Origin of the sequence: Diaphorobacter sp. LR2014-1 (assembly GCF_002916785.1) — a bacterium.
GTDB classification, from domain to species: Bacteria; Pseudomonadota; Gammaproteobacteria; order Burkholderiales; family Burkholderiaceae_C; genus Diaphorobacter; species Diaphorobacter nitroreducens.
The window spans coordinates 1-114,799 of record NZ_MTBE01000006.1 but is presented as its reverse complement, the minus strand read 5'-3'; the positions used below and the strand labels follow the sequence as shown (position 1 = coordinate 114,799).

The following is a 114,799-nucleotide window of genomic DNA, read 5'->3' as shown; positions in this document are numbered from 1 at the left end:
TTTCCCGTTGTTCAACGATTACCCCGAGACGACTTTCGGCGGTGACTTCCAGACGCCCACCGACTACCTCGACCCCTTCATTCGCGAGCGGCTGTCGCAGGGGGATAACTGGGCGCTGTACACGCTCAACCGCTACGGGCCCGACACCCTGAACTACTTCGCGAAGGAACCCAACCCCTCGGGCCCGTCGCGCGACAACTGGCTGGGCACGGATGACCGCGGGCGTGACCTGCTGGCGCAACTGATCTACGGCTTTCGCGTGAGCGTGTTGTTCGGCATTGCCCTTACCGTAGTGGGCGTGGCGCTGGGCGTGGCGGCGGGGGCGGTACAGGGCTTCTTTGGCGGCAAGACCGACCTGGCTTTCCAGCGCTTCATCGAGATTTGGGGCTCCATGCCCGAGCTGTACCTGCTCATCATCTTCAGCGCCGTGTTCGCGCCCAGCATCGGGCTGCTGCTGGTATTGCTCAGCCTGTTCGGCTGGATGGGGCTGTCGGACTATGTGCGCGCCGAATTCCTGCGCAACCGGCAACTGGACTATGTGAAGGCCGCGCGGGCGCTGGGCGTGTCCAACGGCCAGATCATCCGCCGCCACATCCTGCCCAACAGCATGACGCCGGTGGTGACCTTTCTGCCGTTTCGCATGGGCGCGGCGATCCTCGCACTGACCTCGCTGGACTTCCTGGGCCTGGGCGTGCCGCCCGGCACCCCCAGCCTGGGCGAGCTGCTGTCGCAGGGCAAGAACAACATCGACGCGTGGTGGATCTCCATCTTCACCTTCGGGGTGCTGGTCACCACGCTGCTGCTGCTCACCTTCATGGGCGATGCGCTGCGCGACGCGCTGGACCCCCGCAAGAACTGAGGCATCGTGAACCCTTCTTCCATGCGCGCCGCGCCCCCCCTGTCTCCATCGTCCGCGCCGCTGCTGCAGGTGCAGGACCTGCGCGTGCGCTTCGGTGCCAAGCAGGTGGTGCATGGGGTGAGCTTCGATATTGCCCCGGGCGAAAAGCTGGCCCTGGTGGGTGAATCCGGCTCGGGCAAGACGGTGACCGCGCTGGCGCTGCTGCGCCTGACGGGCGATGCGCAACTGGAGGGGAGCGCGCTGATGCACGGGCGTGATCTGCTGCAACTGCCTGAGCGCGAACTGCGCGGCGTGCGCGGCGGCGACATCGCCATGGTGTTCCAGGAACCCATGACGGCGCTGAACCCGCTGATGACGATTGGCGACCAGGTGGCCGAGGTCTTGGTGCTAAAACAGGCCCTGAGCAAGGCGCAGAGCGCGCAAGCAGCTATCGAACTGCTAGCGAGTACCGGCATCCCCGAGCCAGCGCGGCGCGCGGGCAGTTTTCCGCACCAGCTTTCGGGTGGGCAGCGCCAGCGCGCCATGATCGCCATGGCCCTGGCCAGCAGACCGAAGCTGCTGTTGGCCGACGAGCCCACCACCGCGCTGGACGTGACGCTGCGCGGCCAGATCCTGGACCTGCTGTCCGACCTGCAGCGCCAGACGGGCATGGCCGTGCTGCTCATCACGCACGACCTGCTGCTGGTGCGCCGCTTTGCCGATCGCGTGGCCGTCATGGAGCAGGGCACCGTGGTGGAGCAGGGTACCGTCGCCCAGGTGTTCGACGCACCGCAGCATGCCTACACGCGCAAGCTGATTGGCAGTACGCCGCGGCGGGACGTGGTGGAAGGCGGTGCCGACGGCGACGCCGTGCCCGCCGCGCAGGCAAGCGGCCTGCGCGTGGCCTACCCCGTGCCGGTGCCGGGCATCCGCGGCTGGTTTGCCAAGGGCGAATTCGTGGCCGTGAAGGACGCGGGCTTTCGCATTGCGCAGGCGCGCACGCTGGGGGTCGTGGGCGAATCGGGCTCGGGCAAGTCCACGCTGGCCCAGGCGCTGCTGGGCCTGCTGCCGTCGCGGGGCGAGCTGCGGGTTGCTGGCCAGGCCTGGCAGCAGCCCGCCCACCGCAACACCGCGCACAACCAGCAGCTGCGCCGGCAGGTGCAGGTGGTGTTCCAGGACCCGTTCTCGTCCCTGTCGCCGCGCATGACCGTGGAGGAGATCGTGGGCGAGGGCCTGCGCGTGCACATGCCTGCGCTGGACGTGGCCGAGCGCCGCACGCGCGTGGCCGCCATGCTGGCCGAGGTGGGCCTGACGGACGCGCAATTCCCCGGCCTGCTGGCGCGCTACCCGCATGAATTCTCGGGCGGCCAGCGCCAGCGCCTGGCCATTGCGCGCGCGCTCATCGTCGAGCCGCAAGTGCTGGTGCTGGACGAGCCCACCAGCGCGCTGGACGTCACCATCCAGCAGCAGGTGCTGAGCCTGCTGCAGCGCCTGCAGAAGGAGCGGGCGCTGTCGTACCTGCTCATCACGCACGACGTGGCGGTGGTGCGCGCCATGGCGCATGAGGTCATCGTCATGAAGGACGGCGAGGTGGTGGAAAGCGGCAGCGTGCACCAGGTGCTGGATGCCCCGCGCCACGCCTACACGCAACGGCTGGTGCAGGCCGCGCAGCCGGTCTGACCTGCCCGGCGGCGGGTCGCGCAGCAGGGTGTGCGGGGCCGTGGGCGACTACCGCGTTTGGTGTAGGACACGGGCGCGATCTGCTTGCATGTCCGTTGGCCGGTTGCTCTGCTATTCATAGCGTTGAATTTCGATTTCATCTGCCTGTCCGGTGTTTTACAGCGCAGAAGGCGGCTCCCTTTTTTCTGGCGATTCCATACATCAGGCAACACCTGACACTTGGCTGCCAGGTGCCGCGGGGTGCCGTTCTCACAATGCGCCCCGGGGCGGTAGGCTGGTCTGACGGCACCTTCCTCGGCAAGAAAAACCCCGGAGGCAATGAACATCATGCGCACGAAAACCCTCTCCTGTTGCAAGTATCTGGCTGGCGCCACCGCGCTGGCTGCCCTGGTCGCCTGTGGCGGCGGCGGTGGTGATGGCGGTGACGGTAGCGGCACCGGCACGCTGAAGCTGGCGCTGACCGATGCCCCCAGTTGCGGCTATGACGCGGTGAACGTCACCGTGCAGAAAATACGCGTGCACCAAAGCGCTGCGGCGGCGGATGACGCTTCCGGCTGGCATGAGCTCACGCTGAACCCCGCGCGCCGCGTGGACCTGCTGTCGCTGACCAACGGCGTGCTGGAGGAACTGGGCGAGCTGCCGCTGCCCACGGGCAAATACACCCAGATGCGCCTGGTGCTGGCGGGCAATGGCGGAGCGGCCCCCTTCGCCAACTCCGTCGTGCCCACAGGGTCGGGCGAAGTAGCGCTGACCACGCCCAGCGGCCAGCAAAGTGGCGTGAAGATGAACGTGAACATCGACATCGCCGCCAACCAGATGGCGGACTTCGTGCTCGACTTCGACGCCTGCAAGTCCGTCGTGACGGCCGGCGCATCGGGCCGCTACCTGCTCAAGCCCGTGGTGGCGGTGATTCCGCGCCTGGTCTCTGGTGTGCAGGGCTTCGTCGAACCCGTTGCTGGCACCACGGTGACGCTGCAGTCCCAGGGCGAGGTGGTGCGCGCCACCGTGCCGGACGCTTCGGGCCGCTACCTGCTGCGGCCGGTGGTGCCGGGTAGCTACACGCTGGTGCTGACGGCACCCGGCCGCACCACGGCCGTGGTGACCCAGGTGCCGGTGCAGTCCGAGCTGGTCACCTCCGTCGGCACGTCCACGCAGGCCCTGGCGCTGCCGGCATCGCCCGTTGCCACCGTGAACGGCACCACTTCGGTGGATGCCTGGGTGCGGGCCTTGCAGCCGCTGACGGCTGCAGGCACGGTGGAAGTGTCGGCCAAGCCCGTGGACGGCGTGACCGGCGCCTACAGCTTCACGCTGCCCACGGCTGCCCCGCTGGTGGCGCCGTATGCCGCGGCGCCCAGCCCGTTGGTTTTCACGGCCGATGCCGGCGCCGCAGGGCGCTATACCCTCCAGGCGCGCCTGGCGGGGCAGGCCGACAAGCAGCAGGCCCTGACGCTGGGCGCGGGAACGACCCAGACGGTGAACTTCACGTTCCCCTGACGCCCACCACGCGTTCCTAGAATGAAGGGCGCCAGTCCGCGACTGGCGCCCTTTTTTGTGCGAACGCCCTTCCTGTCATGCCCCGCCTCGCTGCCAACCTCTCCATGCTCTACGCCGAGCATGCCTTCCTGGACCGCTTTGCCGCTGCCGCGCGCGACGGCTTCCGGGGGGTGGAATACCTCTTTCCCTACGACCATCCTGTGGAGCAGATCGCGCAGCGCCTGGCCGAACATGGACTGACGCAGGTACTGTTCAATGCCCCGCCGGGGGACTGGGCGGCGGGCGAGCGCGGTCTGGCCTGCCTGCCGGGGCGCGAGGCGCAATTCCAGGAGGGGCTGCAACAGGCGCTGCACTATGCGCAGGCGCTGCGCTGCGAGCGCCTGCACGTGATGGCTGGCGTAGTGCCGCCCGGGCTGGCGCACGCCGACGCACGCGCCTGCTACCTGCGCAACCTGCGCTGGGCCGCCGGCCAGGCCGGGCGCCAGGGCGTGCGGCTGATGATCGAGCCCATCAACGGGCGCGACATGCCCGGCTACTTCCTGCAGCGCCAGCAGGATGCCCATGCCGTGCTGCAGGAACTGGGCGCTTCCAACGTGCAGGTGCAGTTCGACCTGTACCACTGCCAGGTCATGGAGGGCGACGTGGCCACGAAGATCCGCCACTACCTGCCCACGGGACGGGTGGGGCATTTCCAGATCGCCGGCGTACCCGAGCGGCACGAGCCCGACCAGGGAGAGCTGCAGGTCGATTACCTGCTGGGCGTGATCGACGAGGTGGCGGCCACCTGCGGCTTCGACGGCTGGGTGGGCTGTGAATACCGTCCGGCGAGCGCGGGCCCGGGCGGCACCTCGCAGGGGCTGGCCTGGGCGCGGCGCTGGGGTGTCGTGCCGCGCGGCGCGGATTGAGGGCGTTCGCCCCGGCGCGGGGCGGGGGCTAGCGTAGGGACGTCACAGTTCAGATAAAAAAGGCCTGCAGCGCTTATGCAGTAAGCGCTAGCAGCTATTGAATCGATAGTGAACCCGTCAGCGCAGCACCAGCACCGGCACGCTGCACAGCCGCAGCAGCGCGGTGGTGGTGCTGCCGACGATGAGCTGGCGGATGCGCGAGTGCCCGTAGGCGCCCAGCACCAGCAGTACGTTGCCGTGCGACTGCAGCAGGGCCGGCAGCGCCTCCTCCGGCACGCCCGGCACGATCTGCGTGGTGATGTCGAAGCCTGCGGCCTCCAGGTGTGACTGGGCGCTTTGCAGCGCTTCCAGCATCTCCAGCGTGGGCTCGCCGGCCAGGGCCAGCAGGCCGGGCATGCCGCGCAGCAGCGGGCTGCGGCCCACGGCCTGTACGGCGCGGCGCGCGGTGGCGCTGCCGTCAAAGGCCACGACGAAGCCCGCCGGCGCCACGAACTCCGGCATGGTCACCACCATCACCGGCTGGCGCACGTTGCGCACCACGCCTTCCACACGGTAGTCCAGCCGCAGCTTGCGCGCGGCGGTGGCGCGGTGCTGGCGCCCCAGCACGAACAGGCGCACGCTGGGTTCGTGCTCCAGCAGCACGTCGGTCAACTCGCCCTGGCGCAGCAGCGCCTGCAGCGACGGCACGCGGGCGGCATCCACGCGCGCCTGGGCCTCGGCCAGCATGCGGCGCGCGGCCTCCTGTGCGACGTGGCTGCGCTCTTCATCGAGGGTATTCAGGCGCTGCAGCAGCAGGTCCTGCGCGCCCATGCCGATGACGCCGCTGTAGTCGCCCACGGGCGGCATGGGTTCAGGCCGCTCCAGTGCGTGCAGCAGCGCCAGGGGCGCCTGCAGGCGCTGCGCGGCCCACAGGGCCCCGTCCACCACGGCGTGGGTGGTGGCCAGCCCGTCGATGCAGGCATACACGGTGTCGTGGGTGTTCATGGCTTCCTCCTGCGCACGCATGTGATGGCCCGAGTGTGGCATCGCAGAGCGTGCAGTGCCACCGGGGGTGCCCCGCAGGCCGTGGGCGCGGGTGAACGCAAGTTTCAGGGAAATCGGGCTGCGGCGCTTATCCATCAAGCGCTGCCAGCTATTGTTTTGATGGCATTTCGGCATGCATCGGCCGCTGCTGCATCACCCGTGCGTACAGCGCCTGCGCGGCCACCGACAGGCCCCGGTCGCGCCGGCGCACCAGGTAGATCTGCCGCGTGAGCCCGGGCAGGGCCAGCGGCCGGGTGGCCAGGCCCTCCTGCTGGAAGTGGAACAGCGTGAGCGTGGGCACCACGCTGATGCCCAGCCCGGCCCGCACCATGCCCATGACGGTGGCCAACTGCTCCACCTCCATCAGCGTGCGCATCGCATGGGGATGGAAGGCCGCCTCCAGGTACTGGCGCACGCTGCTGTGCCGCGCGAGATGGATAAATGGCCACTCGGCCAGGGCGCGCCATTGCCCGGCGGCGCTGCGCCGGCCGGCGGGCAAGGGCTGCCGGGCGAGCGGATGGTCCGCGCGGCAGACCAGGTGAAAGCCGTCCTCGCAGAAGGGCTCGGCCTGCAGCTCGGGCGTGTCCGCGCGGATGGCGGCCAGCGCGAAGTCGGCCTTGCCCGTGGCCACGCGCTCGATGCAAGGCTCGGACAGCACGTCGGCAATGTCCAGTTCCACGCCCGGGTGCTGTGCGCGAAAGCCGGCCAGCACACCCGGCAGCCACCCCGCGGCCAGCGAGGGCAGCAGCGCGACGGACACGCGCCCGCGCCGCAGCAGTGCGGCGTCGCGCAGCGTGGCCAGCGCGGCATCCACCTCGGCGCGAATGCGCAGCGCCGACGAATGGAAGTTCTCGCCCTCGGCCGTCAGGCTCACATGGCGCGTGCTGCGGTCGAACAGGCGCAGACCCAGGTCGTCCTCCAGCGCGCGGATGAGCGCGCTGAAGGCCGGCTGCGACAAGTGGCACTGCGCCGCGGCGCGCGTGAAGTTGCGCTGCGCCGCCAGGGCAAGGAAGGCGTCGACCTGCCGTGTGGAGATATTCATTTGATATCCAGATGAATTGATCTTGACAATCTATTTCACAGAATAACCTGCCGTGCCTACAGTGCGCCCTGGAGACATTCCCCAAGGACCCCTGCAATGGCGAACCCCTCACCCCTGCTCATCGGCTGTGCGGCCGGCTTCTCGGGCGACCGCCTGGATGCTGCCGCACCCGTGGTGCAGGCGCTGGTGGACAGCGGCCGGCCCGGCGTGCTGATCTTCGAGACCCTGGCCGAGCGCACGCTGGCGCTGGCCCAGCTGGCGCGCCGCGCCAATCCCGACGCGGGGTACGAGCCGCTGCTGGATGAGCTGCTGCGGCCGGTGCTCGCGCAATGCCTTCAACACGGCGTGCGCATCGTGAGCAACTTTGGCGCGGCCAATCCGCGGGGCGCTGCGCTGCGTATCCAGCAACTGGCGGCCGAGCTGGGCGCGCGCCGCCCGCGCGTGGCGGTAGTGCATGGCGACGACCTGAGCGGTGCACAGCACCGCGCTGTGCTGGAACGGGCGCTGGGCCCGTCCATGCCCGCGCAGCCCATCGTGAGCGCCAATGCCTACATTGGCGCGGAACCCATCGCCCAGGCGCTGCGCGCGGGGGCCGACATCGTGGTCTGCGGCCGCGTGGCCGACCCTGCGCTGGTGCTGGGCCCGGCGCTGGCGCATTACGGCTGGTGCATGGACGACTGGGACCGCCTGGCGCGCGCCACCATGGCGGGCCACCTGCTGGAATGCGGCGCGCAGGTCACGGGGGGCTACTTTGCCGACCCGGGCTACAAGGATGTGCCGGGCCTGGCCCGGCTGGGCTACCCGATCGCCGAGATCGACGCCGACGGCCATTGCACCCTCACCAAGCCGCCGGGCACGGGGGGGCGCGTGGACGAGCGCACGGTCAAGGAGCAGCTGCTGTATGAACTGCACGACCCCGCCGCTTACCTGACGCCCGACGTGGTGGCCGACATCACCCAGGCGAGCGTGGCGCAGGTCGGCAGCGACCGCGTGCACCTGCAGGGCGTGCGCGGCCATGCGCGGCCGCCGTCGCTGAAGGTGAACGTGTGTTTCGAGTCCGGCTGGTTTGCCGAGGGCGAGATTTCGTATGCCGGCGCGCGCGCCGAGGAGCGCGCCCGCCTGGCGGGCGACGTGCTGCGCGAGCGGCTTGCGAGCGTGGCACCGCTGCGCGTGGACCTGATCGGCGTGGCCAGCGTTTGGGGTGACGACGCAGGGCGGTGGCTGGCGGCGCAGGCAGGCCAGGGCGCGCAGGACGTACGCCTGCGCGTGGCACTGCAGCACCGCGACCATGCCAGCGCGCAGCGCCTGGTACGCGAGGTGACGGCGCTGTACTGCTGCGGCCCGGCGGGGGGCGGCGGTGTGCGCACGGCCATGCGCCCGCGCCTGGGCACCGTTTCCTGCCTCGTGCCGCGCGAGGCGGTCAATCCTGGCTACACGCTGCTGGACTGAAGGACCACGATGAACCCTACCGATCTCACGGTTCCCCTGTACCGCCTGGCGCACGGCCGCACGGGTGACAAGGGTGACCGCTCCAACATCAGCGTGATCGCCTGGCACCCGGCCCTGTGGGACGTGCTGGTGCAGCAGGTTACCGAGGAGGCCGTGGCGCGCCAGTTCGCGGCGCGGGGGCCCACGCGCGTCACGCGCTATCTGCTGCCCCAACTGCAGGCGATGAATTTCGTGCTGGATGGCGTGCTGGACGGCGGCGTGAACGACGCGCTCAACCTCGACAGCCATGGCAAGGCGCTGTCCTTTCTGTTGCTGGACCTGCCGGTGCGGATGCCGGCGGCGCTTGTTCATCACCTGGCCGGAGCGCATTGACGCGCGCCGGCGGCATTTTTCATCACCACAACCAAGGAGACACCATGAACCCGTTCCCGCATCGCCGCCGTGTACTGGCTGCCACCGCTGCGGCCGTCCTGTGTGCCGCGGCCGGCGCCGCCAACGCACAGGCCCCCGCCTATCCTGCCAAGCCCGTCACTTTCGTCGTGCCGTTTGCGGCCGGCAGTGCCACCGACCAACTGGCGCGGGCATTGGGCCAGGCCGTGAGCACCGATGCGCGGCAGCCCGTGGTCGTGGAGAACAAGGCCGGCGCCAGCGGCATGATCGCCGCGCAGTTCGTCGCCAAGGCACCGGCGGATGGGTACACGGTGCTCATCACCACCAACACCACGCATGCCGCAAACGAACACCTGTACAAGAAACTGCCCTACGACCCGGTGAAGGATTTCGCCCCCGTCACCGGCCTGGGCAAGGGCGGCCAGGTGCTGGTGGTGAACGCGGGCGCTCCCTACAAGAACGTGGGCGACCTGCTGGCCGCCGCCCGCAAGAACCCCGGCAAGCTGAGCTTTGGCAGCGGCAGTTCTTCCAGCCGCATGGCCGGCGAGATGCTCAAGCAACTGGCGGGTGTGGACATCCTGCATGTGCCGTACAAGAGCAACCCGTTGGCCATCACCGATCTGCTCGGCGGGCAGATCGACCTGATGATCACCGACACGTCCACCGGCGTTCCTCAGGTCAAGGCGGGAAAGCTGCGCGCGCTGGGGTACTCCACGCAAAAACGCAGCACGCAGCTGCCCGAGGTGCCCACGCTGGATGAGGCCGGCGTGAAGGGCTATGACATGGGCTACTGGTTTGCAGCCTACGTGCCCGCCGGCACGCCCGCGCCCGTGGTGGCGCGGCTGAACGCTCTGCTGGCGCAGGCGACGAGGAGCCAGGCCGCCCAGTCGTTCTTCGAGACCGCAGGCTCCGAGGCCTGGACCACCACGCCCGAAGAGCTGGCGCGCTTTCAGGCCGCCGAGACCCAGAAGTGGGGCAGGGTGATCAAGGCCGCCGGTATTGAGGCGGAATGAGTGCGCCGGCGGGGTTGAAGGCGTTTTGGCCTTCAACGCCCGCCCATTAAGCGCTAGCAGCTATTATTTTAGGAGCGTTCTGCGCCGTCGTGCGGCGCGAACAGGTCCCAGGTGGCGATGAACAGTGCGGCGATCATCGGGCCGATCACAAAGCCCGTGAGCCCGAACAACGCCATGCCGCCCAAGGTGGAGATCAGCACCACGTAGTCGGGCAGCTTGGTGTCCTTGCCGACCAGCACGGGACGCAGTACGTTGTCCACCAGCCCGATGACGAATACGCCATAGGCGGTGAGGATCACGGCCTGCCCCGGCGCGCCGGTCGCCAGGAAGTAGATGGCCACGGGCCCCCAGATCAGGCTGGCGCCCACGGCGGGCAGCAGCGACAGGAACGCCATCAGCACGCCCCACATCACCGGCCCCTGGATGTTCAACAGCCAGAAGATCAGGCCACCCAGGGCGCCCTGGACGGCGGCCACCACGATGTTGCCCTTCACGGTGGCGCGGATCACGGTGGTGAACTTGATGGCCAACTGCTCCTTGTGCCGCGCATCCAGGGGGATGGCCTCGCGGATGCGCGCCGCCAGCCGCGCGCCGTCGCGCAGCAGGAAGAACAACAGGTAGAGCATGACGCCGAAGCTCACCACGAACTGCAGCGTGTTCTGGCCCACGTCCAGCGCCTTGGTGGCCAGGAACTGGCTGGCCTGGGCGCCGATCGTGGTCAGGCGGGCTTGCAGCTCCGCGCGGGTGGTGAGGTGAAAGCGGTCCAGCAGCTCCAGCATCCAGGGGGGCAGTGCGGCCAGCACCTGCTGCAGGTAGGCGCCGAAGTTCAGCTGCCCCGAGCGGGCGCGCTCGTAGGCCACGCTGGCCTCCTGCACCAGCGAAGCGCCGATCAGCGTGACCGGCAGGATCACGATCACCAGGCACACGCCCAGGGTGGCAAGCGCGGCCAGGTTGCGCCTGCGCGGCATGCGCCGCTGCAGCCGCCGGTGCAGCGGCGTGAACAGGATGGCGAGCACCACACCCCAGAAGATGGCGCCGTTGAGCGGCCAGAGGATGGCGCCAAAGGCCAGCGTTACGACGGTGAGCAGGAGCAGCAGGGTGCGGGACTGGAGCGTGGGCGGGTTCATGGGGGCGGTGGAAGGAGCGAAGCCCAAAATGTAAGCCACACACACGCCTGTCTTGATACACCGCTCGCCGCGCGCGCAGGCGTTCAATGGCACAATAGCGGCCGCAAACGAGGCCCTTCCCCTGCCACAGTCGCATCCGCCAACCGGTTCAGCCGTGACGCGGAAGGTTTGTTAACCAGCTAACGCTTCCTTCAGGGAAGTGGAGGTCAGCGGAATATGAGCGATCCGACATCCGTCTACCAAGCCTACCAAGGCAACACCTATCTTTTCGGCGGCAACGCGCCCTACGTCGAAGAGATGTATGAGAACTACCTTGCCAACCCTGGCAGCGTGCCAGACTCCTGGCGCGAATACTTTGACGCACTGCAACATGTGCCCGCGGTAGACGGCAGCAATGCCAAGGACGTTCCCCACCTGCCCGTTATCAACGCCTTTGCCGAGCGCGCCAAGGCCGGCGGCACCAAGGTCGTGGTGGCCAGCGCCGACGCCGAGATGGGCCGCAAGCGCACCGCCGTCCAGCAACTGATCGCCGCGTACCGCAACGTGGGCCAGCGCTGGGCCGACCTGGACCCCCTCAAGCGCACCGAGCGCCCCCAGATTCCCGAACTGGAGCCTTCGTTCTACGGCTTCAGCGATGCCGACCAGGAAACGGTGTTCGACGCGAGCAACACCTTCTTCGGCAAGGACAAGATGCCCCTGCGCGAGCTGCTGAACGCGCTGCGCGAGACCTACTGCGGCACCATCGGCGTGGAGTACATGTACGCCACCGACCAGGTGCAAAAGCGCTGGTGGCAGCAAAAGCTGGAAAGCATCCGCAGCAAGCCCAACTTCTCTGCCGACAAGAAGAAGCGCATCCTGGAGCGCCTGACGGCCGCCGAAGGCCTGGAACGCTACCTGCACACCAAGTACGTGGGCCAGAAGCGCTTCTCGCTCGAGGGGGGCGAGTCCTTCATTGCCGCCATGGACGAGTTGATCAACTCCGCAGGCGCGAAGGGCGTGCAGGAAGTGGTGATCGGCATGGCCCACCGCGGCCGCCTGAACGTGCTGGTCAACACCCTGGGCAAGATGCCCAAGGACCTGTTCGCCGAGTTCGAGCACACCGCCCCCGAGGACCTGCCCGCCGGTGACGTGAAGTACCACCAGGGCTTTTCCTCCGACGTCTCCACGACCGGCGGCCCGGTGCATCTGTCGCTGGCCTTCAACCCCTCGCACCTGGAAATCGTGAACCCCGTGGTCGAGGGCTCGGTGCGCTCGCGCATGGACCGCCGCGGCGACCACGCGGGCAAGCAGGTGCTGCCCGTGCTGGTGCACGGCGATGCGGCCTTCGCCGGCCAGGGCGTGAACCAGGAAACCCTGGCGCTGTCGGAAACCCGCGGCTACACCACGGGCGGCACGGTGCACCTGGTCATCAACAACCAGATCGGCTTCACCACCTCCGACCCGCGCGACCTGCGCTCCACGCTGTACTGCACCGATATCGTGAAGATGATCGAGTCGCCCGTGCTGCACGTGAACGGCGACGATCCGGAAGCCGTGTGCCTGGCGGTGCAGCTGGCGCTGGAGTTCCGCATGGAATTCTCCAAGGACGTGGTGGTGGACATCGTGTGCTACCGCAAGCTCGGCCACAACGAGCAGGACACGCCGGCGCTGACGCAGCCGCTGATGTACAAGAAGATCTCCCAGCACCCGGGCACGCGCAAGCTCTACGCCGACAAGCTGGCGGCTCAGGGTCTGGGCGAGACGCTGGGCGACGACATGGCCAAGGCCTATCGCGCCGCGCTGGAGGAGGGCAAGCACACGGTCGATCCGGTGCTCACCAACTTCAAGAGCAAGTACGCCGTGGACTGGAGCCCCTTCCTGGGCAAGAGCTGGACCGACGCCGGCGACACCGCCATTCCGCTGGCCGAGTGGAAGCGCCTGGCCGAGCGCATCACCACCATACCCCCGACGGTGACGCCGCACCAGCTGGTCAAGAAGGTGCTGGACGACCGCGCCGCCATGGGCCGTGGCGAGATCAACGTGGACTGGGGCATGGGCGAGCACATGGCCTTCGCATCGCTGGTGGCCTCGGGCTACCCGGTGCGCCTGTCGGGCGAGGACAGCGGCCGCGGCACGTTCACGCACCGCCACGCCGTGATTCATGACCAAAAGCGTGAGAAGTGGGACGAAGGCACCTACATCCCGCTGCAGAACGTGGCCGAGAACCAGGCGCCGTTCACGGTGATCGACTCCATCCTGTCCGAGGAGGCCGTTCTGGCCTTCGAGTACGGCTACGCCTCCAACGACCCCAACACGCTGGTGGTCTGGGAAGCGCAGTTTGGCGACTTCGCCAACGGCGCACAGGTGGTGATCGACCAGTTCATCGCATCGGGCGAAGTGAAGTGGGGCCGCGTGAACGGCATCACGCTGATGCTGCCGCACGGCTACGAAGGCCAGGGCCCAGAGCACAGCTCGGCCCGCCTGGAGCGCTTCATGCAGCTGGCCGCTGACACCAACATGCAGATCGTGCAGCCCACCACGGCGAGCCAGATCTTCCATGTGCTGCGCCGCCAGATGGTGCGCAACCTGCGCAAGCCCCTGGTCATCATGACGCCGAAGTCGCTGCTGCGTAACAAGGACGCCACGTCGCCGCTGTCCGAGTTCACCAAGGGCGGTTTCCAGACCGTCATCTCGGAGCAGGACGAAGCGATCGCCAAGAAGGCCGACAAGGTCAAGCGCGTGATCGCCTGCTCGGGCAAGGTCTACTACGACCTCGTGAAGAAGCGCGTGGAGAAGGAAGCTACCGACGTGGCCATCATCCGCGTCGAGCAGCTCTACCCGTTCCCGCACAAGGCCTTCGCCGCCGAGCTCAAGAAGTACCCGAATGCCACCGACATCGTGTGGTGCCAGGACGAACCGCAGAACCAGGGCGCCTGGTTCTTCATCCAGCACAACATCCACGAGAACATGCTCGATGGCCAGAAGCTGGGCTATGCCGGCCGCGCCGCATCTGCCTCCCCCGCAGTGGGTTACGCCCATCTGCACCAGGAGCAGCAAAAGGCCCTGGTGGAAGCCGCTTTCGCCAAGCTCAAGGGTTTTGTCCTGACCAAGTAAGGCCGCAAACCCACACCTTCAGTACAGAACCCTCTTTGGAAAGAATCAAATGGCTATCGTAGAAGTCAAAGTCCCCCAGCTGTCCGAGTCCGTGGCCGAAGCCACCCTGCTGCAGTGGAAGAAGAAGCCCGGCGAGGCCGTGGCAATCGATGAAATCCTGATCGAAATCGAGACCGACAAGGTGGTGCTGGAAGTGCCCGCACCGGCCGCCGGCGTGATGGCCGAGATCGTGGTCGCCGACGGCGGCACCGTGGCCTCCGACCAGGTCATCGCCAAGATCGACACCGAGGGCAAGGCCGGCGCGGCCGCGCCGGCAGCTGCTGCCGCTGCACCGGCGCCCGCAGCGGCATCTGCCCCGGCGGCCGCTGCGCCTGCCGCTGCTGGTGGCAGCAAGGGCGACGTGGCCATGCCGGCCGCCGCCAAGCTGCTGGCCGACAACAACCTGTCGGTCGGCGATGTGACGGGCTCCGGCAAGGACGGACGCGTGACCAAGGGCGATGTGCTGGCCGCAGTGGCAGGCGGCGTGAAGTCGACGGCCGCCGTGATCCCCACCGGCGTGCCCACCAAGGCGCTGCCCCAGGTAGCAGCCCCGTCGTCCGCTGCTGATCTGGGCGAGCGCCCCGAGCAGCGCGTGCCCATGAGCCGCTTGCGTGCCCGCGTGGCCGAGCGTCTGCTGCAATCGCAGTCCACCAACGCCATCCTCACCACGTTCAACGAAGTGAACATGGCGCCGGTGATGGACCTGCGCAAGAAGTTCCAGGACGCATTCACCAAGGAGCACGGTGTGAAGCTGGGCTTCATGTCCTTCTTCGTGAAGGCAGCGGTGCATGCCCTCAAGAAGTACCCGGTGCTCAACGCCTCGGTGGACGGCAACGACATCGTCTACCACGGCTACTTCGACATCGGTATCGCCGTGGGCTCGCCGCGCGGCCTGGTGGTGCCCATCCTGCGCAACGCAGACCAGATGAGCTTTGCCGACATCGAAAAGAAGATCGCCGAATTCGGCAAGAAGGCGGCCGACGGCAAGCTGGGCATCGAAGAGATGACCGGTGGCACGTTCTCCATCTCCAACGGCGGCACCTTCGGCTCGATGATGTCCACCCCCATCATCAACCCGCCGCAGTCGGCCATCCTGGGCGTGCACGCCACCAAGGACCGCGCCGTGGTCGAAAACGGCCAGGTCGTAGTGCGCCCGATGAACTACCTGGCCATGTCTTATGACCACCGCATCATCGACGGCCGCGAAGCCGTTCTGGGCCTCGTAGCCATGAAGGATGCGCTGGAAGACCCATCGCGCCTGTTGTTCGACCTGTAATTCCCACAGGGTTCGACGCATACGAAAACCCACCCCCGGCCCGGTCCAGCGGTGGGTTTTTTCTCATTACCAGATACTGTTTTTGAACCATGAGCAAGCAATTTGACGTCATCGTGATCGGCGCAGGCCCTGGCGGCTACATCGCCGCCATCCGCGCCGCCCAGTTGGGCATGAATGTGGCCTGTATCGACGAGTGGAAGAACGCCGCTGGCGGCGCCGCACCCGGCGGTACCTGCACCAACGTGGGCTGCATTCCCTCCAAGGCGCTGCTGCAGTCGTCCGAGCATTTCGAACATGCCAACCTGCACTTTGCCGACCACGGCATCACCGCCACGGGCGTGAAGATGGACGTGGCCAAGATGATTGCCCGTAAGGACAACGTCGTGAAGCAGAACAACGACGGCATCCTGTACCTGTTCAAGAAGAACAAGGTGACCTTCTTCCACGGCCGCGGCTCCTTCGTGAAGGCGGTGGACGGGGGCTATGAAATCAAGGTCACCGGCAAGGCCGAAGAAACGCTGACCGCCAAGCAGGTCATCGTGGCCACCGGATCCAACGCACGTGCGCTGCCCGGTGCGGCCTTCGACGAAGAGCAGATCCTGTCCAACGACGGCGCGCTCGCCATCGGCAGCGTGCCGAAGAAGCTGGGCGTGATCGGCTCCGGCGTGATCGGCCTGGAAATGGGCAGCGTGTGGCGCCGCCTGGGTGCCGACGTGACCATTCTGGAAGGCCAGCCCACGTTCCTGGGCGCGGTGGACGAGCAGATCGCCAAGGAGGCCAAAAAGGCCTTCGACAAGCAAGGCCTGAAGATCGAGCTGGGCGTGAAGATTGGCGAAGTCAAGGCTGGCAAGAAGGGCGTGAGCATCGCCTACACCACCGCCAAGGGCGAGGCCCAGGTGTTGGAAGTGGACAAGCTGATCGTCTCCATCGGCCGCGTGCCCAACACCACCGGCCTGAACGCCGAAGGGGTGGGCCTGAAGCTGGATGAGCGCGGCGCCGTTGTGGTTGATGGCGAGTGCAAGACCAACCTGCCCGGCGTGTGGGCGGTGGGCGACGTGGTGCGCGGCCCCATGCTGGCGCACAAGGCCGAGGAAGAGGGCGTGGCCGTGGCCGAGCGCATGGCTGGCCAGCACGGCCATGTCAACTTCAACACCATCCCCTGGGTCATCTACACCAGCCCCGAGATCGCCTGGGTCGGACGCACCGAGCAGCAGCTCAAGGCCGACGGCGTGAAGTACAAGGCGGGCACCTTCCCGTTCCTGGCCAATGGCCGAGCGCGCGCACTGGGCGACACCACCGGCATGGTGAAGTTCCTGGCCGACGCCGCCACGGACGAAATCCTGGGCGTGCACATCGTCGGTCCGATGGCTTCCGAACTGATCGCCGAAGCCGTGGTCGCCATGGAGTTCAAGGCATCGAGCGAAGACATTGCGCGCATCTGCCATGCCCACCCCTCGCTGTCCGAAGCCACTAAGGAAGCGGCGCTGGCCGTGGACAAGCGCACCCTCAATTTCTGATAATTTGAGGCAAAAATAGCTGCCAGCGCTTGTGTGACAAGCGCTGGCAGCTATTGTTTTTGAAGCATAGGGATAACATGCGGGTGAACGTCAGGCAGGCGTACGAGGCCGAGCTGGCCGCCAAGGGCTTCAAGAGCGATCCGGCCCAGTTGCGGGCCGTGGATGCGCTGGAGCGTTGTGCCCAGGAATGGGGAGCGTACAAGCAGCGCCGCTCCAACACGCTGAAGAAGCTCATCAACCGGCCCCAGGTGCCGCGTGGCGTGTACATGTACGGCGGTGTGGGGCGGGGCAAGAGCTTCCTCATGGACTGCTTCTTCAACGCCGTACCCATCAAGCGCAAGGTGCGTCTGCACTTTCACGAATTCATGCGCGAAGTGCACCGTGAACTGGCTGGCCTGCAGGGGACGCAGAACCCCCTGGATGTGCTGGGTGCGCGCATCGCCAAGCGCTATAAGCTGATTTGTTTTGACGAGTTCCACGTCGCGGACATCACTGACGCGATGATCCTGCACCGCCTGCTGGCGGCGCTGTTCGACAACGACGTGGGCTTTGTCACCACTTCCAACTTCAAGCCCGACGAACTGTACCCCGGCGGCCTGCACCGCGACCGCATCCTGCCCGCCATCGACCTGCTCAACGAGCGCATGGAAGTGGTGAACGTGGACAACGGCACGGACTATCGGCGCCGTGCGCTGGAGCTGGTCGAGCTCTACCACACGCCCCTGGGCCCCGCGGCGGACGCGGCCATGCAGCACGCCTTCCAGCAGCTGGCCGAAGTGCGTGACGAAGACCCGGTGCTGCACATCGAGGCGCGCGAGATCAAGGCCATCCGCCGTGCGGGCGGCGTGGTGTGGTTCGACTTCCGCGAGCTGTGCATGGGCCCCCGGTCGCAGAACGACTATCTGGAAATCGCCTCGCAGTTCCACACGGTGCTGCTGTCCAACGTGCCCTACATGCCTGTCAGCATGGCGTCGCCCGCGCGCCGGTTTACCTGGCTGGTGGACGTGCTCTACGATAGGCGGGTGAAACTCGTCGTCTCCGCCGCCGTGCCGCCCGAGCAGCTCTATACGGAAGGCCCCCTGGCGCATGAGTTTCCACGCACCATTTCGCGCATCAACGAGATGCAATCCAAGGAATTCCTGGCGCTTGAGCGGCGCGTCGTCGATACCGGACTGACCTGATGCCTGCACTGCCTTCCCGCTTTCTTGCCGCAGCCCTCCTGTGCATGGGTGGGGCAGCGCTGCCTCCCCTGGCGGCGTGGGCTGCCGACGCTCCTGTGACCGATGCAGCGCAGGCGCAGCGGCAGCGCCAGACCCAGCGTGAGCACATCCAGGCGCAGCGCCGGGAGATCGAGGCGCAGCGTGAGCGCGGCGAGGCGGCTTGCTACCAGCAATTTGCCGTGGAGGATTGCCTGCGCAGGGTGCGTATACAGGCACGTGAGGCCGACAACGTGCTGCACCGCCAGGAAGTGCAGATCAACGATGCGGAGCGCCGGGAGAAGGCGGGGCAACGCCTGCAAGCAATCGAGGAGCGCAAGCAGGAGCAACGCCAGAAACTGGAAGCCGGGGAGCGTCCCGCCCCGATGCGGGTGGCGCCCCGCAACGCGCCGCAGAAGCCCCGCGAGCAGGAGGCGCGCGACCGTGCGCAGCAGCAGAGCCGCCGCGCAGCCGAGCATTTGGCCGATGTGCAACGCCGTGAGCAAACGCAGCCCCAGCGCATCCAGGATTCCCGCGCCCGCTACGAGGCCAAGCAGCAGAAAGCGCGTGAGCGCCGCGAACGCCTTGAGCGCCAGCAAGCCGAGGCGGCCGGCCGCAAGCCGTCGCCGGCATTGCCGCCGCCGGACGCGAGCAGCGACCGTTGAGTGCCCTTTAGGGCGCGGTGGACACGCCACGGCCCATGCGGGGCCGTCTTCCACGCGCGTTTTACGTGGTGGGTGTGAGTTGCGCCAAGCGTGGAGGCTTCTTTTCCTCTACCAGCGTTTCGATCTTCACGATGGCGAGCGACAGGTTGTCGCCGCCCCCGCGTGCGCGCGAACGCGCCTTGTCGATGAGGAACTCGGTGGCCTCGCGCGGCGTCAGCGAATCCAGGACCGACGCCAGTTCCGCAGGTGAGAAGTAGTGCCACACGCCGTCGCTGCAGGCCAGCAGCACGTCGCCCGGCTGCATCTGCGGAATCAGGTGGGTGGTGATGGGAGGGTCGCTCTCGGTGCCCAGACAGCCGACGAGGATGTTGGAGTGGGGGTGGGTGTTGGCCTCGGCTTCCGTGATCTCGCCACGGTCCACGAGCGCCTGCACATACGAGTGGTCGCTGGTGCGGAACACCAGCCGCCCCCCCTGGAAGTGGTAGATGCGCGAGTCCCCTGCGTGGGCCCAGTGGCAATCGCCGCGTGGGTTGATTACGAATGCCGCGATGGTGCTGTGTGGCTCCTGTTCCGCGGAAATCGCGGTGAGGCGGATCACGATGTGCGCCTCCTCTACGATGTGCTTGAGCAGGGCGGCGGCGTCGTCCGTTTCTGGCGAATAGCGTTCAAACAACTGGCGCGCGGTAAGCATCACCTGGTCGGACGCCTTGCGCCCTCCGCTGCGGCCACCCATGCCATCGGCCACCACGCCCAGCACGCATCCATTGAAACGCGGGTGCGACAGCAGGGCGACCTGGTCTTGCTGGTACTCGCGGTCACCCTTGTGGATGCCGGTCGACGCAATGAGGCGGAACGCTTTGGTCATGGGATTGGAGCGGAGGACGAAAGGCCGCCTCGCAGTCGCGAAAGCGGGGGGAGCCGCCTATTATGATCAACTCCCGGGCCTTGTCATCGCTGGTGCGTCTGCTTGTGTTTTTAGAGCATCACGGCCGGTGCAGGGCCATTCCTTTCTGACACTTCTTTTGGCCCACGGCGCATGTCCTTGAGCGATCTCGTCCTCCCGGTGTTTGCGCCCGACGGACCCCTGGCGCGTGTGCGGCCTGATCTGCGTTCCCGCCCGGGGCAGGCGGCCATGGCCCTCGCAGTGGCGCAGGCCATCAACGCCCGGGAGTCACTGGTGGTGGAAGCGGGAACGGGGATTGGAAAGACCTTTGCCTATTTGGTTCCCGCACTGCTGAGCGGCGAGCGTGTGCTCATTTCCACGGCCACCAAGACACTGCAGGACCAACTGTTGACGCGCGACCTGCCGCTGCTGCAGCAGGCGCTGGCGCTCCCGCTACGCGTAGCGGCCCTCAAAGGCCGGGCCAATTACCTTTGCCTTTACCGACTGGAGCAGGCGCGTCGCAACGGGGAGGGGCATGACGAAGCAGTCGCCCACGATCTGGCGTGTGTTGAGCGATGGGCCCAGTCCACGCGCAGAGGAGACCTGGCGGAGGTCCCCGGTTTGGATGAATACTCAGCCGCCTGGAGGCAGGTCACTTCGACGGTGGACAACTGCCTGGGTTCCGGGTGCCCGCGGTTGCGCCAATGCCATGTCTACCGGGCACGGCACGACGCGCAGGCGGCGGATGTGCTCATCATCAACCACCACCTTTTCTTTGCGGACCTCGGTGCGCAGGGGGCGGGGGCCGCGCAACTGCTACCGGACACCGGGGTCGTTGTGTTCGATGAAGCCCATCGGTTGGCCGAGACCGCGGCCCAGTTCCTGGGCACGCATGTCAGCACCAGCCAGCTGCTGCAACTTGGGCAGGATGTGGTGGCGGCTGGGGCGCGGCATGCGCGCGGCGCTGCGGATTGGCAGGGGTTGCTCCAGCACCTGCGCCAGTGCGCGCACGCGCTGCGTCTGGCGGTCGCTCCGGGCGAAGATGCCGATGCAGCCGGCTCCCGCATCGCCTGGACGGGCGTCACGCCCGAGGCCTTGGATGCGTCAGCCTGGGACGGTGCGCTGGAGGGGGCGGTGGCGGCACTCCGCGCGGTGCTGGCCGCACTGGACGGCGTGGCGCAGCACGCTCCCGATCTGGCCCACCTGCACAGCCGGACGGTCGCGTTGCTGGAGCGTGTACTGCATTTCTGTTCCGACGCGGGTGCTGGCACGGTGCGCTGGGTTGAATCTGCAGGTGCGTTGCGCATGGTGGAAACGCCCCTGGATGTGGCCGGCGCCCTGCGCACGCTGTGGAAGGGAAAGCCCCCCACGGAGGGCGCCTGGGACGAGAGCGACGAACCGCCTGCCGCGTCCGCACCGCGTTCGTGGATCTATACCTCTGCCACGCTGGGCGATGGCAAGGACCTGCGCTGGTTTACCGATGCCTGTGGATTGGAGGGCGCTCGTACCCTGCAGGTGCCTAGCCCCTTCGACTACGCGCGGCAGGCGGCGCTGTATGTGCCACCCGCACTCCCGCTGCCTTCCGACGCGGGGCACAGCGTTCAGCTTGCGCGCTGGGTGGGTGATGCCGTAGCACGGCTTGGCGGGCATACGCTGGTGTTGACCACCAGTCTGCGGGCGCTTGCGGTGATCGCGGATGAGCTATGCCGCCGGTTCGCGCCCGGCGGCGGCATCGAGGTGCTGGTGCAGGGACATGCCTCACGGTCGCGCATGGTGGAGCGCTTTCGTGCCCAGCTTGACGCGAGCGGCCGGCCGGCGGGCCATGTGCTCGTGGGGGCGGCGTCGTTCTGGGAGGGGATCGACGTCCCGGGCGAGGCCCTGCAGATGGTGGTGATCGACAAGCTGCCATTCCCCGCTCCGGGTGACCCGTGGGAGCAGGCGCAGGCACGGCGGCTGGCGGACCAGGGTGGCAACGTGTTCCGCAGACACGCCCTGCCATCGGCGGCAGTGGCGCTCAAGCAGGGGGCCGGCCGGATGATCCGCAACGAGAACGACCACGGCATACTGGTCATCGCCGACACACGTCTGTTGCACAAGGGCTATGGCAAGCCTCTGCTGCGGGCATTGCCCCCCATGCGGAGGCTGCATACGCAGGAAGAGTTCGGCGCGGCGCTGGATGCCCTTACCAGAACTTCCACCAGGGGTTCGCCTTCGCCTTGAATCCCGTCTGCGGCAGGCTGCTCTGAGGATAGGACGCATCCATCACGCGGCGGGTGTCGTCACGCAGTTGCGTGAGCCCCAGTGCGTCGTACGATCGAACCAGGATGTACAGAGCTTCTTCCGTCGCCGGAACGTCCTTGTAGTCGGCAATGGCACTCTGCGCGCGACTCACGGCGGCCACGTATGCGCCGCGTTCATAGTAGTAGCGCGCCACGTGTACCTCGTACTGCGCCAGCGAGTTGACGATGTAGGTCATGCGCTGGCGCGCGTCGGGCGTGTAGCGCGACTCGGGGAAGCGGGTCACCAGTTCGCGGAAGGACTCGAACGAGTCCTTGGCGGCCTTCTGGTCGCGCTCCGACAGGTCCTGGCGCGAGAGCCACGAGAACAGGCCCAGGTTGTCGTTGAAGTTCACCAAGCCTTTGAGGTACAGCGCATAGTCGTACGCTGGGCTGGCGGGGTGCAGTTTCATGAAACGGTCCAGCGTGGCAATAGCCTGTGCCTTCTCGCCGCCCTTGTATTGCGCGTAGGCCTTTTCCAACTGGGCCTGTTGTGCCAACGGCGTGCCGGCGGCGCGTCCTTCCAGCTTTTCCAGCAGCGGCACGGCTTTGTCGTAAGAGCCGCCATTGAGCTCGTCGCGTGCTTCCGAATAAATCTTGTCGGTGCTCCAGCCAGCGGTCTTGTCTTCAGGCGTGCTGGAGCAGGCAGCCAGCAGGCCGGCGGCGAGCAGGGCAGAAATCAAAGGCAGGGGAAAACGCGGCATGGCGGCAGCTCTTGGATTAAGGGTATGCGACGACGGCGGCACCTTCATGGAACTGCCGCATGGCACCATTGTAAGGATGCTGCGCGCGGGGCCCTGAGCAAGCATGGGACATGCCCGCGTTCCTACAATGCCGCATGTTTGTCCACTTGCGCTTGCACACTGAATTTTCCGTCGTGGACGGAACCACCCGTATCGACGAGGTCGTCAAGGCGGCGGCGAAAGACGGCCAGCCCGCCCTGGCGATCACGGACCTGAACAACCTGTTCGGCGCGATCAAGTTCTACAAGGAAGGCCGGGGCAAGGGCGTCAAGCCCATCCTGGGCGCCGAAATCTACCTGGAGGGCGAAGCGGCAGGCGCACCCTCGCGCATGGTGCTGCTGGTGCAGAACCGCACCGGGTATCTGAACCTCTCCGAACTGCTGGCCCGCGCGTGGACGCGCAACATCGTCAAGAACCAGGCGCTGTGCACCTGGCAGTGGCTGCAGGAATTGGGCGACGGCCTGATTGCCCTCGCTGGAGCACAGGCCGGTCCCGTGGGGCAGGCGCTCATGAAGGGCGATGACGCCGGAGCTGCGCAGCTGGCGCTGCGTCTGGCGGGCATTTTCCCGCACCGCTTCTACCTGGAGGTCCAGCGCGCCGGACGACCTGACGACGAAGCCCATGTCACCGCCGCGGTGCAGCTTGCCGCGCGCCTGGCCCTGCCGGTGGTAGCCACCCACCCGGTGCAGTTCGCAACGCCGGACGATTACGAGGCGCACGAGGCGCGCGTGTGCATTGCCGAGGGCGAGATCTTGGCGAATCCGCGGCGCGTGCGCCGTTTCACGCGCGAGCAGTATTTCAAGAGCAGTTCCGAGATGGAAGCGCTGTTCGCCGACGTACCCAGCGCCCTCGCCAACACCGTGGAGGTGGCCAAGCGCTGCAATGTGTCGCTGGTGCTGGGCAAGCCGCAACTGCCGAACTTCCCCATTCCGGGTGGGATGACGATGGAGCAGTACTTCCGCCACGCGTCCCACGAGGGCCTGGAGGAGCGGCTGCTGCACCTGTACCCGGATACCGCCGAGCGCGACCGCCAGCGCCCCCGCTACCAGGAGCGGCTGGAGTTTGAACTGGGCACGATCCTGAAGATGGGCTTTCCAGGCTACTTCCTCATCGTGGGTGACTTCATCCAGTGGGCCAAGAAGAACGGCTGCCCGGTGGGCCCCGGGCGCGGCTCGGGTGCGGGCTCGCTCGTGGCCTATGCGCTCAAGATCACGGATCTGGATCCGCTGCAATACAACCTGCTGTTCGAGCGCTTCCTGAACCCCGAGCGGGTGTCCATGCCCGACTTCGACATCGATTTTTGCCAGGCCAACCGCGACCGCGTGATCGACTATGTGAAGGACAAGTACGGCAAGGAGGCCGTGAGCCAGATCGCCACGTTCGGCACGATGGCGGCCAAGGCTGCCATCCGCGACGTGGGGCGGGTGATGGATATGAGCTACACGTTCTGTGACGGTATCTCGAAGCTGGTGCCCGGCAAACCCGGCCAGACCTATACGCTGGCCTACCCGCCAGAGCCCAAGAAGGAAGGGGACAAGAACAACTACGCCCTGGAGTTGGAACCCATCCTGTACGAGCGCGTGCGCAAGGAGGAGGACGTGCGCACCATCATCGAGATGGCGCAAAAGCTCGAAGGGATGACGCGCAATATTGGCATGCACGCCGGCGGCGTGCTGATCGCGCCGGGCAAGCTGACCGATTTCTGCCCGCTGTACCAGCAGCCAGGCAGCGAATCGGCGGTGAGCCAGTACGACAAGGACGACGTGGAGGCCATCGGCCTGGTGAAATTCGACTTCCTGGGCTTGGCGACGCTGACCATCCTGGAAATCGCGCGTGAGTTCATCATGCAGCGCCACAAAGGGCAGGAAAACTTCGCGTTCGAGAACATTCCCCTGGACGATGCTGCGACCTACAAACTGTTCTCGGACGGCAAGACAGAAGCCGTGTTCCAGTTTGAAAGCCGGGGCATGCAAGGCATGCTCAAGGAAGCGCGCCCAAGCAGGCTGGAAGACCTGATCGCCTTGAATGCCCTGTACCGGCCCGGCCCCATGGACCTGATTCCCAGCTTCGTGAACCGCAAGCACGGCAAGGAGGTGGTGGAGTACCCGCATCCGCTGGTGGAGCCCGTGCTGGCCGAGACCTACGGCATCATGGTCTACCAGGAGCAGGTGATGCAGACGGCGCAGGTGCTGGGTGGTTACTCGCTCGGCGGCGCCGACATGCTGCGCCGCGCCATGGGCAAGAAAAAGGCCGAGGAAATGGCCGAGCACCGTGCCATCTTCCGCAAGGGTGCAGCCGAAAAGGGTATCAGTCAGGACAAGGCCGACGAGGTCTTCGACCTGATGGAAAAGTTTGCGGGTTACGGCTTCAACAAGTCGCACGCGGCCGCCTATTCGCTGCTGGCCTACCACACCGGGTGGCTCAAGGTGCACTACACGGCGGAGTTTTACTGCGCCAATATGACCGTGGAAATGGACGACACCGACAAGCTCAAGGTGCTCTATGAAGACGCGGTCAAACATTTCGGCATGACCTTCGAGCCGCCGGACATCAACCGCGGCAATTACCGCTTCGAGCCGGTGACGGACAAGGTCATCCGCTATGGCCTGGGCGCCGTCAAGGGCACGGGACAGCAGGCGATCGAGGCCATCATCGCCGCACGCGAAGGGCAGGGCGTGGGCCCACAGGGCGCAACCCGGGGGCCTTTCAAGAGCTTGTTTGACTTTTGCGTACGCGTGGACCGCACGCGCGTCAACAAGCGCACGGTGGAGGCGCTCATCAAGGCGGGCGCCTTCGATGCCCTGCAGCTCAACCGTGCCGCGCTCGTGGCATCCCTCGATCGGGCGTTCGAGTTTGCCAATGCGCAGATCGCCAACGCCAACCAAGGCGGGCTGTTCGACATGATGGGCGATGACGCCATCGGCTCCAGCACGCAGGAGCCTGATCTGGTGGATGTGATGCCCTGGGGCATCAAGGAACGGCTGATGCAGGAGAAGACCGCGGTGGGCTTCTACCTCTCGGGCCACTTGTTCGACGAAGTGCACCAGGAAGTGCGCCGCTTCGTGCGCACCGCTATCGACGACCTGGTAGACAGCCGCGAGACGCAGGTGGTCGCCGGCATCGTGAGCGACTACCGCGTCATCAACGGGCAGCGCGGCAGGCTGGCGTTGTTCAAGCTGGACGACAAGTCGGGCGTCATCGAGGCTTCTGCCGACGAAGGGCTGATCAATGCGAACGCCGGCCTGCTCAAGGACGATGAATTCGTAGTGGTGAGTGGTCGGCTGCAGTTGGACCACTTCAGCGGAGGCCTGCGCATGAAGGTGCAGCAGGTCTGGGATTTGGCGGGTGCGCGGGCACGCTATGGGCGCTATCTGCAGGTGTGCCTGGGGCAGCAATTGCCAGACATCGGGGCGCTGGTGCGTGACTATCCTCCGCAACGGGAGGAGACAGAACACGGCGAGGTGCTTGCCCATGGCCTGCGCGTGCGCATGCAGTTGCGCTGCACAGCGGGGGCCGGCGCGGCCACGGCCGAGGTGCAGTTGGGAGAGGCCAGCCGGTTCTTTCCCAGCGATGCCGCGCTGGCCGCGTGGAGCGCTCAGGCGGGCAGCGGTGCTGTGAATGTGGTCTATGAGTAGGGCTGTGATCAGCGCTTGAAAAAAGCCCGCGCGGCACCATGTGCGGTCTGCTCAGGTGCCGCATCGGCCTCGCTAGAATGAAATTCATGGCAACCACCTCCCCAATCCCCGCGCCGGTGCCGGCTCCCACCCCTCCGTCCTGGGACGAGGGTGGTTCGGTCGTGCTGGAGCGGCGTACACAGAAGACCCAGCCGCCCCAGATGTACCAGGTGGTCATGCTCAACGATGACTACACCCCCATGGAGTTCGTCGTCGTCGTGTTGCAGGAGTTCTTCAACAAGGACCGCGAGGCCGCCACGCAGATCATGCTGAAGATCCATCTGGACGGCAAAGGCGTGTGCGGCGTGTATACGCGCGATGTCGCCGCTACCAAGGTGGACCAGGTGCTGGAAGCGGCGCACAAAGCGGGCCACCCCCTGCAATGTTTGAGTGAGCCCGTTGAATAAGGGGGCATTGCTCCCGATCTACAGTCATCCCTAACACGCAAGCACAAAGGAGTTCTCACATGATTGCCCAGGAACTGGAAGTCAGCTTGCACATGGCCTTTGTCGAGGCCCGCCAGCAACGCCACGAGTTCATCACCGTGGAACACCTGCTGCTGGCACTGCTCGATAACCCCAGCGCGGCCGAGGTGCTGCGTTCATGCGCTGCCAACATCGACGATCTGCGCGCATCGCTGACCAACTTCATCAAGGACAACACCCCGCAGGTCGCCGGTACCGACGAGGTGGACACACAACCCACGCTGGGCTTCCAGCGGGTGATTCAACGCGCCATCATGCACGTGCAGTCCACGGGCAACGGCAAGAAGGAGGTCACGGGCGCCAACGTGCTTGTGGCCATCTTCGGCGAAAAGGACTCCCATGCCGTGTACTACCTGCACCAGCAGGGCGTGACGCGCCTGGACGTGGTGAACTACATCGCCCACGGCATCAAGAAGGGCGAGCCGCCGGAGCCCGCCAAGGCCGAGGGCCAGGCCGACGGGGAAGAGGGCGCGCAAGGCGAGCGCAGTGAAAAAGCGTCGCCCCTGGAGCAATACACCCAGAACTTGAACCAGGCGGCCAAGGACGGCAAGATCGACCCCCTGATCGGCCGCAACTACGAGGTCGAGCGCACCATCCAGATCCTGTGCCGCCGCCGCAAGAACAACCCGCTGCTGGTGGGTGAGGCCGGCGTGGGCAAGACCGCGATTGCCGAGGGCCTGGCCTGGCGCATCACGCAGAATGACGTGCCCGAGATCCTGGCCGAGGCCACGGTGTATTCGCTGGACATGGGCGCGCTGCTGGCGGGCACCAAATACCGCGGCGACTTCGAGCAGCGCCTCAAGGGCGTCTTGAAGAGCCTGAAAGACAAGCCCAACGCCATCCTGTTCATCGACGAGATCCACACGCTGATCGGTGCGGGCGCGGCGTCGGGCGGGACACTGGATGCGTCCAACCTGCTGAAGCCTGCGCTGTCCAGCGGGCAGCTCAAGTGCATCGGCGCGACTACCTTCACCGAATACCGCGGCATTTTCGAAAAGGACGCGGCGCTGTCGCGGCGCTTCCAGAAGGTGGACGTAGTCGAGCCAACGGTACAGGAGACCATCGACATCCTCAAGGGACTCAAGAGCCGCTTCGAGGAGCACCACAGCGTGAAGTACGCCGCCGCCGCCTTGCAGGCCGCGGCCGAGCTGAGTGCCAAGTACATCAATGACCGCCACCTGCCCGACAAGGCCATCGACGTGATCGACGAGGCTGGCGCAGCGCAGCGCATCCTCACGCCGTCCAAGCGCAAGAAGACCATCGGCAAGGCCGAGATCGAAGAGATCGTGGCAAAGATCGCCCGCATCCCGCCTGCCAACGTGTCCAATGACGACCGCGGCAAGCTGCAGACGCTTGAGCGCGACCTCAAGAGCGTGGTCTTCGGCCAGGACAAGGCGCTGGAGGTGCTCGCCGCCGCCGTCAAGATGGCACGCTCGGGACTGGGCAAGGCGGACAAGCCGATCGGCTCCTTCCTGTTCTCGGGCCCCACAGGCGTGGGCAAGACAGAGGCCGCCAAGCAGCTCGCCTACATCATGGGTGTGGACCTGATCCGCTTCGACATGTCGGAGTACATGGAGCGCCACGCCGTGAGCCGTCTGATCGGTGCGCCTCCGGGCTACGTGGGCTTCGACCAGGGTGGTTTGCTGACCGAGGCCATCACCAAGAAGCCGCACGCCGTGCTGCTGCTCGACGAAATCGAGAAGGCACACCCGGACATCTTCAACGTGCTGCTGCAGGTCATGGACCACGGCACGTTGACGGACAACAACGGGCGCAAGGCCGACTTCCGCAACGTCATCATCATCATGACGACGAACGCGGGCGCCGAGACCATGAACAAGGCCGCTATCGGCTTCACGAATCCGCGCCAGGCGGGCGACGAGATGGGCGACATCAAGCGCCTGTTCACGCCCGAGTTCCGCAACCGCCTGGATGCCATCGTGAGCTTCAAGCCGCTGGATGAGCAGATCATCCTGCGCGTGGTGGACAAGTTCCTGCTGCAGCTCGAGCAGCAGCTCGCCGAGAAGAAGGTGGAAGTTACCTTTACCGACGCGCTGCGCAAGCACTTGGCCAAGAAGGGCTTTGATCCGCTCATGGGCGCGCGCCCCATGCAGCGCTTGATCCAAGACACCATCCGCAAGGCGCTGGCGGATGAGCTGCTCTTCGGTCGCCTGACCGAAGGCGGGCGTCTGACGGTGGACATCGAGGTCAAGACGGACGACAAGGGCGTGGAGACTTCCGAGGTGCTGCTGGACATCCAGCCGGTGCCCAAGAAGGAGCGCGGAGCCAAGTCCGAACCGGCCGAACCCGAAGAAGCCACCGCCGACTGATTCCGGCACCGCCTCAATTCTTCGACCAACCCGCAGCCTGCGCTGCGGGTTTTTTTCGCGGACGATATCAACGGTCGTCTACGACGCATAAAAAGGTAATCATGCCCCTATTTTTGCGCCGCAACAATAATGCCGGGGCGCAGTGTTTTCCTCCTCGGTATTGTCGTAATTCTTGGGTAGAGTGGTCACTGATCTGATTCACTTTTGACACATCCAAGGAGCACACATGAGCCAGAAAGTTGCGTACGTCACCGGGGGTATGGGGGGCATCGGCACGGCCATCTGTCAGCGTCTGCACCGGGACGGGTTCAAGGTCATCGCCGGGTGCGGCCCCACGCGCGACTACAACAAGTGGCTGGGCGAGCAAAAGGCGCTGGGCTATACGTTTTACGCGTCGGTCGGGAACGTGGGCAACTGGGAGTCCACGGTGGAGGCCTTCACCCAGGCCAAGGCCGAGCATGGCAGCGTGGATGTGTTGGTGAACAACGCCGGCATCACACGCGACCGCATGTTCCTCAAGATGTCGCGCGAGGACTGGGACGCTGTCATCGAAACCAACCTCAACAGCATGTTCAACGTGACCAAGCAGGTCGTTGCAGACATGGTGGACAAGGGCTGGGGCCGCATCATCAACATCAGCAGCGTGAACGGCGAGAAAGGCCAGGCCGGCCAGACCAACTACTCGGCGGCGAAGGCGGGCATGCACGGTTTTTCGATGGCGCTGGCGCAGGAGCTGGCCACCAAGGGCGTGACGGTGAATACCGTGAGCCCCGGCTATATCGGCACCGACATGGTCAAGGCGATCCGCCCGGATGTGCTGGAAAAGATCGTCGCCACTGTGCCCGTGAAGCGCTTGGGCGAACCCAGCGAGATCGCGTCCATCATTTCGTGGCTGGCCTCCGAAGAGGGCGGCTATGCCACCGGGGCGGATTTCTCGGTCAACGGCGGCCTGCACATGGGCTGACCTAGCGGCAGCTGGAAAAGGCTGCCTTGAAATGCAAAAGGAACGTGGCAGCACGTTCCTTTTTTGTCTCCACCCTGAAGTGGGCGGTGTGAATCGGGGCCGGTAGCTCCCGGCGGGCCCTGGCAGTGGCTTGGAATTGCGCAGTGCGGCGATTCCTCCAACGAACGGCCTTCAGAACAGGCCGAGTGGACGCTTACAGGCGGGCCGGGGCGCGCTTGCGGTCACGTTCGTCTTCGGGCCAGGCAGAGAGGATTGCAGTCATGGTCATAGGGAAAACTCCTTAGATGTACCCACAACGCGGCCCCCTGGGAGGGCGTTGACAGTGCGCTGCAAAAAAATGCAACCCCGGGATATCCCCGGAATTTACTCCTGAAAAAGGAGCTGTCTGCGCTTTATACGTAAGGCTTGGAGGCTGTTTTTATACATATACCAAAAATACCTGTAGCCCTTAGCGCGCCAGTTCCTCCAGCGCTGAGGAAACATCCAGCCACTTTTCCTCAAGGGCTGTCACCTCTTCGGTGCAGTCCTTGAGCCTCCGTCCGCATTCCGCGATCTCCGCGGGGGGCAACGGCTGCATGAGCCGTTCTTCCAACTGCGCTTTTTCCCGGTTCAGGGCTTCCAGGCGCTGGTCGATTTTTTCAAGCTCTCGCTTGAGGGGGCGGGTTTTCTCGGCCAGTTGCTGGCGGGCCTGGGCTTCCTGGCGGCGCTGTTCGCGGGCGTCGCGCAGGGGAGGGGCGGCAGTGGCGGTTGGGGACGCGGCCTCGGCAACGACCACCTGCTCGGCTGCGCGGGCCAGTTCGCGCAGGCGTTTGGACTCCTCAAGCAGGTAGCGCTGGTAATCGTCCAGATCGCCGTCGAAAGGCGCCACGGCACCCCGGCCCACCAGCCAGAACTCATCGCACACGGCGCGCAGCAGCGCCCGGTCGTGGCTGACCAGCATCACCGTGCCCTCGAACTCGTTGAGCGCCATGGACAACGCCTCACGCGTGGCCAGGTCCAGGTGGTTGGTGGGCTCGTCCAGCAGCAACAGGTTGGGACGCTGCCAGACGATCATGGCCAGCACCAGGCGGGCCTTCTCCCCGCCGCTCATGGTGCCCACGGCCTGGTGCACCATGTCGCCGCTGAAGTTGAAGCTACCCAGGAAGTTGCGCAGGTCCTGCTCGCGGCTGGGTTCCTGGGCCTGGGCACCCAGTTCGCGCGCCAGGCGCACCATGTGCTCCAGCGGGTTATCGCCGGGGCGCAGCACGTCCAGCTCCTGCTGCGCGAAGTAGCCGATCGATAGGCCCTTGCCCTCGGTCAGGGTGCCGGAGAGCGGCGCCATGGTGCGGGCGATGGTCTTGACCAGCGTGGACTTGCCCTGGCCGTTGGCGCCCAAAATGCCGATGCGCTGGCCGGCCAGCACCGAGCGGTTCACGTGGCGCAGGATGGTGGTCTCGCTGCCATCCTCGGCGCGATAACCGAAGGACGCGTCGGTGATGGCCAGCATCGGGTTGGGCAGGTTGGCCGGCTCCTTGAACTCGAAGGTGAAGTCGGCCGAGGCCAGCACGGGGGCGATCTTCTCCATGCGCTCCAGCGCCTTCACGCGGCTTTGTGCCTGTTTGGCCTTGGTGGCCTTGGCCTTGAACCGATCGATGAATTTCTGCAGGTGCGCGATCTTGTCCTGCTGGCGCTCGTAGGCCGACTGCTGCAGTTCCAGCTGCTGGGCGCGCAGCTCCTCGAACTTGCTGTAGTTGCCGCCGTAGCGGGTCAGGCGCGCGTTATCGATGTGCAGCGTGACCTGGGTCACGGCGTCGAGGAATTCGCGGTCGTGGCTGATGACGACCAGGGTACCGTTGTAGCGCTGTAGCCAGGCTTCCAGCCATACCAGCGCGTCCAGGTCCAAGTGGTTGGTGGGCTCGTCCAGCAGCAGCAGGTCGCTGGGGCACATCAGCGCGCGCGCCAGTTGCAGGCGCATGCGCCAGCCGCCGGAGAAGCTGTTGACCGGGCGCTCCAGCTCCGCCACCTGAAAGCCCAGACCCAGGATGAGCGCCTGCGCGCGCGCGGTGGCGTCGTGCGCACCGGCGTCTGCCAGGTCGGAATGCGCCTGGGCGATGGCCATGCCATCCCCCGCCTGCTCGGCCGTGTGCAGCGCCTGGCGCAGCTCCGACAGGCGGGTGTCGCCCTCCAGTACGAAGGCGGTGGCAGACTCGTCCGTCTCTGGCATGTTTTGCGCCACCTGGGCCATGCGCCAGGCCGCGGGCAGGACGAAGTCACCGCCGTCTTCGTGCAGCGAACCATTGAGCAGCGCGAACAGCGTGGACTTGCCAGCGCCGTTACGCCCGACCAGGCCGACATGCTCCCCGGGGTTGATGGTGACGGAAACGCCGTCGAGCAATACCTTGGCGCTGCGGCGCAGCGTGACGTTCTTCAGGGTGATCATGGGTCAAACCAATGGACGGGGCGGGGGCCGGACGGGCCGGCACCGTCACTTTGCGGAAGCGAGTGGGAGCAGGGCCTGGCGCGTGAGCAGCAGCACCTGGTCGCTGCCGGCGCTGGTCTCCAGCCAGAACACGGGCAGGTCGGGAAAGGCGGCCTCGAAGTGTTCGCGTTCGTTGCCGATCTCCAGCACCAGCACGGCGTCTTCGCTCATGCGCGCAGAGGCGTCGGCCAACAGCTGGCGAATGAAGTCCATGCCGTCGCTGCCGCCCCGGATATTGCCGGACAGGGCCAGCTCGGGCTCGGCCCGGTACTCGGGCGGCAGCTGGGCCATGCTGGTGGCGTTGACGTAGGGCGGGTTGCACAGGATCAGGTCCCAGGGGCCGGGCAGGGCGGCCAGGCCGTCGGACTCGACCAGCGTGATGCGCTCCTGCAGCCCGTGCCGGTCCACGTTGATGCGGGCCACGGCCAGCGCGTCGGGCGAGAGGTCGGCGCCCGTCACCTGCACGTCGGGATACGCCATGGCCGCGAGCACGGCCAGGCTGCCGTTGCCGGTGCACAGGTCGAGCACGTGGCGCGTCTGGTCGCTGAGCCAGTCGTCGATGCTGCCGTCGGCCAGCAGTTCGGCAATGAAGCTGCGCGGCACGATGGCGCGCTCGTCCACGTAGAACGGCACGCCCTGCAACCAGGCCTCGCGCGTGAGGTAGGCAGCCGGTTTGCGCGTGGCGATGCGTTCTTCAAAAAGCGTAGCTACCAGCGCTTGATGGACGGGCGTTACGGGCCGATTTACCACTGAACCTTCGACCCCCTCGTCGAGCACGCTGTCCAGCGGCAGCCCCAGGCGCCACAGCACCAGCCAGACGGCCTCGTCCTGCGCGTTGGCAGTGCCGTGGCCGAAGGCCACGCCGGCCTGTGTGAGGCGCGCGGCGCCGCTGGCGACCAGCGCACCGACGGTGTCACCGTGCACTTTCGCGGTCATGCGCCCGCCAGTGCGTTGAGGTGCTCGAGCGTGCGGCGGTAGATGTTCTTGAGCGGCTCGATGTCGACCAAGCGCACGTTCTCGTCGATCTTGTGGATGCTGGCGTTGGGCGGGCCCAGCTCGATCACCTGGGGGCAAATCTGGGCAATGAAGCGCCCGTCGCTGGTGCCGCCGGTGGTGGACAGCTCGGTTTCCAGACCGGTTTCGGCGTGGATGGCTTGCTGCACCGCCTGCACCAGTTCGCCCGGCGTGGTCAGGAAGGGCTGGCCGCCCAGCGTCCAGGTCAGGTCGTATTCCAGTGCGTGGCGGTCCAGTACCGCATGCACGCGCTGCTGCAGCCCTTCAGCGGTCGATTCGGTGCTGAAGCGGAAGTTGAAGTCGATCACCACCTGGCCAGGGATCACGTTGGTCGCGCCGGTGCCGCCGTGGATGTTGCTCATCTGCCAACTGGTGGGCGGAAAGAAGGCGTTGCCCTCATCCCACACGGTGGCGGCGAGCTCGGTGAGCGCGGGCACGGCCTGATGGATGGGGTTGCGCGCCAGCTGCGGGTAGGCGATGTGGCCCTGCACCCCCCGCACGGTAAGCCGGCCGGACAGCGTGCCGCGGCGGCCGTTCTTGATCATGTCGCCGGTCTGCTCGACCGAGGTGGGTTCGCCCACGATGCACCAGTCCAGCCGCTCCCCGCGCGCGCGCAACTGCTCAATGACCACCTTGGTGCCGTCCACCGAGGGGCCTTCCTCGTCGCTGGTCAGCAGCAGCGCGATGTCCAGGCGCGGGTCGGGCGTGGCGGCGAGGAATTCCTCGACCGCGACGACGAATGCGGCGATCGAGGCCTTCATGTCACTCGCGCCGCGGCCGTACAGGCGGCCGTCCCGGTGTGTGGGGGTGAACGGCGGGCTGCTCCACTGCTCCACGGGGCCCGTGGGTACCACGTCGGTGTGGCCGGCAAATACTACTGTTTTGGTAGCTGTTTGCGCTTGTCCAGAGCGCGTTGCAGAGCGTTTTGACCACAAATTGCTGACGCGGAAGTTCTCGGGCCCGCTGTCCAGTCGCTCGCAGGCAAAGCCCAAGGGAGCGAGGCGCCAGGCCAGCAGGTCCAGGCAGCCCGCGTCGTCGGGCGTGACGGAGGGGCGGGCGATGAGCTGTTCGGTCAGTAGCAGGGTGGGGGACATGGGTACAGGCGGCGCACTGTCGTGCAGCGGCCGCGAAACGGGCTCAGGCGGGCTTGACGTCCAGCACGATCTCGGTGAACGAGGGGGCATCGTCCTCGGACTGCTGGCCGGCATCGTTGACGGCGCGTGCCGACTTCGCGGCAGCCGAGAAGTCGTTTTGCAGACGCCACATGAGGTTGGTGGGGGAATCGGCGTAGGCCAGGCCTTCCTTGCGGTCGATCTTGCCCTCCAGGATCAGGTGTGCCAGCGCTTCCTCGAAGGTCTGCGAGCCTTCGGCCATGGATTTTTCCATGGCCTCGCGGATCCCCGAGAAGTCGCCCTTTTCCACCAGCTCGGCCACCAGCTTGGTGTTGAGCATGACCTCCGCCGCGGGCACGCGCTCGCCGGTCGTGGTGCGCACCAGGCGCTGCGAGATGATGGCCTTGAGCGCGGACGCCAGGTCGCCCAGCATCGTGGGGCGCACCTCCACGGGGTAGAACGACAGGATGCGGTTGAGGGCGTGGTAACTGTTGTTGCCGTGCAGCGTGGCCAGGCACAGGTGGCCCGACTGGGCGTAGGCGATGGCGGCGGACATGGTCTCGCGGTCGCGGATTTCGCCGATCAGGATCACGTCGGGCGCCTGTCGCAGCGCGTTCTTGAGCGCGGTCTGCAGCGACTGGGTGTCGCTGCCGATCTCCCGCTGGTTGACGATGGACTTCTTGTTCTTGAACTGGTATTCGACCGGGTCCTCCACCGTGAGGATGTGGCCGGTCATGGACTCGTTGCGCGCGTCCAGCATCGCCGCCAGCGTCGTGCTCTTGCCCGAGCCCGTGGCGCCCACGAGCAGGATCAGGCCGCGCTTTTCCATGATCAGCTCGCTGAGCACCGGCGGCAGGTGCAGCGTGGACAACTGCGGGATGTTCTGCGTGATGAAGCGGATCACCACCGCATAGGTGCCGCGCTGGCGCATCGCGCTGACGCGAAAGCGCCCCACGCCGGTGAGCGGCACACCCATGTTGAGCTCACCGGTCTCTTCCAGCTCTTCGATGCGGTCGGGGGGGACGATCTCGGACAGCAGGTTCTTGGGCGCGTCAGGCGGCAGGATCTGGCTGTTGATCGGCACGCATTCGCCGTTGATCTTGATCAGCGCCGGTGCGTTGGCCGACAGGTAGACATCGGATGCCTTCTTGTCGGCCATCAGGCGCAGAATCCGCTCCATCGTGCTCATGCTGGTTCCCTCTCAGTGCTGGTTATGTATGCGTGCAGTGCCGGTGCGGCGTAGCTTCAGTCGCGCAGCAGGTCGTTCAGGCTGGTGGTGGAGCGGGTCTTGGCGTCCACCTTCTTGACGATGATGGCCGCGTACATGCTGTAGCGGCCACCGTCCTTGGGCAGGTTGCCGCTGACCACCACCGAGCCAGCGGGCACGCGACCGTAGGTGGTCTCGCCCGTGGTGCGGTCGTAGATCGGCGTGCTCTGACCGATGTACACGCCCATGCTGATGACCGAGTTCTCTTCGACGATCACGCCCTCGACGACTTCGGAGCGCGCGCCGATGAAGCAGTTGTCCTCGATGATGGTCGGGTTGGCCTGCAGGGGCTCGAGCACGCCGCCCAGCCCCACGCCGCCGGACAGGTGCACGTTCTTTCCGACCTGCGCGCACGAGCCCACGGTGGCCCAGGTGTCCACCATGGTGCCTTCGTCCACATAGGCGCCGATGTTCACGTAGCTGGGCATCAGGATCGCGCCCTTGGCGATGAAACTGCCGCGGCGCGCCACGGCCGGCGGCACCACGCGCACGCCGGTGGCGGCCATCTCGTCGGCGGACAGGTGGGCGAACTTGGTGGGCACCTTGTCGAAGAAGCCCAGGTCACCGGCCTTCATGAGCTCGTTGTCCTTCAGGCGGAACGACAGCAGCACGGCCTTCTTGATCCACTGGTGCACGGTCCACTGGCCCACGCCCTCGCGCGTGGCCACGCGCAGCCTGCCGTTGTTGAGCTCGGCGATCACATGCTCGACGGCGTCCACCACTTCCTTGGGCGCGGCGGAGGGCGAGAGGCTGGCGCGGTTGTCCCAGGCGTTGTCGATCAGGGTCTGCAATTGTTGGGTCATGGATGGAATCACGTACGGGATTGGATGAATTGCACGATGCGCGAGGCCGCTTCGGCGCATTCCGCGGTCTCGGCCACAAGGGCCATGCGCACGCGCTGGGCGCCGGGGTTGGCGCCACCGGAATCGCGGGCGAGATAGCTGCCCGGCAATACCGTGACATTGTATTGAGCCAGCAGGGCCTGGGCGAACTCCGCATCGCTCATGCCCAGGGCGTCGGGCACCTTGGCCCAGAGGTAGAAACCCGCGTCGGGCAGGCGCACGTCCATCACCTCGGCGAGCATGGGCGTGACCTGGGCGAACTTCTGGCGGTAAAGGGCGCGGTTTTCTTCCACGTGCACCTCATCGTTCCAGGCAGCCACGCTGGCGGCCTGCACGGCGGGACCCATGGCACTGCCGTGGTAGGTGCGGTACAGCAAAAACGCCTTGATGAGTGCCGCGTCGCCCGCCACGAAGCCGCTGCGCAGGCCCGGCACGTTGCTGCGCTTGGACAGGCTGGTGAAGGCGATCAGGTTGCGGTAGTCGGCTCGGCCCAGTTGGGTCGCCGCCTCCAGGCCGCCCAGCGGGGGCTCGTCACGGAAGTAGATCTCGCTGTAGCACTCGTCCGAGGCGATCACAAAACCGTAGCGGTCACTCAGCGCGAAGAGCTTCTCCCACTCGGGCAGGGGCATCACGGCGCCCGTGGGGTTGCCGGGCGAGCACACGAAGAGCAGTTGCGTGCGCTGCCATACCTCCTCGGGCACGCTGTCCCAGTCCACAGCAAAGTTGCGGGCTGGATCGCTCGGGGCGTAGTACGGCGTGGCGCCGGCCAGCAGCGTGGCGCCTTCATAGATTTGGTAGAACGGGTTGGGGCACACCACGGTGGCGCCCGCGCGGGTGGGGTCCACCACGGTTTGCGCGAATGCGAACAACGCCTCGCGCGAACCGTTCACCGGCAGCACCTGCGTGGCGGGGTTGACGGGAATACGGTAGCGCCGCTGCATCCAGCCGGCACAGGCTTCGCGCAGGCTGGGGTCACCGGCGGTGGAGGGGTAGCTGGCCAGGCCTGCCAGGTTGGCGGCCAGGGCCTCCTGGATGAACGGCGGCGTTGCATGGCGTGGCTCGCCGATGCCCAGGCTGATGGCGCGGTGAGCGGCCGAGGGCGTCACCCCCGCAAAAAGCTGTCGCAGCCGCTCGAACGGATAGGGCTGCAGTAAGGAGAGCAGGGGATTCATAGGGGGGCGATTATCAGGGATGCGGCCGGGCGCCACAGGGCGCGGCCCCGCCGCCCGTTCCCAAAAACAACTACAGGGTTTGATCGCTCTACACAGCCGTCGAATTTGGTTACAAATGGCATCAATTCATCAGTGCGACGCGCCAGGGCGCGCATTTCAGCCATCGAGGGGGACAAAAGCGATGACGGTTTCATTCATTCTGCGGCCTGGCGTGGGGCTCATGCGGCGCCTGCGTTTCTCGGCCAAGCTGGCCCTGTTGGGAGGCGTGGCCGTGTTGGCACTGCTGGCCGTCGCGGGGGTGCAGGGATGGGGGCCGCGCGCCACGTGGGGCGTGTGTGGCGTGGCGGTGCTGGCCACCGCCTATCTGGCCACGGCTTTCCAGGCCAGTGTGGCGGGCGACCTGCGGCGGCTGAGCGGCGTAATGGAGCGCACGGCGCAGGGCGACCTGTGCAGCCGGGCCGAAGTGCGCGGCCGTGATGAACTGGCGCACATGGGCGAGCAACTCAACCGCATGGTGTACACGCTCTCGTCGATGGTGGCCGACATCCGCAGCAACGCGGCGCTGGTGGCGCACGCGGGTCAAAGCCTTGCGGCGGACAACCGCGAACTGGCCGACCGGACCGAGCAACAGGCCGCCAGCCTGGAGCAGACCGCGGCCAGCGTGGAGGAGCTGTCTTCCGCCGTGAACAACAACGCGCAGGCGGCAAGCGTGGCCGATCAGCGCGCCGGCGAGGTGCGCCAAGCCGCTGAGGCGGGCACCCAGGCGATGGCGCGGGCGGTGGAGGCGGTGCAGGGCATCCAGAACGATGCCCGTCGCATGGGCGAGATCATCCAGGTGATCGACGGCATCGCCTTCCAAACCAACATCCTGGCGCTGAATGCCGCCGTGGAAGCGGCACGCGCGGGCGAGCAGGGCCGGGGTTTTGCCGTGGTGGCGGCCGAGGTGCGCACGCTGGCGGGCCGCTCGGCCGAGGCGGCGCGCGAGATCCGCGACCTCATTGGCACGTCCGTGCGGCAGGTGGAGGGCAGCGCGGGGCTGATCCGCACCGCCGGTGAGGGCATTGCGGCCATGGCGCAAGGCATCCGTGGCGTGGCCGGGCATGTGAGCGAAATCTCCCACTCGGTCAATGAACAGGGCACGGGTCTGCGCGAGATCAGCACCGCGGTGCAGCAACTGGACCAGATCACGCAGCGCAATGCCCAGATGGTGAGCGATGCCCTGCGCGAGGCGCAGGCGCTGGAGAGCCGGGCGTCTACCCTGTCCCGGTCGGTGCTGGCGTTTCGTCTGCAGCAGGGTACGGCCGAGGAGGCCGTGGCCCTGGTGCAGCGCGCCGCCGCCGTGCAGCGCGGCCTGCCGCGCGACGCCTTTCTTCGCACGTTGACCGACCCCGCACAGCCCTACCACGACCGCGACATGTACGTGTTCGCGCTCGATGCGGGCGGCACCTACCTGGCCTTTGGCGGCAATCCCGCCAAAGTGGGAACGCGGGTGCAGGACATTCCCGGTATTGCCGGGGATGCGCTGGTCAGCGCCATCGTGGCCCAGGCCGAACGCGCGCCGGGCTGGGTGGAATACGACATCACCAATCCGGCCACGGGCGCGGTGCAAACCAAGATGTCCTACGTGCAGCGCGCGGGAGATGTCTATCTGGGCTGTGGCGTCTACAAGTCGCTCGCGGCCTGATGCGGCAGGCCTGTCGCCGGTTCGCGCCGTATTGCCATAGCCCGCTGCGGTCGTGAGCGGTAGGGCTGCCGGCGCAGCGGCGTCAGCCGCGGTCGGCGCGCTGCGCGCGGGCGCGCGCCAGGGCCGCGGCAATGGCTGCGCGCTTGGGATCGGGCGCGTTGTCCGGCGCCGGAGGAACGGGTTCGGTGGCGGCGGCCTGCGCCTCCTCGCGCTGCAGCCGCTCTTGCCGCGCCTGGTAGCGCACGCGCGCCTGCTCGGCCTGCGGGGCGGACCATGCGGCCCAGCCAGTGGCCTGGCCGCTGGCATTTTCCATGCGGATGCAATCCACCGGGCACGCGGGCAGGCACAGTTCGCAGCCCGTGCAGTGCGGCGCGATCACGGTGTGCATGCGCTTGTTGATGCCCAGGATGGCGTCCGTGGGGCAGGCCTTGAGGCACAGCGTGCAGCCGATGCACCAGTTCTCGTCGATCACCGCCACGGCGCGCGGGACCTCCGTTCCATGGGCCGCGCTCAGCGGCAGCTCGGGCCGGCCAGTGATGGCGGCCAGGCGTGCAACGCCCTGGGCCCCACCGGGCGGGCACTGGTTGATCTCGGCCTCGCCCCGTGCGATGGCACGGGCATAGGACTGGCAGTCAGGGTAGCCGCAGCGCGTGCACTGGGTCTGGGGCAGGGCCGCGTCAATGCGCTCAACGAGCGCCTGCTGCGCTGCGGGGGAGGTCATGGCCGGCGTCAGGCGGCGCTGCGTGCGCGGCGGGGGCGTGACGTGGGCTGGGCGGACTGGTTGGCACGGATGAAGTCGCGCACCTGCGGGTAGACCAGCTCGCGCCAGCGGCGGCCGCTGAAAATGCCGTAGTGGCCGGCGCCCTTCACCTCAAGGTGGTTGCGCCGGTCCGCGGCGATGCCGGTGCACAGATCCTGCGCCGCCTCGGTCTGGCCGGAGCCGGAGATGTCGTCGAGCTCGCCTTCGATGGTCAGCAGCGCGGTCTGGGTGATGTCCTGGGGGCGCACGCGCTCCACCGCGCCGTCCGGCGAGCGCACGTCCCAGGTGCCGTTGACCAGGCTGTAGTCCTGGAAGACTGTCTTGATGGTCTCCAGGTAATAGTCGGCATCCATGTCGAGCACGGCGTTGTATTCGTCGTAGAACTTGCGGTGGGCCTCGGCGCTGGCGTCATCGCCCTTGATGAGGTTCTTGAAGTAATCGTAGTGGCTGCTGGCGTGCCGGTCCGGGTTCATGGCCACGAAGCCCATGTGCTGCAGAAAGCCCGGGTACACGCGGCGGCCGGCGCCGGGGAAGTTGCTGGGTACGCGGTAGATGACGTTGTTCTCGAACCACTCCAAGCTGCGTTGGGTGGCCAGGTTGTTCACCGCCGTGGGTGAGCGGCGCGCATCGATGGGGCCGCCCATCATGGTCATGGACAGTGGCGTGGTCTCACCGCGGCTGGCCATCAGCGAGACGGCGGCCAGTACCGGCACGGTGGGCTGGCAGACGCTCATCACATGGCAGTTACCGTATTGGCCCTGCAGGTAGCGGATGAACTCCTGCACGTAGTTCACATAGTCGTCCAGGTGGAACTCGCCCTCCTGCAGCGGCACCATGCGCGCGTTCTTCCAGTCGGTGATGTAGACCTTGTGGCTCTCCAGCATGGAGCGTACGGTGTCGCGCAGCAGCGTGGCGTAGTGGCCCGACAACGGCGCCACGATCAGCACCACGGGCTGGCCCTTGAGCTTGAGCAAGGTGGCCGGGTCGTCCGAAAACCGCTTGAAGCGGCGCAGTTCGCAGAACGGCTTGTCGACGTCCACGCGCTCATGGATGGCCACGCTCACGCCATCCACGTCCACGGTGCTGATGCCGAACTCGGGTTTCTCGTAGTCCTTGCCCAGGCGGTACAGCAGTTCATAGCCCGCCGAAATGCGATGGGCCAGTTGCGTCTCGCTGAACGGCGACAGCGGGTTGCTGTAGAACTTGGCGGCGGCCTGCGCCAGGTCGGCGAAGGGCTCCATGAGGGAGCGCTGGGTCTCGTAGAGGGTGTACAGCATGGGGCAGGACCAAGTTATGTTGCAGTGCAATATATCAGCAGTTGCATTTGCTTGCGTGTCGTGCAACTACGCATTCAGTGTCCCGTGCGCGACATTGGCGGGCGGGCTTGATGCTATACTTTTGATAGCTGTTAGCGCTTGATGGACAAGCGCTGGAGGTCGATTTGACTTATATCAGGGTGGGATTTTCCTGCAGCCACGCTTCGAAGGCTTCGCGCGAGCTGTTGCGCAGCGCGCGGCGAAACGCCTGCCGGTCGCCCAGGTACAGGCAGTGGCGGATCACGGTGAAGGGGTTGAAGCTGCCCTCGGGGTTCTGCGCCTCGTAGAACTGCTTGTAGCGCTTGACGGTGGCAATCGTTTCACGCATCAGCGTGTTGAAGCGGGCACGCGTGATGCCCGGCGACCATGCGCGCATGTCGTCCACGAACAGGTCCACCTTCTGCGCGTCGAACTCCACGTCTTTGAAGAAATGGCGGGCAATCTTCAGGAACGTGAAGGCGTTGAGCTCGCTGCCGGGCGCCGGCGTTCGGCTGGCTTCGGTCTCGGCCTCGGTGGTCTCGTCGGGTGCGTAGAGCAGTTCGGCATCGGTGGCATCGCGGATCTGGCGGAACTCGCGGTCCGCCAGTTCGAACAGGGCGGACAGCACGTTGATGCGGCGCTTGAGTTCGGCCGGAATCGACTTCTTGTACTTGATCTTGTGGTCCAGCACGCTCCACGCGTCCTGGATGATGGTGCGCAACTGCAGCTCGAACGGCTGCGCCGCGTAGGCGGCGTTCTCGGGTAGGGCGGCTTGCACGGCGTTGAGCCGCAGGTCCAGGTGCAGGCCCTTGTAGCCGAAAGAGGCCTCGGTGCCCTCCAGGGCGCTGACCTTGTCGGTCACGTCGATCACGTCGAAGTGCGACTGGACGATCTGCGCCACCTTCTCCAGCTCGTCCTCGTACAGGCAGACCACGCGCACGCCGATCAGGTCGGTGATGTAGGGGCGGATTTCATAGGGGGCCCCGCTTTCCTCCAGCGCCGCGCGGTACTTGCGCGAAAACTTGCGCAGGCATTCATCGCGGTCCTTCACGCGCCCTTCGATCTTGGCGATGTCGATGTGGCGCGCCTGCGACAGCAGCGACTGCAGCAGCGCCATGTAAAACGCGCAGGCGTGGTCCAGCGCCGGGCGCTCCTGCGCATAGAACGCGTGGAACGCGGACTCCTCAGGGGTGAGATGGGTCGCGGGTGAGGGGAGGGGCACGGCAGGCGCAGGGGTCAAGGGACAGCCACGGATGGTAGGGCAGGGAAGGGCCTGCGGTGGCCCTCGGCGGGGTAGGACAAGGCCGCGTCCCACAGACGGGCCGCGCTGCGCACGGCAATCTGGCGCTTCCCTATTGTGTTGCGGCGGTCGCTATGCGACGCTTGGAAGCGCATGAATAAAGAGGTGGCTGCCCCGAGGGGGTTCGCACAGCACTGGGCCCCATGGCATCCGGGCATGATCGCAGCAGTGGTGCTTTCACTGCTGCTGCTCGCCGTCACCTATCTGGTCTGGCAGGGTGTGGAGCGCGCACGGGACGAGCGCCGGCTGCAGGCTTTCGCCTTGTCGGTGGACCGCGTGGTTTCCAACCTGTCGGACCGCATCGCCGCCTACGAAATGGTGTTGCGTGGCGCCAAGGGCTACTACGAAGGCTCCGACAGCATCGACCAGCAGGAATTCCAGGCCTACGTGGAGGCCTTGCACCTGCCGCAGACGCGCCCGGGCCTGCAGGGGGTGGCGTTGCTGTCGCGCGTGGCGGAATCCACCGGGGCGCGCACGGGGCAGGCGTTGATCACGCACATCGCACCCGAAACGCCGGAAAACCAGCAGGAACTGGGACAGGATGCCATGCTGCAGCCGGCGCGGCGCGAGGCGCTGCTGCGCGCGCGCGACTCCGGGACGCTGGCGCTGTCGGGCCCGCTGGGCAGCCGCGAAGGGGATGCCGGCAGCTCCCTGGTCATGTACCTGCCGCTGTATGCCAGACACGCCGCCGTGGACACTCTGGCCCAGCGTCGCCAGAACATTGCAGGCTGGGTGGCCGCGCCATTTCGCATGGACGACGTAATCCAGGGCCTGGCGAGCGAACTGGACAGCGACCTTGCGTTGGCCATCCATGACGGCCCCTCGGTGGCAGGGGGGGTGCTGGTGTTTGCGTCGCGCACGGACTATGCACCCCACGCGGTCAATGGCGGGCTGGAGGCCGTGCGCAGCTACGACGTAGGCGGCAGGCGCTGGACGCTGGTGCTGTACCCGCTGCCCTCATTCGAGCAGCGCTTCGAAGGATCCACACACCATCTGGTTGCCCTGCTGGGCGCCGCCTTCAGCCTGCTGGCGGGATGGTTCGTGGGGCAGCAGGTGAACGCGCGGCAGCGGGCCATGGCGCTGGCCCGCGAGATGACGCGCGAGTTGCGCCGCACGCGCGATGAGCTGGAAGGCACGCTCAATGCCGTGCCCGATCTGCTGTTCGAGGTGGACGCACAGGGAGGCATCCACCACTACCGGTCCGGCCGCGCGGACCTGATCGGCACGCGCGCCCAGGCGCTGGTGGGGCGCACGCTGGGGGATGTGTTGCCGCCCGCTGCCGCCGCCGAATGCATGGCTGCGCTGGACGAGGCGGCCGAGTACGGCTATTCCGAAGGGCGGCAGTACAGCCTGGACATCGGGGGCAGCCAGCATTGGTTCGAGCTGTCCGTGGCCTGCAAGCAGGGCGGTACGCCGCAGACCGGGACCGGCCCGGGCCAGCGCCACTTCATCGCGCTGTCGCGCGACGTCACGCGGCGCCACGAGGCCGAGGCCGCCATGTACCGGCTCGCGTATTTCGACGCGCTCACCGGCCTGCCCAACCGCCGCCTGCTGCTGCAGCGCCTGCAGGATGCACTGGTCACGGCCCAGCAGCAGGGGGGCATGGGCGCGCTGTTCTACATCGACCTGGACAACTTCAAGGAGATCAACGACGCGCGCGGCCACGGGGTGGGCGACGGGCTGCTGGTGCAGGTCGCCGCGCGCCTGCAGGACGCGGCCGGGCCGCAGGAGACCGTGGCACGGCTGGGGAGCGACGAATTCGTCATGCTGGTGCCGCGGCTGGGCGACACCCCCTCCGTTGCGCGTGAGCAGGCCTGCCGGCGCGCCCAGCAGCTGCGCGAATGCCTGGATGCGCCCTATGACCTGGGCGGGGTGCACTACGGCAGTACCGGCAGCATCGGCGTGACGCTGTTTCCCAAGAACGGTGAGGGCGTGGAAGACCTGCTGCGCGAGGCCGACACGGCCATGTTCTGTGCCAAGGACCGGGGGCGCAACCAGGTGTGCTTCTTTGAGCAGGACATGCACGCCGCAGCGCAGGAGCGCCTGGCGCTGCTGCAGGACCTCAAGAGCGCGGTCGACAACGACGCGCTGCTGACCTATGCGCAGCCGCAGGTGGATGCCGCCGGCCAGCTCATCGGCGCGGAGCTGCTGCTGCGCTGGCCGCATCCGCAGCGCGGCTTCGTGCCGCCGGCGCAGTTCATCCCGGTGGCGGAACAGGCGGGGTTGATCGTGCGCATGGGTGCGCGTGTCATCCAGCAGGCCTGCGCCACGCTGGCCGAACTGCACCAGCAGGGCCGGGCGCTGTCGATCTCGGTCAATGTCAGCCCCCGCCAGTTCCGCCAGGCGGACTTCGTGGAGCAGGTGCGCGCGGCGCTGCACAGCACGGGCGCGCCCGCGGCGCTGCTCACGCTGGAGGTCACGGAAAGCCTGCTGGTGGAGAACTGGCAGGACACCGCCCGGCGCATGCACGAGCTGGTGGCGCTGGGCGTGCGCTTTTCCATCGATGACTTCGGCACCGGCTACTCCAGCCTGGCGTATCTGAAGCGCCTGCCGCTGTACGAACTCAAGATCGACCGCAGCTTCGTGCAGGACGCGCCCTCCGACGCGAACGATGCGGCGATCGTGCAGGCCATTCTTTCGGTCGCGCGCCACTTGCGCCTGCGCGTGGTGGCCGAGGGGGTGGAGACGCGGCAGCAGGCGGATTTCCTCATCGCTCACCACTGCCATGGCCTGCAGGGCTATCTGTTCGGGCTGCCGCAGCCGCTGCGGGACTGGCTGGCGGGCCTCAAAGGCTGAGCGGCTCCGTTGGCAGGGCGCCGGCTTGCACGGCGCTTGCGCGCAGTGCATCGGGCGCGGTGGCGCCCGGCTTGGTGCGCGCCAGGGCCATCACTTCGCGCGCGGGCAGGTGTTTCAAGCGGTGGTCGCTCCACACCTGGCGCCAGCGTCGCGCGCCGGGCAGGCCGTTGCGCAGGCCCAGCATGTGGCGCGCCACCGCATACCAGTGCGTGCCGTGCGCGGTGGCTTCGCGCTCCATGTAGGCCACCATGTCTTCCTCGACCTGCTCGCGCGTGAGCGCGGCGGGCGCGGCGCCAAAGAACTGCTCATCCCAGCGCGCCAGCCACCAGGGGTTGTGGTAGGCCTCGCGGCCCACCATCACGCCATCCACCCGGGCCAGCTCCTCCAGCACTGCGGCGTCGGTCTGAAAGCCCCCGTTGATGGCGATGGTCAGTTGCGGGAAGTCGGCTTTCAGCCGGGCCGCGACGTCGTAGCGCAGCGGGGGAATCTCGCGGTTCTCCTTGGGCGACAGACCCTTCAGCCACGCATTGCGCGCATGCACGATGAACACGCGGCAGCCCGCGTCGGCCACCACGCCCACGAAGTCGCGCACGAAACCGTAGTCTTCGTTCTGGTCGATCCCGATGCGGTGCTTGACGGTGACCGGGACCTGAACCACGTCCACCATGGCTTTCACGCAGTCGGCGACCAGTTGCGGCTCGTTCATCAGGCAGGCGCCGAAAGCGCCGCGCTGCACACGCTCGCTGGGGCAGCCGCAGTTGAGGTTGATCTCGTCATAGCCCCACTGCTCGCCCAGACGGGCGCAGTGCGCCAGGTCGGCCGGCTCGCTGCCGCCCAACTGCAGCGCCACGGGGTGCTCGGCCGCGTCAAAGCGCAGATGGCGCTGCACGTCGCCGTGCACCAGCGCACCGGTGGTCACCATCTCGGTGTAGAGCAGCGTGTGGCGCGACAGCAGGCGGTGCAGGTAGCGGCAGTGCCTGTCGGTCCAGTCCATCATCGGCGCGACGGACATGCGCCAGGGACTGTGGGCGATGGAGGAGGGCGTAGCGTGCACGGTGAAGGACGGGGCGGTCTGACGAGATAAAGGAGCGGGGCGGGGGCCGATATTGTCCCAGGTCCGGTTTTGCGCCGCGGTGGCAAGGGGTTTTGGGTATTTTTGGCCTCCAGCGCTTGTCCATCAAGCGCTGGCAGCTATTAATTCATGAGTGTAAGCGCGCCGCATCCCCAAGCCCTACACTTGCCGCCCGGCGCCGCGCCGGCACTTCGACCCTCTGCCCACCTTGCTGTCCTCGATCCTTGTTCCCCTGGTTCCCGTCATTCTGTGCATCGGCATCGGCTACTTCACCGCCCGCGTGGGCTGGGTGCGCGCCACGGCGGTGCCAGATCTGTCCAACATCGTGTTCCTGGTGCTCACGCCCGCGCTGCTGTTTCGCACCATGGGCAATGTGCGGCTCCAAGAGCTGGACTTTCAGCCCGTGCTGCTGTACTTCAGCGCGGCGGCGCTGCTGTTCGGGCTGACGCTGGCGTTCAGCCGGTTCTCCACGGCCGCGGCGGCGCGGGCGCTGGCGCACACCTTCAGCAACCTGGTGATGATCGGCGCGCCGCTCATGGGCCTGGTGTATGGGCCGCAGGGCCTGGTGACGCTGTTCACGCTGGTGTCCCTGCATTCGCTGGTGCTGCTGACGGCGGCCACCATGGTGTTCGAGCTGGCCGAGGCGCGCGAGCAGCAGCGCACCGGCAGCGCCGCGCCGCGCCCCATGGCGCACACCGTGTGGCAGGCCGTGCGCAACAGCATCGTGCACCCGGTGCCGCTGCCCATCCTGGCGGGCCTGCTGTTCGCGCAGACGGGCTGGAAGCTGCCCGAGATGCTGGACCGCCCGCTGCAGGTGCTGGCGGCGGCGCTGGGGCCCATGGCGCTGCTGCTGGTGGGTATTGCGTTGGCGCACACACGCATTGGCAACCACTGGCGCGGCGCGTTGCGGGTGGCGATGATCAAGAACCTGGCGCTGCCCGCCACGCTGGGGACGCTGGCGTGGGCGCTGGGGCTGTCAGGCCCGGCGATCGCGGTGATGTTCACCGCCGCGGCCATGCCGGTGGGCGCGAATGTGCTGTTGTTCACGCAGCGCTATGGCGTGATGCAGGAGGAGGTGTCCTCGGCCATCGCGCTGTCCACCGCGCTGGCGCTGATCACGCTGCCGGTGGTGCTGGTGTTGGCGCAGTTCTTCATGCATTGAACATGCGTTGAAGACGCGCGTGGAGCAGGGCGTCTTCCGGGCGCTTACGGCGCCAGCCGCTCGCGCTCCCACGCGCCGCCCTCCAGGCGGTAGCGCAACCGGTCGTGCAGGCGGCTCTTGCGGCCCTGCCAGAACTCCCACTGATCCGGCCGCAGGCGAAAGCCCCCCCAGTGCGGCGGGCGGGGCGGCTTGAGCAGGAACTGCGCGCCGTACTTGGCCGCGTTGGCCACCAGCACGCCGCGGCTGGGGATGACCTGGCTTTGCGGGCTGGCCCAGGCGCCGATGCGCGAGTCCAGCGGGCGGCTGTGGAAATAGGTGTCGCTTTCCTCGTCGCTCACCTTTTCCACGACGCCCTCGATGCGCACCACGCGCTCCAGCTCCACCCAGTGGAATTGCAGCGCGGCATAGGGGTTGCCGGCCAGCTGGCGGCCCTTGCGGCTGTCGTAGTTGGTGTACCAGACGATGCCGCGTGCGTCATAGCCCTTGATGAGCACCACCCGGGTGCTGGGACGCAGGTCGCTGCCCACGGTGGCCACGGTCATGGCGTTGGGCTCGGGCACCTGGGCAGCGATGGCTTCGCGCAGCCATTGGTCGAACTGCTGCAAGGGATCGGCGTGGGAGGCGTCCTCGCTGAGCTCGGCGCGCTCGTAGCTCTTGCGCAGGTCGGCGATGGAGGAGGAGAGAGGGCTGTGGCTCATGCGGGGATTGTGCCCGCAGGGCGCCCAGCCCTGCACGATCAGCGACCGGCGATCACCGCGCACGCCAGGCGCGCGCCCGCGTTGCCGGTGGGTTGGGTGACGTAATCGTCGGGGTTGGCATGCACGATCAGGCCGCGACCCACGATGTCGGTGGCGCCGGAGCCCACGCGAATGCTGCGCGACTCGAAGTTGAAGGTGGCCACGCCGTTGCCGTCCGCGCGCAGGCTGGGCAGGTCGCCGGTGTGGTGCGGTCCCTTGCCGTGTTGGCCATGCGGTGTGCCCGTGGGATTGAAGTGGCCGCCCGCGCTGTTGCCGTCCCCGCTGGAGCAGTCGCCTTTCTCATGGATGTGAAAGCCGTGCTCCGCCCCCGGCTTGAGCCCGCTGACCGTGCCGCTGACGCGCACCGCATCACCGCTCTGCACGAAGCGCACCGTGCCCTGGGTGCTGTTGCCGCGCGTAGGCTCCAGCCGTGCGGTGGCCGAGGGCGCGCTGGACATGGATGCGCAGCCGGCGAGTGCGACGGCAGCCGCCAGGGCCGCGCCCGTGGGGAGGTAGCGAAGGGACATGCGATTTCTCCAGGAGGGTTGAAAACCGCCAAACTAACGCGGTTCGCGCGCCAACGCAATCAGACGCGAGAGCGCTCGGTCGTGGATGCCCATGCGTTGCAGCTCGGCGTGCGTGGCCTCGGCGTAGTCGCGCGTGGTGCCGTAGATGCCGCTGGCCTGCGCGAAGATGCGGCGATATTCCTCGTCCGCCAACACACCCGTGTGGCTGGGGCTCTTGCGCGACAGCGTGAAAGCCAGCGCGCGCACCGCACCTTGGGGCGTGCGGCAGTTGAGCCAGCGCGGGTCGTATACGCCCAGGACCATCTCGCGCTGCCACAGGTTGACCATGACCTGGCGCGCGTGGCTGTGGTCCACGCGGAACACCATGCCGCGGCAACTGCCGCCCGACAGCATGCCGAACACCAGGCCCGGGCATTCGGGCGTGCCGCGGTTCACGCGGCTCCACATCTTCAAAGCCCGGTGCCAGCCGTGCACCGTGGCCGCGCGCCGCTCGGCGTAGGCAAAGTCGGGCCGCCAGATCAGCGAGCCATAGCCAAAGATCCACAGGTCGTCCCGCCCGCCCCATTCATGCAGCGCGCGGTCGAGCATGGGGGCGGGGTCACGCAGGGGAGCGGCAAGCGGCGGCATGGCGAGACTCTACAATCGATGGGTTTTGTCCAACGCACCGATTATTCACGGGAGTTCTCAACATGTCCTTCAACAGCTCCGACGACGACAGCCAGCAACGCTTCGCACTCGGGTTCCTCTTTGCGCTGATCGCGCTGGTGGTCTCCACCGTCGTGGGCGTGGTGGTCTACAAGCGTGGCATTGCCCACGCCCCCAAGGCGCCGGCCGCCGCTGTGGTCCCTGCGGCTGAGGCAGCCGCGCCCGGCGTGGTGATCATGATCACCGAGGACGCCGCCAGCGTGGTGGTGGAGGGCGGTGTGGTGAAGTTCTTCTTCGCCACTGGCAAGGCCGAGCTGGCCCCGGGCGCCAACGAAGCGCTGGGCGACGTGGTCAAGGGCGTGGTGGACGGCGGCAAGACCGCGGTGGTGTCGGGCTTCCATGACGCCACGGGCGACGCGGCCGTGAACGCCGAGCTGGCCAAGCAGCGCGCGCTGGCCGTGCGCGACGCCCTGAAGGCCCTGGGTGTGGCCGAAGAGAAGGTGGAGCTGAAGAAGCCCGAAGCCACGCAGGGCAGCGGCAGCAATGCCGAGGCGCGCCGCGTGGAGGTGATTCTGGCTCCCTGAGCCTGGATGCGCCAAGCCTGCGAAAGCCCGGTAATGCCGGGCTTTTTTGTGTCTGGCGTGCTACATATTCAATAGCTGGTCGCGCTTGTTTGAAGAAGGATTCAGGTACTTTTTTGCCTTGAGTGCTTGATTTGCAAGCGCGAAAAGCTACCAAAGCTGTAGCGCACTGCGCTGCATCCTTGTTCACGTACTCTCGCGCACGATCAGCTCGTAGTCCAGCTGCACGCACTGCGGCTGGGCCAGCGTGCCGCGCATCAGGCCCAGCAGCATGTCGGCGCCGGCGCGGCCGACTTCGCTGCGCGGTGTGCGGATGGTGGTCAGCGGCGGCACCATCTGCGCGCTGCCGGCCAAGTCGTTGAATCCCGCGACGGCGATGCGCCCCGGCACGTCGATGCGCATGCGGTTGGCCGCCAGCAGCCCGCCCTGGGCAATGTCGTCGTTGCAAAAGAAAATGGCGTCCACGTCGGGCATGCGTTGCACCAGGTCCTCGAACAGCCGGGCGCCCAGGGCGATGGAAGAGCGCTCGGGGCTTAGCAACTCCAGGCGCGGGTCGTACAGGCCCGCTTCGCGCAGGGTGCGCCGGTACCCTTCAGCACGCTGCAGCACGCGCGGGTCCAGTTGCGCGGCGCAAAAGGCGATGCGCTTGCGCCCGCGTTCCAGGAGGTGGCGCGTGATGGTGGCGCCCGCGTCCTGCTGCGAAAAGCCCACGCAGGCCACACCAGGCGCGGCGCTGGTCTCCATGAGGTGCACGCACGGCACGCCGCTGTGCACGATGAGCTGGCGTGCGGCCTCGCTGCGGTCGAACCCCGTCACCAGCAGGCCGGCGGGGCGGTGGGGCAGGTAGGTGCGCAGCAGCAACTCTTCCTCGGCGCTGTCGTAGTGGGTCACGCCGATGAGCGGCTGAAAGCCCTTGGGGAACAGCGTGCGGTGCACCGCCTCCAGCAGATCCACGAACAGCGCGTTGGACAGCAGCGGCACCAGCACCAGCACCTGCGTGCTGCGCTGCGACGCCAGCGCGCGCGCGGCCGGGTCGGGTACGTAGCCCAGCCGATCGGCCGCCTCGCGCACGCGTTCGGCCAACGCAGGGTCCACGGTGCGTTCGCCGCGCAGGGCACGCGACACGGTGATGGGACTCACGCCGGCGGCGCCTGCCACGTCGTTCAGGGTGATGCGGCCGCTGGAGCGGCGCGGTCGTCGGTTGGCGGTCAAGGGTTATTCCTAGGAATTCTGGCCAAAATTGTCCCTTAAGATAGCGCTATCTTTCATGGGGTTTTCGCGGGTTTGTGGGGAGGAGTAGCTTCTCCCCATGCGATGCAGCGAAATTTCTCCATGAGAAGCCGCGGCGTGAAGCCGTGAACTTCGGGTGAACGGCTTGCGTCCTGGGATGCAGCCGTTTTTTTGAATCTTTAGAGATAGCGCTATCTTGACCTGTGACATCGATGCCATCGTGGTGATGGGCGTTTCCGGCTGCGGCAAGTCCAGCGTGGGCGAGGCCTGCGCAAAAACGCTGGGCTGGGTGCTGCATGAGGGCGATGCCCACCATGCTCCCGAGAGCATTGCCAAAATGCGCGCCGGCGTGCCCTTGACCGATGCCGACCGCGCGGGCTGGCTGGACCGGTTGGCCGCATTGCTGGCGGCGCCTGCGGGCACGGCGGGCGTAGTGCTGACCTGCTCGGCGCTGCGCCGCAAATACCGCGATCGCCTGCGTGCGGGCAACCCGCGCGTGGGATTCGTGTTTCTGGCGCTGGACTATGAGCAGGCATTGCAGCGCGTGCAGACGCGCGCGGGGCATTTCTTTTCGCCCGCTCTGGTGGCCGATCAGTTCGCCACGCTGGAGTCGCCCGAGGGCGAGCCGCGCGTGTTGACGCTGGATGCCACACGCCCCGTGGACGAGCTGGCCCGGTCCGTCGTCCAATGGCTGCGCGGCAACGCAGCTGCTTCCCTTTCGTCGTCTTCCGGAGACAGTGCATGAGCGCTTCTTCCCCCTCCCCGCAGGAACGGCCGCGCAAGCCCCTGGTGCAGCGCCTGGCCGAGCATTTCATGGTGCTCGCACTGGCCGGCATGGTCGTGGCCGTGTTCGTCAACGTGGTATTGCGCTACGTGTTCTCCACGAGCATCGTCTCGTACGAGGAGATCTCGCGCCTGCTGTTCGTGTGGCTGGTGGCGGTGGGCACCATCGTCGCGGCCTTTGAGGGCAAGCACTTGGGCTTCGACATGCTCACTTCGCGCCTGAAGGGCCGCTCGCGCAAGCTGCTGTTCTGGGCCAGCCAGGCTCTGGTGGCGGGCGGCATGCTGCTGCTGCTCAAGGGTTCGTGGGAACAGGTGATCGCCGGCATGGGCAGCTACAGCACCGTGCTGGGTTATCCGCTGGCGCTGGGCGCCGCGGCGACGCTGGTACTGGCCGTGGGCCTGCTGGTGGGCGTGGTGGTGGATCTGCGCCGCGGCGAGCCGCTGCCGCATGGCAGCGACGCGGAAACGTCGGTGGAGTAGGGCGCACCATGATCGTTACCGCCATCTTTCTTCTGGTGCTCATCGGCGGCATGGTGATCGGCATGCCCATCGCCCACGCCCTGGTGCTGACGGGTGTCGCCCTGATGTGGCACCTGGATTTCTTCGATTCGCAGCTGCTGGCGCAAAACCTGCAGGCCGGCTTTGACAACTTTCCGCTGCTGGCCGTGCCGTTCTTCATCCTGGCGGGCGAGCTGATGAACGCGGGCGGCCTGTCGCGGCGCATCATCGACCTGGCGCGCGCCTTCGTGGGGCATATCCGCGGCGGGCTGGGCTTCGTGGTGATTGGCGCGGCCGTGCTGTTGGCGTCCATGAGCGGCTCGGCCATTGCAGACACGGCGGCGCTGGCCACCATCCTGCTGCCGATGATGCGCGAGCAGAAATACCCGATGAGCTACAGCGCGGGCCTGCTGGCGTCCGGCGGCATCATCGCGCCGATCATCCCGCCGTCCATGCCGTTCGTGATCTACGGGGTGACGACGAATACCTCGATCAGCAAGCTGTTCCTCTCGGGCGTGGCTCCGGGCCTGATGATGGGCATCTTCCTGATCGGCGCCTGGGCCTGGATTGCGCGCCGCCACGACCTGCCCTCGATGGAGCGCGTGGCGTGGGGCCCGCGCATGAAGGCGCTGACCAAGAGCTTCTGGGCCATGATGATGCCGGTCATCATCCTGGGCGGCCTGCGCGGCGGCATTTTCACGCCCACCGAGGCCGCCGTGGTCGCCGCCGTGTATGCGCTGCTGGTGTCCATGTTCGTGTACCGCGAACTGAACCGGTCGCAGCTGTACGACGTATTCCTGGCCGCGGGCAAGACCACGGCGGTGGTCATGTTCCTGTGCGGCGCCGCCACCGTCACGGCCTACATGATCACCCTGGCCGACCTGCCCAACATGCTGGCCGACAGCTTCGCCGGCGTGATGGGCAACCCCGTGCTGTTCATGGCGCTGATGATGACCTTCCTGTTGGTGGTGGGCACGGCCATGGACCTCACGCCCACCATCCTGATCTTCGGCCCCGTCTGCGCGCCGCTGGCCGCCAAGGCAGGCATCGACCCCGTGTACTTCGGCTTCATGTTCATCTATGTGGGCTGCATCGGCCTGATCACGCCGCCCGTGGGCACGGTGCAGAACGTGGTGGCGGGCGTGGGCCGCCTGCGCATGGAGACCGTGATCAAGGGCACCACGCCGTTCCTGGCCGTGTATGTGCTGCTGGCGGTCCTGTTCACGCTGTTCCCGGCCCTCATCACCGCGCCGCTGCGCTGGATGCACTGAGCTTTTCATCCCTTTTCACCCTGACTGTCCAAAGGAGACTTCCCATGCGTATACGCTTTGCTCTTGCCGGCCTCGTGGCCGCACTCGTTGCCACCGGCGCTGCACAGGCGCAGGACTTCAAGCCGCGCATCGTGCGTTTCGGCTATGGCCTGGTGGACAACTCCAACCAGGGCCGCGCGGCCCGCATGTTTGCGCAAGAAGTGGAAAAGGCCACCGGCGGCAAGATGAAGGTGCGTGCCATTGGCAACGCCTCGCTGGGCTCCGACACGCAGATGCAGCAGGCGCTGATCGGCGGCGCGCAGGAGATGATGGTGGGCTCCACCGCCACGCTGGTGGGCCTGGTGCCGGAGATGGCCGTGTGGGACACGCCGTTCCTCTTCAGCAACGCCAAGGAAGCCGATGTGGTGCTGGACGGCCCCGTGGGCGACAAGATCAAGGCCAAGCTGGAAGCCAAGGGCATGGTGGGCCTGGTGTATTGGGAGAACGGTTTCCGTAACCTCACCAACAGCAAGCGCCCCGTCGCCAAGCTGGAAGACCTGAACGACATCAAGCTGCGCGTGATGCAGAACAACGTGTTCCTCGACAGCTTCAAGGCCCTGGGCGCCAACGCCGTGCCGCTGCCGTTCTCCGAGCTGTTCACCGCGTTGGAAACGCGCGCCGTGGACGGCCAGGAGAACCCCTACAACACCATCGTCTCCAGCAAGTTCTACGAGGTGCAGAAGTACCTCACGGTGACCAACCACGTGTACAGCCCCTGGATCGTCACGGTGAGCAAGAAATGGTGGGACGGCCTGTCCGCCGCCGAGAAGAAGGTGCTGCAGGACGCCGCCATCAAGAGCCGCGATTTCGAGCGCAAGGACACGCGCGAAGAGGCCGCCAAGGCCCTGGCCGACCTGAAGGGCAAGGGCATGCAGGTCAACGAGTTGTCGGCCGCCGAGGCCAACCGCATGCGCGAGAAGCTGGTCAGCGTGAACGCAGGCATCGCCAAGTCGGTGGGCCAGCAGACCTGGGACGAGGTGAACGCCGCCGTCCAGCAGGCGCGCAACGCCAAGTAAGCGCAGGGCGGGGCAGGCGGCGGCGCCTGCCCTCGGTTCCCTGCCATGTGCCCTCGGCCTACACCTGTGTCGCCCACTGGCGCGTAGGATTCCGGGGGCAATGCTTGCCCGCAGTCGTTTTCTGCAACCTTCCCACAGCCGCCCTCGCGCCACCCAGCATGCCCCTGCACGACACCGTCCACACCGTCACCGAGCGCATCCGCCAGCGCAGCGCCCCTACGCGCGGCGCCTATCTGCAGCAGCTTGAGTTCCAGGCGCGCCGCGACCGCGGTGCAGACCGCCTGGGTTGCGCCAATGTGGCCCACGCCTTCGCCGGCATGCCTGGCAACGACAAGCTGCGTGTGGTGGTCCAGAAGGCACCCAACATCGGCATCGTCACGGCGTACAACGACATGCTGTCGGCCCATGCGCCGCTGCAGCATTACCCGGACCTGATCAAGGACGAGGTGCGCAAGCGCGGGGCTACGGCCCAGGTGGCCGGCGGCGTACCCGCCATGTGCGATGGCGTGACGCAGGGCACACCCGGCATGGAGTTGAGCCTGTTCAGCCGCGACGTGATCGCCATGGCCACGGCCGTGGCGCTGAGCCACGACGTGTTCGATGGCGCGCTCATGCTCGGTGTGTGCGACAAGATCGTGCCTGGTCTGCTGGTGGGGGCGCTGCAGTTCGGCCATCTGCCCACGGTGTTCGTGCCGGCGGGGCCCATGACGTCGGGCCTGTCCAACAGCGCCAAGGCCAAGGTGCGCGAACAGGCCGCGCAAGGTCTGGTGGGCCGCGGTGAACTGCTGGAGGCCGAGATGGCCGCTTACCACTCGCCGGGCACCTGCACCTTCTACGGCACGGCCAACAGCAATCAGATGATGCTGGAGGCCATGGGCCTGCATGTGCCGGGCACGGCCTTCGTGAACCCGGGCCAGGCGCTGCGCCAGGAACTCACGCGCGAGGCCGCACGCACGGTGCTGGGCGACAAGGGGGCGGCATGCCCACCTATCGGGCGCGTGGTAGATGAGCGCGCCATCGTCAACGCCATGGTGACGCTGCTGGCCACGGGAGGATCCACCAACCACCTGATCCACTGGGTGGCCGTGGCGCGCGCGGCGGGCCTCGTGATCGACTGGGACGACTTTTCTGCCCTGTCCGCGGTCGTGCCGTTGCTGGCGCGCGTGTACCCCAACGGCAGCGCGGACGTGAACCAGTTCCAGGCCGCTGGCGGTCCCGGCTATGTGATCCGCGAGCTGCTCGATGCTGGGCTGATGCACGAGGATGTACTTACCGTTCGCCCTGGAGGTATCCGCGAATACACGCGCGAGCCGCAGGGAACCGCCGATCAGCAACTGCACTGGGCCGACATCGGCGCCTCGCGTGACGACAGCGTGCTGCGCCCTGCGGCCGACCCTTTCAGCGCCACGGGCGGCCTCAAGCTGCTGTCGGGCAATCTGGGGCGCAGCGTGATCAAGGTCTCCGCCGTGCCGCCCGACCGGCATGTGGTGCAGGCGCCTGCACGCGTGTTTGCCTCGCAGGGCGAACTGCAGCAGGCCTTCCAGGCCGGCGAACTGGACCGCGACGTGGTCTGCGTGGTGCGCTGGCAGGGTCCCCAGGCCAATGGCATGCCAGAACTGCACAAGCTCACCCCGCCGCTGGCCGTGCTGCAGGGCAAGGGCTACAAGGTGGCGCTGGTCACCGACGGCCGCATGAGCGGCGCCTCGGGCAAGGTGCCTGCGGCCATCCACGCATCGCCCGAGGCGCATGCCGGCGGCCCACTGGCGCTGGTGCGCGACGGTGACGTCATCCGGCTGGATGCCGTGGCGGGCACGCTCGATGTGCTGGTCGATGCGGCCGAATGGCAGGCGCGCACGCCTGCCACCGTGCCGCCTGGCTTGCTGCAGGACAACGCACGCGGTTGGGGGCGCGAACTGTTCGCCGGCATGCGGCGCAATGCGCTCAGCGCGGAAGAGGGGGCCTGTACATGGCTGTGACGCAACACACCATCACGGCGCTCGATGTGATGCGCGATGCGCCCGTGATGCCGGTCATCGTTCTGCACGACGTGCGGCATGCCGTGCCGATGGCGCGCGCGCTGGTCGCCGGTGGTATCCGCATGCTGGAGGTGACGTTGCGCACGCCGCAAGCCCTCGAATGCATGCGGGCCATCGCCGCGGAAGTGCCCGATGCCGTGGTCGGCGCAGGCACCGTACGCACCAGTGCTGATGCGGCTGCTGCCGCGCGCGCCGGGGCGCGGTTTGCCGTCAGTCCGGGTTTTACGCCCGCCGTAGGCCGCGCCTGCCGCGATGCGGGCTTGCCGCTGCTGCCGGGCGTGGCCACGGGCAGCGAGATCATGACGGCGCAGGAAGAGGGCTTCTCTGCGCTCAAGTTCTTCCCTGCGGTGCAGGCGGGCGGTACGGCCATGCTGAAAGCGTGGCAGGGGCCGTTTGGCGACGTGGCGTTCTGTCCGACGGGTGGAATCCAGCCCGGCAATGCGGCGGAGTTTCTGGCGCTCAAGAACGTGGCCTGCGTGGGCGGGTCGTGGCTGGTGCCCGCGGATGCGCTGGAGCAGGGCGACTGGTCCCGCATCACCCGTCTAGCGCGCGAAGCCAGCGCGTTGCAGCGGGTTTGATGAATACAAGTAAAAATGGGCTGCAGCGCTTTGTGGATAAGCGCTAACAGCTATTAAAGAAAGAGCAAACTAGCGCAGACCGGTGCCTGCGCCAGCATCGCTCTTGCGCTCGATCAATTCAATCTTGTAACCGTCAGGGTCGGTCACAAAGGCGATCACCGTGGTGCCGCCCTTGACCGGCCCGGCCTCGCGCGTCACGGTGCCGCCGGCTGCCTTGATCTTCTCGCAGGCGGCGTAGGCGTCGGGCACGCCCAGGGCAATGTGGCCGTAGGCTGTGCCCATCTCATAGCTTTCCACCCCCCAGTTGTACGTCAGCTCGATCTCGGCCTGGCCGGGGTTGCCGCCCTCGAAGCCCAGGAAGGCCAGAGAGTATTTGTATTCAGGGTTTTCGGAGGTGCGCAGCAACTGCATGCCCAGCACCTGGGTGTAGAAATCGATGGAGCGCTGGAGATTGCCAACGCGCAGCATGGTGTGCAGAAGTCTCATGGCATGGATTGTGCCGTCAACCCAAAGACCCTGCGGCCTGTTGCGCAGAGTGATGGGCTGGGCTAGACCGGCACGGTGTAGTTGAGCGTCATGCGGCCGCCGTCCACGGTGACGATCTCGCCGGTCACATAACTGGCGGCGTCGCTGGCGAGCCATGCCACCACATCAGCGACCTCCGAAGGCTCACCCAGGCGCTTCATCGGCGTGCGGCTCAGGATCTTGAGCCGGGCCTCGTCGCTCGTCAGCACGGCCTTCGCGGCGAGTTCCGTGGCGATGGTGCCGGGCGCCACCGCGTTCACGCGGATGCCACGGTCCGCCAGCGCCAGCGCCATCACGCGGGTGAGCTGATTGATGCCACCCTTGCTCACGTTGTAGCTGGCGATGTTCGGAATGGCCAAAACGCCGTTGACGGAACTCATGTTCACGATGCTGCCGCCGCCCGAGCGCACCATTTCGCGTGCCACGGCCTGGCCCATGAGAAAGGCACCCTTGAGGTTCACGCGCAGTACCGCGTCAAAGTCTTCCTCGGTCACCTCCAGAAAATCCGCAGCGCGGAAGATACCCGCGTTGTTGACCAATACATCGATGCGCCCGTGCAGCGCCATGGTTTGACCTACCAGGGCATCCACTTCGGACTTGTTGCCCACATCGCAATGAATGTAGGCGGCTTGCGGCACCGCATCGGCAAGAGCACGTCCGCGGGCATCATCCATGTCTGCGATCACCACCTTGGCACCGTCGCGCGCCAGCCTGCGCACGCAGGCCTCGCCAATGCCCTGGGCACCGCCCGTGACAATACACACGCGACCGTGATGGCCCAAGGAGATAGTTGACGTGGAGAGTGTTTGGGACATGCCAGCCATCGTAGTCAATTGAAAAGGGCCGGTCACTGAACGTTTACGCGGAGGGTGGGATCGTTCCCTGAGCTGGGTGCGGATGTCGGGATCGTGGTGCCTCAGGCCCAGCCGCTGGCGTACTAGATACGATGTATAGGGCATTATCTCCCCCATCCAGAGATAATAGTTTCATATTGGTTATCCACATAATCAAATCCCGTTTTCACAGGGCGCGGATTCACCGTCTGAGTTAATCCCGCTGGGGTGGCTCGCGGCGGGCCGTTGCCGGGGCGTGGCGGGACAGACGCCGCAGGGGCGTGCCGGACGGGCGGGGATGGGTATTGCGGGCGCGCTGGGAGCGTCAGGCCCCAGGCAGGGGGCACGCTGCGCGACAGGACGGGGACTTCGGGGACGGGGTTCGCCCCCGCCTCCCCTGGACTCCCCGGGGGCTCACCCCTTGCGGGAGGCCAGCCAGCGGCGTTGCTGACGGTTGAGCCGGGGCCCTGGGGCAGCTTTGGCGGGCTTTTCTCGGGCAGGGCGAGGGGCAGGGGCGGGCGTGGACTCCGAGGGGCCTGCGTCGCCGTCTGGCGGCCTTGCTGCGCCAGCGCCACCTCGAAGGTAATCGCCAAGCTCCACGGCCACCAGGGCGTTGAGGCTGATGCCCAGCCGCTCGCAGCGGGCGCGGGCGTCTGCTTCGAGATCGGGGGAGAGTCGGACGGAGAATGCCATGGTTCAAAATGGTACCACTGTGAACCCCTAGGGGGCAAGGCGGGTGCTATCAGGTTGGTAGCATCCGTCGACGCTGGAGCGAGGTTTGAGTCCGATTTCCTCGGGGTAACGGCACTGCTACGTACATCAACCCCTGTACAGATATGTTCTATTGATAAATCTAGGGGCGGCGGCGCTTCGCGCCGCCCCCCGGCTGGCGCCGTGGGGACGGCGGCCGCGCTCGCGCCCGGGTCCGCCCCGCAGGCGGGGGCCCCCCCCGGGCGTTCTCGCGCCCACCGTTCCGCCCCCATGCACCCGGGTGCAGAGCTGATCGAACATGGCGGCCCGGCGCACCAAGAGCGACCACCAGGAGCCATCCTGGCCCGTGAGCGGGTGCCCCTCGGGGGTGTAGAGCGTGCCCCCGAGGAAGTACCAGCCGTGCCACGAGTCGCCGGGCAACTCCATCCGGTTCAGCAGGCGCAGCAGCTTGTAGGCTGTGAACGGGATGTCGTTCTTGCCGGTTTCCCAGTTATGTAAAGTCCGCTCGGTGACGTGAAAGTTTTTCGCGCAGGTGGCCCGGTCCCATCCCAGGTTCAGGCGCATCGCCTTGAAGCGCTCTCCAAGCTGTGCGCGGGTTTCGGGATCGTGGTGCCTCAGGCCCAGCCGCTGGCGTACTAGATACGATGTATATCGCCATTATCAGCATGCCCTAGATAATAATCTTCATTTGCGCATAAAAAAAGAGGGGTTGCGAGTTATCCACATAATAAGACCGTTTATCAAGGCGCGATCAAGCAGCCGAAGGGCACAAACGCTCCGCCACGCGGCAAATAATCGCCACGGGTTTAATCGTGTGGTTTCGCTTCGCTTACATGGGGGCCACGGCCCCCATACCCCATCAGGCCCGAGTGACGGGTTTCATGCCCAGCCGCGCAGATGCGGACTCAACGTCACGCGCCAGGGGCAAGAGCTTTTCCCAAACAGAACCGTGATACGCCCTGAATGCATCATCAATGGCAACCACGTAGTCATCCACCGTGAACAACCATGCAGGGGTATTTCCTTCCCCGACAGCGTCATGCACCATCTGAAGCAACTGCTTCAGCCTCAACAAGCGCTCCTCGACAGCGCCGGAAAGCCGTCCATTCTCCAACGTAGTAGCATTCACAACAGCCATGATCAGTCCTCCTAAGACTGGTTTTGGTCAGGGGTTCGCGGCGCCATAATCGCCCGATACCCCGCCTTAATTACGCTCCCGGGAACGATTTCTGCAGGAGCAGGGAAGGGGACAACGCCCCAAGAAACAGGGTCAGCCATCGTTAAGGCCCATCAAATCGGCGCGGCCATCACCCACCACAAGATCCCGCGCCAGCTCAGCGGCCACCACCTCCAGGTAGGCAACCACAAAGTCCCGAACCTGACCCACCGCCACCTCATCGCCAGCAATCGGGACACGCTCCAAGAACCGAGCGGCACGGGTCAGCGACTCGTGCGAATCGCGCACGAAGCCAAACAAGATCATGTCGTCGAGGGGTTCGACGGGACGGAATGCCCCGGACTTTGCATCACGCGGATAGTGCCGCTTGCGAGGCGGGCGCGGCGCTTCATAGGGATTCATACAACGCCCCCCATTCCACGATATGAGACACCGTTGTTTACCCCCGTGTTACTCGGGGGGGTAGCAAAGCCGGAGAGGCCCAAACGCACCGCCAACAGCGGCAAAACGATAGGCGCAGGCGCTTCGCGCCTCACCGATGCTGGCGCATCGGGGCCGGGCACTGCCGCCCGGTCGGCAGCAGCCGCGCTGCGCTTGCCGCCTGCTGCCGCCCGGCCCTCAGCGCCCCGCGCCATCAGCTCCCTGTAACCGTGAGCCTGACGCACCAGGAGCGACCACCAAGCGCCGTCCGTTCCAACGAACGCGCGACCCTCAGGAGACCATAGCTTACCGCCTTGGAAGCTCCAGCCGCGCCAGGACTCGCCGGGCAGCTCCATGCCGTTGAGCAAGCGCAACAGCTTGAACGTGGCATAGGGAATGTCGTGTTTGCCGCACTCCCAGTTATGTAAAGTCCGCTCGGTCACATGAAGAAGCTTCGCGCAGCCGGACAGGTCCAAGCCCAGGTTGCGGTACATGGCCCGGAACTTCTGCGCCTGTTGTAGACGGGTGTCACGGTCATTGCGCCGCAGCCTCAGTCCCAGGCTACTAGATACGATGTATATTATGTTAAATAATTGAACTGACTAGTCTTGCCGCTTACTCAATGGCGTACCGAAAAACCGTACCCAGCTGTTGGCACCCTGATTCTTCAGGGCGCGCATCCTCTGTACAAAACAGCGCATGCAGATTAAGCACCGCAAGCAGTTTCTGTGGTGGTTTGGTTGGGCGTACCCTTCAACCCCAGTTTGGCCAGCAATTGGGTGTCGGCCTCTACATCCGGGTTGCCCGTCACGAGCAGCTTGTCGCCATAGAAGATGGAATTGGCACCCGCCAAGAAGCACAAAGCCTGCACCGCGTCGCCAAGCTGCTGGCGGCCGGCGGACAGGCGTACGCGAGCCTTGGGCATGGTGATGCGGGCCACCGCGATCACGCGCACGAAGTCCAGCGGGTCCACCGGCTCGCTGTCGGCCAACGGTGTTCCGGGAACGCGCACCAGGCTGTTGATGGGCACCGACTCCGGATACGGGTTTAGGTTGGCCAACTGCGCGATGAGACCCGCGCGGTGCACCGGCGCTTCGCCCATGCCAACGATGCCGCCGCAGCACACGTTGATGCCTGCGTCGCGCACATGGCGCAGCGTATCCAGCCGGTCCTGGTACTGGCGCGTGCTGACCACGTCGCTGTAGTACTCGGGGGCCGTGTCCAGGTTGTGGTTGTAGTAGTCCAGTCCCGCATCCTTCAGCGCCTGGGCCTGGTGCGACTGCAACATGCCCAGCGTGGCGCAGGTCTGCAAGCCTAGGTCTTTCACGGCGGTGATCAGCTCGCTTATCTTTTCGATGTCGCGGTCCTTCGGAGCTCGCCAGGCGGCGCCCATGCAAAAGCGCGTCGCGCCGGCGTCCTTGGCGGCTTGCGCTGCCTGGGTTACCTCCTGCACGCTCATGAGTTTTTCGGCCTTCACGCCGGTATCGAACTCCGCCGACTGGGGGCAGTAGCCGCAGTTTTCCGGACAGCCGCCTGTTTTCACGGACAGCAGCGTGGCCAATTCGATGTCGCCCTGGGGCCAATGTGCGCGGTGCGTGGCCTGCGCGCGCCAGAGCAGTTCCATGAATGGAAGATCGAGGAGCTCCTGTACCGCTTGAATGCTCCAGCCCTCCCCTCGCTGCGTCGCAACACTCTCGGCAACGCGAGGATGAAACTGCAGTGTCTGGGTTGTATGCGGGGCTGTCGTGGCTGAGGTCATCAAATTTCTCCGGTTCTGCGGTCGCCACTGCTGGGCGCTGCTCCTGATTGTGTAAAGGCTTGAGTGGTCTGTGAAGTCTTAGCGTTCAAAAATCAGGATGAAAAGAGATGCGCCTAAAAGTGGCCTATTTGCGTTATTTTTAATGCATCTTGAGAGCATATAGATGAAAAATGGGGAATGAAGATGGAGGAAGCAAGTCGTGTTGTTCATCTGCCATCAAATACCCCGTAAATTCCCCTAATTACCAGAAACACCCTGCTGTTTTTGCTGAAGATGCGGCATGACCATAAAAAAAGCCCTGGTCGCATGGACCAGGGCTCTCTTGTTTTTCAGCAGTCAGGTGCTTCGTCGAAGCTTGTCCTTTTCAACCCAACGCCGCGATCACCTCGGGCGGCGCCTGCACCAGTTCGATCAGGACACCCTCCCCGGCGATCGGGAACTCGTCATTGCTCTTGGGATGCAGGAAGGTGATGTCGTAGCCCGCCGCGCCTTTGCGGATGCCCCCGGGCGCAAAGCGCACACCCTGTGCGGTCAGCCATTCCACCGCCTTGGGCAGGTCATCGATCCACAGGCCGATGTGGTTCAGCGGCGTGGCGTGCACGGCAGGCTTTTTCTCGATGTCCAGGGGCTGCATGATGTCCACCTCCACCTTGAAGGCGCCCTGCCCCATGGCAAGGATGTCCTCGTCCACGTTCTCTCGCTCGCTCTGGAAGGTACCCGTCTGCGTGAGGCCGAGCATGTCCACCCATAAGGTCTTCATGCGCTGCTTGTCGGTGCCGCCGATGGCCACCTGCTGGATGCCCAGCACTTTGAAGGGGCGTGTCATCCATTTACTCCTTTATTGATAGCTGCTAGCGCTTGCAGGACAAGCGTTAGGTGCTGTTTTCACTGAAATTCCAGGATGACCTGATCCACCGCCAGCGATTCGCCCTTGCCCGCGACGATCTTGCCCACCACGCCGTCCTGCGCCGCGAAGAGGATGTTCTCCATCTTCATGGCCTCAATCACGGCCAGCTTCTCGCCGGCCTGCACCTTCTGGCCCGGCTGCACCGCGACGTCCACCAGCAGGCCCGGCATGGGCGACAGCAGGAACTTGGACAGGTCCGGTGGCGCCTTGAAGGGCATGAGCTGGTGCAACCTTGCGCCCAGCGGCGACAGCACCAGCGCGTCGATCTGCGTACCGTTGTGGCTGATGCGCAGCGCCAGCGGGTTCTTGGCCGTACCGCGCTCCACCTGCGCCGTGAAGCCCTTGCCGTTGCACTGGCCCTGCACGCGGATGTCGCCCAGGCCGGCCGTACTGCTGATGCGGTAGGTGGTGTTGCCGATGGTCACGGCGCTGGAGCGGCTCTCTGGCTCATAGTCGGTGACCGTCACTTCATGGTGGATGTTGTTGCCCTGTGCGCCCAGCACCACCACGGTGAACTGCGCGCCCACCTGCACCTCATGACCCGTGAGCTGGCCGCTGATGCCCGATGCACGCGCGCGGTAGCGGCGGTTCATGTACGCCGCCAGCGCCACCAGGAACAGCGGGTCGTCGTGTGGCACGTCTTCGGCGGCGAAGCCCTTGCCGTAGTGCTCGGCAATGAAGCCGGTGTTGAATTGGCCGGCCACGAATTTCGGGTGCGCCAGCAGCGCCGCCTGGAAAGGGATGTTGCTGCTGATGCCGCGGATCACGAAGCCGTTGAGCGCAGCGCGCATCTTTTCGATGGCGTCGTTGCGGTCCTGGCCGTGCACGATGAGCTTGGCGATCATCGAGTCGTAGTACATCGGGATTTCACCGCCTTCGAACACACCCGTGTCCACGCGCACGCCATACTTCTTGGTCGTGTCGCCCTGGAACATGGACTCCTCCGGCGCCTGGAAACGCACCAGCCGTCCGGTGGAGGGCAGGAAGTTGCGGAACGGGTCCTCGGCGTTGATGCGGCACTCGATGGCCCAGCCGTCGCGCTTCACGTCCTCCTGGCGGATGGTGAGCTTTTCGCCGGCGGCCACGCGGATCATGAGTTCCACCAGATCCAGGCCGGTGATGCACTCGGTCACCGGGTGCTCCACCTGCAGGCGGGTGTTCATCTCCAGGAAGTAGAAGTCCTGGTCCTTGCCGACCACGAACTCCACCGTGCCGGCGCTCTGGTAGCCCACGGCCTTGGCCAGGGCCACGGCCTGCTCGCCCATTGCCTTGCGGGTGGCGTCGCTGATGAAGGGGGATGGCGCCTCCTCGATCACCTTCTGATGGCGACGCTGGATGGAGCATTCGCGCTCGTTCAGGTAGATCACGTTGCCGTGGGCGTCGCCCAGCACCTGGATCTCGATGTGGCGCGGCTCCTGCACGAACTTCTCGATGAAGATGCGGTCGTCGCCAAAGCTGTTGCGCGCCTCGTTCTGGCAACTGGCAAAGCCTTCAAAGGCTTCCTTGTCATTGAACGCCACGCGCAGGCCCTTGCCGCCGCCACCGGCCGAGGCCTTGATCATCACCGGGTAGCCGATGCCCTTGGCGATCTCCACCGCGGCCTCGGGCCCGGCGATGGGGTCGTTGTATCCGGGGATGGTGTTCACACCCGCCTGGTTGGCCAGCTTCTTGGAAGCGATCTTGTCGCCCATGGCGGCGATCGCCGCATGCTTGGGGCCAATGAAGACGATGCCCTCCTCCTCCACCCGCTTGGCGAAGGCTTCGTTCTCGGACAGGAAGCCGTAGCCCGGATGCACCGCCTGCGCGCCGGTCTGCTTGCAGGCGGCAATGATCTTGTCGGCCAGCAGATACGACTCGCGGCTGGGCGCGGCGCCGATGTGCACGGCCTCGTCGGCCAGCTTGACATGGCGCGCGTCCTTGTCGGCGTCGGAGTAGACGGCCACGGTGGCAATGCCCATCTTCTTGGCCGTGGCTATCACGCGGCAGGCGATTTCGCCTCGGTTGGCAATCAGAATTTTGGTGAACATGACGAGTTCCTCAGGAGGGAATTCAAAAACCGGTAACTAAAACGTGGGGGCACTGCTGACGCAGCTGCTCCACAAACCGCTGCTTCTCGCGCGGCGATAGCAAAATGCTGCGCCCTCTTCCATAGCGGATGCGCAGGCGGTCCAGCGAAAGCGCGGGCGAAGACACCCAGCTGCGCGAGGGCGACACCTCGGACACCTCGGCCAGCGCGATGCGCCAGCAAAATGGGCCGCACTGCACGCGCAGCGTGTCCGCCGTGAACGTGTAGTGGGTATCGAGCAGCAGCCAGATCGGCAGAATCAGCGTGGACGCGAGCACGATCCCGAGCACGGCCACCTCGGCCGTAGCGCCCGAGCGCAGGGCCGGCGGCAGCGCCATGCCGACCGCGGCAAGACCGGTCACGGGACCGATGGCCGGGATCCAGGCATCGACCCGGGAGAAAAATACGGGGCGGGTGTGCGTCATTGCCGGCCTGGCCTGCTTACAGCGGAATGTTCCCGTGCTTGCGCCACGGGTTATCGAGCTGCTTGTTCTTGAGCATGGCCAGGCTGCGGCAGATGCGCTTGCGTGTCTCATGCGGCAGGATCACGTCGTCGATGAAGCCGCGTGCGCCGGCGACGAACGGGTTGGCAAAGCGCGCCTTGTACTCAGCCTCGCGGGCGGCCAGCTTGGCGGGGTCGTTCTTGTCCTCGCGGAAGATGATCTCCACCGCGCCCTTGGCGCCCATCACGGCGATCTCGGCGTTCGGCCAGGCCAGGTTCACGTCGCCGCGCAGGTGTTTGGAGCTCATCACGTCGTACGCGCCGCCGTAGGCCTTGCGCGTGATGACGGTGATCTTCGGCACCGTGCATTCGGCGTACGCGTAGAGCAGCTTGGCGCCGTGCTTGATGATGCCGCCGTATTCCTGGCTGGTGCCTGGCATGAAACCGGGCACGTCCACAAACGTGACCACGGGGATGTTGAACGCATCGCAAAAGCGCACAAAGCGCGCGGCCTTGATGCTGGACTTGATGTCCAGGCAGCCCGCCAGCACCAGCGGCTGGTTGGCCACGATGCCTACGGTCTGGCCTTCCATGCGGGCAAAGCCGATGATGATGTTCTTGGCGTACTCGGGCTGCAGCTCAAAGAAGTCACCGTCGTCCACCGTCTTGACGATCAGCTCCTTCATGTCATACGGCTTGTTGGGGTTGTCGGGCACCAGCGTGTCCAGCGACAGGTCGGCGCGATCGGCCGGGTCGTTGCTCGGGCGCACGGGCGCCTTTTCCTTGTTGTTGAGCGGCAGGTAGTTGTACAGGCGGCGCAGCATCATCAGCGCCTCCACGTCGTTCTCGAAGGCCATGTCGGCCACGCCGCTCTTGGTGGTGTGCGTGATGGCGCCGCCCAGTTCTTCGGCCGTGACCTCTTCGTGCGTGACGGTCTTCACGACCTCGGGGCCGGTCACGAACATGTACGAGCTGTCCTTGACCATGAAGATGAAGTCGGTCATGGCCGGGCTGTATACCGCTCCGCCCGCGCAGGGGCCCATGATCATGCTGATCTGCGGGATCACGCCGGACGCCAGCACATTCTTCTGGAACACGTCGGCGTAGCCACCCAGGGAAGCCACGCCCTCTTGGATGCGCGCGCCGCCCGAGTCGTTCAGGCCGATCACCGGCGCGCCGACCTTCATGGCCTGGTCCATGACCTTGCAGATCTTCTCGGCGTGGGTCTCGGACAGCGCGCCGCCGAACACCGTGAAGTCCTGGCTGAACACGAACACCAGGCGGCCGTTGATCATGCCGTAGCCGGTGACCACGCCGTCACCGGGGATCTTGGTGTTCTCCATGCCGAAGTCCGTGCAGCGGTGCTCCACGAACATGTCCCATTCCTCGAAGGTGCCGTCGTCCAGCAGCAGCTCGATGCGCTCGCGCGCGGTGAGCTTGCCCTTCTTGTGCTGGGCGTCGATGCGCTTCTGGCCACCGCCCAGGCGGGCGAGTTCGCGCTTTTTCTCCAGTTGATCCAGGATGTCTTGCATGGTCGCTCTTTCAGTGAAGTGCTATTTAAATAGTAGCTTGCAGCGCTTGTCCAGATTGCGCTGCAAGCAGATTTCGTGCTGCAGTGGAAGCCGCTATGCGCCCCGCGGTCACGTCCTGCTGCAGGCGGGGCAGCAGCTCGCGCACCTGCGGGTGCTGGCGGAAGGCCTGCTTCAGGCCTGCGTCGATGCGCTCCCACATCCACGCCAGGGATTGCCGCTCGCGCCGCGCGGCCAGGCGGCCGTTGGCCGTCTGCAGGCGGCGGAACTCCTGCACCGCGGCCCAGAAGCCATCCACCCCCTCGCCTTTCAGCGCGCTGAGCGTGATGACCTTCGGCGTCCACAGGGATTCGTCGTGGTGCGCATGCTCGGGGTTGCCATGCATGGACAGCAGGCGCAGGCTGGAAGTGATCTGCGCCTGCGCGCGTGTGGCGGCGTGCGGGTCGATGTCGGCCTTGTTGATGACCACCAGGTCGGCCAGCTCCATCACACCTTTCTTGATGGCCTGCAGGTCGTCGCCCGCGTTGGGCAACTGCAGCACGCAGAACATGTCGGTCATGCCCTGCACGGCGATCTCGCTCTGGCCCACGCCCACGGTCTCGATGATGACCACGTCATAGCCCGCAGCCTCGCACACCAGCATGGCCTCGCGCGTCTTCTCGGCCACGCCGCCCAGCGTGCCGCTGGACGGGCTGGGGCGGATGTAGGCATCGGGTTGGACCGACAGGTGCTCCATGCGCGTCTTGTCACCGAGGATGGAGCCGCCCGAGACGGTGGATGACGGGTCGATGGCCAGCACCGCCACCTTCAGGCCTTGTGCGATCAGGTGCAGGCCCAAGGCTTCGATGAAGGTGCTCTTGCCCACGCCAGGCACGCCGCTGATGCCGAGGCGAAACGCCCGGCCCGTGTGCGGCAGCAGCGCGGTGAGCAGTTCGTCGCCCTGCGTGCGATGGTCGGCCCGCGTGGATTCCAGCAGCGTGATGGCCTTGGCCATGGCGCGGCGCCGCACGGCGGGCGTGCCGTGCAGGATGCCTTCTTGCAGCTGCTGGGGGGTCACTGCGCCTGCGCCTTCTTGATTTGCTCCAGCACGTCCTTGGCGCTGGCCGGGATCGGCGTGCCGGGGCCATAGACGCCCTTGACGCCTGCACCGTAGAGGAAGTCGTAGTCCTGCGCGGGCACCACGCCGCCCACGAAGACGATGATGTCGTCGGCGCCCTGCTTTTTCAGTTCTTCGATGATGGCGGGCACCAGCGTCTTGTGGCCCGCGGCCAGGGTGGAGACGCCCACCGCGTGCACGTCGTTCTCGATGGCCTGGCGCGCGCACTCCTCGGGGGTCTGGAACAGCGGGCCCATGTCGACATCGAACCCCAGGTCGGCAAAGGCCGTGGCCACCACCTTGGCACCGCGGTCGTGGCCGTCTTGGCCGAGCTTCGCGATCATCACGCGCGGGCGGCGACCGAGCTGTTCGGCTGCCTGATCGATTTCACCCTTGAGCTTTTCCCAGCCTTCGGCCGAGTCGTAGGCAGCAGCGTACACACCGGTCACCTTTTGCGTATCGGCGCGGTGGCGCCCGAAGATTTTTTCCAGCGCGTCGGACACCTCGCCCACCGTGGCGCGTGCGCGAATCGCCTGGATCGACAGATCCAGCAGGTTGCCCTGGCCGCTTGCTGCTGCAGAAGTAAGAGCAGCCAGCGCTTGTTGGACCTGGGTTTGATCGCGTTTTGTCTTGATGGCGTTGAGGCGCGCGATCTGGTTCTCGCGCACCTTGACGTTGTCCACCTCAAGGATGTCCACCGGGTCTTCCTTGGCAAGCTTGTACTTGTTCACGCCCACGATGACTTCCTTGCCCGAATCGATGCGCGCCTGCTTTTCCGCAGCCGCGGCCTCGATCTTGAGCTTGGCCCAGCCGGAGTCCACGGCGGCGGTCATGCCGCCCATCGCCTCGACCTCTTCGATGATCTTCCAGGCGGCGTCGGCCATGTCCTGGGTGAGCTTTTCCATCATGTAGGAGCCGGCCCAGGGGTCGATCACGTTGGTGATGTGGGTCTCTTCCTGGATGATGAGCTGCGTGTTGCGCGCGATGCGTGCGCTGAATTCGGTGGGTAGCGCGATGGCTTCGTCCAGCGCGTTGGTGTGCAGGCTTTGCGTGCCGCCGAACACGGCCGCCATGGCCTCGATGGTGGTGCGCACCACGTTGTTGTACGGGTCCTGCGCGGTGAGCGACCACCCCGACGTCTGGCAGTGGGTGCGCAGCATCAGGCTCTTGGGGTTTTTGGCGTTGAACCCTTTCATGATGCGGCACCACAGCAGGCGCGCGGCGCGCATCTTGGCGATCTCCAGGTAGAAGTTCATGCCGATCGCCCAGAAGAACGACAGGCGCCCGGCAAAATCGTCCACGTCCATGCCCTTGGCGATGGCCGTCTTCACGTATTCCTTGCCGTCGGCCAGGGTGAAGGCCAGTTCCAGGGCCTGGTTGGCGCCGGCTTCCTGCATGTGGTAGCCCGAGATCGAGATCGAGTTGAACTTGGGCATGTTCTTGCTCGTGTACTCGATGATGTCGCCGATGATGCGCATCGACGGCTTGGGCGGATAGATGTAGGTGTTGCGGACCATGAACTCCTTGAGGATGTCGTTCTGGATGGTCCCGGCCAGCTTGTCCTGGCTCACGCCCTGCTCCTCCGCTGCCACCACGTAGCCCGCCAGCACCGGCAGCACGGCGCCGTTCATGGTCATGGAAACAGACACCTTGTCCAGCGGAATGCCGTCGAACAGGATCTTCATGTCCTCCACGCTGTCGATGGCGACGCCCGCCTTGCCCACGTCGCCCGTCACGCGCGGGTGGTCGCTGTCGTAGCCGCGGTGCGTGGCCAGGTCAAAGGCCACCGACACACCCTGCCCGCCCGCGGCCAGCGCTTTGCGGTAGAAGGCGTTGGATTCTTCGGCCGTGGAAAAGCCCGCGTACTGGCGGATGGTCCAGGGGCGCACGGCGTACATGGTGGCCTGCGGGCCGCGCAGGTAGGGCTCGAAGCCCGGCAGCGTGTTGGCGTAGGGCAGGTCCTGCGTGTCTTGCGCCGTGTACAGGGGCTTCACGCTGATGCCGTCGGGCGTCACCCAGTTCAGGGCATTCACGTCGCCGCCGGGCGCGGACTTGGCCGCGGCCTTGGCCCAGGCGGCAAGGTCGGCGGACTGGAAGATGGGATCAGGATGGCTGCTCATGGCGGGGGCGCTTTCGCAAAGATGGCAAAGAGATGTGGTTATGCGTGCTGCGTTTTCGCAATTTTGCGGAGTTTACCTGATCTGTAATTATTAATTCTTAGTTTTTTTCAGGTACAGTCCGCCCATGTCAGCCGTCACCCTCACTCCCCGCGCACTCTATGAACAAGTGGCGGAGCAACTGCGCCAGCGCATCTTCCGGCGCGAGCTGGAGCCTGGCAGCTGGATCGACGAGCTGAAGATCGCCGAGGAGTTCGGCATCAGCCGCACGCCTTTGCGCGAAGCACTCAAAGTGCTGGCGGCGGAAGGCCTGGTCACCATGAAGGTGCGCCGCGGCGCCTACGTGACCGAGATGTCCGACAAGGACCTGCACGATGTCTACCACCTGCTCAGCCTGCTGGAGAGCGACGCCGCAGGCGTGGTGGCCGCCCGCGCCACGCCGGAGCAACTGCGCGAACTGGAGCAGCTGCATGCCGACCTGGCCGCCGCCGTGCAGGACCGCGACCGCTTCTTCACCATCAATGAGCGCATCCACATGCGCCTGCTGGAGATGGCCGACAACCGCTGGCGCAGCCAGATGGTGGCCGACCTGCGCAAGGTCATGAAGCTCAACCGTCACAACTCGCTGCTCAAGCAGGGACGCATCGAGGATTCGCTGGCCGAGCACGAAACCATCCTGGCCGCGCTGCGCGCGCGCGACCCGCAGGCCACAGTGGCCGCCATGTCTGCGCATTTCGCGCATGGGCTGGAGGCAGCGGGCTGACCGGGCCCGCCCCCCATCCGCCGTTCTTTTTTCCGTCGCGCGAGCGACAAGTTTGCGAACGATCGTGCGAAAACGCGCGTGCCCGGCCTATGATTCCGCTTTTTGCCCGGCGGCTTGGCTCCGCAATGGCGCCCAGCCCTGCCGGCACGCACTGCACGTATTGCACGCATGAATTCCCCCACCCCCGACCTGCGCGGCGTGCAGACGCTGCCCGAACTGCTGGCGTTCCGCGCCGCCCTCACTCCCCACAGCGAGGCCTACCGTGCCTGCGACCCCGGCACCGGCCAGTGGATCAGCCTGACCTGGGCACAGACCCAGGAGCGCGTGCAGCAGTGCAGCCGCGCCATTGCCGCATCGGGCCTGCCACAGGGGGCGCGCATCGCCATCCTGCTGCCCAACGGGCTGGATGCCATGAGCATCGACCAGGCCGTGATGGCCACGGGCTGTGTGCCCGTGCCTCTGCATGCCATCGACAATCCGGGGAGCATTGCCTACATCCTGGCGGATGCCGAGGTGTCGCTGCTCGTCGTGGAAGAGCCCGAGCAATGGCGGCGCATCCGCGACGTGGGCATGCCGCTGCCGCACCTGATGGGCGTGGTGACGACCAACGCCAGCACCGACCTGCCCACCGCCGCCGAGCAGGACGTACCGGTCGCACCGCTGGCTGCCTGGCTGCAGCATGCCGCGGCAGATACGCCGCTGCCCCCGCCGCCCGGCCCTAAGGATCTGGCGGCGATCGTCTACACCAGCGGCACCACCGGCAAGCCCAAGGGGGTGATGCTCAGCCATGCCAACGTGGTGGCCGACGTGAAGGCGGTGCTGGAGCGCATTGCCCCCACGCCACAGGATGTGTTCCTGTCCTTCCTGCCGCTGTCGCACACCTTCGAGCGCACGGGCGGCTACTACCTGCCCATGGCCTCGGGCAGTTGCGTGGTCTACGCGCGCTCGGTGGCGCAACTGGCGGAGGATTTGAAGAATGTGCGCCCCACGGTGCTGGTGTCGGTGCCGCGCATTTATGAACGCGTGCATGCCAAGCTCATCGAGACGCTGTCGCCCTCGCCCTTGAAGATGCAGCTGTTCCAGGCCGCGCAGGCCGTGGGCTGGAAGCGGTTTTGCGCCGCGCAGCGCCTGCCAGCACCCCAGGACGACGGCGCGGGCGGCTGGATGCGCGCCCTGCCCTGGCCGCTGTTGCGTGCCCTGGTGGCCAAGCCGCTGCTGGCGCAGTTCGGTGGCCGCGTGCGCGTGGCCGTGAGCGGGGGCGCGCCGCTGTCGCCCACCATCGCGCACTGCTTCCTGGGCCTGGGCCTGCAACTGGTGCAGGGCTACGGCATGACCGAAACCACGCCCGTGGTCAGCGTGAACACGCTGAAGGACAACGACCCGTCCACCGTCGGCCGCGCCTTGCCGGGCGTGGAGGTGCGCATCGGCGAGAACCGCGAACTGCAGGTGCGCGGCCCCATCGTCATGAAGGGCTACTGGAAGCGCCCCGAGGATACGGCCCGCACCGTCTCCGCCGACGGCTGGCTGGGCACGGGCGACCAGGCCGAGATCGTCGGCGGCCGCATCCGCATCCTGGGGCGCATCAAGGAAATCATCGTCACCTCCACGGGCGAGAAGGTGCCGCCGGCCGACCTGGAGCTGGCCATCACCGCCGATGCGCTGTTCGAGCAGGCCTTTGTGGTGGGCGAGCAGCGCCCCTTCATCGCCTGCGTGGCCGTGGTGCATGCCGAAGAGTGGCGCCAACTGGCCGGGCAACTGGGCCTGGACGCCAACGACCCTGCCAGCCTTGCGCACCCCAGCGCCCAACGGGCGGCACTGGCGCGCATCGAGAAGCTGGCGGCCGGCTTCCCGCGCTATGCGGTGCCGCGCGCCGTGCATCTGGTGCGCGAGCCATGGACGATCGAGAACGCGTTCATGACACCCACGCTCAAGCTCAAACGCACCAACCTCATGGCGCACTACGCGGCCGCCATCGAGGCGATGTACCAAAAGCGCTGATCAGGCCCCCACCGCTTGCAATGACCGCGCAAGCGGGGCCTGGGCCGACTCGGCGTCCCCCTCGCTTCCCGGCACGTGGTAGATGCGCCCGAACCGATTGGCCAGGAAGTCCTCCAGTGCGATCTGCTCTTGCCCGATGAAACCGGCCTGCGGAAGCTGGCCCGCCATGACCAGGTCCAGCGCCGCGCAGATGCCCGCGGCCGTGGTGCGTTGGATGGCGCTGAGCATCTGCCCGCGCACCGATGCGCCCAGGATGTGGGCAGCATAGCTTTCCTGCACCAACCGGCCGCCTCGCTGGCCGCGCGCGCTGGCGAGGATCACGATCACGTCTTGCTGCGTGGTCGGGACGGCGCCGTCCAGCAATTCCTTGAGCAGGTCGCGCCGGTCGCGCAGGCGCAGCTCGTGCAGCAGCAGTTGCAGGATGGCATGGTGGCCGGGGTAGCGCACCGACTTATAGTCGAGCTGCCGCACGCGCCCCTCCCAGGTCTGGGGCAACGTGCCCAGGCCGCCCGAGGTATTGAAAGCCTCGTATTCCACGCCGTCGATCAGCAGCGTTTCCAACCCGTCGAGCGCAGGCACGCTGGTGCGCCGGCCCTGCACGATGGCGTCGCACGGGTTGCAGTATTCGTTGATCAGGCCCTCGGTGCTCCAGGTCATTGCGTAACGCAGGGCGCCCTGGGGGTAGCGCGGCAGCGCCCCCACGCGCAGTTGCAGCCCTTCCACGCGGTCCAGGCGCTGCGCCAGGGCGTTGCCCACCACGCCGATGAAGCCGGGCGCCAGCCCGCACTGCGGCATGAGCGCGCTGCACGCGCCTTCGGCCAGCGCCTGGATGGCGCGGGTGCTGGCCACGTCCTCCGTCAGGTCGAAGTAGTGCACGCCATGGCGTGCACACAGCGTGGCCACCGGCACGGCTTGGTGGAACGGCAGTGCGTTGAGTACCGCATGGTGCCCGGCAATGGCAGCCTCCAGCATGGCGTCATCCGTCACCTGCAAGGTGGCGGCGTTGTTGACCTGCAGGCGCTTCAGTGCGGCGGCGTCGCGGTCGGCCACGGTGAGCGTGTAGCTGCCCGCGTCCTCCAATAGCAGCGCAATGGCACGGCCGATATGGCCCGCGCCCAGGATCAGTACGCGGTGCGGGTGGGAAGCATTGACGGGATGCAGGCGGGTCATGGCGGTCTCCTTGCGTTGTCGTTCGGTAGAGCCATGCTAGGCCGGATCGTTGTCAGTGTGTAGCATCACAACTGTCGATAAAAGCATCAACGATCGTCATATCGACGGCATTACGCGACGTATCGGCAGCATTGGAGATGCCCGTGGAACTGGACGCACTGGACCAACAACTGCTCAGCCTGCTGCAGGCCAACGCGCGCGAGGGCACGGCCGAGCTGGCGCGCCGCCTGGGCCTGGCGCGCACCACGGTGGTGGCGCGCATCGCGCGCTTGGAGCGTGAAGGGGTGGTTGCTGGCTACGGCGTGCGCCTGGGCCAGCGGCTGGCAGGCAGCGCCGTGCGCGCGTGGTGCGCACTGCGCGTGCTGCCCAAGGCCGGGCCGGCGGTGCTGCAAATGCTGCAGGCCCTGCCCCAGGTGGAAGAGGTTTCGGCGGTGAGCGGGCCGTTCGACTACCTGGTGTTCCTGCGCTGCACCAGCCACGAGCAGCTCGACGGCCTGCTGGACCGCATCGGCCAGCTGGACGGCGTGCAGAACACGCAGACCAGCATCGTGCTCAGCCGCAAGATCGACCGCCGCAGCGTGGGCGGTTGATGCTCTATTAATGAGAGCTGCTAGCGCTTGATGGATAAGCGCTGAGGCCGTTTTCCTTCTGTCATCAGCCCAGCAGCCAACCTGCTGCGCCGCACAACGGCACCACCAGCCACGGTGGCACGCGCGCCCATACCAGCGCGGCAAAGGCCGCCAATGCCAACGCCAGGTCGGCTGGCGCATGGATGGCGCTGGTCCACACTGGGTGGTAGAGCGCCGCCAGCAGCAGGCCCACCACGGCGGCATTCACGCCCGCCAAGGCCGCCCGGGCACGTGCGTTGTGCCGCAGCCGCTCCCAGAACGGTAGCGCGCCCGCCACCAGCAGGAATGCTGGCACGAAGATCGCCACCAGGCATACGGCCGCGCCCAGCCAGCCGCCCGCGCCGTGGCCTGCCGCAGCGCCCAGAAAGGCCGCAAAGGTGAACAGCGGCCCCGGCACCGCCTGCGCCAATCCATAGCCCGCCAGGAAATCGTCGGCCGCCACCCAGCCGGTGGCCACCACCTCGGCCTGCAGCAGCGGCAGCACGACGTGGCCGCCGCCGAACACCAGGGCGCCGGCGCGGTAGAACGCATCGGCCAGCACCAGCCATCCTTGAGGCCAGGCGCGCGCAGCCAGCGGCAGCAGCACCAGCAGCGCCGCACATGCGGCCAGCAGCAGCGCTCCGGTACGCGGTCGCACCCCGGCCGCCAGCCCACCCTGCGATGGTGGAGCCGGCATGGCGCCCGCGCGCCCCCACAGCCCCAGGCCGGCCAGCGCCGCCACCAGCATGGCGCCCACCTGCCCCACCACGCCCGGCCACAGCAGCGCAAGCGCACAGGCCAGCACCATCAGCAGCAGCCGCGCCGGCCCGCGGCACAGGCTGCGCGCCATGCCCCACACGGCTTGCGCCACCACGGCCACGGCCGCCACCTTCAGGCCGTGCAGCACGCCCGCGGGCACGAGGCCCTGCCCCGCCACCAGGCCCAGGCCCAGCAGCGCCATCACCAGGGCCGACGGCAGCGTGAAACCCAGCCAGGCCGCCAGTGCGCCGCCCCACCCCGCTTGGCGCAGGCCCAGCGCCAGACCCACCTGGCTGCTGGCGGGGCCGGGCAGGAACTGGCACAGCGCTACCAGGTCGGCGTAGGCGTCTTCCGTCAGCCAACGGCGGCGCGCGACGAATTCCTCGCGGAAGTAGCCCAGATGGGCCACTGGCCCGCCGAACGACGTCAGGCCCAGGCGCAGGAAGATGAGGAACACCCGCCAGGCGCTGGCGTGGTGGCGGGTGGCGGCGAAAGGAGAAATGGGTGGCATGCAGCGGGCGCGAAACCCCGAGTATCGCTATTGCGCGTGGCGCGCGGATGACTGGCGCCGCGTGCCAGCAGCGGAGCGCGGCGCGTGCGCGCGCAAGCAGACCTCCTGATCCTTGCGGCCGCAGCCGCTGTGGGCATCAGATGGCGCAGGGCCCCATCCACACCCCGCTGCGCAGGCCGGCCGGCGGCTGCTGCGCCCAGACCTGGGCACACACCTCCCAGGCGGGCTCCTGTACGTTCAGGCCCGCGAAAATGCCGTAGCCTTCGCCCGCACGGATGTCCTCACCCGCGCTCAGGCTCTCGCCGGCCTTGATGGCCCCCTGCGTGTGGATGCACTCGCCCGCCTTGATGCCCCAGCCGGCCTCCAGATGCGTCAGGCCGCTGATGGCTCCGCCGACCACGATGCCCTGCCCCGCGCGCAGGCTGCCTTCGCCGCTCACATGCCCGCCCACGCGCAGGCTTTTGCCGCAGTCGATGCCGCCGTGCACCAGCAGGTCCCGCCCCACGAAGGCGCTGGCGCCCACGGTGAGCGCGCCGTGGCAGACCACGTCCCACGCCGCGCGCAGGTCGCCACCGCAGTGCAGCGATTCCTGCACCTGCACGCCCCAGTCGGTGCGCAGATCGCCGCCGCAGTGCAGCCGTCCATCGCTGTGGATGTGCGCGCCGGCGCGGATGTCCTCGCCCGCCACGATGGCCCTGCCGACGCGGATGCCGCCCCCCGCATGGAGGGAGCGGCCGACGTGGATCACGCCGTCCACCTCGATGCCGCCGCGCACCTGCACGGTGCCCGCAAACACGAAGGCCTCGGCCTCCAGGCTGTCCAGGTGCAGCACTGCGTTCGAGGGGCCGAACTGGCCCAGCAGCCACAGCGCGTCGTCCACGCGCCCGGCGGCCACCAGCTGGTCCAGCGCCTGCTGGTAGCCCACACCGTCCTCGACATGGCGCACGAACCAGCGAAAGCCGTTGGCGCAGGGGCTCTTGGCCCGGAGAAACTGCTTGGTGAATTCCATGCGACGCTCCAATCCTTGCAAGGCGCCCGTGCGGTGCTGCTGCGGGGGCCCGGGGTGACCCGGCGAACGAAGGGCCCGCGCGAGCGGGCGTGGGAAGGCGTTGTCCACCGTTGCGCAGGGCGGGTGCCCGGCGATGGTGGTTCTGCGCGTTGGAAAGAGGATGGGTGCTTTATCGCCGGGCGGAGGAATGTGCGACCGGCTGGTATGGCCAGAGCACACGCGCCACGACGCCCACGCGGTTGCGCGCAAGGGTGCGGCGGATGGGTGTGCTCGGGAATATGGGCGCGCATGCTAGCAGTGCGCAGTCCGCGGGACAACCTTGTCGCACGGCGGCGCGCGGTCTTTTGCGCACCGCCGTGCGTGCTGCGCGGCGGATGTGCATGCGCATCCGCCGCGGGCCGGGGATGGTGGTGTCAGAACGACACGTGCACGCCCACCGTCACGTTGCGCCCTGCCAGCGGGGCCGCGTCCTTGATGAACGAGGTGTGGGCGTAGGCCAGGCGGTCCGTGAGGTTGCGCGCCTTCAGGTACACCTGCCACGGCGTGCCACTGCCCGTGCGGCCGTTGTAGGCCAGGCCCAGGTTCAGCATGCCGTAGCCAGGCGTGGCCGTCTCGAACGCGGCCACGCGGTTTTGCCGCGCCACCTGCACCCATTCCACCGCGCCGTCCCAGTCGCGCCAGTTGGCATCCAGGCGCAGGCCCACGCGTGCGGGGGCGATGCGCGGCAGCCGCTCGCCACCGTCCAGGCGGGCACGCACGCTGTCGCCGAACAGGGTGACCCCCAGGCGCTGCGTGATGCGCTGGCGCACCCGGCCCTCCATGCCGGTAAAGGTGGCGCCCGCCTGGCTGTACTGCAGCAGCTGCAGGCCGTCCAGTTCGTCGAGCGTGCGGCCGTAGATGTAGTTGCGGATGCGGTTGTGGAACACGCTCACGTCAAACGTGGTGTCCCCGCTGGTCTTGCGCAGGCTCAGGTCGATGTTGCGCGAGGTTTCCGCACGCAGACTGGCGTCGCCACGCTCGTAGGTGGATGTGGCCATGTGCAGGCCGCGTGCGTACAGCTCCTCGGCGGTGGGCGCACGGTGGGCGCGGGTGATGCTCGCACCCGCGGCGTAGCCAGGCGCAAAGCGCCACACCGCGCCCAGCGATGCGGAGGTGCCGTGGTGGCGCCGCTCTACACCGCTGTCCTGCGCTTCGGCGCTTTGGCGGTCGTGGCGCAGCGCGGTCTCGATGCGCCAGTCGCCATGCCAGTCGCCCAGGCGGTATTCCTCCAGCAGAAACACGCCCCATTGGCGCGTGAGGGTGGGTTGCACGTAGGCCTCTTCTCCCGCGGCACTGAACTTGCGCTGCCCGGTCTGCAGGCCCAGCACGCCGCGCCAGCCAGCCACGGGCGCGTGCTGCAGCTCCACGCGCAGGTCGTGGGCCTTGTTCTTGAAGGTGGTGGCAACGGTGCCCTCCTCCACCTCGTCGTGTACGTAGTCGGTCACGCCCGCGCGCAGGCGCAGGGCGGAGAAGCCGGTGAACGGGTCGCGCAGCTCGCCGCGGATGTCCACGCGCTCGCTGCGCAGGTCCACCACAGGAACGGCTTCGTGACCGTGGTCGTGGTCATGCCCGTCGTCATCGTGGTCGTGCTCGTCATGGCTGCCGCAGTGCAGGTGGTTGCCATGGGTGTGGCAGCCTTCGAAACTGTGGCTGTGGCCCGGCAGGCCGTATTTGGCGTTCTGGCGTGTGAAGGCCAGGCCCAGGTAGCCGCGGCTGCCAACCCAGGACAGCCCCACGCTGCCGGTACCCGTGTGGTTGAAGCTGCCGGGCACGCGGCGCCCCTCGGCCCAGCCGCTGCCCACGCGGTAGTCGTCGGCGTCCCGACCGGCGGCCTCCACGTGCACGGCCAGGTTGCCCGCGCCGCCGGTCAGCGCGACAGCGCCGGCCTTTTCGCGCGCTGCGCTGCCGGCGCGCAGCTCGGCGCTGCCTTCGTAGCCCTTGTCTGGCACGGCCGTGGGCACCTTGCCGTCCAGCACGTTGACCACGCCGCCCACGGCGCCGCCGCCGTAGACCAGTGCCGACGGCCCGCGCAGCACTTCGACCTGCGTGGCCAGCAGCGGCTCGGCCGCCACGGCGTGGTCCGGGCTGACGGTGGAGGCGTCGTGCAGTTCGGACCCGTCAGAGAGCACGCGCACGCGCGGGCCGTCCATGCCGCGAATCACGGGGCGGCTGGCGCCCGCGCCGAAATGGCTGCCGGTGATGCCGGGCTCGCCGTCCAGGGTCTCGCCCAGCGTGGCCTCGCGCTGGCGCACGAGGGCGTCGCCCTCCAGCACAGACACGGGCTGCGTCATTTCGGATACGCCCAGCTGCAAACCGCTGGAGGACACGGTGACCTCGGGCAGGCGGGCATCCGCCTGCGCCCAGGCGGGTGCTGCGCTGGTCAGGCACAGCAGCGCGGCCCAGGCCAGCGGGTGCATTGCGCCCGGCATGCGGGCGAAAGGGGTGAAGGCGTTCATACAACGATTTCCGTCAAAAGGCGGCAGGCGCGCGCGAGCGCTCGGGCCGCACGCGGCCGCGCTTGAAAATTGATTCAAAACTGCCTCTAGCGCTTATGTATCAAGCGCGAGCAGCTATAAAAAGAGGAGTTTTTGCGACGCCGACATGCAAAGGCGGCGGCGCGAGGCGGGGAGCCTCAGGCGCTCAGGGGCGGAGCGCGGGCATGGAAAGGCGCCGCCCGGCCCGCGCGCGGCACCGGCGCGGGGGACCTGACAGGGGGCAGCTGCGGCTGTGCCTGGACCTGCGCGGGAGCCTGGCCCAGCGCGGCGCCCACCAGCGTCTGCTCGTCCAGCACCTGGCAGTCGGCGGCCCCGTGCCCGGCAAACAGCGCATGCAGGGTGTCCAGGGCCTGTTGCCCGGCGCTTGCCGCATCCCGTGCATGCCCGTCGCCGTGCAAGGCATGCGCCAGCCCCTGCCCCGCGGGCAGGTGCAACACCTGGTGCATGCGCCCGAGTGCGGGCGCGAGCACCAGCGCCAGCAGCAGCCAGGTCAGGGCCAGGCGGCGGCGCAGTTGCGGCAAGAGCGCGGGTGTCAGGGACATGCGGGCTGGGTGAAAGGTGCAGTCGTCAGTGGGCGTGCTTCATGCCGCAGTACTTGCCGATCGCCAGGTTCTTGCAGGCGGCCTGCAGTTCCTTGCGGCAGGTTTCTTCGCCCTTGCCGGATTCCAGGCACTTGGCAGCGGCCTCGTGCGCTGCTGCCATGGCGCGGTGGCGCTCGATGTCGACCTTGGTCTGCTGCGCGGTGTGCTCCTGCGCGTGCGCGAAGGCGGCGCAGGCCAGCAGCAGGGTGGCGAGCCAGGGTTTCATGGGTTGCTTCCTCCAAAGTAACACCGCGCCGCTGTTGCGGCGCGGGCCCGGGAGGATAGCGCAGGAACCCGCGGGGATTCCCAAAAGGCTGCGCGGATGCGCCGCTTTGGGAAGGCGGTGGACCCGCTGGCGGCGACCTGGGCCGCGCAGCGGTCAGGCGCCGGGCTTGAGGTGCCGTGCGAAGGTCTTGCGGAACTTCTCCACCTTCGGCCCCACGACGAAGGCGCAATAGCCCTGGTTGGGGTGGTTGCGGTAGTAGTCCTGGTGGTAGTCCTCCGCGGGCCAGTAGTTCACCAGGGGGGCCACCTCGGTCACCACGGGCGCGCCAAAGAGCTTGTCCTGCCCCATTTGGCGCAACAGCTCTTCGGCCACGTCCTGGTGTGCGGGGTCGGTGAAGTAGATGGCGCTGCGGTACTGCGTGCCCACGTCGTTGCCCTGGCGGTTGAGGGTGGTGGGGTCGTGCGTGGCGAAGAAGATCTCCAGAATCTCGCGCACGCCGATCTGCGCGGGGTCGAAGGTCACGCGCACCACCTCGGCGTGGCCGGTCGTGCCGCTGCACACCTGCTCGTAGGTGGGCTCGGCTACGTCGCCATTGGCATAGCCGCTTTGCACGTCGGTCACGCCGCGCACGCGGTCGAACACGGCTTCGGTGCACCAGAAGCACCCGCCGCCGAGGGTGATGGACTGCAGATCGGACATGGGATTGCGCCTCATGAAGGGAATGAAAGCCTCATCATAGAAATGAAGCGAAGGCGCCGTCCCGAAGTCTGCCCTTGCGTTGACGGGGGCAAGGCGGGTTGCTATATTACTAACCAGTCAGTCAGTAATTTATGGCCACCCTCCCCCCAGTCCTCGAATCGTCCGAACCCCCGCGCCGTGGCCGCCGCAAGGAAGCCCGGCCCGGTGAATTGCTGGACGCTGCCCTGGAACTGTTCGTGGAAAAAGGGTTTGCCGCCACCCGGGTGAACGAGGTCGCCGCGCGCGCGGGCGTGTCCAAGGGCACGCTATTCCTCTACTTCCCCAGCAAGGAAGACCTTTTCAAGGCCGTGGTCCGCAAGAACATTGCGGGCCGCTTCCCTGAATGGGACCTGGAGATGGAAACCTTCGAGGGCACGAGCAGCGAACTGGTGCAGTACTGCTTTCAGACGTGGTGGGAGCGCGTGGGCTCCACCAAGGCATCGGGCCTGGGCAAGCTCATGCTGAGCGAGGCCAACAACTTCCCGGAGATCGCTGAGTTCTACCGCCGGGAGGTCGTGGAACCCGGCCACCGCCTGTTCCGCCGCATCCTGCAGCGCGGCATGGACCGTGGCGAGTTCCGCCCGCTGGATCTGGACCATGCCGTCTACCTGGTGCTGGCGCCCTTGATGTTCCTGATGTTCTCGCAGCCTTCGCTGTCGCTGTGCATCCCGAACCCTGACACGTTCTCCGCGCAGGAGTACATCCGCCTGCAGGCCGAGAACGTCTTGCAGGGGCTGTGCGTGCGGCCGACCTAGAATCAGGGGTTTGTCTGAACCACAGTGACCCGCCTCCGGAGTACCCCATGAACATGCCTCTGAACACGTCCGCTGACATTTGCGATCCTACCGAGCAGGCCCGCTACAACATGGTCGAGCAGCAGATCCGCCCGTGGAACGTGCTGGACGAGGCGGTGCTGGAGTTGCTGGCCACCGTGCGCCGCGAAGAGTTCGTGCCGCCGGCCTACCAGGGTGCCGCCTTCACCGACACGCAGATCCCGCTGAACCCCTCGGTGGAAGAAGCCGAGCGCCTGGGCCAGGTGATGCTGGCGCCGCGCGTGGATGCGCGCATGCTGCAGGATCTGCAGGTGCAATCCACCGACCGCGTGCTGGAGATCGGCGCGGGCTCGGGCTACATGGCCGCGCTGCTGGCCGCGCGCGCCGAGCGCGTGGTGTCGCTGGAGATCGTTCCCGAGCTGGCCGAGTTCGCCCGCGAGAACCTGCGCAGTGCCGGCGTGGACAACGCCGAGGTGCGCCAGTCCGACGGCGCGCTGGACCCCATCCCCGATGGTCCGTTCGATGTGATCGTGCTCAGCGGCTCGGTGGCCGAGATTCCCCAGCGCCTGCTGGGCCTGCTGCGCGACGGCGGCCGCCTGGGCGCCTTCGTGGGCCACATGCCGATGATGCGCGCCACGTTCGTGCGCCGCCAAGGTGACCGGTACGAGACCACTCAACCCTGGGATGTGGTGGTGCCGCGCCTGCGTCACTTCCCGGAGCCGACCCGCTTCAAGTTCTGACACCCCTTCAGCGTCCTTCAGGAACCTTTGCATGATCGACCACGTGCGCCCTGCCCAACTGGCCGACTGGCTGACCGCTAACGCCGGCAGCCGCCCGCTGGTGCTGGACGTGCGTGAGCCATGGGAGCTGCAGACCGCCAGCGTGACGCCCCAGGGGTTTGAGCTCGTGGCCATCCCCATGGGGGATCTGGCCGCACGGCTGGATGAACTGGACCCCGCCCGCCCTGTGGCCTGCTTGTGCCACCACGGCATGCGCAGCCTGCGGGTGGCGGGCTTCCTGGCGCACCAGGGCTTCGACCAGGTGGCCAATATCACGGGCGGCATCGAGGCCTGGTCGCATGAGCGCGACCCGGCGGTGCCCCGGTATTGAGCCACCACGGACGTCGCCCGGCGTGCTGCAGCCTTCCCATTGATCACCGCAGACCTTCCTGAAGAACGCCATGACATCACTGCAACGGTTGCTCTCCGTTTCCCTGGCCGTGGGCGCCTGCGCGCTGGGCGCCCTGCCCGCGCAGGCGCAGAGCCTGTCCACGCTGGTGGAATGGGCGCGCAGCTATGACGCCCCGTGGCAGGCCGCGCAGGCACAGTTGCAGGCCGCCGACAGCCGTGCCGAGCAGGCGCGCGCAGGACTGCTGCCCAGCGCCGCGCTGAATGGGGGCGTGACCTACGCCCGCACCGACCTGACCCGTGGCCCCCTGCCCCCGCTGGACCTGCACGCCCCTACCCAGACCGTGGGCGTGGTGGCCTCGCAGCCGCTGTACCGGCCGGCCAACCGCATCGGCTTCGAGCAGGGGCAGCGCGGGATCGACATTGCCCGCGCGCAGCGTGACGCGGCCGAGCAGGACCTGCTGGTGCGCGTGAGCCAGGCGTATTTCGATGTGCTGGCCGCCCAGGACACCCTGACCTTCGTGCAGGCCCAAAAGGTTGCCGTGGCCGAACAACTGGCCGCGGCCAAGCGCAATTTCGAGGTCGGCACCGCCACGGTGACCGACGAGCGCGAGGCCCAGGCGCGGCACGACCTGGTGTCGGCCCAGGAGATCGCGGCCGAGAACGACCTGCACGTCAAGCGCCTAGCACTGGAGCAGACCGTGGGCCGCTCGGGCCTGACCCCGCTGCCCCTGGCCCAGCCGGTACAGCTGCCCGCGGTGCAGCCGGCCGATGTGAACAGCTGGGTGCGCAGCGCCGAGGAGCAGCAACCCCAGGTGCGCCAGGCGGCCATTGCGCTGGACGTGGCGCGCCTGGAAACCGCCAAGGCCGAGACCGGCCACCTGCCCACGGTGGACCTGCAGGCGGGCTACAGCGTGCAGCGCACGCCCAATGGCACCGTCACCATGCCGGGCGTGCACTCCCGTGCCAACGTCGCCAGCGTGGGGGTGGCGCTCAACCTGCCGCTGTTCGCGGGCTTCGCGGTGCAAAACCGGGTGAAGGAAACCCTGTCGCTGGAAGACAAGGCGCGCGCCGACTTGGACCATGCGCGCCGCAGCGTGGCCCAGGCCACGCGCGCCGCGTTCTTCGGCGTGCAGTCGGGCCAGAGCCAGGTGCGGGCGCTGCAGGCGGCCGAGGCGTCCACCCAGAGCGCGCTGGAAGCCAACCAGCTGGGCTACGAGGTGGGCGTGCGCATCAACATCGACGTGCTCAACGCCCAGAGCCAGCTCTACCAGACCAAGCGCGACCTGGCCGTGGCACGCTACAACGTGCTCATGGGCACGCTGCGCCTCAAGCAGGCCGCCGGCACCTTGTCCATGGACGACGTGGTGGCGGTGGACAGCCTGCTGAGTCGCTGACACCCTGCGATACCCACCGCTATTGCTATATAAACAGTAGCTGCTAGCGCTTGATGGATAAGCGCTAGAGGCTTAAAAGACCATCATTCCCGGTCAAAGTCCGCCGGGTCACCCGTCCGGTTCACGGCATAACGCAGCTCCACCATGCCCGTCCCCAGGGGGTGTGCGTCAAGCAGGCGCAACGCGGTGCTGGGCAGCCGGCGCGGAAACAGCGGCTTGCCTCGTCCCAGCGTGACCGAGCCCACCTGCAGGATCAGCTCGTCCAGCAAGCCAGCGTCGTAGAACTGGCCGGCAAGGTCCCCGCCGCCTACTACCCAGAGGTTCTTCGTCCCCGCCGCCAAGCGCATGGCCGCGTGCACCGGCCGCACGTCGCCCTGCACGAAGCGGATGTCCGCCCCGTCGATGCCCGGCAGGCGGCGCGAGGAGAAAACCCAGGCGGGCTGCGTGTAGGGCCAGGCGGAGCCCGTTTCGGCGCGCACGGCGTCCGCGTTGCGCAGCATCCATTCGTAGGTGGATGACCCCATGGCCAGGGCACCCACCTGCGCGATGAAGGCGGGATAGCTGGATTCCTCCAGGCTGCCCAGGGTGAAAAGCCAATCCAGCGAGTCGTCTTCCGTGGCGAGGAAGCCGTCCAGGCTGGTGGCGGTGAAATACTGGGTCTTCATGGACGGTTTATAGCGCGTGGGCCGCCCCGCAAAGCTCTGCAGGGTCAGGGCAGCAACTCGACGCCCAGCGGCCGCACGGCGAGCGCGAACAGGCCGAAGCAGACCACGGTGATGGCTGCGCTGGCCAGCAGGGTCAGGCCGAACCCGATGCGCGGCAGCAGCCAGGGGAAGGCCAGAAACATGGGTAGCGTGGGCACCACGTACCAGAACGTGTACCAGGCGTGGTAGGCGATCTTTTCCTGCGGCTGCTTTTCCACGTACAGCCAGACCAGCGCGAGGAACGTCACCAGCGGCAGCGCCGCCAGCAATGCGCCCAGCTTGTCGCTGCGCTTGGCTGCTTCGGACACGGCGACCACCACCGCCGCGGTGATCAGGTATTTGGTGACGAGCCAGCCCATCGGTTTTTACAGTTGGTGCACCACCAGGCGGAACTCTGGGTCGTCCTCGAAGGTGCGCACCTCGAAGCCCAGGCGCCGCATCAGCTTGAGCATGGTCGGGTTGTTGGCCAGCACCAGGCCCTGGATCTCGGCCAGGCCGCGATCGCGCGCCACGTCCATGATGCTGAGCATCAGGCGCGAGCCCAACCCTTTGCCGGCGAAGTCGTCGGCCACCAGCAACGCGAACTCGCAGCTCGTCTGGTCGGGGTTGGTCACGTAGCGCGACACGCCCACGATGCGCTCCTTGTAGCTCACCTCGCCATCATCATGAACCACGCGCTCGCGGTGCACGGCCACCAGGGCCATCTCGCGGTCGTAGTCGATGAGGGTGAAACGCGCCAGCATGGAAGGCGGCAGCTCGGCCAACTGCGACACGAAGCGGAAGTAGCGGCTCTCGGGCGACAGTTCCTTGACCAGGCGCTGCACCATCTGCGCATCGTCCGGGCGGATTGGTCGCACCAGGTACTCACCCCCGCCGCGCAGAGGCCACACCGCCTCATAGCGCGCCGGATACGGCAGGATGGAGAGGTGGCCGTAGTGCCCGTAGCCGGCCACCTCGCCGCGCGAGCCGCCCTGGGCGGTTTCATGGATGACGATGCGCGCGTCCACGGCCACGGCGCCCTGCTCGTCCACGATCAGGGGGTTGATGTCCATCTCGCGCAGCTGGGGCAGCGCGCAGACCATCTCGGACACGCGCAGCAGCACCTGCTCCAGCCCTTCCAGGTCCACGGCGGTGGCGCCGCGCCATTCGCCCAGCGTCTCGGCCACGCGCGAGCGGTCGATGAGCCGCCGCGCCAGGAACTGGTTGAGCGGCGGCAACTCCATCGCGCGGTCGTTGATGAGCTCGATCATCGTGCCACCGGCGCCAAAGGTGATCACCGGGCCGAAGGGCTCGTCGCTGACCAGGCCGATGCAGGTCTCGCGCCCGCGGCGCCCGCGTGCCATCTTCTGCACCGTTACGCCGTTGATGCGCGCGCCGGGCTGTACCCGCGCCACACGCTGCACCATGTCGGTGTAGGCATCGCGCGCGGCCGATCCGTTGTGCACATTCAGCGCCACGCCGCCTACGTCGGACTTGTGCGCGATGTCGGGCGAATCGATCTTGAGCGCCACGGGGAAGCCGAGCTGCGTGGCGATCATCATCGCCTCGTGGCTGCTGCGCGCCAGCAGCGTCTTGGTCACCGGGATGTGGAAGGCCGCCAGCAGCGTCTTGGACTCCATCTCGGTCAGCACGTTGCGCCGCTCGGCCAGCACGCTCTCGATCACCAGGCGCGCGCCCTCGATGTCGGGCTTGGACAGCGTCGTGAGCGGCGGCGGTGTCTGCTGCAAAAGCTGCTGGTTCTGATAGAACGAGGCGATGTTGCCGAAGGCGCCCACCGCGGCCTCGGGCGTTCGGAAGGTGGGAATCTGCGCGGCCCGCAGGATGCGGCGCGCCGGCACCACCGAGGCGTCGCCCATCCAGCACGACAGCAAGGGCTTGGAGGCCAGGCGCTTGGCATCGGCCAGCACGGTGGCCACGGCTTCGGCGTCGGCGCCGGCCTTGGGCGAGAAGATGGCCAACAGGCCATCGATCTGCTTGTCACGGAACGCCGCCTCCAGCGCCAGGCGATAGTGCTCCGGCCCCGCTTCTTCCGACAGATCGATCAGGTCGGCCAGCGAGGCCAGCGGCGGCAGCTTGGGCGCCAACGCAGCGCAGGTCTCGGGCGAAAAGCGGCCCAGGTCCAGGCCGATCTCGTTCTCCCAATCGGCCGCCAGCACGCCGGGGCCGCCGCCGTTGGTGATGATGGCCAGGCGCTTGCCCACGGGCCGGTAGCGCGAGGCCAGGCACTTGGCGGCCGAGAACAGCTCCACGAACGAGCGCACGCGCACGGCGCCCGCGCGGCGCAGCGCGGCGTCGAACACGTCGTCGCTGCCCACGATGGCGGCGCTGTGCGTCTGCGCCGCCTCGTTGCCTGCAGGCTTGCGCCCCGCCTTGAGCACCACCACCGGTTTGGCATAGGCCGCCGATCGCAGGGCGCTCATGAAGCGGCGCGCATTCTGGATGCCCTCCATGTAGACCACGATGCTCTGCGTGCGCGCATCGTTGGCCAGGAAGTCCAGCGCCTCGCTCAGCCCCACGTCGGTGTGCGGGCCCAGCGAGATCACGCTGGAAAAGCCCACCGCGTTGTTGCTGGCCCAGTCCAGGATGGACGAGGTGAGCGCGCCCGACTGACACACCAGGGCCAGCGACCCCTCGCGCGCCAGCGGCCCCGCGGCGCTGGCGTTCAATTGCAGCGACGGCCGCTGCATGCCCAGCGAATTGGGCCCCAGCAGGTGGATGCCCTCGCGACGCGCGATCTTGCGCAGCTGCTCGGCCAGTTGCGCATCCACGCCGTTGGACAGCACCAGTGCCGAGCGGCAGTTGATGCGCCCCGCTACCTCCAGCGCGGCGGGCAGGTCCTGCGGCGGCTGGGCGATGATGGCCAGGTCCGCACGCGTCTGCGCCAGGTCGGCCAGCGTGCCGCTGGTATGGATGTCCAGGTAGGTGAGCGTGCCCGTGAAGCGCTGGGCGGCCAGCGCCTCGCGCAGCACCTTGGCCTGGGGCGTGTGCGTGTCGGGCGCATCGGCGTTGCCGGCCAGCACGACGATGGAGCTGGGCGTGAACAGGGGCGTGAGGTAGTGCTTGTCCATCATGATGGAGCGATTCTCTGCCATCCCGGCATTGCTTGGCGAGACAGGCAACGCCGGCGGCTTGCGCTGTGTCAGCGCCCTCGCAGTCGTGGTTGCAGTCGTGATCGCAGGAAACGCGGGCGGGCCGCTCAGTCGGGACGGTCGTCCACGGCCTCGCGCAGACGTTGCAGGACGGCCAGGGCGGTGTCCAGGGCCGCGCCGCGGTGCTCCTCGGTGAATGCCACGCAGCGCTCGGACAGCGCCCTCCGCCGCTGCGGGTCCTGCGCCAGGGCGGCCGCGGCGGCCACGCCCTCGGCCATGTCGGCCACGCGCAGGGCGGCGCCAGCGTCGATGGCCAGGCGCGCGGCCTCGGCAAAGTTGAAGGTGTGCGGGCCCATGACCACGGGGCAGCCGCCTGCCGCGGCCTCGATGAGGTTCTGCCCGCCCAGCGGCGCAAAGCTGCCTCCCAGCAGCGCCACGTGGGCCAGGCCGTAATACAGCGCCATCTCGCCCAGCGAGTCGCCCAGCCACACATCGGCGCTGTCCGGCTGCGCGGTCCACTGGCTGCGCCGCGACACGCGCAGGCCGGCGGCCTCGCACAGGCGCTGCACCTCGTCAAAACGCTGGGGGTGGCGCGGGACCACCAACCACTGCACGGATTGATTTACTCCTGAATCAATAGCTGCTGGCGCTTGATTGGCGGGCGTTATAGGCGTTTTTTGCTTCAAAACCTCCAGCCACATGGCCTCTTCGCCCTCGCGGCTGCTGGCCAGCAGCACCACCGGTCGGGCGCTGGCGGCGCGCCACGCGCGGCCCTGCGCCTGCAGGGTGGGTGACGGCACCACGTCGAACTTCAGGTTGCCGAAGACTCCCGCCACCTGCGCGCCCACGTCGCGCAGCCGGGAGGCGTCATCCTCGGTCTGCGCCCACACGGCCGACAGGCCGGCGTAGGCCGGGCGCGACAGCCAGCCCAGCCGGCGCGCGCCGGCGCGCGACTTTTCGTTGAGCCGCGCGTTGGCCAGCACCAGCGGGATGCGCCGCCGGCGGCAGGCCGCGACGAGGTTGGGCCAGATCTCCGTCTCCATGAGGATGCCGATGGACGGGCGGAACTGCCGCAGAAAGCGCCGCACGGCCCCGGGCGTGTCCCAGGGCTGCCACACCTGCACGTCGCCGGGCAGCAGCAGCTTTTCGCCCTCGGCCCGGCCCGTGGCCGTGCCGTGGGTGAGCAGCAGGCGCATGCCGGGCAGCAGCGGGCGCAGTTCCTTCAACAGGATGGCCGCCGCGCGTGTCTCCCCCAGGGAGACGGCGTGGATCCAGATGAACTGCTCGTCGGCTTCGGTCTCCGATGACGGCGAGAGGCTGTCCATGGGCGGCGGGTAGTGGCCGAAGCGCTCGGGCACGGCCACGGCGTAGCCGGGCTCGGTGAGCGCGCGGCGGCGCAGCTTGCGCAGCAGCAGCGGCGTGGCCAGCCACACGGCCAGGCTGTAGAGCCACAGGATGAGCTGGTGCATGCCGCCCGCGCTGCCCGCAATCAGTGTGCGGCGCCGCCCACCTGGGCGCCGGGCTTCACGCGTTCCAGCAGCGCCAGCATGGCGGCTTCGATGCGCTGCAGCGCGGCGTCGGTGTGGCCCTCGAAGCGCAGCACCAGCACCGGCGTGGTGTTGCTGGCGCGGATCAGGCCAAAGCCATCGGGCCAGTCCACGCGCAGGCCGTCGATGGTGCTGATGCGGGCCGGCGCCGCAAACGCGTCGGCCGCCAGCGCCTGCAACTCGGCCGTCAGGCGATGGGGCTCGCCCTCCTCGCAATGCACGTTGAGTTCGGGCGTGGAATGGCTTGTGGGCAGGGCGTTCAGCACGGCGCTGGGGTCGGCATGGCGGCTCAGGATTTCCAGCAGGCGGCAGCCTGCATACGTGCCGTCGTCAAAACCGAACCAGCGTTCCTTGAAGAAGATGTGGCCGCTCATCTCGCCGCCCAGGGGCGCGTCCAGCTCTTTCATGCGTGCTTTGATGAGCGAATGGCCGGTCTTGTACATCTGCGGCTGACCACCCGCGGCCTCGATGGCGGGCGCCAGGCGCTGCGTGCACTTCACGTCGAACAGGATGGGGGCGCCCGGCACGCGCGAGAGCACATCCTGAGCGAACAGCATCATCTGCCGGTCGGGGAAGATGTTCTGGCCGTCCTTGGTCACGATGCCCAGGCGGTCGCCGTCGCCGTCGAAGGCCAGGCCCAGTTCGGCGTCGCTGGCCTTCAAGGCCTCGATCACGTCGCGCAGGTTGTCGGGCTTGCTGGGGTCGGGGTGGTGGTTGGGGAAGTTGCCGTCCACCTCCGAAAACAGCTCGATCACCTCACAGCCCAATGCACGGAAGATGCCGGGCGCCGACGCACCGGCGATGCCGTTGCCGCTGTCCACCACGATCTTCATGGGCCGCGCGAGCTTCACGTCGCCCACGATGCGTTGCACGTAGGCGGGCAGCACGTCCTCATGGCGCACGTGGCCGCCTTCGCGCAGTTGCCAGCTCTGCTGCTCCATGGTGCGGCGTAGCTGCTGGATTTCCTCGCCGTAGATCGCGCGACCGGCCAGCACCATCTTGAAGCCGTTGTAGTCCTTGGGGTTGTGGCTGCCCGTGACCTGGATGCCGCTGGCGCACAGCGTGCTGGCCGCGAAGTACAGCAGGGGCGTGGTGCTCATGCCGATGTCGATGACCTCGATGCCCGCGTCCACCAGGCCCTGGATCAGCGCGGCCGAGAGCGCCGGGCCCGACAGGCGCCCGTCGCGTCCCACAGCCACCGTACGCTCGCCCTGCGCGAGTGCGGCGGTGCCAAAGGCCCGGCCGAGGGCACGGGCCACGTCGTCGTTGAGCGTGCTGGGCACGATGCCGCGGATGTCGTAGGCCTTGAAGATCGCGGGAGAAAGCTGCACAGGGGATTCCTTGGGGATAAGGGGCGGGACCGGGAGGTCCGCCGTCCAGGCAAGGCCGGCAGGAAGGCCGGCAGAAAGGCCGGAATTGTAGGCCCGGTCCAGGCGCGCCCCTGTCAGCCGGGGACCCAACTGAGGCCGGCCAGGCGCATGTCCGAAAACGGCCAGTAGAACGGCTGCGCGTGCCTATCATGGCCCCATGCCCGACGTTCTTCATTCCCCTGCTCCACCCGCCAGCGCCGCCTCTGCGGCGGGCGACGACGAGGCCCGCTACCTGGCCCTGCGGGCCCGGGATGCGCGTTTTGACGGACGGTTCTTCACCGGCGTGACCTCCACCGGCATCTACTGCCGCCCCGTCTGTGCCGTGCGCACGCCCCGGCGCGAAAACTGCCGTTTTTTTACGCTGGCGGCGCAGGCCGAGAGTGCCGGCTTTCGCCCCTGCCTGCGCTGCCGGCCCGAGCTGGCGCCGCAGGCGCTGGCCTGGTCGGTGCAGGACGCATCGGGCATCCTCGTGCGCCAGGCGCTGCGGATGCTGGATGCACCGCAGTCCTGGGGCGCGTGCGAAGGCGGCGCCGTGGTCGCGCAGCTGGCTGCGCGCCTGGGCGTGAGCGACCGGCACCTGCGCCGCATCTTCGAGGCCGCGCTGGGCATCTCGCCGTTGCAGTACCTGCAGACGCGCCGGCTGCTGGCGGCCAAGCAGTTGCTGACCGATACCGATCTGCCCGTCACCCAGGTGGCGCTGGCCAGCGGCTTTGCCAGCGTGCGCCGCTTCAACGCGGCCTTCAATACCCACTACGGACTCAATCCCACCCAGTTGCGCCGGCAAGGCGCCGCACCCGATGGGGTACAGGCAGGCGCCCGTGCGGTGCGTCTGGGCCTGCGCCCGCCCTACGACACGGCCGCGCTGATGGGCTTTCTGGCGGCGCGGCAGATCCACGGCATGGAGAGCATCCGCACCGGGCCGGGGGCGCAGGTTCTGCGCAGAACGGTGCGGCTGGCAAGCGCGGGCACCGTTTTCACCGGCTGGCTGGAAGCCGGCTTCGATGACGGGCGCCCCCAGCTGTGGCTGCGCGTCAGCGACGGCCTGCAGCCCGTGCTGCCGCAGCTCATCGCGCGGGTGCGCGCATTGTTCGACCTGGACGCGGACCCGCAGGCCATCAACGCGGTGCTGCACCCCTCCTTCCCGGAGGGCGACGGCCTGCGTGTGCCGGGCGCGTTCGACGGCTTCGAGCTGGCGGTGCGCGCCGTGCTGGGCCAGCAGATCACGGTGGCCGCCGCGCGCACGCTGGCGCAGCGGCTGGTGGAACGCTTTGGCGAGCCCATCGCCACGCCATGGCCGGACCTGCATCGGCTGTTTCCCACACCGGCCGCTCTGGCCGGGGCAGAAGGGGACGCACTGGGCAGCCTGGGCATCGTGCGCCAGCGGCAGGCCGCCATCGTGGCGCTTGCGCAGGCCGTGGACGCGGGCACGCTGCTGCTGGATGCCAGCGCCGACGTACCCGCCACGCTGGACGCGCTGCGTGCGCTGCCCGGTATTGGCGACTGGACGGCGCAGTACATCGCCATGCGTGCCCTGCGCTGGCCCGACGCCTTTCCGGCCGGGGACGTGGCGCTGCACAAGGCGCTGGGCGTGCAGGGCCAGCCGCAACCCGCGCGCGCCGCCACCGAAGCAGCCCGCGCCTGGCGCCCCTGGCGCAGCTATGGCGTGCTGCGCGCGTGGAGTGGTTTGGCTCTGGTGCTATCAGACCAATAGCTGCCGGCGCTGGGTGCGCCTGCGCAAAAGGCAAATTTCGCGTTTAATGAAGGATTCACCATGCAATACCCCCGCGACACCGTGCAAAGCCGCATCGCAACGGCCCTGGGCGACGTGCGCCTGGCCGCCAGCGCGAAAGGCCTGGTCGGGCTCTGGTTCGACGGCCAGCGCCACCAGCCCGCGCAACTGGATGCCGCGCCCGCGTGGCCCACAGACCATGCCCATCCCGTGCTGCGCGCGGCGGCCCAGCAACTGCAGCAGTTTCTGCGGGGCGAACGCACGCGGTTCGATCTGCCGCTGGACCTGTCGGGCGGCACACCCTTCCAGGAGGCCGTGTGGCAGGCGTTGCTGGCCGTTCCGCATGGCGCCACCACCAGCTATGGCGCGCTGGCACGCCAGATCGGCCGGCCTACCGCGGTGCGTGCCGTGGGCGCTGCCGTGGGGCGCAACCCCCTCAGCGTCGTCGTGCCCTGCCACCGCGCCGTCGGCAGTGCGGGCGCCCTCACCGGCTACGCGGGTGGGCTGCCGCGCAAGAAGGCACTGCTGGCGCTGGAGTCGGGCCCGCAAGCCCGCGCCGTTCCCTTCACCCCTCTATTGAATTTCGCATGACAGCACCACACACGAGCGCTGAGGCCCTCTCCCCCTAAGCGCCCGCCTGGGTGGGCGAGTTCGTGCTGCTGTCCAGCCTGTGGGGGGCGTCGTTCCTCTTCATGCGCCTGGGCGCGGCCGAGTTCGGCCCGCTGCCCATGGCCGGGCTGCGCGTGCTGATGGCGGCCCTGTTCCTCTGGCCCTTCCTGCTGCACCGGGGCGAATGGCCCGCGCTGCGGCGCCACTGGCGGCCCGTGCTGTTCGCCGGGCTCATCAACTCGGCGATTCCGTTCGCGCTGTTCGCCTGGGCGGTGATGCACATCGCCACCGGGCTGACATCGATTCTTAATGCCACGGTGCCGCTGTTCGGCGCGCTGGTGGCCTGGCTGTGGCTGGGCGACCGCATCAGCCGGCTGCGCTGGGCGGGGCTGGCGCTGGGCTTCGTCGGCGTGGCGCTGCTGGCCTGGCGCGCACCGGCTGGCGTGGGCGCCAGCGGCAGTCAGGCGGGCTGGGCCATTGCGGCGTGCCTGCTGGCGTCCACCTGCTATGCGGTGGCCGCCAGTTACGCACGGCGCTACCTGGTGGGCATTCCGCCACTGGCCACGGCCACGGGCAGCCAGGTGGGCGCGGCGCTCGGGCTGGCCCTGCCCATGTGGTGGGCCTGGCCCGCGCAGACGCCGAGCCTGCGCGCCTGGGCGGCCATCGCCGCCATTGCCGTGCTGTGCACGGGCATTGCGTACATCCTCTACTTTCGCCTGATTGCCAATGCCGGCCCCAGCCGGGCGCTGGCCGTGACTTTCCTGGCGCCCGTGTTCGCAGTGTTCTACGGCGCGGTGTTTCTGGGCGAAGCGGTGACGCCGTGGATGCTGGGCTGCGGCGTGGTCATTGCGTGCGGCACGGCGCTCTCCACGGGGTTGGTGGGCGGCGCGGTGCGGCCGGGTACAAAGGCGCCCTGACGCGCCGCGGCAGGGTTTCACCCGACGCCTGCGGGTCCGCTGCGCGACGGGCGGCACGCACATGGACCGCCGGGCCGCCGGGCGCAATACACTCTGAAACATGTCGCCTTGCGCCTTTGCCGTATTCCCTGCCGTTGCACGCATCCCCGGGCCGCGGCCCGCGGGCGCTGCGCCATTGCGCCAGGATGGCGGGGACCGCGGGGGCGACCAGCGCGCGGATGCACAGGAGGGATATGCCCACTGAGGTGTTCCTCTCCGGCATCGTGCACCTGCTGCTGATCGCCGGGGCGACCGCGCTGCCGCAACCCGTTCTGCTGCAACCCTCGCGCGGCGTGCGCATCGCGCTGGGCCTGGTGGCCGGGGCGGCGTCGACGCTGGTGGCCCTGCAGGGCATGCCGCTAGGGCCTGTTCACACTATTTTTGCCAGATGCGTTGCGATCAAAAAGGGCCAGGCGCAAGGCGCCAAACGAAGCTGGGGTGCTACCCCAGCGAGGCTTGGCAACGCCGCGAATGGCCCTTTTTGATCGCAACCCGGAGGGAACGGAGTGANAAACCGCGCCATTCGTCGTTGCCCTCCTAGCCAAGGCCCCGGCCTTGGCGTCGTCACGCGCCTAGATTGGCGCGGTTTTCACGCCATTCGCACTGGCAAAAATAGTGTGAACAGGCCCTAGACGCGCCAGGGGTGGCGTACATCCACCCGCCCATCATCGTTTCCGCCGCGTTCCTGTTCGGGCCGTTGTGCGGTGGCGTGGCCGCAGTGGCTGCGCTGGCCAGCGGCTGGCTGGACGCGCCGGCCCACTGGGGCGCCATGATCAGCCTGTCCGCGGCCTGTTGGCTGATGGGCTGCCTGGCGTGGCAGCTGGGGCGCGCGACACGCTTGACGGCGATATCGCTGGTGGTCGCGCTCACCGTGCTGGTGCCGCCCGCGCTGCTGCCCTGGACCGAGACGGCCAGCGCCCTCGCCGCGCAGGGGGGATCGGCCCCGTGGCAGGGCATTCCCTGGCGCTACGCCTTCGGCGTGGTGGCGCTGTGCGGCGCCGTCGAGCTGTTGCGCGCGCGGGCCCGGTCGCTGCAGACGCTGGGACAGCACGAGGACGAGCTGCTGCGCGTGCTCAAGGCCTCGGGCGGCGGGCGCTGGGAATGGGATCTGCGCAACAGCCGCTTTACCTACCACGGGCGCTTTTACCGGGCTTTCGGCCTGGCCAACAGCCCCGACGACGAGGACTTCACACCGCTGCGCGCCTTCGATGTGCGCGAGTCATGGCAACGCTGGAACGCCCGGCGCCACCCCGACGACCGCGAGCGCCTGGGCGCGTACCTGCAGCGCGTGCAGGACGGACTGGAAGAGAGCTTCCATGCCGAGTCGCGCATGCGCGATGACGAGGGCCACTGGCGCTGGGTGGTCTCGCGCGGGCACGCGGTGGAGCGCGACTCCGCCGGACGCGTGCTGCGCATGGCCGGCATTGACCTGGACATCACCGAGCACCACGAGATGCGCGACGCGCTGCGCGTGTCCGAAGCCAAATACACCACCGTCTACCAGACTCTGCCCGACGCCGCGGGCATCACCCGCCTGTCCGACGGGTGCTACCTGGACGTGAACCCTGCGTTCGAGCGGTTGCTGGGCAAGCCGCGCGACCAGATTTTGGGACGTTCGTCCATGGAACTGGGCGTGTGGGGCGACACGCAGGAGCGCGCCCGCCTCACCGAGGCGCTGCGCAACCAGGGCGAGGTCCGCGGCCTGCCAATGACGGCGCTGCGCGACGGCGCCGAAGTGCCGGGCCTCATGTCGGGACGGGTGTCGCGCATTGAGGGCGAGGACTGCCTGGTCTTCGTGTTCCACGACATGACGCAGGAGCGCCGTGTGCGCGATGAATTGCTCGCCGCCAACCGCCTGCTGCGCCAGGCGGGCTGGATGGCGCGGCTGGGCGTGTGGGAGGAAGAGCCGGGCAAGGGCATCACCTATTGGTCCGACGTGTGCTTCGGCATCCACGGGCTGGACCCGGGCACGCCGCTGCCGCGCGACTACGTGCAGCAGTTCGTCGCACCCGTCTGGCGGGAAGCCATGCACGCAGCCCTGCGCGACTGCCTGCGCAAGCGCACTGTGTGGAGCCAGGAAATCGAGATCGTGCGCGCCGATGGGCGCCTGGTCTGGGTGCGCGTGCGCGGGGAGCCCATCATCGAGGGCGACCGCGTGGTGCGCGTGCGCGGCATCCTGCAGGACATCGACGAGCCGCGCCGCGCGGCGCAGCGGCTGCGTTCTTCCGAAGAACGGCTGGCGCGCATCTTCCAGCTGCTGCCCTACCCGCTGGGGTTCTCGCGCCGCGAGGACGGCACCTACCTCGACGTGAATCCGGCGTGGGAGCAGGCCCTGGGCTACACCCGCCAGGAAGCCGTGGGGCGCACGGTGGTGGAACTGGGCATCTACTCCGCCCCCACCCGCGCGGCGCTGCTGGAGGCGGCGACGGCCGAAGGGCAGCTCGTGGGCTACGAGCTGGAACTGACCACGCGCGGCGGCGACAAGCGCACCGTGCTGCAGTCCATGAGCCCCATCGAAGTGAACGGCGAGGCCTGCTGGCTGTTCGGCCTGCACGACATCACCGAGCGCAAGCAGACCGAACAGCGCGTACGCGAGCGCGAGGAACTGCTGTCGCTCACCATCGAGGCGGCGGCGCTGGGCCTGTGGGACTGGAACCTGCCCAGCGGCGAAGTCACGGGCGACGCGCGCTGGCGCGCCATGTACGGGCTGGCGCCCGTGGAGCCCGGGGCCAGCGCTGCCGTGCACTGGGCGTCGGGTATCACGCCGGAAGACATCGACGTGGTCACCCAGGAGCTGCAGCGCCACCTGCAAGAGCCGCACAAGCCGTTCGACGTGACCTGCGAGGTGCTTGCCCCCCAGGGCGACGGCCGCTGGATCCGCAGCGTGGGCAAGGTGGTGGCGTACGACACCGCCGGGCAGCCCGCGCGCATGGTGGGCATGTCCATCGACGTGAGCAGCCAGCGCCAGCAGGAGCGGCAACTGGAGCGCATGGCCCATTACGACGCACTCACCGGCCTGCCCAACCGGGTGATGCTGGAGCGGCGGCTGCGCGCAGGCATGGAGCACAGCCGTGCGCGCGGCCAGCAATTGGGCGTGGCCTACCTGGACCTGGACGGCTTCAAGCCCGTCAACGACCGCCTGGGCCACGCGGCGGGCGACCGGCTGCTGGTGGTGGTGGCCGAGCGGCTCAAGCGCGCCCTGCGCCTGACCGACTCGGTAGCGCGGCTGGGCGGGGACGAGTTCGTGATCCTGCTGTCGGGCTTGGCCCATGCCGAGGAATGCGAGCGGCGCCTGCATACGGTGATGGAGAGCGTCGCGGCCCCGTACACGCTGGACGGCGAGCGCGTGCTGGTCACCGCCAGCATCGGCTACACCCTCTACCCCGACGATGAGGCCGACGCCGACACCCTGTTGCGCCACGCCGACCAGGCCATGTATGCGGCCAAGCAGGCGGGGCGCAACCGCTTCCATGGCTTTGACGCCGCCGAGGAGCGCGCCCGGCAACTGCGGCGCGAGCAGTGCGGCGAACTGCTGCGCGCGCTGCAGCGTGGCGAACTGACACTGTTCCTGCAGCCCAAAGTGGACATGCGGCTGGGCACCGTGGTGGGGGCCGAGGCCCTGGCCCGCTGGCAGCACCCCGAGCGCGGCCTGCTGTCGCCCGTGCATTTCCTGCACCTCATCGAAGGGCATGCCGAGCTGCAGATGCGTTTTGGCGAATGGGTGGTGGACACCGCGCTGCAGCAGATCGCCCGCCTGATGGCGCAGGGTCTGGAACTGCCCGTCAGCATCAACATCACGCCCGAGCACCTGCACCGCCGGGGCTTTGCGGACTGGATGGCGTTGCGCCTGGCGCAGCACCCCGCGGTGCCGGCGCGGCTGCTGGCCATCGAGCTCACCGAAAGCGCCGCGCTCTACGACATCGACCACGTGGCGCGGGAGCTGACCAGACTGCGTGCGCTGGGCATGCAGATCTCGTTCGACGACTTCGGCACGGGCTACTCGTCGCTGGCGTACCTGCGCCGCCTGCCCATGGACCACCTCAAGCTGGACCGCAGCTTCGTCGCCGGCATGCTGGCCGATGCGGGCGACCGGGCCATTGTGCAGGGCGTGATCGGCCTGGCGCATTCCTTTGGCTGCGGCATCGTGGCCGAAGGGGTGGAAACGGAGGAGCAAGGCCTGGCAGTGCTGCAGATGGGCTGCCACCACGCGCAGGGCTACTGCATCGCCATGCCCATGCCCGTGGAGCAATTCATGGACTGGGCGAAGGCCTGGCAGGCCCCCGCACCATGGCGCGCCACAAGCCAGGCCGCCGCGCCCGTACCACCGGCGGCGGCGATAGCCGCCTGATGGCGTATCGAATCAAGCAATAAAAAAGCTTCCAGCGCCCGTCCATCAAGCGCTAGAAGCTATCAAATCAAGAGCAAATTGCCGCGCGTCAGCCCAGCAGTTCCTTGATCTGCTGCAGTGCCACGGGGTCTTCCATGGTGGTCAGGTCGCCCGTGTCGCGGCGCTCGGCCACGGCCTGCAGGGCGCGGCGCAGCAGCTTGCCGCTGCGGGTCTTGGGCAGCATCGTCACGAACAGCACGCGCGCCGGGCGGGCCACGGCGCCCAGTTGGGTATCGACCTGCTTCATCACCTCGCCTTCCAGCTTCAGGCGCGCGGCCTCGTCGGTGAGGCCCGAGGCATCGCGCGGCACCGCGAAGGCCATCGCGACCTGGCCTTTCAGCGCGTCGGCCACGCCCACCACGGCCACCTCGGCCACATTGGGGTGGCCGGCGATGCATTCCTCGATCTCGCGCGTGCCCAGGCGGTGGCCGGCCACGTTGATCACGTCGTCGGTGCGGCCCAGGATGAAGTAGTAGCCGTCGGCATCGCGGATGCCCCAGTCGAACGTGCTGTAGACCAGCCGGCCGGGAATGCTCTTCCAGTAGGTGTTGACGAAGCGATCATCGTTGCGCCACACGGTCTGCAGGCAGCCAGGGGGCAGCGGCCCCTCGATGGCCACCACGCCCTTCTGGTTGGGCTGGGTCAGCTCCTCGCCCGTGGCCTCGTCGATCAGCTGGACGTTGTAGCCGTACACGGCCTTGCCCGGGCTGCCGAAGCGCGAGGTTTGCTTCTGCACGCCGTTGCACAGCGTGAGGATGGGCCAGCCGGTCTCGGTCTGCCAGTAGTTGTCGATGATGGGCACCTGCAGCGCGTCGCTGATCCACTGCGCCGTGGGCTCGTCCAGGGGCTCGCCCGCCAGCCACAGCGCCTTCAGGCTGCGGATGTCGTATTTCTTCAGGTAGGCCGGGTCCTGCTTCTTGAGCACGCGCACCGCCGTGGGGGCCGAGAACATGTGCGTGACCCGGTATTTCTCGACGATGCTCCACCAGATGCCCGCGTCGGGCCGCACCGGCAGGCCTTCGTACAGGATGGTGGTCATGCCGGCAATCAGCGGGCCGTAGATGATGTAGCTGTGGCCCACCACCCAGCCGATGTCGCTGGTACAGAAATAGGTGTCGCCCGGCTGTGCCTCGAAGATGTGGCGCATGCTGGACGCCAGCGCCACGGTGTAGCCGCCCGTGTCGCGCTGCACGCCCTTGGGCTTGCCGGTGGTGCCGCTGGTGTACAGGGTGTAGCTGGGCTGCGTGGCGTCCACCCAGATGCAGGGCACCTGCGCATCCATGTGCCGCGCGCGCAGTGCCGCCCAGTCGTGGTCGCGGCCCGCGCGCATGGCGGCGGGCGCGAGGCCCCGGTCCACCAGCAGCACGGCCGCGGGCTTGTGGGCCGACAGTTCGATGGCCTCGTCCAGCAGCGGCTTGTAGGGCACCACCTTGCCGCCGCGCGAGCCCGCATCGGCGCTCACGATCACCGTGGGCTCGGCGTCCTCGATGCGCGAAGCCAGCGACGACGATGCGAACCCACCGAACACCACCGAATGGATGGCCCCGATGCGCGCGCACGCCAGCATGGCGAACGCCGCCTCGGCAATCATGGGCATGTAGATCAGCACGCGGTCGCCCTGGCGCACGCCCAGCGTCTGCAGGCTGGCGGCCATGCGCTGCACTTCCTGGTGCAGCTCGGCGTAGGTGTAGGCGCGCTCGGTATTGGTTTCGGTGGAGATGGCCACCAGCGCGTTTTGCAGCGGGCGCTCGGCCAGGTGGCGGTCCACCGCGTTGTGGCACAGGTTGGTGGTGCCGCCCACGAACCACTTGGCGAACGGCGGGTTGCTCCAGTCGCAGATCTGCTGCGGCGGCTGCTGCCAGTCGATCAGGCGAGCCTGCTCGGCCCAGAAGGCGTCGCGCTCGTCGATGGAGCGGCGGTAGAAGTCGGCATAGTCGGCGGCCATGGTGCTGTCTCCTTGGAATCCTCCGCGTCGACGTGGCGCGGGTCGGTGGTTATCCAAAATTCATAATTATTCATGCCGCGCTTGCGGGAAGCTGACGCGGTCGCAGACGCGGTCCTTGACGCAGTCGCTGACGCGGCGCTCGCCGCACCCTCTACGCCCAGCCCACCTTTGCGCTTCACTATTCATAGCTGTTAGCGCTTGTTGGGTGTGCCCGAGAGGCCTATTTGACCAAGGCCAGCATCTCCTTGAATGCCGGGTGCTCGCAACTGCGCAGCCACTCGAAGGCCACCATCTCGGTGGTTACCAGCTCGGCGCCGGCGCCGGCCAGTCGGTCGAAGGCGGCGTCGCGGTTGCGCTCCGTGCGCGAGCTGCAGGCGTCCGTCACCACCCATACCTCGAACTCATCCTCCAGCAGATCGAGCGCCGTCTGCAGCAGGCAGACATGGGCCTCGCAGCCGGCCACCACGATGCTGGCGCGCTCCGGCGCCTGGGGCTCGCGGCCCTTTTGCAGGTGCTTGGGCAGGCTGCGCGCATTGCCGCCCTGGGCCTTGGCGGGCGGGCGCAGCCACTCGCCCAGGCCCTCCTCGGTGGCGCTGAAGTGCATCTTGGACAAGGTGCGCTGGCACAGCGCGCGCAACGCGGCGTCGTTGGGCCCCAGGCGCGAAGGGTTCTGCTCCGTGCCCCACACCGGCACGTCCATCAGCCTGGCAATCTGCGCCAGCCTGCGCGCGTTGGCCAGTGCGGCTTCTGCCTCGAAGATGGCGGGCATCAGGCGTTCCTGGTAATCCACGAGAACGAGTTGGGATTCGGAGGCGTCAAGCAGCATGGCGGTCATCGTTGTTCAGTCGGGCGGTCATTGTCGCAGGCGCTACGGGTAGCAGCGGGGCAACGGCGCGCAAGTTCCCCGTGCGCCGCGTGTCCCGATTCGGGCAAGGGGACGCCCCCCTCGCAGCCGGTCCCGCACTGTGGCGCGTCCTCGCGCAGGCGTGTTCAACGTTGCCTCAGGCGCAGCAACTGCCCGTCCGGGCTGTCGGTGAGCAAGTACAACCAACCGTCCGGCCCCTGGCGCACGTCGCGGATGCGCGCGCCCAGGTGGTCCAGCAGGTACTCGTCGCGCACCACCTGCGCGCCCTGCAGCTCCAGCCGGTGCAGCCGTGCGAACTTGAGAGAACCCACGAACAGGCTCCCCTTCCAGGCCGTGCCGTACCGGTCGCTGGTGAGAAAGGCCATCCCCGACGGCGCGATCGACGGCACCCAGTAATGCAGCGGCTGCTCCATGCCGGCCTTGGCCGTGCCCTCGCCGATCTTGCCGCCGCCATAGTTTTCGCCATAGGTGATCACCGGCCAGCCGTAGTTGCGGCCTGCTTCGGGGCGGTTGATCTCGTCGCCCCCTTGCGCGCCGTGCTCATGGATCCACAGCCGGCCGTCTGGCCCCCAGGCCGCTCCCTGCGGGTTGCGGTGGCCCCAGCTCCAGATCTCCGGCAGCGCGCCCGCGCGGCCCGCCAGCGGGTTGCCGGGCGCCGCGCCGCCCGTGGGCGCTATGCGCACGACCTTGCCCAGGTGGTTGTCCAGGCGCTGGGCGTCCTCCTTGCGGCCGTAGCGCTCGCCCAGCGTGAGAAACAGATGGCCGTCCGGCGCCTGCACGATGCGGCAGCCAAAGTGCAACTGGCTCGCCACCTTGGGACGCTGGCTGAAGAGCACTTTCACGTCCTGCAGCGCCGCCGCGTCCGGCGCCAGCGTGGCGCTGGCCAGGGCCGTGCTGTTGCCGTCGCCCTTCGGTGCGGGTTCGGAATAGCAAAAGAAGATGCGCCGGTTGCGCGCGAAGTCCGCATCGGTGATCACATCCAGCAGGCCGCCCTGCCCGCCCGCCGCCACTTGTGGCAACCCGGCCAGCGGCGGCCCCAGGCGCCCGTCGGCCTCCACCACGCGCAGGCGGCCGGGCCGCTCGGTGACGAGGAAGCGCCCGCCCGGCAAGAAGGCCAGGCCCCACGGATGGCTCAGGCCCGAAGCCACTACCTCCGCCGACGCCTCACCGCGCGCGGGCACGGGGTGTACGGGTGCGACCTCCTGGGAAAGCGCCTCGCCGCCCGCCAGCATGGCGGCGGCGGTCAATGCTATGTTAATAATAGCTGATAGCGCTCTTCCGGTATGGCTTGCAGGCACTTTTGACACAGAGTTCATGGGAAGGATTCCTGGGATCAACCGTGGGTGCTGTCATGGTGCTGCGCCAGCGGGCTCTGTATGCGGCACGCGAGGCTACGCGGAGGGCCATGGCGCCGCGTTGACACCATGGCATGTGCATTGTGCGCGGCCGGGCCGCACAGGCAAACCCATCCTTCAGCGAACCTGCACGCGGCGGCCCGCGCAGCCGGCAGCGAAGCGCCGGCCACTGTCCAGGCAAGAGCGGGGCCTTGGCCTACAGCCCGCTCGGCATGCTGCCTGACCACGCCATGCACCGCCTGCCTAGCTGCGGGCGCCTCCAGCGCCCGCACGATGAGGCCACGCGATGCCCGCGTTGCCAACGAAAGGAAAACCATGTCGATTTCCCTCCTGCTGCTCATCATCCTGGTGCTGATCCTGATCGGCGTGCTGCCGACCTGGGGGTACAGCCGTTCCTGGGGCTACGGTCCGGGCGGTGGTGTCGGGCTGGTGGTGGTGATCGTGCTCATCCTGCTGCTGATGGGGCGCATATAAAAAAACGGGGGGCCTGCGCCCCGCTGTGGCGAGGGCCGCCGTGGGCGCGGCCGTGTGTCGTCACGAGGTCTGGCCGCCGCCTGCGGCGCCACTGGCGGCCGATTGGCTGCGCCGGTCGGCTCTGAAGGACTGGAGATGTCGCGGATCGCCGTGCCGGACTGGCGCTCGTCCACGTTGGTGGCCACATCGCCTAGCGACACGATACCCACCAGCCGCTGGTCACGATCCACCGCGGGCAGCCGGCGCACCTGCATGTCGCGCATGGACGCGATGGCTTCGTCCACGGGCTGGTCTTCGTAGCAGTAGTACACCTCGCGGAACATGACCTCGTTCAGGCGCGAGTGGGTGCGCTCTTCGGCCAGGCCGCGCAGCACCATGTCGCGGTCCGTCACCATGCCCACCAGGCGCTCGCCATTGCACACCGGCAAGGCTCCCACATTCAACTCGCGCATGGCCTGCGCGGCGGTGGTCAGGGTGTCGTCGGGTGCCATGGTGCGGATCCCGCGGGTCATCACATCAGAAACGTTCTGCATAGCTCACTCCATTCATGAAAGACAAGGGTCAGGCGCGATCGCGCAAGACTTGGACACCCGTGGGCCAGAGCGGCTACGGGGGGTACGGTTCGCAGGGGTACGGCTCCCAAGGCCAGGGTTATGAAGGCCATCGCGACGCGGACTTTGGTTCGCAGTACTCCGGCACCGGCGGAGAGCAGCGCGGGCGCTTTCAGAACGACCCCGACTACCACCAGTGGCGCCAGGACCAATTGCGCCAGTTGGATGACGACTACGACTCCTGGCGCAAGGAGCGCTATGAGAAGTTTGCCGATGACTTCAACACCTGGCGCACCTCGCGCGGCGGCAGCGGGCAAAAGAGCAGCGGCAGCAATAGCGCTATCTCCTCCAGCCAGGGCACGTCGGGCAAGAACAAGGAGCAAGGTTGATCCTTGCTGATCCCCTGGTCCGCAAGGCCCCCGCATGCGGGGGCCTTTTTCTGTATGCCGCAGCGTGCCCTAGCCTGCCGCTGGTTTACCTGGGACCAGCGATGCCGCCTCGCGCTGGCCCACGTCTTTCAGGAAGGCCCACACTGCCTGCATGCGCGCCAAGTGCTTGGCCTCGGCCGGCATGCTCATCCAGAAGGTGCGTGTGAACTCGGCCTCGTGGGGCAGCACGCGCGCAAGTACGGGGTCACGGTCGGCCAGGAACGCGGGCAGTACGGCCAGGCCCGCGCCGGCGCGCACGGCCTCGTACTGCGCGGTGATGCTGGTGCTGCGCAGCGCAAAACGCTCGGGCGGGTAGAGCTGGTCGATGAACTGCAGCTCTTTCGTGAACAGCAAGTCGTCCACGTAGCTGATGAAGGCGTGGTGGCGCAGGTCTTCACGCTTGGCCACCAGCGGTCTGCGCGCCAGGTACTCGCGCTGGCCGTAGAGACGCAGGGTGTAGTCGGCAAGTTTGGTGACGATCACCGAGCCGCGCTTGGGCCGCTCTAACGAAATCACGATGTCCGCCTCGCGCCGGCTCAGGTGCAGCATGCGCGGCAGAGCCAGCAGGTCGATGGACAAGTGCGGGTGCTTCTGTGTGAGCCGCGCCAGATGCGGCGCCAGCACCACCGTGCCAAAACCCTCGGTGGCACCCACGCGCACCAGTCCGGAGGGGCCCGCGCCCGGGGAGTTGGCGGGCGATGCGCGCTCCACCCCCAGCACGGCGGCCTCCATGGCCTCGACGGCGGGCAGCAGGTGGCGGCCGGTTTCCGTCAGCCGGTGTCCCGCCGCCTCGCGGGCGAACAGCGGCGCACCCATCTGTTTTTCCAGCGCCTGGATGCGCCGCGCCACTGTCGTGTGTTCCACACCGGTGCGGCGCGCGGCCCCTGCCAGCGTGCCGGTGCGCGCCAGCTCAAGGAAGTAGCGCAAATTGTCCCAATCCATGCGGCTCCTCTGCGGTGATGTGCAAATTTGCAAAGCCAAGGTGCGTGATTGTCTATTGCCTACGCAATTTCGCACAACTACGATGCAGCCCATGCCAAGTCGGCACTTGCCGTGCCGGCTTCATTGCAGACCACCCCAGGACCCCAGGAGACAACCATGGACGCATCCACCTCCCAGGCCGTGAAGGCCCCCACCGTCAAGCTGCTGATCGGCGGCCAATTCGTCGAGTCCAAGACCACCCAGTGGCGCGACGTGGTCAATCCCGCCACGCAACAGGTGCTGGCGCGCGTGCCTTTCGCCACGCCCGACGAGATCAACGCCGCCGTGGCCTCTGCCAAGGACGCCTTCAAGACCTGGAAGAAGACCCCCATCGGCACGCGCGCACGCATCTTCCTGAAGCTGCAGCAGCTCATTCGCGAGAACATGAAGGAACTGGCCGCCCTGCTGACGGCCGAGCAAGGCAAGACCTTGCCCGACGCCGAAGGCGACGTGTTCCGCGGCCTCGAAGTGGTGGAGCACGCGGCCAACATCGGCACGCTGCAGCTGGGCGAGCTGGCCAACAACGTGGCCAACGGCGTGGACACCTACACCCTCATGCAGCCGCTGGGCGTGTGCGCCGGCATCACGCCGTTCAACTTCCCCGCGATGATCCCGCTGTGGATGTTCCCCATGGCCATCGCCACCGGCAACACCTTCGTGCTCAAGCCCTCCGAGCAGGACCCCATGGTCACCATGCGCCTGTGCGAGCTGGCACTGGAAGCCGGCGTGCCCCCCGGCGTGCTGAACGTGATCCACGGCGGTGAAGACGCGGTGAACGCCATCTGCGACCACCCCGACATCAAGGCCATCAGCTTCGTGGGCTCCACCAAGGTGGGCACCCATGTGTACAACCGCGCCAGCCTCAACGGCAAGCGCGTGCAATGCATGATGGGTGCGAAGAACCACGCCATCGTCATGCCTGACGCCAACAAGGAGCAGACGCTGAACGCCCTGGCCGGCGCCGCCTTCGGTGCGGCCGGCCAGCGCTGCATGGCCCTGTCGGTCGCCGTGCTGGTGGGCGAGGCGCGCAACTGGATCCCCGAGCTGGTCGAGAAGGCCAAGACGCTGAAGGTGTCCGCCGGCACCGAGCCCGGCACCGACGTGGGCCCGCTGGTGAGCTGCGCCGCGCTGTCGCGCGTCGAGGGCCTGATCGAGCGCGGCATTGCCGACGGTGCCACGCTGGAACTGGACGGCCGCAAGCCCCAGGTGGCGGGCTACGACAAGGGCAACTTCGTCGGCCCCACGATCTTCAGCGGCGTGAAGCCCGGCATGAGCGTGTACGACCAGGAAATCTTCGGCCCCGTGCTGTGCCTGGCCGGCGCCGAGGACATCGACGAGGCCATCGAGTTCATCAACGCCAACCCCAACGGCAACGGCACGGCCATCTTCACGCAGTCCGGCGCTGCCGCGCGCAAGTTCCAGGAAGACATCGACGTGGGCCAGGTGGGTATCAACGTGCCGATCCCCGTGCCCGTGCCGCTGTTCTCGTTCACCGGCAGCCGCGCTTCCAAGCTGGGCGACCTGGGCCCCTACGGCAAGCAGGTGGTGCTGTTCTACACGCAGACCAAGACCGTCACGGCGCGCTGGTTTGACGACAGCACCACCAGCCACGGCGTGAACACCACCATCAGCCTGAAGTAAGCGGCGCCGCGCGGTGCGCGCATGGTGAAATCACAGGCATGACCCGATGCGTGAAACCCCATGCCGCCCGCCTGCGCACCCTGGCCGCTGCGTGCGCCCTGTTGGCTGCCACCCAGGCACAGGCGCAGGCCGGCGCTGCCTGCCGCCCCGGCGGCACGGTGGATGAGACCAACGCCTGCGCCGTGCAGCGCTACCAGGAGGCGGACACCGCCACTCAGATTCTGTATGGCGATGTGATGCGTGCCCTGTCGACCCATGAACGCCCTGCCCTGCGCCAGGACCAGGCCGCCTGGCAGCGCACGCGCGCCGCGCAGTGCAAGCAGGCGCAGCGCGCGGCGGAGTCCCGCCCCGAATGGCCGCGGCTGTACCACGACTGCCTGACGGTCCATACCCAGGCGCGACGCGATGCCCTGATGCACTGGCTGCACCATGGCGAGGCCCCGCAGCCCACGACGAACAAGCCATAAGACGCATAAGAGAAGGAGACACCCGCCATGGACTTTGAACTCAGCGAAGACCAGCGCGCCTTTGCCGACACCGCGCGCCAGTTCGCCCAGGCGGAGCTGGCGCCCCACGCCGCCGAGTGGGATGCGCAGGGCATCTTCCCCCGAGAGGCTATTTGCCGTGCGGGCGAGCTGGGTTTTTGCGGCCTGTACGCGCCCGAGAGCGCCGGTGGCCTGGCCCTGCCGCGCCTGGACGCCACGCTGGTGTTCGAGGAACTGGCGGCCGTGGACCCCAGCACCACTGCCTTCATCACCATCCACAACATGGCCACCTGGATGCTGGGCACCTGGGCCACGGATGCCGTGCGCGCCGAATGGGGCGAGGCACTCGCCAGCGGGCAAAAGCTCGCCAGCTACTGCCTGACCGAACCCGGCGCGGGGTCCGACGCCGCCTCCATCAAGACGCGCGCGGAGCTGGTCGGCAACGAGTACGTCATCAACGGCAGCAAGGCCTTCATCAGCGGTGCGGGCAGCACCGACGTGCTGGTGCTCATGGCACGCACGGGCGACGCGCAATCCGGCGCGGGCGGCATCAGCGCCTTTGCCGTGCCCGCGAACCTGCCCGGCATCCACTACGGCAAGAAGGAAGAAAAGATGGGCTGGAACAGCCAGCCCACGCGCCAGATCAGCTTTGACAACGTGCGCATCCCCGCCAACCACCTACTGGGCCAGGAGGGCGAAGGCTTCAAGATCGCCATGAAGGGGCTGGACGGCGGGCGCATCAACATCGCCACCTGCTCGGTCGGCGCCGCGCAAGGCGCACTGCAGCACGCCCAGCGCTACATGCAAGACCGCAAGCAGTTCGGCAAGCCCATCGCCAGCTTTCAGGCGCTGCAATTCAAGCTGGCCGACATGGCCACCGAGCTGGTGGCTGCGCGCCAGATGGTGCGGCTGGCCGCCAGCAAACTCGACGCCGGCGCGCGCGACGCCTCCACCTACTGCGCCATGGCCAAACGCTTTGCCACCGACGTGGGCTTCAACGTGGTGAACGAGGCGCTGCAACTGCACGGTGGCTACGGCTACATCCGCGAATACCCGCTGGAGCGCCTGCTGCGCGACGCGCGCGTGCACCAGATCCTGGAAGGCACCAACGAGATCATGCGCGTCATCATCGGCCGGCGCATGCTGGACGGCGACGCGCCGGAGGTCATCCGTTGAAATTCAAAAACCATAGCTGCCTACGCTGGATGGATAAGCGCTAGAGGCCTATTTGACTCCAAACCCACCATGCCTGCCCGCCCCCTGTCCGACGAAGCGCTGCACCTGATCGCCGCCGTGCGCGACGCGCTGGGCGAGCGGCTGAACGCGCAGGTGGAGGTAGAGGAGCGCACGCTCTTTGGCTGCCACGCCTTCATGGTGGACGGCAAGCTCTGCCTGGGCGTGAAGGGCGAAGAGCTGTTGGTGCGCCTGCCGCCGCAGCAGCACGACGCAACCGCCGAAACCCCCGGCGTGCGCGAGCTGGACCCGCGTGGCGGCATGGCCGGCTACTTCTGGCTGGAGCCCGCTGCCTACGCCACGCGCGCCCAGTGGGAGCACTGGATCGACACCGCCCTCGCCTTCAACCCGCTTGCCAAGGCCTCGCCCCGGCGGGCGAAGGCGGCCACAAGCCGCAGCAAGGGCACGCGATCATGATTTCAGGCATTTTTGCCCTGTAACGCGCACCCATCAAGCGCTGGCAGCTATCAAAACCATAGTTCCCATCACACACCACAGGAGACAACCACCATGCAAATCGCATTCATCGGGCTGGGCAACATGGGCGCCCCCATGGCCATCAACCTGCACAAGGCCGGCCACAGCGTGAAGGCCTTCGACCTGAGCGCTGACGCGCTTGCCAAGGTCCGGGCCGAAGGCCTGCAGGTCGCCGCCAGCGCGCAAGACGCCGTGCAGGGCGCCGAGGCCGTCGTCACCATGCTGCCCGCCAGCCAGCACGTGGAAGGCCTGTTCCTGGGCAACGGCAACCTGCTGGCCAGCATTGCCAAGGGCACGCTGGTGATCGACAGCTCAACAATAGCCGCCGCCACCAGCCAGAAGGTCGCCAAGGCCGCTGAAGCCCTGGGCATCGACTTCATCGACGCACCCGTATCGGGTGGCACGGGCGGCGCCATCGCCGGCACCCTCACCTTCATGGTGGGCGGCACCGACGCGCAACTGCAGCGCGCACGCCCCCTGCTGGAAAAAATGGGCGCCAACATCTTCCACGCCGGCGCCGTGGGCGCGGGCCAGACAGCCAAGATCTGCAACAACATGCTGCTGGGCATCCTGATGGTGGGCACCAGCGAAGCCATCGCGCTGGGTGTCGCCAACGGCCTGGAACCCAAGGTGCTGTCTGAGATCATGCGCCGCAGCTCGGGCGGCAACTGGGCGCTGGAAAAGTACAACCCCTTCCCCGGCGTGCACGAGAACGCCCCCGCCAGCAAGGGCTACGCGGGCGGCTTCGGCACCGACCTGATGCTGAAAGATTTGGGCCTGGCCCAGGAAAACGCCATCGCCACCAAGGCCAGCACCCCGCTGGGCGGCATGGCGCGCGCAATCTACGCGGCGCACAGCATTGCGGGGCACGGGGGGGAGGATTTCTCCAGCGTGATCAAGATGGTGCAGAAGAAGGGCTGAAGCAGGCTTTCCGGCATGCCTTCTGCAAAAAGGCGCTGTGACTTGCGTTGCAGCGCCTTTTCTATTTTGAGCAGAGTGCCTTGCTGCGATCTCAAACTAGGCAGGTAGCAGGCAGGTGCTCATGCATCTATGGCCTCTTTCGACCCTGAACGGCCGGCCGACTATGTTCAATAGCTCGCCCGAAAGCTGTCGCTCAACGTTCAACATGAGCGGCGGCTGAGGGCTGGCGCAGCCAACTCTAAAACGACCGCGTGATGGATGGGTTAGGACACTATGTAGCCAGATGCCTTTAGATCCTTGATCACGCTGTATGCCACCTCTTCGATGCTTCGTTCATAGCGCTTGTAGATCATTCCACTGACATCGCTTGGTAGCGAAACATTTCCTGTGTACAGACAACACACACGAGAACGGCCAAGCTTTCCAACGAAATAGCCGAACTCGAAAATTACGTTCGGTCGTGCACGAAACTCCTTGCTTCGCTCACCGTCTGCCTTACCCTCTTCAGCAGCCAAGTAGGCAACTTCATCAGGCGTTAGAAGAATAAAGGCGTACCCGACATCACTGTGCTTTTCAAACTTCTCGATGATTGTCATGCCTTCGTCGGCTTGACGGTGCAGGACGACGGGTTCAAGCCCAATCTCGTGTAGAAAGACCTCGAGGCTAGTCTTCGCTACTTCGTCCCGGCCATGAACCACAAACACTCGGTTGGTTCGAACTTGAGCAAGAGGCGCTTCTGCTACTGGGATGACAGCACTTTCGGGGGCGGAACTAAGCGGAATTAGCTCGAGTCGCTCGATTACGGAATCCAGGCGGTGGATCTTCTTGTCAACGTCTCTGTAGACCTGGGCGATCCTCTCCCCGAGAGACGGTTCTCGCATTGAAATTGCCATTGCCCCCCAAAAGTCGTACTCCTTGGCAAGCTCATCAGTCGTGAAGGTGCGCTTCAGCAACTCGGAGTTAAAGGAATCCCACTTGCTGTAATCATTCGATAGAGACTCGAAAGCTTCTCGGGTATCGACCCCTCTCTGCTTTAGTTCAAGACCCTTCTCAATGCGGGCTTGCAGCTTAGATTTTGCGTCTTCGCGCGAGATCAACAGCTCAAGTAGCGCCTTTGGCTGCGGCTGCACGGATGTTTTTCTGGTTCCCACTCTTCCCTCCTTAGCGACCAAACGTGTCGTGTGCAGATAGTTAACGATTTCTGTCCAATATTTGAGCATACGACACACCGCTCTTAAGCGGACGCTTCCTAGCCGCAGCTAATGGCCGTTGTGCGACCGTCGCAAAAACCCCTTTGCGTTCAACAAATCACGGCTATTGATATTCAATGCTCAAGGACCTAAGGTGTTCTAGCAGGTCATCAGGATCGTATGTATTTACACACCCTAGAAACTGGGATCCAACCAACATCGGTTCATACTCAATCGATTGACTGCACAAATCGGCTGCATTCTCTACAAACCCGGCTTGCAAAAAGTAAGGCGGCGCCCCTTTATTTTGAACAAGCATTGAAGGCAATGCGTAGTCGATGACCGAATCGCCGCCAATAGTCAACCATGCATGCAGATTCAATCCGACATCACCGCCAGGATTTATCACCTCCTGCGCTATTGCTTCAGGTGTGATGGCATATAGTTTGTCTCCATGCACCGTGACTGAGCCGATCACGATGTCTGCAGCTATGCCATGGTGGTTCAACAAGGCATACAACTTCGATGCGACTTCCATACATTGATCGCCGTAGTAGTCAGGCAGTCCCTCTCGCCAAAGAGCCGCCTTTTTATGAATAAGCTCGTTCGCTTTCTCGAGAAATGGAGTCTCGATAGGCCGTTCGTCAACCAAAGGAGCACGAGTAAGGCCAATCGAGCGTCCATACGAAAGCGCTTCTTTGAACATGACGCCGTAATGGCAAGATGATGGTTTCGACTGCGGCACGGGAGTTAGTTGGTCAAATTGTGATGCATGCATACTAACCTCACCGCATCAACTGAAAACATCACGTCCAGAATTGAGCGTCTGCGTTTGGCTGTCACCGGTCCTCGGCTAAATCAAGCCTTTTCACGTACACGGTATCAAGGCATCTCACAAATGCCCGGCGCGCCGATGGCTGCTTAAGGATGCCCTGAATAACTCGAATGCGTAAGTGCTACAAGGTCACCGGTTTCAGATAGTGCGATGGATGGCGTTTAGCCTGGGTCTTCGCACCACTTTCCACGCCCTTGCGGGCCATCTGCACCGCCTTTGCGGCCATTTGCCTGATTTCAGGGGCACTCATCCCTGCGCCTCCAGCAATTGATGGCGCACCATCCAAAGATTGGACAGCGCAAACAGCGTCTTGAGCTGCAACGTGTTCTTCTTCAATCCCCGGTAGCGCACCTTGGTGTATCCAAACTGTCGTTTGATCACCCTGAAGGGATGCTCCACCTTGGCACGGATGCTCGCCTTGATCTTCTCCACTTGGTCTATCAGCGCGTCAACGGGGTTGTTCTCTTTGTCCAGCGCTCTGCGTTTGCCTGGGCGCATCGCGATGTGCCACCGCACTGCCTCCTTGGCATCCGGGCGCTTGTCGATACCTTGGTAGCCCGCATCACCAAACCCGTCTGTCTCCTGCCCGTGCAGCAAGCTGTTGCCCTCTACAACGTCGGCCACGTTACCCGAGGTGCCTATGACGGTATGCACGAGTCCCGAGTCCGCATCCACGCCGATATGGGCCTTCATGCCAAAGTGCCATTCGTTGCCCTTTTGGCTCGAATGCATCTCTGGATCGCGCTTTCTGTCCTTGTTCTTGGTAGAGCTAGGCGCTGCGATCAGTGTGGCATCGACCGCAGTGCCTGCCTTGAGCAGCAAGCCCTGGGCTGCCAGAAGCTCGTTGACAGTGGCCAGAATCTGCTCGGCCAGCTTGTGTTTCTCCAGCCGATGACGAAACCTCAGGATGGTGCTCTCGTCAGGCACCCTCCCATGGGCATCAAGACTTGCAAACTCCCGGTAGATCGGGGTGTCAAAGAAGGCCTCTTCCATCGCCAGATCTGACAGGGTGAACCACTGCTGCATGCAGTGGATGCGCAGCATGGTCTCCAGGGCAAAGGGTGGGCGGCCGTTCTTGCCTTCGGGGTAATAGGGCGCAATGAGTTCGACCAGAGCAGCCCAGGGAACCACCAAATCCATCTGGATCAGCAGTTCTTGCTTGCGGGTCTTTTTGGTGCTCAGGTTCAGGTCAAGGCTGCTTTGCTTCATGGGCGGGGAGGATGCCATGACTTCCTGGCTTCTAGCAGACTGCGTTCGGGGTTTTGCAGGATTTCC

The 114,799-nt window shown here is 66.9% G+C and carries 100 protein-coding genes (1 of these 100 cut by a window edge); 46 read left to right on the top strand and 54 right to left on the bottom strand.

The window, feature by feature from the left end; translation table 11 throughout:
* The 4 genes from BV908_RS07420 to otnI all read left to right on the top strand — a co-directional run.
* Positions 1-859, top strand: partial view of an ABC transporter permease gene (locus BV908_RS07420; RefSeq protein WP_103737713.1) — the 3' portion only. 239 nt of this gene lie to the left of the window's left edge; 859 of the gene's 1,098 nt are visible here — the last part of the coding sequence; its start codon lies off the left edge, out of view; it ends in the stop codon at positions 857-859.
* 21 nt (positions 860-880) lie between these two features.
* Positions 881-2,518: a dipeptide ABC transporter ATP-binding protein gene (locus BV908_RS07415; RefSeq protein WP_103737712.1), complete on the top strand. Its 1,638-nt coding sequence runs from the start codon at positions 881-883 to the stop codon at positions 2,516-2,518.
* A 327-nt stretch (positions 2,519-2,845) separates the two neighbouring features.
* A complete protein-coding gene (locus tag BV908_RS07410; RefSeq protein WP_103737746.1) occupies positions 2,846-4,012 on the top strand; it encodes a DUF4382 domain-containing protein in 1,167 nt (388 codons plus the stop codon).
* 77 nt (positions 4,013-4,089) lie between these two features.
* A complete protein-coding gene (gene otnI, locus BV908_RS07405; protein WP_103737711.1) occupies positions 4,090-4,917 on the top strand; it encodes a 2-oxo-tetronate isomerase in 828 nt (275 codons plus the stop codon).
* 117 nt (positions 4,918-5,034) lie between these two features.
* Here otnI and BV908_RS07400 read toward each other — a convergent pair whose 3' ends face one another.
* Both BV908_RS07400 and BV908_RS07395 read right to left on the bottom strand, forming a co-directional pair.
* Positions 5,035-5,901, bottom strand: coding sequence for a universal stress protein (locus BV908_RS07400; RefSeq protein WP_103737745.1), 867 nt, complete (start codon positions 5,899-5,901; stop codon positions 5,035-5,037).
* A 148-nt stretch (positions 5,902-6,049) separates the two neighbouring features.
* The gene (locus BV908_RS07395; RefSeq protein ID WP_103737710.1) at positions 6,050-6,982 is read right to left on the bottom strand and encodes a LysR family transcriptional regulator; all 933 of its coding nucleotides are present in this window, start codon (positions 6,980-6,982) and stop codon (positions 6,050-6,052) included.
* A 96-nt stretch (positions 6,983-7,078) separates the two neighbouring features.
* Here BV908_RS07395 and BV908_RS07390 point away from each other — a divergent pair, with 96 nt between their 5' ends.
* Genes BV908_RS07390 through BV908_RS07380 form a run of 3 tightly spaced genes read left to right on the top strand, consistent with a single transcriptional unit; the run spans position 7,079 to position 9,834 of the window.
* Complete coding sequence (locus BV908_RS07390; RefSeq protein WP_103737709.1) at positions 7,079-8,431, top strand: acyclic terpene utilization AtuA family protein; 1,353 nt, start codon at positions 7,079-7,081, stop codon at positions 8,429-8,431.
* Positions 8,432-8,440: 9 nt separating this feature from the next.
* On the top strand, positions 8,441-8,803 hold the full coding sequence (locus tag BV908_RS07385; RefSeq protein WP_011805082.1) for a hypothetical protein: 363 nt from the start codon (positions 8,441-8,443) through the stop codon (positions 8,801-8,803).
* A 44-nt stretch (positions 8,804-8,847) separates the two neighbouring features.
* The gene (locus BV908_RS07380; protein ID WP_103737708.1) at positions 8,848-9,834 is read left to right on the top strand and encodes a tripartite tricarboxylate transporter substrate binding protein; all 987 of its coding nucleotides are present in this window, start codon (positions 8,848-8,850) and stop codon (positions 9,832-9,834) included.
* A gap of 68 nt (positions 9,835-9,902) precedes the next feature.
* On the opposite strand, the gene BV908_RS07375 is transcribed toward BV908_RS07380, so the two are convergent.
* Positions 9,903-10,961, bottom strand: a complete 1,059-nt coding sequence (locus BV908_RS07375) for an AI-2E family transporter (protein WP_047351228.1) — start codon at positions 10,959-10,961, stop codon at positions 9,903-9,905.
* Between the two features lie 216 nt (positions 10,962-11,177).
* On the opposite strand from BV908_RS07375, the gene BV908_RS07370 reads away from it, so the two are divergent.
* The 5 genes from BV908_RS07370 (at position 11,178) to BV908_RS07350 (ending at position 18,747) form a co-directional block, all read left to right on the top strand.
* Complete coding sequence (locus BV908_RS07370) at positions 11,178-14,054, top strand: 2-oxoglutarate dehydrogenase E1 component (protein ID WP_103737707.1); 2,877 nt, start codon at positions 11,178-11,180, stop codon at positions 14,052-14,054.
* 49 nt (positions 14,055-14,103) lie between these two features.
* The gene (odhB, locus tag BV908_RS07365) at positions 14,104-15,369 is read left to right on the top strand and encodes a 2-oxoglutarate dehydrogenase complex dihydrolipoyllysine-residue succinyltransferase (RefSeq protein WP_015913423.1); all 1,266 of its coding nucleotides are present in this window, start codon (positions 14,104-14,106) and stop codon (positions 15,367-15,369) included.
* A gap of 89 nt (positions 15,370-15,458) precedes the next feature.
* Positions 15,459-16,886 (top strand): dihydrolipoyl dehydrogenase, encoded by a 1,428-nt coding sequence (gene lpdA / locus BV908_RS07360; RefSeq protein ID WP_103737706.1) that lies wholly within the window; start codon positions 15,459-15,461, stop codon positions 16,884-16,886.
* An 83-nt stretch (positions 16,887-16,969) separates the two neighbouring features.
* On the top strand, positions 16,970-18,067 hold the full coding sequence (gene zapE, locus BV908_RS07355) for a cell division protein ZapE (RefSeq protein WP_172751358.1): 1,098 nt from the start codon (positions 16,970-16,972) through the stop codon (positions 18,065-18,067).
* On the top strand, positions 18,067-18,747 hold the full coding sequence (locus BV908_RS07350) for a hypothetical protein (RefSeq protein ID WP_103737704.1): 681 nt from the start codon (positions 18,067-18,069) through the stop codon (positions 18,745-18,747). Before zapE ends, BV908_RS07350 begins: the two co-directional genes overlap by 1 nt.
* 61 nt (positions 18,748-18,808) lie before the next feature.
* On the opposite strand, the gene BV908_RS07345 is transcribed toward BV908_RS07350, so the two are convergent.
* Positions 18,809-19,612 (bottom strand): protein phosphatase 2C domain-containing protein, encoded by an 804-nt coding sequence (locus BV908_RS07345; protein ID WP_103737703.1) that lies wholly within the window; start codon positions 19,610-19,612, stop codon positions 18,809-18,811.
* Between the two features lie 171 nt (positions 19,613-19,783).
* Here BV908_RS07345 and BV908_RS07340 point away from each other — a divergent pair, with 171 nt between their 5' ends.
* The gene (locus BV908_RS07340; RefSeq protein ID WP_103737702.1) at positions 19,784-21,850 is read left to right on the top strand and encodes an ATP-dependent DNA helicase; all 2,067 of its coding nucleotides are present in this window, start codon (positions 19,784-19,786) and stop codon (positions 21,848-21,850) included.
* Here BV908_RS07340 and BV908_RS07335 read toward each other — a convergent pair.
* Positions 21,813-22,610 (bottom strand): outer membrane protein assembly factor BamD, encoded by a 798-nt coding sequence (locus tag BV908_RS07335; protein ID WP_103737701.1) that lies wholly within the window; start codon positions 22,608-22,610, stop codon positions 21,813-21,815. The two genes, BV908_RS07340 and BV908_RS07335, sit on opposite strands and share 38 nt — an antisense overlap.
* Positions 22,611-22,744: 134 nt before the next feature.
* Here BV908_RS07335 and dnaE point away from each other — a divergent pair, with 134 nt between their 5' ends.
* From dnaE to phbB, 4 genes are all read left to right on the top strand, one after another.
* Positions 22,745-26,284, top strand: coding sequence for a DNA polymerase III subunit alpha (gene dnaE / locus BV908_RS07330; protein WP_103737700.1), 3,540 nt, complete (start codon positions 22,745-22,747; stop codon positions 26,282-26,284).
* Positions 26,285-26,361: 77 nt separating this feature from the next.
* Positions 26,362-26,730 carry an ATP-dependent Clp protease adapter ClpS gene (clpS, locus tag BV908_RS07325; RefSeq protein WP_103737744.1) on the top strand — a complete coding sequence of 123 codons (369 nt, stop codon included), beginning with the start codon at positions 26,362-26,364 and terminating at the stop codon, positions 26,728-26,730.
* A gap of 59 nt (positions 26,731-26,789) precedes the next feature.
* Complete coding sequence (gene clpA / locus BV908_RS07320; protein ID WP_088886618.1) at positions 26,790-29,138, top strand: ATP-dependent Clp protease ATP-binding subunit ClpA; 2,349 nt, start codon at positions 26,790-26,792, stop codon at positions 29,136-29,138.
* A gap of 226 nt (positions 29,139-29,364) precedes the next feature.
* The gene (gene phbB, locus BV908_RS07315; RefSeq protein WP_015913416.1) at positions 29,365-30,102 is read left to right on the top strand and encodes an acetoacetyl-CoA reductase; all 738 of its coding nucleotides are present in this window, start codon (positions 29,365-29,367) and stop codon (positions 30,100-30,102) included.
* 448 nt (positions 30,103-30,550) lie between these two features.
* Here phbB and BV908_RS07310 read toward each other — a convergent pair whose 3' ends face one another.
* Genes BV908_RS07310 through dapC form a run of 6 tightly spaced genes read right to left on the bottom strand, consistent with a single transcriptional unit; the run spans position 30,551 to position 37,967 of the window.
* Positions 30,551-32,521, bottom strand: a complete 1,971-nt coding sequence (locus tag BV908_RS07310; protein ID WP_103737699.1) for an ATP-binding cassette domain-containing protein — start codon at positions 32,519-32,521, stop codon at positions 30,551-30,553.
* 45 nt (positions 32,522-32,566) lie between these two features.
* A complete protein-coding gene (prmB, locus tag BV908_RS07305) occupies positions 32,567-33,496 on the bottom strand; it encodes a 50S ribosomal protein L3 N(5)-glutamine methyltransferase (RefSeq protein WP_103737698.1) in 930 nt (309 codons plus the stop codon).
* Positions 33,493-34,668 (bottom strand): succinyl-diaminopimelate desuccinylase, encoded by a 1,176-nt coding sequence (gene dapE / locus BV908_RS07300; protein ID WP_103737697.1) that lies wholly within the window; start codon positions 34,666-34,668, stop codon positions 33,493-33,495. Before dapE ends, prmB begins: the two co-directional genes overlap by 4 nt.
* A gap of 43 nt (positions 34,669-34,711) precedes the next feature.
* Positions 34,712-35,875 (bottom strand): PilT/PilU family type 4a pilus ATPase, encoded by a 1,164-nt coding sequence (locus tag BV908_RS07295; RefSeq protein WP_011805311.1) that lies wholly within the window; start codon positions 35,873-35,875, stop codon positions 34,712-34,714.
* Positions 35,876-35,931: 56 nt separating this feature from the next.
* The gene (dapD, locus tag BV908_RS07290; RefSeq protein ID WP_015913412.1) at positions 35,932-36,756 is read right to left on the bottom strand and encodes a 2,3,4,5-tetrahydropyridine-2,6-dicarboxylate N-succinyltransferase; all 825 of its coding nucleotides are present in this window, start codon (positions 36,754-36,756) and stop codon (positions 35,932-35,934) included.
* 8 nt (positions 36,757-36,764) lie between these two features.
* Positions 36,765-37,967 (bottom strand): succinyldiaminopimelate transaminase, encoded by a 1,203-nt coding sequence (dapC, locus tag BV908_RS07285; RefSeq protein ID WP_103737696.1) that lies wholly within the window; start codon positions 37,965-37,967, stop codon positions 36,765-36,767.
* Positions 37,968-38,148: 181 nt separating this feature from the next.
* On the opposite strand from dapC, the gene BV908_RS07280 reads away from it, so the two are divergent.
* Complete coding sequence (locus BV908_RS07280) at positions 38,149-39,651, top strand: methyl-accepting chemotaxis protein (RefSeq protein ID WP_103737695.1); 1,503 nt, start codon at positions 38,149-38,151, stop codon at positions 39,649-39,651.
* Between the two features lie 82 nt (positions 39,652-39,733).
* Here BV908_RS07280 and BV908_RS07275 read toward each other — a convergent pair whose 3' ends face one another.
* The 3 genes from BV908_RS07275 to BV908_RS07265 all read right to left on the bottom strand — a co-directional run bounded on the left by BV908_RS07275 (position 39,734) and on the right by BV908_RS07265 (position 42,928).
* Positions 39,734-40,372: an RnfABCDGE type electron transport complex subunit B gene (locus BV908_RS07275; RefSeq protein ID WP_015913409.1), complete on the bottom strand. Its 639-nt coding sequence runs from the start codon at positions 40,370-40,372 to the stop codon at positions 39,734-39,736.
* 8 nt (positions 40,373-40,380) lie between these two features.
* Positions 40,381-41,688, bottom strand: a complete 1,308-nt coding sequence (gene phaZ / locus BV908_RS07270; protein WP_103737694.1) for a polyhydroxyalkanoate depolymerase — start codon at positions 41,686-41,688, stop codon at positions 40,381-40,383.
* Positions 41,689-41,857: 169 nt separating this feature from the next.
* Entirely contained in the window at positions 41,858-42,928 is a 1,071-nt protein-coding gene (locus tag BV908_RS07265; protein ID WP_103737693.1) for a RelA/SpoT domain-containing protein, read from the bottom strand.
* Positions 42,929-43,162: 234 nt separating this feature from the next.
* On the opposite strand from BV908_RS07265, the gene BV908_RS07260 reads away from it, so the two are divergent.
* Positions 43,163-45,802 (top strand): EAL domain-containing protein, encoded by a 2,640-nt coding sequence (locus BV908_RS07260; protein WP_246867469.1) that lies wholly within the window; start codon positions 43,163-43,165, stop codon positions 45,800-45,802.
* On the opposite strand, the gene dusA is transcribed toward BV908_RS07260, so the two are convergent.
* A complete protein-coding gene (gene dusA, locus BV908_RS07255) occupies positions 45,792-46,856 on the bottom strand; it encodes a tRNA dihydrouridine(20/20a) synthase DusA (protein WP_103737691.1) in 1,065 nt (354 codons plus the stop codon). The two genes, BV908_RS07260 and dusA, sit on opposite strands and share 11 nt — an antisense overlap.
* A gap of 226 nt (positions 46,857-47,082) precedes the next feature.
* On the opposite strand from dusA, the gene BV908_RS07250 reads away from it, so the two are divergent.
* Positions 47,083-48,036, top strand: coding sequence for an AEC family transporter (locus BV908_RS07250; protein WP_103737690.1), 954 nt, complete (start codon positions 47,083-47,085; stop codon positions 48,034-48,036).
* Positions 48,037-48,080: 44 nt separating this feature from the next.
* Here the strand turns inward: BV908_RS07250 and pdxH are convergent, their stop codons facing one another.
* Genes pdxH through BV908_RS07235 form a run of 3 tightly spaced genes read right to left on the bottom strand, consistent with a single transcriptional unit; the run spans position 48,081 to position 49,927 of the window.
* Complete coding sequence (gene pdxH, locus BV908_RS07245) at positions 48,081-48,734, bottom strand: pyridoxamine 5'-phosphate oxidase (protein WP_103737689.1); 654 nt, start codon at positions 48,732-48,734, stop codon at positions 48,081-48,083.
* 38 nt (positions 48,735-48,772) lie between these two features.
* Entirely contained in the window at positions 48,773-49,300 is a 528-nt protein-coding gene (locus BV908_RS07240) for a superoxide dismutase family protein (RefSeq protein ID WP_103737688.1), read from the bottom strand.
* Between the two features lie 33 nt (positions 49,301-49,333).
* Complete coding sequence (locus BV908_RS07235; protein WP_015913401.1) at positions 49,334-49,927, bottom strand: gamma-glutamylcyclotransferase; 594 nt, start codon at positions 49,925-49,927, stop codon at positions 49,334-49,336.
* 62 nt (positions 49,928-49,989) lie between these two features.
* Between BV908_RS07235 and BV908_RS07230 the strand changes: the two genes are divergently transcribed.
* A complete protein-coding gene (locus BV908_RS07230) occupies positions 49,990-50,529 on the top strand; it encodes an OmpA family protein (protein ID WP_103737687.1) in 540 nt (179 codons plus the stop codon).
* Positions 50,530-50,712: 183 nt separating this feature from the next.
* Here BV908_RS07230 and BV908_RS07225 read toward each other — a convergent pair whose 3' ends face one another.
* A complete protein-coding gene (locus BV908_RS07225; RefSeq protein WP_015913399.1) occupies positions 50,713-51,738 on the bottom strand; it encodes a LacI family DNA-binding transcriptional regulator in 1,026 nt (341 codons plus the stop codon).
* 244 nt (positions 51,739-51,982) lie between these two features.
* Here BV908_RS07225 and BV908_RS07220 point away from each other — a divergent pair, with 244 nt between their 5' ends.
* The 6 genes from BV908_RS07220 to eda all read left to right on the top strand — a co-directional run bounded on the left by BV908_RS07220 (position 51,983) and on the right by eda (position 57,977).
* A complete protein-coding gene (locus BV908_RS07220; protein WP_047351512.1) occupies positions 51,983-52,501 on the top strand; it encodes a gluconokinase in 519 nt (172 codons plus the stop codon).
* Positions 52,498-53,019 carry a TRAP transporter small permease gene (locus BV908_RS07215; RefSeq protein WP_015913397.1) on the top strand — a complete coding sequence of 174 codons (522 nt, stop codon included), beginning with the start codon at positions 52,498-52,500 and terminating at the stop codon, positions 53,017-53,019. The genes BV908_RS07220 and BV908_RS07215 overlap by 4 nt, the downstream gene beginning before the upstream one ends.
* Positions 53,020-53,027: 8 nt before the next feature.
* Complete coding sequence (locus BV908_RS07210; RefSeq protein ID WP_103737686.1) at positions 53,028-54,308, top strand: TRAP transporter large permease subunit; 1,281 nt, start codon at positions 53,028-53,030, stop codon at positions 54,306-54,308.
* Between the two features lie 44 nt (positions 54,309-54,352).
* A complete protein-coding gene (locus BV908_RS07205; RefSeq protein WP_047351486.1) occupies positions 54,353-55,363 on the top strand; it encodes a TRAP transporter substrate-binding protein in 1,011 nt (336 codons plus the stop codon).
* Positions 55,364-55,521: 158 nt separating this feature from the next.
* Positions 55,522-57,339: a phosphogluconate dehydratase gene (edd, locus tag BV908_RS07200; RefSeq protein WP_103737685.1), complete on the top strand. Its 1,818-nt coding sequence runs from the start codon at positions 55,522-55,524 to the stop codon at positions 57,337-57,339.
* Positions 57,330-57,977 (top strand): bifunctional 4-hydroxy-2-oxoglutarate aldolase/2-dehydro-3-deoxy-phosphogluconate aldolase, encoded by a 648-nt coding sequence (gene eda, locus BV908_RS07195; RefSeq protein WP_103737684.1) that lies wholly within the window; start codon positions 57,330-57,332, stop codon positions 57,975-57,977. Before edd ends, eda begins: the two co-directional genes overlap by 10 nt.
* 69 nt (positions 57,978-58,046) lie before the next feature.
* Here the strand turns inward: eda and gloA are convergent, their stop codons facing one another.
* The 14 genes from gloA to scpA form a co-directional block, all read right to left on the bottom strand.
* Positions 58,047-58,463, bottom strand: a complete 417-nt coding sequence (gene gloA / locus BV908_RS07190) for a lactoylglutathione lyase (RefSeq protein ID WP_011805290.1) — start codon at positions 58,461-58,463, stop codon at positions 58,047-58,049.
* A gap of 62 nt (positions 58,464-58,525) precedes the next feature.
* A complete protein-coding gene (locus BV908_RS07185; RefSeq protein ID WP_103737743.1) occupies positions 58,526-59,317 on the bottom strand; it encodes an SDR family oxidoreductase in 792 nt (263 codons plus the stop codon).
* A 432-nt stretch (positions 59,318-59,749) separates the two neighbouring features.
* On the bottom strand, positions 59,750-60,028 hold the full coding sequence (locus tag BV908_RS22075; RefSeq protein WP_146052207.1) for a toxin-antitoxin system HicB family antitoxin: 279 nt from the start codon (positions 60,026-60,028) through the stop codon (positions 59,750-59,752).
* Positions 60,029-60,154: 126 nt separating this feature from the next.
* Positions 60,155-60,610, bottom strand: a complete 456-nt coding sequence (locus BV908_RS07180) for a VC1465 family Xer recombination activation factor (protein ID WP_103737683.1) — start codon at positions 60,608-60,610, stop codon at positions 60,155-60,157.
* Between the two features lie 295 nt (positions 60,611-60,905).
* Complete coding sequence (locus BV908_RS07175) at positions 60,906-61,184, bottom strand: hypothetical protein (protein ID WP_103737682.1); 279 nt, start codon at positions 61,182-61,184, stop codon at positions 60,906-60,908.
* Positions 61,185-61,316: 132 nt separating this feature from the next.
* Positions 61,317-61,625 carry a hypothetical protein gene (locus tag BV908_RS07170; protein WP_146052206.1) on the bottom strand — a complete coding sequence of 103 codons (309 nt, stop codon included), beginning with the start codon at positions 61,623-61,625 and terminating at the stop codon, positions 61,317-61,319.
* Positions 61,622-62,137, bottom strand: coding sequence for a VC1465 family Xer recombination activation factor (locus BV908_RS07165; protein ID WP_103737680.1), 516 nt, complete (start codon positions 62,135-62,137; stop codon positions 61,622-61,624). Before BV908_RS07165 ends, BV908_RS07170 begins: the two co-directional genes overlap by 4 nt.
* A 212-nt stretch (positions 62,138-62,349) precedes the next feature.
* Complete coding sequence (gene bioB / locus BV908_RS07160; RefSeq protein WP_103737679.1) at positions 62,350-63,402, bottom strand: biotin synthase BioB; 1,053 nt, start codon at positions 63,400-63,402, stop codon at positions 62,350-62,352.
* 364 nt (positions 63,403-63,766) lie between these two features.
* Positions 63,767-64,228 carry a VOC family protein gene (locus BV908_RS07155; RefSeq protein WP_015913377.1) on the bottom strand — a complete coding sequence of 154 codons (462 nt, stop codon included), beginning with the start codon at positions 64,226-64,228 and terminating at the stop codon, positions 63,767-63,769.
* A 59-nt stretch (positions 64,229-64,287) separates the two neighbouring features.
* On the bottom strand, positions 64,288-66,336 hold the full coding sequence (locus tag BV908_RS07150; RefSeq protein ID WP_103737678.1) for an acetyl/propionyl/methylcrotonyl-CoA carboxylase subunit alpha: 2,049 nt from the start codon (positions 66,334-66,336) through the stop codon (positions 64,288-64,290).
* Positions 66,337-66,358: 22 nt separating this feature from the next.
* Complete coding sequence (locus BV908_RS07145; protein ID WP_103737677.1) at positions 66,359-66,799, bottom strand: PH domain-containing protein; 441 nt, start codon at positions 66,797-66,799, stop codon at positions 66,359-66,361.
* Positions 66,800-66,815: 16 nt separating this feature from the next.
* Positions 66,816-68,348 (bottom strand): acyl-CoA carboxylase subunit beta, encoded by a 1,533-nt coding sequence (locus BV908_RS07140; RefSeq protein WP_103737676.1) that lies wholly within the window; start codon positions 68,346-68,348, stop codon positions 66,816-66,818.
* Positions 68,349-68,373: 25 nt separating this feature from the next.
* Positions 68,374-69,402: a methylmalonyl Co-A mutase-associated GTPase MeaB gene (gene meaB, locus BV908_RS07135; protein WP_084002089.1), complete on the bottom strand. Its 1,029-nt coding sequence runs from the start codon at positions 69,400-69,402 to the stop codon at positions 68,374-68,376.
* Complete coding sequence (gene scpA / locus BV908_RS07130) at positions 69,399-71,561, bottom strand: methylmalonyl-CoA mutase (RefSeq protein WP_103737675.1); 2,163 nt, start codon at positions 71,559-71,561, stop codon at positions 69,399-69,401. Before scpA ends, meaB begins: the two co-directional genes overlap by 4 nt.
* 124 nt (positions 71,562-71,685) lie before the next feature.
* On the opposite strand from scpA, the gene BV908_RS07125 reads away from it, so the two are divergent.
* Positions 71,686-72,321, top strand: a complete 636-nt coding sequence (locus tag BV908_RS07125; protein WP_015913371.1) for a GntR family transcriptional regulator — start codon at positions 71,686-71,688, stop codon at positions 72,319-72,321.
* Positions 72,322-72,489: 168 nt separating this feature from the next.
* Positions 72,490-74,319 carry a long-chain fatty acid--CoA ligase gene (locus BV908_RS07120; RefSeq protein WP_103737674.1) on the top strand — a complete coding sequence of 610 codons (1,830 nt, stop codon included), beginning with the start codon at positions 72,490-72,492 and terminating at the stop codon, positions 74,317-74,319.
* Here the strand turns inward: BV908_RS07120 and BV908_RS07115 are convergent, their stop codons facing one another.
* Entirely contained in the window at positions 74,320-75,489 is a 1,170-nt protein-coding gene (locus BV908_RS07115) for a saccharopine dehydrogenase NADP-binding domain-containing protein (protein ID WP_103737673.1), read from the bottom strand. It abuts the gene before it with no gap.
* Positions 75,490-75,626: 137 nt separating this feature from the next.
* Here BV908_RS07115 and BV908_RS07110 point away from each other — a divergent pair, with 137 nt between their 5' ends.
* On the top strand, positions 75,627-76,079 hold the full coding sequence (locus BV908_RS07110; protein WP_047351494.1) for an Lrp/AsnC family transcriptional regulator: 453 nt from the start codon (positions 75,627-75,629) through the stop codon (positions 76,077-76,079).
* A gap of 64 nt (positions 76,080-76,143) precedes the next feature.
* Here BV908_RS07110 and chrA read toward each other — a convergent pair whose 3' ends face one another.
* From chrA to msrA, 6 genes are all read right to left on the bottom strand, one after another.
* Positions 76,144-77,367 carry a chromate efflux transporter gene (gene chrA, locus BV908_RS07105; RefSeq protein ID WP_047351495.1) on the bottom strand — a complete coding sequence of 408 codons (1,224 nt, stop codon included), beginning with the start codon at positions 77,365-77,367 and terminating at the stop codon, positions 76,144-76,146.
* A 136-nt stretch (positions 77,368-77,503) separates the two neighbouring features.
* The gene (locus BV908_RS07100; protein WP_103737672.1) at positions 77,504-78,376 is read right to left on the bottom strand and encodes a hypothetical protein; all 873 of its coding nucleotides are present in this window, start codon (positions 78,374-78,376) and stop codon (positions 77,504-77,506) included.
* Positions 78,377-78,789: 413 nt separating this feature from the next.
* The gene (locus tag BV908_RS07095; RefSeq protein WP_103737671.1) at positions 78,790-80,871 is read right to left on the bottom strand and encodes a TonB-dependent receptor; all 2,082 of its coding nucleotides are present in this window, start codon (positions 80,869-80,871) and stop codon (positions 78,790-78,792) included.
* A gap of 176 nt (positions 80,872-81,047) precedes the next feature.
* Positions 81,048-81,452: a hypothetical protein gene (locus tag BV908_RS07090; RefSeq protein WP_011805275.1), complete on the bottom strand. Its 405-nt coding sequence runs from the start codon at positions 81,450-81,452 to the stop codon at positions 81,048-81,050.
* A 25-nt stretch (positions 81,453-81,477) separates the two neighbouring features.
* Entirely contained in the window at positions 81,478-81,717 is a 240-nt protein-coding gene (locus tag BV908_RS07085; protein WP_011805274.1) for a hypothetical protein, read from the bottom strand.
* Positions 81,718-81,870: 153 nt separating this feature from the next.
* Entirely contained in the window at positions 81,871-82,416 is a 546-nt protein-coding gene (gene msrA / locus BV908_RS07080; RefSeq protein ID WP_011805273.1) for a peptide-methionine (S)-S-oxide reductase MsrA, read from the bottom strand.
* Between the two features lie 131 nt (positions 82,417-82,547).
* On the opposite strand from msrA, the gene BV908_RS07075 reads away from it, so the two are divergent.
* The 4 genes from BV908_RS07075 to BV908_RS07060 all read left to right on the top strand — a co-directional run bounded on the left by BV908_RS07075 (position 82,548) and on the right by BV908_RS07060 (position 85,752).
* The gene (locus BV908_RS07075) at positions 82,548-83,210 is read left to right on the top strand and encodes a TetR/AcrR family transcriptional regulator (protein ID WP_103737670.1); all 663 of its coding nucleotides are present in this window, start codon (positions 82,548-82,550) and stop codon (positions 83,208-83,210) included.
* A gap of 47 nt (positions 83,211-83,257) precedes the next feature.
* Positions 83,258-83,968, top strand: coding sequence for a protein-L-isoaspartate O-methyltransferase (locus tag BV908_RS07070; protein WP_103737669.1), 711 nt, complete (start codon positions 83,258-83,260; stop codon positions 83,966-83,968).
* Positions 83,969-83,999: 31 nt separating this feature from the next.
* Positions 84,000-84,338 carry a rhodanese-like domain-containing protein gene (locus BV908_RS07065; RefSeq protein ID WP_103737668.1) on the top strand — a complete coding sequence of 113 codons (339 nt, stop codon included), beginning with the start codon at positions 84,000-84,002 and terminating at the stop codon, positions 84,336-84,338.
* Between the two features lie 70 nt (positions 84,339-84,408).
* Positions 84,409-85,752 (top strand): TolC family outer membrane protein, encoded by a 1,344-nt coding sequence (locus BV908_RS07060; protein ID WP_103737667.1) that lies wholly within the window; start codon positions 84,409-84,411, stop codon positions 85,750-85,752.
* An 83-nt stretch (positions 85,753-85,835) separates the two neighbouring features.
* On the opposite strand, the gene BV908_RS07055 is transcribed toward BV908_RS07060, so the two are convergent.
* The 5 genes from BV908_RS07055 to BV908_RS07035 form a co-directional block, all read right to left on the bottom strand.
* Positions 85,836-86,417, bottom strand: a complete 582-nt coding sequence (locus tag BV908_RS07055) for a dihydrofolate reductase family protein (RefSeq protein ID WP_103737666.1) — start codon at positions 86,415-86,417, stop codon at positions 85,836-85,838.
* A 44-nt stretch (positions 86,418-86,461) separates the two neighbouring features.
* Complete coding sequence (locus tag BV908_RS07050) at positions 86,462-86,815, bottom strand: DUF3147 family protein (RefSeq protein ID WP_103737665.1); 354 nt, start codon at positions 86,813-86,815, stop codon at positions 86,462-86,464.
* A 6-nt stretch (positions 86,816-86,821) separates the two neighbouring features.
* Positions 86,822-89,527, bottom strand: coding sequence for a bifunctional acetate--CoA ligase family protein/GNAT family N-acetyltransferase (locus tag BV908_RS07045; protein WP_103737742.1), 2,706 nt, complete (start codon positions 89,525-89,527; stop codon positions 86,822-86,824).
* A 125-nt stretch (positions 89,528-89,652) separates the two neighbouring features.
* Complete coding sequence (locus BV908_RS07040; RefSeq protein ID WP_103737664.1) at positions 89,653-91,014, bottom strand: 3-deoxy-D-manno-octulosonic acid transferase; 1,362 nt, start codon at positions 91,012-91,014, stop codon at positions 89,653-89,655.
* 20 nt (positions 91,015-91,034) lie between these two features.
* The gene (locus BV908_RS07035) at positions 91,035-92,423 is read right to left on the bottom strand and encodes a phosphomannomutase/phosphoglucomutase (protein ID WP_103737663.1); all 1,389 of its coding nucleotides are present in this window, start codon (positions 92,421-92,423) and stop codon (positions 91,035-91,037) included.
* A gap of 196 nt (positions 92,424-92,619) precedes the next feature.
* On the opposite strand from BV908_RS07035, the gene BV908_RS07030 reads away from it, so the two are divergent.
* The 5 genes from BV908_RS07030 to BV908_RS07010 all read left to right on the top strand — a co-directional run bounded on the left by BV908_RS07030 (position 92,620) and on the right by BV908_RS07010 (position 100,104).
* Positions 92,620-94,173, top strand: coding sequence for a DNA-3-methyladenine glycosylase 2 family protein (locus BV908_RS07030; protein ID WP_103737662.1), 1,554 nt, complete (start codon positions 92,620-92,622; stop codon positions 94,171-94,173).
* 60 nt (positions 94,174-94,233) lie between these two features.
* Positions 94,234-94,782: a methylated-DNA--[protein]-cysteine S-methyltransferase gene (locus tag BV908_RS07025; protein ID WP_103737661.1), complete on the top strand. Its 549-nt coding sequence runs from the start codon at positions 94,234-94,236 to the stop codon at positions 94,780-94,782.
* Between the two features lie 62 nt (positions 94,783-94,844).
* Positions 94,845-95,717, top strand: coding sequence for an EamA family transporter (locus BV908_RS07020; protein WP_281631028.1), 873 nt, complete (start codon positions 94,845-94,847; stop codon positions 95,715-95,717).
* 233 nt (positions 95,718-95,950) lie between these two features.
* Entirely contained in the window at positions 95,951-96,241 is a 291-nt protein-coding gene (locus BV908_RS07015; RefSeq protein WP_146052205.1) for a hypothetical protein, read from the top strand.
* A gap of 158 nt (positions 96,242-96,399) precedes the next feature.
* Positions 96,400-100,104, top strand: coding sequence for an EAL domain-containing protein (locus tag BV908_RS07010; protein ID WP_246867467.1), 3,705 nt, complete (start codon positions 96,400-96,402; stop codon positions 100,102-100,104).
* Between the two features lie 88 nt (positions 100,105-100,192).
* Here the strand turns inward: BV908_RS07010 and BV908_RS07005 are convergent, their stop codons facing one another.
* From BV908_RS07005 to BV908_RS06995, 3 genes are all read right to left on the bottom strand, one after another.
* Entirely contained in the window at positions 100,193-102,088 is a 1,896-nt protein-coding gene (locus BV908_RS07005; RefSeq protein WP_011805259.1) for a propionate--CoA ligase, read from the bottom strand.
* A gap of 220 nt (positions 102,089-102,308) precedes the next feature.
* Positions 102,309-102,914, bottom strand: coding sequence for an isochorismatase family protein (locus tag BV908_RS07000; protein ID WP_103737741.1), 606 nt, complete (start codon positions 102,912-102,914; stop codon positions 102,309-102,311).
* Between the two features lie 164 nt (positions 102,915-103,078).
* Positions 103,079-104,185 (bottom strand): PQQ-dependent sugar dehydrogenase, encoded by a 1,107-nt coding sequence (locus BV908_RS06995; RefSeq protein ID WP_103737740.1) that lies wholly within the window; start codon positions 104,183-104,185, stop codon positions 103,079-103,081.
* Between the two features lie 438 nt (positions 104,186-104,623).
* Between BV908_RS06995 and BV908_RS06990 the strand changes: the two genes are divergently transcribed.
* Complete coding sequence (locus BV908_RS06990) at positions 104,624-104,782, top strand: DUF3309 family protein (protein ID WP_011805256.1); 159 nt, start codon at positions 104,624-104,626, stop codon at positions 104,780-104,782.
* On the opposite strand, the gene BV908_RS06985 is transcribed toward BV908_RS06990, so the two are convergent.
* Complete coding sequence (locus BV908_RS06985; protein ID WP_103737658.1) at positions 104,710-105,315, bottom strand: CBS domain-containing protein; 606 nt, start codon at positions 105,313-105,315, stop codon at positions 104,710-104,712. The genes BV908_RS06990 and BV908_RS06985 overlap by 73 nt on opposite strands.
* Before the next feature lie 14 nt (positions 105,316-105,329).
* On the opposite strand from BV908_RS06985, the gene BV908_RS06980 reads away from it, so the two are divergent.
* Positions 105,330-105,722, top strand: a complete 393-nt coding sequence (locus BV908_RS06980) for a hypothetical protein (RefSeq protein WP_103737657.1) — start codon at positions 105,330-105,332, stop codon at positions 105,720-105,722.
* 69 nt (positions 105,723-105,791) lie between these two features.
* On the opposite strand, the gene BV908_RS06975 is transcribed toward BV908_RS06980, so the two are convergent.
* A complete protein-coding gene (locus tag BV908_RS06975) occupies positions 105,792-106,703 on the bottom strand; it encodes a LysR family transcriptional regulator (RefSeq protein WP_103737656.1) in 912 nt (303 codons plus the stop codon).
* 156 nt (positions 106,704-106,859) lie between these two features.
* On the opposite strand from BV908_RS06975, the gene BV908_RS06970 reads away from it, so the two are divergent.
* From BV908_RS06970 to mmsB, 5 genes are all read left to right on the top strand, one after another.
* The gene (locus tag BV908_RS06970) at positions 106,860-108,383 is read left to right on the top strand and encodes a CoA-acylating methylmalonate-semialdehyde dehydrogenase (protein WP_103737655.1); all 1,524 of its coding nucleotides are present in this window, start codon (positions 106,860-106,862) and stop codon (positions 108,381-108,383) included.
* Positions 108,384-108,421: 38 nt separating this feature from the next.
* A complete protein-coding gene (locus BV908_RS06965) occupies positions 108,422-108,850 on the top strand; it encodes a lysozyme inhibitor LprI family protein (RefSeq protein WP_047349561.1) in 429 nt (142 codons plus the stop codon).
* 27 nt (positions 108,851-108,877) lie between these two features.
* Positions 108,878-110,044, top strand: coding sequence for an acyl-CoA dehydrogenase family protein (locus tag BV908_RS06960; RefSeq protein ID WP_011805250.1), 1,167 nt, complete (start codon positions 108,878-108,880; stop codon positions 110,042-110,044).
* Positions 110,045-110,113: 69 nt separating this feature from the next.
* The gene (locus tag BV908_RS06955; protein ID WP_015913337.1) at positions 110,114-110,518 is read left to right on the top strand and encodes a TfoX/Sxy family protein; all 405 of its coding nucleotides are present in this window, start codon (positions 110,114-110,116) and stop codon (positions 110,516-110,518) included.
* A gap of 12 nt (positions 110,519-110,530) precedes the next feature.
* Positions 110,531-111,499, top strand: a complete 969-nt coding sequence (gene mmsB / locus BV908_RS06950) for a 3-hydroxyisobutyrate dehydrogenase (RefSeq protein ID WP_281631027.1) — start codon at positions 110,531-110,533, stop codon at positions 111,497-111,499.
* Positions 111,500-111,762: 263 nt separating this feature from the next.
* Here mmsB and BV908_RS06945 read toward each other — a convergent pair whose 3' ends face one another.
* The 4 genes from BV908_RS06945 to BV908_RS06940 form a co-directional block, all read right to left on the bottom strand.
* Positions 111,763-112,650, bottom strand: a complete 888-nt coding sequence (locus BV908_RS06945) for a nucleotide-binding protein (RefSeq protein ID WP_210434000.1) — start codon at positions 112,648-112,650, stop codon at positions 111,763-111,765.
* 163 nt (positions 112,651-112,813) lie between these two features.
* A complete protein-coding gene (locus BV908_RS22070) occupies positions 112,814-113,395 on the bottom strand; it encodes a hypothetical protein (RefSeq protein WP_172751357.1) in 582 nt (193 codons plus the stop codon).
* Positions 113,396-113,645: 250 nt separating this feature from the next.
* Positions 113,646-113,774 carry a hypothetical protein gene (locus tag BV908_RS22900; RefSeq protein ID WP_255352815.1) on the bottom strand — a complete coding sequence of 43 codons (129 nt, stop codon included), beginning with the start codon at positions 113,772-113,774 and terminating at the stop codon, positions 113,646-113,648.
* Positions 113,771-114,733: an IS5 family transposase gene (locus BV908_RS06940; protein ID WP_103737652.1), complete on the bottom strand. Its 963-nt coding sequence runs from the start codon at positions 114,731-114,733 to the stop codon at positions 113,771-113,773. Before BV908_RS06940 ends, BV908_RS22900 begins: the two co-directional genes overlap by 4 nt.
* Positions 114,734-114,799: the final 66 nt, after the last annotated feature.

Coding starts and splice junctions, on each gene's coding strand:
- BV908_RS07155 (WP_015913377.1), bottom strand. CDS start 64,228: ATGACACGCCCCTTCAAAGTGCTGGGCATCCAGCAGGTGGCCATCGGC.
- BV908_RS07175 (WP_103737682.1), bottom strand. CDS start 61,184: ATGGCTGTTGTGAATGCTACTACGTTGGAGAATGGACGGCTTTCCGGC.
- BV908_RS07260 (WP_246867469.1), top strand. CDS start 43,163: ATGATCGCAGCAGTGGTGCTTTCACTGCTGCTGCTCGCCGTCACCTAT.
- BV908_RS07075 (WP_103737670.1), top strand. CDS start 82,548: ATGGCCACCCTCCCCCCAGTCCTCGAATCGTCCGAACCCCCGCGCCGT.
- BV908_RS07295 (WP_011805311.1), bottom strand. CDS start 35,875: ATGAGCACGATGGAGCGGATTCTGCGCCTGATGGCCGACAAGAAGGCA.
- otnI (WP_103737711.1), top strand. CDS start 4,090: ATGCCCCGCCTCGCTGCCAACCTCTCCATGCTCTACGCCGAGCATGCC.
- BV908_RS06960 (WP_011805250.1), top strand. CDS start 108,878: ATGGACTTTGAACTCAGCGAAGACCAGCGCGCCTTTGCCGACACCGCG.
- BV908_RS06985 (WP_103737658.1), bottom strand. CDS start 105,315: ATGCAGAACGTTTCTGATGTGATGACCCGCGGGATCCGCACCATGGCA.
- BV908_RS07070 (WP_103737669.1), top strand. CDS start 83,258: ATGAACATGCCTCTGAACACGTCCGCTGACATTTGCGATCCTACCGAG.
- eda (WP_103737684.1), top strand. CDS start 57,330: ATGGCTGTGACGCAACACACCATCACGGCGCTCGATGTGATGCGCGAT.
- BV908_RS07120 (WP_103737674.1), top strand. CDS start 72,490: ATGAATTCCCCCACCCCCGACCTGCGCGGCGTGCAGACGCTGCCCGAA.
- bioB (WP_103737679.1), bottom strand. CDS start 63,402: ATGACCTCAGCCACGACAGCCCCGCATACAACCCAGACACTGCAGTTT.
- prmB (WP_103737698.1), bottom strand. CDS start 33,496: ATGACCGCGAAAGTGCACGGTGACACCGTCGGTGCGCTGGTCGCCAGC.
- BV908_RS07390 (WP_103737709.1), top strand. CDS start 7,079: ATGGCGAACCCCTCACCCCTGCTCATCGGCTGTGCGGCCGGCTTCTCG.
- BV908_RS22075 (WP_146052207.1), bottom strand. CDS start 60,028: ATGGCATTCTCCGTCCGACTCTCCCCCGATCTCGAAGCAGACGCCCGC.
- scpA (WP_103737675.1), bottom strand. CDS start 71,561: ATGAGCAGCCATCCTGATCCCATCTTCCAGTCCGCCGACCTTGCCGCC.
- msrA (WP_011805273.1), bottom strand. CDS start 82,416: ATGTCCGATCTGCAGTCCATCACCCTCGGCGGCGGGTGCTTCTGGTGC.
- BV908_RS07125 (WP_015913371.1), top strand. CDS start 71,686: ATGTCAGCCGTCACCCTCACTCCCCGCGCACTCTATGAACAAGTGGCG.
- BV908_RS07025 (WP_103737661.1), top strand. CDS start 94,234: ATGCAATACCCCCGCGACACCGTGCAAAGCCGCATCGCAACGGCCCTG.
- BV908_RS07210 (WP_103737686.1), top strand. CDS start 53,028: ATGATCGTTACCGCCATCTTTCTTCTGGTGCTCATCGGCGGCATGGTG.
- BV908_RS07385 (WP_011805082.1), top strand. CDS start 8,441: ATGAACCCTACCGATCTCACGGTTCCCCTGTACCGCCTGGCGCACGGC.
- odhB (WP_015913423.1), top strand. CDS start 14,104: ATGGCTATCGTAGAAGTCAAAGTCCCCCAGCTGTCCGAGTCCGTGGCC.
- BV908_RS06980 (WP_103737657.1), top strand. CDS start 105,330: ATGAAAGACAAGGGTCAGGCGCGATCGCGCAAGACTTGGACACCCGTG.
- BV908_RS06995 (WP_103737740.1), bottom strand. CDS start 104,185: ATGCTGGCGGGCGGCGAGGCGCTTTCCCAGGAGGTCGCACCCGTACAC.
- dapD (WP_015913412.1), bottom strand. CDS start 36,756: ATGACCCAACAATTGCAGACCCTGATCGACAACGCCTGGGACAACCGC.
- BV908_RS07150 (WP_103737678.1), bottom strand. CDS start 66,336: ATGTTCACCAAAATTCTGATTGCCAACCGAGGCGAAATCGCCTGCCGC.
- BV908_RS07050 (WP_103737665.1), bottom strand. CDS start 86,815: ATGGGCTGGCTCGTCACCAAATACCTGATCACCGCGGCGGTGGTGGTC.
- BV908_RS07045 (WP_103737742.1), bottom strand. CDS start 89,527: ATGATGGACAAGCACTACCTCACGCCCCTGTTCACGCCCAGCTCCATC.
- BV908_RS07085 (WP_011805274.1), bottom strand. CDS start 81,717: ATGAAACCCTGGCTCGCCACCCTGCTGCTGGCCTGCGCCGCCTTCGCG.
- clpA (WP_088886618.1), top strand. CDS start 26,790: ATGATTGCCCAGGAACTGGAAGTCAGCTTGCACATGGCCTTTGTCGAG.
- BV908_RS07275 (WP_015913409.1), bottom strand. CDS start 40,372: ATGACCTCCCCCGCAGCGCAGCAGGCGCTCGTTGAGCGCATTGACGCG.
- BV908_RS07220 (WP_047351512.1), top strand. CDS start 51,983: ATGGGCGTTTCCGGCTGCGGCAAGTCCAGCGTGGGCGAGGCCTGCGCA.
- BV908_RS07335 (WP_103737701.1), bottom strand. CDS start 22,610: ATGCCGCGTTTTCCCCTGCCTTTGATTTCTGCCCTGCTCGCCGCCGGC.
- BV908_RS07410 (WP_103737746.1), top strand. CDS start 2,846: ATGCGCACGAAAACCCTCTCCTGTTGCAAGTATCTGGCTGGCGCCACC.
- BV908_RS07415 (WP_103737712.1), top strand. CDS start 881: ATGCGCGCCGCGCCCCCCCTGTCTCCATCGTCCGCGCCGCTGCTGCAG.
- BV908_RS07310 (WP_103737699.1), bottom strand. CDS start 32,521: ATGATCACCCTGAAGAACGTCACGCTGCGCCGCAGCGCCAAGGTATTG.
- BV908_RS07065 (WP_103737668.1), top strand. CDS start 84,000: ATGATCGACCACGTGCGCCCTGCCCAACTGGCCGACTGGCTGACCGCT.
- BV908_RS06940 (WP_103737652.1), bottom strand. CDS start 114,733: ATGAAGCAAAGCAGCCTTGACCTGAACCTGAGCACCAAAAAGACCCGC.
- gloA (WP_011805290.1), bottom strand. CDS start 58,463: ATGAGACTTCTGCACACCATGCTGCGCGTTGGCAATCTCCAGCGCTCC.
- chrA (WP_047351495.1), bottom strand. CDS start 77,367: ATGCCACCCATTTCTCCTTTCGCCGCCACCCGCCACCACGCCAGCGCC.
- BV908_RS07185 (WP_103737743.1), bottom strand. CDS start 59,317: ATGTCCCAAACACTCTCCACGTCAACTATCTCCTTGGGCCATCACGGT.
- BV908_RS06965 (WP_047349561.1), top strand. CDS start 108,422: ATGACCCGATGCGTGAAACCCCATGCCGCCCGCCTGCGCACCCTGGCC.
- BV908_RS07000 (WP_103737741.1), bottom strand. CDS start 102,914: ATGCTGCTTGACGCCTCCGAATCCCAACTCGTTCTCGTGGATTACCAG.
- phaZ (WP_103737694.1), bottom strand. CDS start 41,688: ATGCTGTACACCCTCTACGAGACCCAGCGCTCCCTCATGGAGCCCTTC.
- BV908_RS07400 (WP_103737745.1), bottom strand. CDS start 5,901: ATGAACACCCACGACACCGTGTATGCCTGCATCGACGGGCTGGCCACC.
- BV908_RS07395 (WP_103737710.1), bottom strand. CDS start 6,982: ATGAATATCTCCACACGGCAGGTCGACGCCTTCCTTGCCCTGGCGGCG.
- BV908_RS07340 (WP_103737702.1), top strand. CDS start 19,784: ATGTCCTTGAGCGATCTCGTCCTCCCGGTGTTTGCGCCCGACGGACCC.
- BV908_RS06970 (WP_103737655.1), top strand. CDS start 106,860: ATGGACGCATCCACCTCCCAGGCCGTGAAGGCCCCCACCGTCAAGCTG.
- BV908_RS07240 (WP_103737688.1), bottom strand. CDS start 49,300: ATGTCCCTTCGCTACCTCCCCACGGGCGCGGCCCTGGCGGCTGCCGTC.
- BV908_RS07095 (WP_103737671.1), bottom strand. CDS start 80,871: ATGAACGCCTTCACCCCTTTCGCCCGCATGCCGGGCGCAATGCACCCG.
- BV908_RS07170 (WP_146052206.1), bottom strand. CDS start 61,625: ATGAATCCCTATGAAGCGCCGCGCCCGCCTCGCAAGCGGCACTATCCG.
- dnaE (WP_103737700.1), top strand. CDS start 22,745: ATGTTTGTCCACTTGCGCTTGCACACTGAATTTTCCGTCGTGGACGGA.
- BV908_RS07215 (WP_015913397.1), top strand. CDS start 52,498: ATGAGCGCTTCTTCCCCCTCCCCGCAGGAACGGCCGCGCAAGCCCCTG.
- BV908_RS07280 (WP_103737695.1), top strand. CDS start 38,149: ATGACGGTTTCATTCATTCTGCGGCCTGGCGTGGGGCTCATGCGGCGC.
- BV908_RS06955 (WP_015913337.1), top strand. CDS start 110,114: ATGCCTGCCCGCCCCCTGTCCGACGAAGCGCTGCACCTGATCGCCGCC.
- BV908_RS07055 (WP_103737666.1), bottom strand. CDS start 86,417: ATGAAGACCCAGTATTTCACCGCCACCAGCCTGGACGGCTTCCTCGCC.
- dapE (WP_103737697.1), bottom strand. CDS start 34,668: ATGTCCCCCACCCTGCTACTGACCGAACAGCTCATCGCCCGCCCCTCC.
- BV908_RS07380 (WP_103737708.1), top strand. CDS start 8,848: ATGAACCCGTTCCCGCATCGCCGCCGTGTACTGGCTGCCACCGCTGCG.
- BV908_RS07370 (WP_103737707.1), top strand. CDS start 11,178: ATGAGCGATCCGACATCCGTCTACCAAGCCTACCAAGGCAACACCTAT.
- pdxH (WP_103737689.1), bottom strand. CDS start 48,734: ATGAGCCACAGCCCTCTCTCCTCCTCCATCGCCGACCTGCGCAAGAGC.
- BV908_RS07235 (WP_015913401.1), bottom strand. CDS start 49,927: ATGCCGCCGCTTGCCGCTCCCCTGCGTGACCCCGCCCCCATGCTCGAC.
- BV908_RS07165 (WP_103737680.1), bottom strand. CDS start 62,137: ATGTACCGCAACCTGGGCTTGGACCTGTCCGGCTGCGCGAAGCTTCTT.
- BV908_RS07040 (WP_103737664.1), bottom strand. CDS start 91,014: ATGCACCAGCTCATCCTGTGGCTCTACAGCCTGGCCGTGTGGCTGGCC.
- BV908_RS07345 (WP_103737703.1), bottom strand. CDS start 19,612: ATGACCAAAGCGTTCCGCCTCATTGCGTCGACCGGCATCCACAAGGGT.
- BV908_RS07350 (WP_103737704.1), top strand. CDS start 18,067: ATGCCTGCACTGCCTTCCCGCTTTCTTGCCGCAGCCCTCCTGTGCATG.
- BV908_RS07375 (WP_047351228.1), bottom strand. CDS start 10,961: ATGAACCCGCCCACGCTCCAGTCCCGCACCCTGCTGCTCCTGCTCACC.
- BV908_RS07005 (WP_011805259.1), bottom strand. CDS start 102,088: ATGGCCGCCGACTATGCCGACTTCTACCGCCGCTCCATCGACGAGCGC.
- BV908_RS07110 (WP_047351494.1), top strand. CDS start 75,627: ATGCCCGTGGAACTGGACGCACTGGACCAACAACTGCTCAGCCTGCTG.
- BV908_RS07140 (WP_103737676.1), bottom strand. CDS start 68,348: ATGCAAGACATCCTGGATCAACTGGAGAAAAAGCGCGAACTCGCCCGC.
- BV908_RS22900 (WP_255352815.1), bottom strand. CDS start 113,774: ATGAGTGCCCCTGAAATCAGGCAAATGGCCGCAAAGGCGGTGCAGATG.
- clpS (WP_103737744.1), top strand. CDS start 26,362: ATGAAATTCATGGCAACCACCTCCCCAATCCCCGCGCCGGTGCCGGCT.
- BV908_RS07015 (WP_146052205.1), top strand. CDS start 95,951: ATGCCCACTGAGGTGTTCCTCTCCGGCATCGTGCACCTGCTGCTGATC.
- BV908_RS07205 (WP_047351486.1), top strand. CDS start 54,353: ATGCGTATACGCTTTGCTCTTGCCGGCCTCGTGGCCGCACTCGTTGCC.
- BV908_RS07230 (WP_103737687.1), top strand. CDS start 49,990: ATGTCCTTCAACAGCTCCGACGACGACAGCCAGCAACGCTTCGCACTC.
- BV908_RS22070 (WP_172751357.1), bottom strand. CDS start 113,395: ATGTTCAAAGAAGCGCTTTCGTATGGACGCTCGATTGGCCTTACTCGT.
- BV908_RS07060 (WP_103737667.1), top strand. CDS start 84,409: ATGACATCACTGCAACGGTTGCTCTCCGTTTCCCTGGCCGTGGGCGCC.
- BV908_RS07030 (WP_103737662.1), top strand. CDS start 92,620: ATGCCCGACGTTCTTCATTCCCCTGCTCCACCCGCCAGCGCCGCCTCT.
- BV908_RS07100 (WP_103737672.1), bottom strand. CDS start 78,376: ATGGAATTCACCAAGCAGTTTCTCCGGGCCAAGAGCCCCTGCGCCAAC.
- BV908_RS07180 (WP_103737683.1), bottom strand. CDS start 60,610: ATGCGCCTGAACCTGGGATGGGACCGGGCCACCTGCGCGAAAAACTTT.
- BV908_RS06990 (WP_011805256.1), top strand. CDS start 104,624: ATGTCGATTTCCCTCCTGCTGCTCATCATCCTGGTGCTGATCCTGATC.
- BV908_RS07145 (WP_103737677.1), bottom strand. CDS start 66,799: ATGACGCACACCCGCCCCGTATTTTTCTCCCGGGTCGATGCCTGGATC.
- dapC (WP_103737696.1), bottom strand. CDS start 37,967: ATGAATCCCCTGCTCTCCTTACTGCAGCCCTATCCGTTCGAGCGGCTG.
- BV908_RS07090 (WP_011805275.1), bottom strand. CDS start 81,452: ATGTCCCTGACACCCGCGCTCTTGCCGCAACTGCGCCGCCGCCTGGCC.
- phbB (WP_015913416.1), top strand. CDS start 29,365: ATGAGCCAGAAAGTTGCGTACGTCACCGGGGGTATGGGGGGCATCGGC.
- BV908_RS06975 (WP_103737656.1), bottom strand. CDS start 106,703: ATGGATTGGGACAATTTGCGCTACTTCCTTGAGCTGGCGCGCACCGGC.
- lpdA (WP_103737706.1), top strand. CDS start 15,459: ATGAGCAAGCAATTTGACGTCATCGTGATCGGCGCAGGCCCTGGCGGC.
- edd (WP_103737685.1), top strand. CDS start 55,522: ATGCCCCTGCACGACACCGTCCACACCGTCACCGAGCGCATCCGCCAG.
- BV908_RS07115 (WP_103737673.1), bottom strand. CDS start 75,489: ATGACCCGCCTGCATCCCGTCAATGCTTCCCACCCGCACCGCGTACTG.